The sequence below is a fragment of the Segatella copri genome, from assembly GCF_019249765.2.
In the GTDB taxonomy this organism is placed as follows: domain Bacteria; phylum Bacteroidota; class Bacteroidia; order Bacteroidales; family Bacteroidaceae; genus Prevotella; species Prevotella copri_K.
Genome location: NZ_CP152484.1, coordinates 288,358 through 403,700, shown reverse-complemented (window position 1 = coordinate 403,700; position 115,343 = coordinate 288,358). Strand labels below are relative to the sequence as shown.

Below are 115,343 nucleotides of genomic sequence, written 5' to 3'. Positions count from 1 at the left end.
TTCATGGTATGGCATCGTGGACTTGCAGTACCTCGTGCCCGCAACTTGAATGATCCACAGGTACAGCAGGGTAAAAAACTCTTCATGGAATGGGGCTGCGCCAACTGTCACAAGCCATCATGGAAGACCGGTGACGATAACTACGTAACATCCAAGTACATCGCCGACAAGAAGTTGCCTCGCTATCAGAATCAGACCATCTATCCATATTCAGATTTCGTTCAGCACAAGCTCTATATGATGAACGACATCCACGGATCATGGTGCCGCACCACTCCACTTTGGGGTCGTGGCTTGAGCTACGTGAATACTGGTGCTGAAGATCGCCTGCACGACTGCCGTGCCCGTAACGAGGTAGAGGCAATCATGTGGCACTGCTACAGCAAGAAGAGTCATGCCTATCATGCAGCCATGAACTTCTACAAAGCATCGAAGAGCGATCGTGATGCAGTGGTTAAGTTCCTGCGTTCTATCTAATCATAAGATATTACAAGAAGAAACAAAAATAAGAAAAGCTGCCAGGCTATCAAAAGCATTTGGCAGCTTTTTTTATCAGAACCTCTAAATATACGTATAAAATCTTGCTTTTCTCCGAATAATATCGTAATTTTGCAGCGGAAATTCTATCAAGATTCCAACTAAGTATGGTTAAAAAGATTATATTCATTCTTTACATCCTTGTGCTCGTATGCATGGCTGCCGCCACCATCGTGGAAAAAAGCCAGGGCACGGATTATGCCCATGCCCACTACTATGGAGCATGGTGGTTCATTCTAATCTGGGCAGTACTTGCTGCCCTCGGTGCGTTCTATATCATCAAAAGAAAAGTGAAGTGCGCTTCTACGCTGGCACTCCATCTCTCCTTCATCATCATCCTCTTGGGTGCCCTACTCACGCATGTATCAGCTAAAAGAGGCATGATTCATCTGCGCATCGGTCAGCCTACAGATACCTATATGGCTCAGGATGAAGAGCAGGGCATGAAGGAAGAGAAACTGCCTTTCTCGCTCTGCCTGAAGAAGTTTGAAGCGAAGATGCACGATGGTACCAACGCCGTGGCTGACTATTCTTCAAAATTCACCGTAATAGACGGAGATGATAAGAGCGAAGGCGAAGTTTCGATGAACAACATCTATTCCCACCGGTCTTACCGTCTTTATCAGTCATCTTATGATGAAGACGGCAAGGGAAGCGTGCTCGCTATCAATGCCGATCCATACGGCATACCAGTCACCTATACTGGCTATGCGCTGCTCTTCATCTCCCTCGTATGGATGCTCTTCGACCCTAAGGGCGGTTATCGCAAACTACTGAAGAGTCCTTTGCTCAAGAAGGGAGCCTTGATGACAGCACTCATCCTCAGCATGGGCAATATACAGACACTGCATGCAGAATCTGCAACAGGCAATCTCCAAAATGCTGTATTGCCAAAGGAAACTGCAGAGAAGTTTGGCGAGCTTCATATTCTCTACAACGACCGCATCTGTCCGGTACAGACCTTTGCCCTGGATTTCTGCAAAAAGATATATGGAGCCAGAAGCTATCAGGGTTTGACAGCAGAGCAGGTACTCTCTGGTTGGGTATTCTATGGAAATACTTGGGCAAACGAGCCTTTCATCAAGATCAAGAGCGGAGAAATGAAAACAGCGATGAATCTGCCTGACTATGCTTCGCTCAATACTTTCTTCAATCGTGAGATGGGTGGCTATACCATCGGACAGTATGTTCAGGAATACTACAATGGTCAGCAGGACAAGTTCCATCAGCAAGCCGCCGATATCGATGGCAAGATACAAATCATCATGGAGTTGCGAGAAGGTATCTCATTGAAAGTTCTTCCTTACACCTTCACCAAGAATGTGAAGGCTACCAAGGATCATCCTTTCATCAAGGCTGGCACTACCACGTGGTTTTCACCTGTAGATAAGTTGCCACAGGCCGTGGAGCACCAGCATGCACTCTATATTAGGAATGTATTCTCCCTGCTGAATGGCGATGTAAAGGCAGGCAATACGAGCCGTGTAAACGAGTTCTTCGTCAAGATGAAGAAATATCAGGAGGTTAGTAGCGGTAATTCGCTGCCAACAGCTACACAATATAAGGCTGAACGCATCAATAATGCCTTTCCTTTTGCAACCATTCTCTTCATGGCAAACCTCACACTGGGCTTCATTGCCCTCTTCTACACCATCTATCGCATGACGAAGAAGAAAGAAATCAAGGTATTGAACATCGCTTTGCCTATCCTGCTTGGCGTATCCTTCCTTGCCTTAACCTTCGGATTGGCATTGAGATGGATTATCAGCGGCAACATACCTATGTCTAACGGATATGAAAGTATGCTAACTGTAGCCTGGTTCGTGATGCTTATCAGTATTCTGATGCAGTTGCGCATCCGCATCGTGATGGTATTCGGCTTCCTGATTTCAGGATTCTTCCTTCTGGTAAGCCATATCAACCAGATGGATCCTGCTATCGGACAGATGATGCCGGTATTGAACAGTCCGTTACTCAGCATCCATGTCAGCATCATCATGATGAGCTATGCCCTATTGTCCTTGACTTTCATCTGCGGCATCATGGGCATCTGCATGCGCTCTCATGGCGACGAACTGCGGGATTTAAGCCGTCTCTTCCTCTACCCTGCCCTCACCACGATGGGGTTCGGCATCTTCATCGGAGCCATCTGGGCTAACGTGAGCTGGGGTAATTACTGGAGTTGGGACAGCAAGGAAACATGGGCGCTCATCACCTTTATGATTTATGCCGTAGTAGTGCATACGCAGAGTCTGCCGGTCTTCCGCAAGCCGCTGGTATATCACATTTACATCACCCTGGCATTCATGAGCATTGCCATGACCTACTTCGGTGTGAACTATTTCCTCACGGGCATGCACTCGTATGCATAACCCATCAGAAGACAGAATATATTTAGTCTTAAGGCAAAATTTATTTTCCCTTAAGGCTAATTTTATTTTCCCTTAAGGATAAATATATGATGGTGTTGACATCAATCTAATCAAGAAGTATTCCGGACGAACCCAGGAACAGATAGAAAAAATCCGTTCCCCCACACTCTTTTTATGTTTTTTTAATATCCTACGGTCACAATTGTTACCGTAGGATTATTTTTAAAGCCGTAATTTTGCAGCCGGAAACCAGGAATGGCAGATTGCCGCCTGGAAGAAAACATTAAAATAACTCTTTAATTTATAGCAATATGGCAGAAAACAAGATGTTCTGTTTCCAGTGTCAGGAAACAGCTAAGGGTACAGGCTGTACCATCAAGGGTGTTTGCGGTAAGGAGGCTACAACTTCCAAGTGGCAGGATCTGCTGCTCAGCGTGGTTCGTGGCATAGGAACCATACAGCATAGCATAGGCAAAGAGCCGACACCAGAGGTAACCCGTTTCCTCACGGATGCACTCTTCACCACCATTACCAACGCCAACTTCAACGACCAGGATATCCTGCAAAAGGTAGATAAGGGCATCGTACTGAAGAAACAGCTGCTGCAAAAGGCAGCAAGCATGAATATCCACCTCCCTGCCTATCAGGAGGTAACCTGGGGTGGCGAGAAGACAGACTATGAGGCAGAGGGCACCCGTGAATCCGTGCTCCGCCACGAGAATGCAGATATCCGCTCGCTCAAGGAACTCACCATGCTCGGTCTGAAGGGTATGGCAGCATACTACGAGCATGCAGCCCATCTGGGAGAAGAGAACAGCGAGATTATCAGCTTCATGTGCCGTGCACTCGCCACCATCAGTAACCCTGATGCTGATATGAACACGCTGCTGGGCGTAGTGCTCGAAACAGGAAAGTACGGCGTGGATGTGATGGCACTCCTCGACAAGGCCAACACCCAGGCATACGGTAATCCAGAACTCACCCGGGTGAACATCGGTACAGGCAACAATCCGGGCATCCTCATCTCAGGCCACGACCTGAAGGATATCGAAGATCTCCTCATCCAGACCGAAGGCACGGGCATCGATGTCTATACCCATGGCGAGATGCTTCCTGCCCACTACTATCCGCAGCTCAAGAAGTACAAGCATCTGGTGGGCAACTACGGCAATGCGTGGTGGAAACAGAAGGAGGAATTCGAGAGCTTCAACGGTCCTGTAGTCTTCACCACCAACTGCATCGTTCCGCCATCGCCATCGGCAGGCTACAGGAACCGCGTCTTCACCACCAACTCTACTGGTTTCCCTGGCTGGAAGCATATCCAGGCGGGTGCCGACGGCCACAAGGACTTCTCCGAGGTGATTGCGCTTGCCAAGACCTGCCAGCCACCTAGGGAGATAGAGACAGGCGAGATCATTGGCGGTTTTGCGCATGCCCAGGTCTTTGCCCTGGCAGACAAGATAGTAGAGGCTGTGAAGAGCGGAGCCATCCGCAAGTTTGTGGTGATGAGTGGCTGCGATGGCAGAATGAAGAGCCGCAACTACTACGAGGAGTTTGCCAAGGCGCTGCCTCAGGATGTAGTGATACTCACCAGCGGCTGTGCCAAGTTCAAGTACAACAAGCTCAATCTGGGCGACATCAACGGCATTCCTCGTGTGCTGGATGCCGGTCAGTGCAACGACTCCTATTCCTGGGCGGTTGTGGCATTGAAGCTGAAGGAGATCTTTGGAGCCAGCGACATCAACGAACTTCCTATCTTCTTCAATATTGCCTGGTACGAGCAGAAGGCTGTCATCGTACTTCTTGCCCTGCTGCATCTGGGCGTAAAGAACATCCATCTGGGTCCTACGCTCCCAGCCTTCTGTTCACCAGCCGTACTGAAGGTTCTGGTAGATACCTTTGGCATTGCCGGAAACGGAACGGTAGAAGAGGACATCAAAAAATATATAGGATAAGAACAGCAGCTACTGAGTTAAGGGAGAATCTGTAAAACTCGGGGAAAAAATCAAAAGATAAGTTTTCCTGTTTAAAAGGCACTTTGCAATAACACTCTCGATAGTGTTGCAAAGTGCCTTATTTTTTGAGCAAACAATAAATCGGAGGAAAATGCGTTATTGAATATAAAACTTAAATGTATGAAAGAATCAATATTCATTACCTTGCAGAAATGCACGGTATTTGAGGGATTTACTCCTGAGGAAATCAGAGAGGCGCTATCGATGGTAAGCTACCGGATGGTGGAGCTTGCTGCCAGGGAAACCTATGTGCTGGCAGGAATGCCCTGCAGATATGCCGACATCATCGTCGAGGGGGAGATGATAGCCCGCATGTCGGGATTGTCGGGCAAGCAGGCCCAAATAGAGCGGCTGGGAGAATCGATGCTGATAGCCCCTGCCTATATCTTCGCACATAATAACGAGATGCCCGTAAGCGTGGAGACAAGCAAGAAGACTACCCTCCTGCGCATGAGGCCTTCGGAACTGAAACTGCTGATAGATACCGACGAGCGCATACGCTGGAACTTCATCCAGCACCTGTCAAGGATAGATATCTTCCTTTCGCAGAAAATGCGCATGCTCTCCCTTTTCTCCGTCAAGGAGAAGGTGGCGCAATACCTCATCAAGATGGCTACCGAACAGCAGAACAGAACCATCCGACTGGATGTCAGCCGCCAGGAAATGGCGGATATCTTCGGTATCCAGAAGTTCTCGCTCCTCCGCTGCCTGTCCGAATTCGAGGAGAAGGGCGCCATCAGGATTGATGGCAAGACCATCACCATACTCAACTCGGATGACATGAAATAAGAAGTAAGAATGAGAAAGCCTTGGAAATTGCTAAGAACATGCTTGCCAATGGTGTTGACATGAATCTAATCAAGAAGTATTCCGGTCTAACCCAGGAACAAACACAATAGGCTTCGATGGCAAATGAAGCCTATTGCATTGTACAACGAAAGTAGTTGCATGTGCTCATGCAACTACTTTCGTTTTTTATTGCTTTTTCTACTATATTTTATTCCATAAAGACAGAGCGCCAAAGACTATAGCGGGCTTCAGGGTTCAGCTGCTCCAAATGAAGGAAGACGGCTTGCATATCCGAACGGCGGGTAGTCTCTTCGTAAGGACACAACGCCTTCTGCTTAGTGAAATGCAACTCTTCTGCTACCTGCCGGATATCCGCCTCATGTACGAGACAGAGCGGACGGATAATAGTAAGCGGATAATGTTTCAGAGGAAGACTGGGCTGCATGGTGGAATGCGAACCCTCGAAGGTGATGTTCATCAGCAGGGTAACGAGGATATCATCCATGTGATGTCCCAGAGCTATCTTATTGAACCCGTGGCTTACAGCAAACTCGAAGAGCGTCTTACGTCGGTTCCAGGCACAGAGGAAGCAACGGGTCTTTCGTGGATCAGTGGATTCATCGAACGAACTATGAAGGATATGGAGCTTGATGCCATTCTCTGCACAGAAATTCTGCAGATAAGAACGATCGGTCTCGTAAGGAATGTTATCCATGATGATATGAGCCGCCTCCACTTCGATATGAGGTTTATAGATACGGGCACGCTGAGCCAGCAAACGGACAAGTTCCAATGAATCCTTGCCTCCACTCAAGGCAATAAGAATACGGTCCCCATCCTCCAAAAGATGATAGTCAACACATCCTTTATTGAATCGCTTTAATACTTTCTGTTCTGCTTTCATCATATTCTGAAAAGGGAAAAGAAAAGCCGCACCCTTTTTCAGAGTACGGCTTTATCAAGATACATCTCTCTACTTTGCAGAAGAGAAACGACAATTTAAACTTCAAATATAATTCTATCTTACTTAGCGTAAGCTACACTACGAGTCTCACGAATCACAGTAATCTTAACCTGACCAGGATAAGTCATCTCATTCTGAATCTTGGTTGCAATTTCATCAGAAAGCTTGATGCTCTCTTCATCGTTCATCTTATCCGCACCCACGATGACACGGAGTTCACGACCTGCCTGGATAGCGTAAGTCTTGGTTACGCCAGGATAACTCATGGCGATAGCTTCAAGATCGTTCAAACGCTTGATATAAGCCTCTACAATCTCACGACGGGCACCAGGACGAGCACCAGAGATAGCATCACAAACCTGTACGATAGGAGCCAATAATGTATTCATCTCCATCTCATCATGGTGAGCACCGATGGCATTGCAGATATCAGGTTTTTCCTTATACTTCTCTGCAATCTTGGCACCATACAATGCGTGTGGCAATTCACTCTCCTCATCAGGCACCTTACCAATATCGTGCAAAAGACCGGCACGCTTAGCCTTCTTAGGATTCAATCCCAATTCAGAAGCCATAACCGCACAGAGGTTAGCGGTTTCACGGGCATGCTGCAAGAGGTTCTGACCATAAGAAGAACGGTACTTCATCTTACCGATGATACGAATCAACTCTGGGTGCAGACCATGAATACCGAGGTCGATAGCTGTACGCTTACCAGTCTCGATAATTTCATTATCCAACTGCTTCTTCACCTTGGCTACCACCTCCTCAATACGGGCTGGGTGGATACGGCCGTCAGCAACCAACTGATGGAGAGCCAGACGGCAAACCTCACGACGAACAGGGTCGAAGGCTGAGATAACGATTGCCTCAGGAGTATCATCCACAACGATTTCTACACCAGTTGCTGCTTCCAGAGCACGGATGTTGCGGCCTTCACGACCGATAATACGTCCCTTCACCTCATCATTATCAATATGGAAAACGCTAACAGAGTTCTCAATAGCTGTTTCAGTAGCAACACGCTGGATTGTCTGAATCACAATCTTCTTAGCCTGCTGGTTAGCATTGAGTTTGGCATCATCCATAATTTCGTTCACATAGCTTGCAGCATCGAGTTTAGCCTGATCTTTCAGACTCTCAATCAATCTCTGCTTAGCCTCTTCAGCACTCAGACCAGAAAGTTCTTCCAGTTTAGCCTGCTCCTGTTTCTGCATCTTATCAAGTTCCTGCTGCTTGACAGACAAGAGTTTCTTCTCGTTGTCAACACGCTGCTGATACTGATCAATCTCCATCTTGCGTCGACCGAGGTCTTCCTGACGCTGATTGAGAGAAATCTCGCGCTGTTTCAGCTTATTCTCATTCTGCTGGATGCGAGAATTACGCTGCTGCACTTCTTTTTCGAGTTCCGCCTTCTTGTTGAGGAATTTCTCCTTCACTTCCAAAAGCTTCTTCTCTTTTACTACTTCTGCCTCTTTGTTGGCAGCTTCTATCATTTCATTATATTTTCCCTTAATGACATAACGGAAAATGAAATACCCAGCAGCACCGCCGATAACAAGCGCCACCAAGGCTGCTATAATAGTTACTATCATTATATTATATATATGTTTATTAATATTCTTATTTCAAAGCGTCTTCAATCTCGGAGGTAAGCTTCTCAAGAATATCATCATAAGGTTTCGTATCATTCCGATCCGATTCCTTCTCATATCTCAATGCCACATCAATGAGCGCCATATACAGGATTTCCTTATCGCTCTTTCTGCCTTTGAAAATCTTGGTATATGAGTTTACAATATCATCTATCAGCTTAGCTGATTTACGATAATACTCCTCGTCTTCCCTAGGTATTCTTACAGAAAGATCTGTATCATAGACGTGTAATCGTATGAGTAATTTATCTTGTTCTTGTTCTGCCATCGTTCCGATTTTTACTTTTCACCCAATAGTGTGATACACTTATTGACATCTCTTATGAGCTTGGCGATGCGCTTCTGAGTAGCTTCCATATCATTGTCAGAAATCGTCATCATCTTCGCCATCTTCAAGCTGTCGTAATCACTCTGCGCTTGAGCCAACTTTTCCTCCAATGCCTTGATTTTGGCATCGCGCTCATCCACCATCGCATAGAGTTCAGCATTCTCCTGCTTGACCTCGTCAAACTTGAGAATCATCTGCCTTACTCTTGTGGCAAACGTATTAATTGTTTTCTCATTTGCACTCATGACTATTATTTTTGGCTACAAATTTAAGAGAATTATTTGAATAAAACAAATATTCTGCTATTTTTTTTCATTTTGGGCGCAACATTTGTTACTTTCCCATCTTCTGCTTTGCCTTTTCTACGTCTTCATCTGATGGACGTGGCTCTTTTTTGGCAAGCATCAATACCTGGAAGGTAAAGTCGGTTACCCATTGCTGGCTGAACGCCAAGCGCTTGTTGAACTGGCGCAACTGAAGCACGGTTTTCAGCACACTGGCATCAGAGAAATCATTCTTAGTGAAGATATCTTCTACAGTTTTAGCAGTCAGCTTGTAAAGTGAATTCTTCATGAAGCTAGGCAAACGGAGCTTAAACTTCATCAAGTTGCCCATCAGCATCATCAGATCCTGAGTGAAGTTCTGGAACTGGATGAGATATATGTTTACATCCTGCAGTTTGTGGCAGTTCTTACGGATACTGGAATCTATTTCCTTAAAGAAGGCATCATCCGTATCATAGATATTCTTCATCATTTTCTTCACCTGTGCCTTTTCGCCAATACCCAGACGGTTGTTGACCGTCGGAACATGCAGACTTGTCTTGAAGACACGCAAGTCTGGCAACATGGCCAAATTGGTGATACCTAACTGAGAAGCAAGTGCAGCCTGAAAGTATACACGGACCAAAGTCATGTAATCTTCCATTCCACCTACCTTTTTATCGTCGTCTTTACGACCGAATAGTTTAGCAAAAATTCCCATTCCTTTATTATTTTATTTTCTATATCTATTTAAATTGTTCTGCAAAAATACAATAAAATCAGTAAATACCCAAATCAAAGCGACGTTTTTTATATAAAAAGGTGCTTTTTTTATCAAAAAATGCATTTTTATGGCTTATGATTTCACTCATTCAACTTTTTTTAGTAACTTTGCCGCGTTTTAAGATAAGACTATTCAACTTTATTATATTAGAAATAGAGAAGATATGAAAGGAATCGTATTAGCGGGAGGTTCGGGTACAAGACTTTACCCTATTACCAAAGGTATCAGTAAGCAATTGATACCCATTTTTGATAAGCCAATGATATACTACCCTGTTTCCGTGCTAATGTTGGCAGGAATCAAGGAGATTTTGATTATATCTACCCCATTCGACTTGCCTGGTTTCAAACGTCTGTTAGGCGACGGCAGCGAATTGGGTGTACACTTCGAATATGCAGAACAGCCATCACCCGATGGTCTGGCTCAAGCCTTCATCATTGGCGAGAAGTTTATCGGTAATGATACAGTCTGTCTGGTTTTGGGTGACAACATTTTCTATGGAGCCGGTTTTACGGGTTTACTCAAGGAAAGCGTAAAAGCTGCAGAAGAAGGACTGGCAAGCGTATTTGGCTATTATGTCAACGATCCGGAAAGATATGGTGTAGCAGAGTTTGATGAAAACGGCAACTGCCTGAGCATAGAAGAAAAACCGGAAATGCCTAAGAGCAACTATGCGGTTGTAGGACTCTATTTCTACCCAAACAGCGTGGTGCAGGTGGCTAAGAACATCAAGCCTAGCGCAAGAGGTGAGTTGGAAATAACAACAGTAAACCAGCACTATCTGACAGAAAAGACTCTGAAGGTAAGAACCTTACAGCGCGGTTTCGCCTGGCTAGACACCGGTACCCACGATAGCCTTTCGGAAGCCAGTACCTTTATAGAAGTCATCGAAAAGAGACAGGGGCTGAAAGTGGCATGTCTGGAAGAAATCGCATTCAAACAAGGATGGATTGACAAAGAACAGTTGCTGAAACTTGCCCAACCGATGCTCAAAAACGGTTATGGACAGTATCTGAAAGAACTAGCGGCAAGCAGATAGCACAGATTCTATCATTTATCTTATACGAATATAAAAAGGTGTAAACACAATAGAATATAAAATAATGGAAGAAACAAAGAACTTTGATTTGGGACGTGATCAAGAGCAGGAAGAGAAGTCATCTATTGACTTCCAGCTGATTTATTCTACTCTTATCCTCAACTGGAAATGGTTCGTTCTATCACTCATTGTATGTTTGGGATTGGGATATCTCTACATACGCCATGCAAGACCGCAATACCAGGCAACCGCCAAGGTACTGATAAAGGATGACGACCAGAGAAAGAACAGAGGAATGGGTAACAGCATGATTCAGAATGCTGCAAACCTCGGTTTTATTTCAAACTCAAATGGTATAGACAATGAGATTGAAATTCTTTCGGCTCAAGACTTGGCTAACCAGGCTGTAGTAGACATGAAATGCTACGTGAACTATTACCATAAAGGAACCTTCAGGGATCAGTTAGTCTATAAAGAGCAGGAAGTCAGCGTTGACTTAGACCTGGCTCATCTCAAGAAACTGAATGCTCCTATCAAGCTTCTTATAGAGAAAACTGGCAGCCAGTATCAGGTAACAGGTTCATACTACATACCTGTAGATGCCTTTTCCTATCAGAAGGATCCTGTAAAGATTGAAAAGACTTTAGCTGGTCTGCCAGCAAGCATCAATACACGTGTAGGAACCCTCTACTTCACTCAGAACGGCAAATACGCATTAAAAGACGGTGAGAGCCTGAAGGCGATTATCGTGTCACCAGAAATGGCGGCTAAGGGCTATACAAAAGCACTGACTGTCAGCCAGACTTCAAAGACTACAACCATAGCCGAACTGGTAATGAAAGATGAAGATCCTCAGCGCAGCATCGACTATCTGAGAACTCTGGTAAATGTTTATAACCGCCAGGCCAACGAGGACAAGAATGAAATTTCTTTCCGCACAGAACAGTTCATCAACCAGCGTCTGGAGAAGATCAACAACGAACTGGGCAATACAGAAGGCCAGCTCGAAAGCTACAAGAAGCGTAACAATGTTGTAGAGATGAAGCTCAACGCAACAGCTGCCATCGCTAACTCAGACACATACGCCCAGAAACTCCAGGAGGCTAACACACAGGTTGAACTTCTGAATGAGCTTGGCAAATACATGAACGAACCTGGCAACAGATATCAGCCTATCCCATCAAACGTAGGTTTGACTGATGAAAGTTCAACAGAACTCATCAACCAGTACAACAAAATAGCCCTGGATCGCAACAACGCCTTGCATGCAGCCAGCGAGACTTCTCCTACAATAACTCCTCTGACCGCACAGTTGGATGCACTCACAACATCTATCAAACGTGCCATGAGACAAGCTAAGCTAGGTATGGAAATCCAGCGTAACAGCATAGCCAAACAAGCTGCCATGTATGCCAACCAAATAGGTAACTCGCCAGAGCAAGAGCGAGTTCTTACACAGATTGGTCGCCAGCAGGAAGTAAAATCTGGTCTTTACCTGATGCTTCTTCAGAAACGTGAGGAAAACTCCATTTCGCTAGCAGCAACGGCAGACAAGGGTAAGGTTATCGATGCTCCTTCATTGGAAGGAAAGGTTAGTCCTAAGAATCCTATCATTATGCTGATAGCACTGGTACTGGGTATCGCAATCCCTGCCGGCATCCTCTTCCTGAGAGAATTCTTCAAGTACAAGATTGAGGGACATGAAGACGTGATGAAACTCACTCAGATACCTGTCATTGCCGATATTCCTGTGGCAAGCGACGCTGCCAAGAAGGAAGGAAAGGCTGATATTGTGGTTCACCAGAATGAAAACTACCTGATGGAGGAGATTTTCCGTGGCTTGCGTACCAACATTCAGTTTATGCTGAAGGAAGGTGAAAAGGTCATGATGTTTACCTCTTCTACATCAGGTGAAGGTAAAACCTTCGTGGCTTCCAATATCGGTATCTCGCTTGCCTTACTGGGCAAGAAGGTTATCATGGTAGGTCTGGATATCCGCAAGCCTCGTCTGGCAGAGCTCTTCGAGATTGACAACCACCATAATGGTATCACCAATCTGATTATACACGACCATAACACATGGGATGACATTCAGAAACAGATTCTCTCTTCGGGCGTCAACAGTAAACTCGACCTCCTGATGGCTGGTCCTGTTCCTCCTAACCCAGGAGAGTTGGTAACCAGAGCAAGCCTTGACGACATTATCAGTCAGTTGAAGGAACATTACGACTATGTTATCCTCGATACGGCTCCTGTAGGTCTTGTAAACGACAGTTTGCAGCTTGGACGTCTGGCTAATCTCTGTGTATACGTCTGCCGCGCAGATTATACTCCAAAGGCTAGTTTCGGCATGATCAATGGTTTGAAAGCCGAGAATAAATTGCCTAACATGTGCTTAGTACTCAATGGCGTCGACCTCTCTAAGAAGAAGCACAGCTTCTATTATGGTGTTGGTAAGTACGGCAAATATGGTAAATATGGCAACTATGGTTCTTATGGATCATATGGCAAATATGGCAAATATGGAACTTACGGCCAGTATGGCAGCTATGGTAACTATAGCAACAGCCACTATGGCAATGCCAACGACAACAGTATCAAGAAGTAATCAAGAACATACATACAACAAAGAAAAGAGTCTTTCTATCCAGATAGGAAGACTCTTTTAGATTTTAAAAACATTAAGACTATATGGCAACAATTGCAGTAGATTTTGATGGTACAATCGTAACCCACGAGTACCCGAAGATTGGTACAGAGCTACCTTTCGCCACAGAAACATTAAAGATGTTGATTAGAGACCACCACAAGCTTATTCTATGGAGCGTACGCGAAGGAAAACTCCTGGACGAGGCAGTAGAATGGTGTAGAGAAAGAGGAGTTGAATTCTGGGCTGTAAACAAGGATTATCCTGAAGAGAGTCTGGAGAACAATAACCACTTCTCACGCAAGCTCAAAGCCGACTGGTTTATCGATGACCGAGGTATTGGCGGTTTGCCAGACTGGGGTGAGATTTATCAGATTATCACCAACCATACAAGCTATCGCAGAGTACTGAAGCAGAAGTTCGGCGAGCAGCAGGAAGCCCCTAAGAAGAAGCATTGGTGGAGCCGCGGATAAAGTATTTCTCCAAAAGGATATCCTAGTAAATACGATAAAAGATATCCTGATAGATACAATAAAAGATATCCCAATAAATAAGAAAGGTGTATTGCTCATTGGCAATACACCTTTTTTATTGGGATAAATCTAAGAGTCTGAATTAGAAGAACAAGTAGCGGTTATCAACTACATGAGCGTTCAGATAAAGCTCATTCATGAAGTTACCTGCATACTGCATAGCCTTCTGACGGCACTTCTGCTCGTATGTCTTGTCATCGAACTTAACAGGACGGTTAGTCTTGTTTACAACCTGGAAGAGATAAACACCAGCGTTACCCTTCACAGCATGAGCAGAGAAAGCACCCTTCTTAGTACCTGCAACAGCACCAGAGAGAGCTGGCTCGCTAGCGCCAGTAGCTGCGATGAATACAGGAGCAGCGAAAGTAATCTGGTTTACAGAAGAAACCTTACCACCCTTAGCCTTAGCAGCTGCGATGTTCTTAACACCGTTCAACTTAGCCTCTATCATCTCAGCCTTCTTATCCTTGAGCACCTCTGCCTTAACAGTCTCCTTGACAACTGCATCATTCAAATCACGATAACCGATATGATGAATCTTATCAAGAACCACAACCAACAGGTGGTTGTTGTCACCACACTCATAGAGAGGTGAAATCTCACCCTCCTTGCTATCGAAGATCCACTTCAAAGCCTCGCGTGTAGAATGGATGTTTGCTACATAGTGAACAGAAGTTGTAATATCCTTTAAGTCCTGAACCTTGTAACCTTCCTTAGCTGCATTCTTCAAGAGATCCTCTGACTTAGGATTAGCACTTACGAAACTAGAGAACTTGTTGTAAGCTGTACGGTAAGTACCCTGCGAGAAGTCGATAGGCTTCTTGATAACGGCAGCAGTATACTTGCTGACCATTGCCTTGCGGTCAAGAACCTGAAGAACTACATATCCCTGACCCAGCTGAAGCTGGTTCAAAGAATTGACAGCTGCAGTGTTCAAAGTATTGATGAATGTCTTGTTGTCCTTATCCATAGACTGGGCATACTCATACTGCTTGGTAGTCATCCAAGCCTTGTCACCAGTCTGGCCATACTTCTTAGCGATAGCCTCGAAATCAGCACCACCGGCAATAGCGCCCTGAATAGAATCTGCCTTAGTCTTAGCCTCAGCTACTGAGTTAGCAGCAACCTGGATAACACGATACTGTACTGAATCAGGCAATTCCTGCTTAGCTACCAACTTAACGATGTTCAATGTATTGTCACCGGCATTAGCCTTAACAGCAGAAGTAGAACCTACAGCCATAGAATCGAGCTGAGCAGCGATATCACGTGGGAAAGCATCCTTTGAAACAGGAATACCAAGGTAAGCTACTGTAGAAGCAGACTTACGTACAACCTCTGTAGGATCTGCAGCAGCAGCCAACTGTGAGTGATAACCTGCAAATTCCTTGTTAAGAGCAGCACGGTCTGCATTTGAAGCCTGAACCTCGATATCAACGAACTTGATGTCACGGCTCTCAACAGGCTGCTTGAAGCGTGCCTTGATTTCATCATACTTAGCCTTCAGATCGCTTTCAGAAATCTTTACCTTATCATCCTGAATATCAGAGTATGGGAAAGCAGCCAACTGAATCTGGCTCTCTTCATTCTCCTCCTTGAAAGCCATCTTAGCCTCTACAGGGTTTGACAGGAAGCAACCGGCGAGAAGAGCCTGATACTTCTGAGCCAAAGTCTGCTGGCGGAGAGTCTTCTCGATGAATGACCAGTAGTTGTAAATCTTGGTATACTGATCCATCATCTGTGCGTTAGCAGATGGGTTAGCCTTCTGTGCCTTGTAGTCTGCCAAGAACTTCTGGAGAGAAGATGCGTCGAAACGACCAGTCTGCTGATTAACGAAAGGAGTCTGCTGAAGCATAGGGTTAGTACCTGTCTTCAAGATGTCCTGAAGCTCTGCGTCGGTCACAGTGAGACCCAACTTGCTAGCTTCCTTAGCGATAATCTGGTTCTGGATGTAGGTATTCCATACCATATCCTTCACCTGATTCATCTGCTCTTCAGGAAGATTTTCCTGACCCTGTTGCATTTTAATAACTTCTGAATACTCATCAACGAGCTTCTGGAAATCCTGCACGCTGATTTTTTCGCCCAAAACCTCACCAATCTGCTGGCGCTCATTATTCTTTGCTGAATCGCAAGAGCGGAAAGCTTCCTCGGCAATAAAGGCGAAAAGGCCGAAACTGATGATACAAACCAGTATCACGCCTCTTTTTCTAATTGTTCCTAATGCTGCCATTACGTTTTAATTATTATTATTATTTTTATTTTTTCCTAAGTTTAGATTGAACCACTTTTGATGCTAGTAGCCAATTGTCTGCAAAAATACAAAAATAATACGAGAAAAGGGAATTTTTTGCTATCTTTTTTGACTATTACCTCAAAAAAAGCAAAAAATTCCCTTTTCCTGCTCAGCTATTTGATGATGTGGAGTTTAACAAGCTCTATTTTACGTGATGTTGACTTGATAATCTTGAACTCAAAGTTATCAAACTTAATCACCTCGTTGAGTTTAGGAAAACTCTGATATTCATGCAATATCAAACCGCCTACAGTCATATATTCATCACTTTCCGGCAGTTCAAGACCAAACATATCGTTCACCTTGTCAATCTCCAGTCGTGCAGAAAGGAGATAGTCACCATCATCGGTTTTCTTAGCTACATATTTGGCTGAATCGTGCTCATCTTCTATATCACCGAAGATTTCCTCAACGATATCTTCCAGACTCACCAAACCGCTGGTACCGCCAAACTCATCTACAACGATACCTAAAGACTTCTTCTGCTGCAAAAAAGTCTGCATCAGTTTCTGTGCCTGCATCGTTTCAGGCACAAAAGGAAGTGTACGGATATGATCCTGCCAACGTGAAGGATGGTGGAAGAGTTCGGAACTGTGAATATATCCCGCTATATGGTCTATATCCTCTTCATATACAATGATTTTCGAATTACCGCTCTCTATGAATTTCTGCTGCAGTTCTTCGAGAGAAGTATTCATTTCAACAGCCTGAATCTCAGTACGGGGCACCATACAGTCGCGTACTTTAGTATCGGAGAAATCAAGGGCATTCTGGAATATCTTCACCTCATCATTAATTTCATCTTCATTGGTAGCATTATCGATACTTGACTGCACAAGATAATCAAGATCTACCTTAGAAAAGCCTTCATCCGCCCCCTCAGTATCCATCTTCATACCTATCAGACGCAGCAGGCACTTACTCAAGAAAGTACTGAACTTACTGATAGGCCACAATACCACATAGCACAGATAAGCTACCGGACTGAAGATAGAAAGCAAGCGGTTCGGGTTAGACTTGAAAAGCGTCTTTGGCAGAAACTCACCTGTAAAGAGTACTATCAGCGTAGACAGAATGGTATCTGCAGGCACCGTAAAGGCTGCATCAAAACCTGCGAAAATCGTATTGTCGAAAAGACGGGCTATCAGGATACCATAAACTACAAGGGCTATATTGTTGCCCACGAGCATGGTACTGACAAAGCCATTCGGATGATTATAAAACAAAGATAACAGTCGTTGCGTAAGGCCGTTTTTCTCCTTATCCATCTCCGCCAACATACGGTTGGAAGAGACGAAGGCTATCTCCATTCCGCTGAAGAATGCTGAGAAGACCATCGTAATGAGAATGCCTACGACTAAACTCATATCCACCTGTTCATTCATTATATCTTTTTCTTTTTAATTAGTGCATGATAGGAATCGTAGTGGCTCTGACTGGTGTAGCCGGCTGACGGAAGTTATTCTTGACAGAATCAGGCTGGCTGCTCAAAGTATCGGCAGCACCACCACCTCCTGTCAGGTCTCCCTTTTCAAAGCTACCCTTCGAATTGCTCACATAATAGCGCGTCATCTTTTCATCACTCCAGAAATGAGAACCCTGTAGCGTTCTTTCAGGAGTAACAAGTTTACTGAATACGTTACTTGACAATTCGTGCTTGTTCTGGTCCCAGGTAAGTTGCTCACTATTGAAGCGCAAACCATCTTTGGTCAGGATGCTCACCCTACCATAAAGTTTCCATATCTTCTGCTGATCATAATAATAAGCTGTATCACACTGGATATAACTATTAATATGGAATTTCTCATCAAACTGCTCCAGCAAAAGTCCCTTATCAAAGATCCACAAAGATGGATTCTTGCTGGTATTCACCTCCCACCGTTCTGTTACGATGCGATATTTCATAACTCCCGAGTCGCTTACCAATGTATTTACACCATACGACGTCATCATCGCCACCGAGTCTTGCGGACGGATGGCGGGCGCAGTATGTTCTACCTGGTTCTGGCAACCAGCCAAAATCAGGAACATCAGGATACCGACAACATAAGAGCCTTTTATTCTATACATTATTATATATAGATCTATACATTATTATATATAAGCGGAAGATTAATCCATCTTCCACTTCTTAAACCAATCCTCGTTGAATGTGAATCCGATATTGATACGGAAAGAATTTTCCTTAATCAGATCCTTAGCCGAACTCTTCACCCACTGACCGCTGATATTCAGCATAGAGCGGTTGTTGTAAGAGTTCATGATAGGAATACCGAAACCGGCACTTACAGAGATTTCCTTCGGACCATCAACACCATTCATCTTATAATAAGGTGTGGCGTAGCTGGCACCTACACGATACTGAACACGCTTGAAGAAAGCACGGCTGCGCTCTCCATAGCAATACTGGGCACCAAGATTGAACTTGCTTCTATCCTTGTAGATACCATTTTTCAAGGCGTAGTTGGTTCCATCGAAACTAGGATACCCCAAGCTACCCCACTTCTGCAGACTGTAATCAAAGCCAACCTTCCACTGGTTGTTATGATTCCACATCACACCCGCACCAATCATGGTAGGCAACTTATAAGCCTTGTCAATAGAGTAAGCAGTGGTATCGGTAACACCATTCTGGGTATCATTAGAAATGATTTTCATATCAGCAGAAGCTCCCAGACCATGTCCTGGTGAGAAGGTGACACCTACGGTAGCCCAATCTTTCTTTGAGAACTGATGGGTATACTGTACACCGAAATCAACCTTATAGCTGTTCACCTGCATAGAATAGTAGCGGGTGAGGGTCTTGTAATAAGAATTGCTGTAGCTGTTTGCTACACTTCTGTCTATACTACCCCAGAGATATGAGAAGTTGGCACCTACAGCCAAGCCCTTGACCGGTTCCCAACCCGCACCGATGTATGCCTGATGCAAACCACCATCGCCGGAATAAGTATTAGTATAGTAAGCTTCCTTGTCAGCATTCACCCATTCTGATGCAGAATAATTATAGCCAACATTGGTAAAAGGAATGATACCGAAGCTCATACCTACATGTGGCAGCAAGCGGAAGCCTGCAACAACATACTCAAAATTTGAGTTGTTGGCATTCTTCTTCACACCATTCTCTTCAAAATTTGTCACCTGACCAGAGATGCCGGCATCAAGGATGAAAGTCATAGAATCAATCGAAGCATAAGATGCAGGGTTGAGATAGTTCACCTGATTATGCTCATGAAAGCCAAGACCGACTCCATTCATACCGCGATTAAAACCAGAAGTCTGGTCCGACAAGATGCCAAGACCATACTGGCTGTATGGCGAATTAGTACCACTTTGGGCATTAACCATAAGGGCTGAACCCAACAATAGGGTTGCTAAAAAAAGCTTTCTCATTCTTTAATAATCATTCAAAATTATATTCAGAGTGCAAAAGTATTAAAAAAAATCTAGAAAAAAGAAGGATAATTGAAAATAATAAGGTATTTTTGCATCGTGAAACGTTTTAAGCATATTTTTAGTGCCATTTTAGCAGTAATTTTAATCAATTTAACTACTGAAGTGGCTGCACAGGATTTTTCAAGAGACAAGGACTCTGATATTTCTGTGCAGAACAGTCGTGTCAATGAAGAAGCTACTGCGTGGCTCGATTCTGTTGACATTTCTCTCCTGACTTGCGGACCAGGTCAGGAGGTGTGGTCGTATTATGGACATACCGCTCTACGCATCCAGAACAAAGCTATGGGAACGGATGTTGCCGTCAACTGGGGTATGTTCAGTTTTAACCAAAGTTGCTTCGTACTCCGTTTTGTTTTCGGGCTCACCGATTATCAGATTGGCATCTACCCGATGAGCGACTTCATTGCCGAATATGCACATGAAGGCAGATGGGTAAGACAGCAACGTCTCCGCCTCTCCCGTACAGAGAAACTGGGAATTCTGAGAAGCATCGACAAGAATGCACAGCCGGAGAACCGCGTATACCGCTACAATTTCTTCTATGACAACTGTACGACCCGGGCACGCGAGATGATTCTCTCCAACATTGGAAACCAGAGTACCAACTTTAAAGATATCCCTACCCCTTCTACCTACAGGGAAGAGATTCACAAGCTCAACGGACAGCACCGCTGGGCAAAATTCGGCAATGACCTCCTTTTGGGTTGTCAGGCAGACCGCCCTATAACACAAAGAGAATGGGAATTCTTGCCAGACAATCTGAGCAAAGACTTTGCCACAGAAGGAAGAACCGACTTTATTGATGCATCTCAGACTGCAGACGGCAAGACCAATGCAACAAGTGCCAGCGGCTATATCACTCTGGTAGATGAAACATCCGATATTATCCCAGCCCAGGCACAAATAACAGACGATGCTCCTGTTACACCACAAATGATAGCCATAGCTCTGGCAATCATCATCATAGGAACAACGGTAAGAGAATGTGTAAAAAAGAAAAACTACTGGTGGTTTGATGCCATCCTGCTTGTTCTGACAGGATTACCGGGACTGATTCTCTTTACCATGATCTTCTCGCAGCATCCTACTGTACAGATAAATTTCCAGATTCTGATACTGAATCCGCTCAACCTCATCTTTGTCTGGAAGACTGTCAAGAGGATGAAAGCAGGTCGTCAGTATTGGTATTTCGAACTCCTGGGATGGCTTCTGCTCATTGCCCTGTTCATGCAGATATGGCAGAACTATGCTGAGGGTATGAGTATTTTGGCACTTTCTTTGCTAGCGAGATACTGCGTCAAGTCGACCATGATGGATTTAAGTCCAAACAATTATGGCTTGCAGAAGCATATCGTAAAGAAATTCAGAAAGAATAAATAGACATTAAAATATACGTAAGGAAACGATTGGCACAACATCGTTTCCGAGCAGAAGAAGATAAACAACAATGATGGTAAACAGATATATCACAGCCCTTTTGGTTGTCCTGGCGGCAACCGGCATGGAGGCGCAGACTTATCAGCAGGCGCTGAAGTTTGCGCTTACGGATATATCCTACGATGAATTCATCCAGCAACCGGAGGCGAAGGCATTGGAGGAGGACATTCTCTGCGTGCTCAAAGCCATCAAAGCGGCATCAGAAGATGAGAGCATCGCTACGCATCATCCTATTCTGTCGGCAACACTTGCCGCCAATTCTTCTGACATTCTGACAGACATTCATTCACATATTTATTATGATTCCCCTACGGAGCATAGATACAAAGTTCCGTATGGGAGTATTGTTATTCGAGGTCCAGACTGCTGATTTTATGCTTTCCGTAAGCAAAACTCAGAAGATTTGCCATAAAAACAGGTAATAATTGGCAATTCCTTGCAGATTTACAGATATTTTTAGTAAATTTGCAAGCTAGTAATAAACAACAGGAAAAAGCAGAAGAGGAAAAAAGGACTAACAGAGCAGCATTTGTCTTAACTCCTTAACTTCTTTAACTCCTATATTTCGAATAATAATAAAAAATAAATATACAATGAACTTTAACAAAATTCTCCAGTCATTGTTTGGCAACAAGTCAACTCGCGATATGAAGTTGATCCAGCCAATCGTAGAAAAGATCAAGGCAGAGTATCCTAAGATGCAGGCCTTAAGCAATGACGAACTTCGTGCAAAAACAAAAGAACTTCAGAAGTACGTACAGGAGTACGCCAAGGAAGAGAAGGCTAAGATTGCTGAACTCAAGGCTAAAATTGAAGACACTCCTATCGATGAGCGTGAAGGTATCTTCAACCAGATCGACAAGTTAGAGCAGGAAGCACTCGACAAGTATGAGGAAGCCCTCAACGAGGTTTTGCCTCAGGTTTTCGCTATCGTTAAGGATACTGCTCGCCGTTTCGCTGAGAACGAGGAAACAATAGTTACTGCTACCGACTTCGACCGCGAGCTAGCTTCTAATCCAGCTAACGACTTCGTTACCATCGATGGCGACAAGGCTATCTATCACAACCACTGGACAGCCGGCGGTAATGATATGAAGTGGGAAATGATTCACTACGATGTACAGCTCTTCGGTGGTGTTGTTCTCCATCAGGGTAAGATTGCCGAGATGGCTACCGGTGAGGGTAAGACCCTTGTAGGTACAACACCTATCTTTCTGAATGCCTTGACTGGCAATGGTGTTCACGTCGTTACCGTGAACGACTATCTGGCTAAGCGTGACTCTGAGTGGATGGGACCTCTCTATATGTTCCACGGTCTCTCTGTAGATTGTATCGACAAGCACCGTCCTAATTCCGACGAGCGCCGCAAGGCATACCTGGCAGATATCACCTTCGGTACCAACAACGAGTTCGGTTTCGATTATCTTCGTGATAACATGGCTACCAACCCAGCCGATCTGGTACAGCGCCAGCACAACTACGCCATCGTCGATGAGGTCGACTCAGTATTGATTGATGATGCCCGTACTCCATTGATTATCTCTGGTCCTATTCCAAAGGGCGACGACCAGATGTTTGAGCAGTATCAGCCATTGGTTGAGAAACTTTATGAGGTACAGCGCAAGCAGGCTACAGAATTGCTCGCCGAGGCTAAGCAGAAGATTAACGAAGGTACAAAAGCTAAGAATCAGGAACTCCTTGATGAAGGCTTCCTCGCACTCTTCCGTTCTTACAAGGCATTGCCTAAGAACAAGCCATTGATCAAGTATCTTTCTGAGGAAGGTATCAAGGCTGGTCTGCTGAAGACCGAGGAGTACTACATGGCAAACAACAACCGTGAGATGCCTAAGGCTACTGAGCCATTGTACTTCGTAGTAGACGAGAAAATGAATTCTGCCGACCTTACCGATAAGGGAACCGACTGGTTGGCTAAACAGGTAAACGACAAGGAGCTCTTCGTATTGCCTGATATCACAACAGAAATGAGTGAACTCGAGGCACGTACAGACCTTACCGACCAGGAGCGTCTTGACAAGAAAGACGAGATGCTGGCTCACTATGGTGTACAGAGCGAACGTGTTCACACCTTGCAGCAGCTCCTGAAGGGTTACACCATGTTCAATAAGGACGACGAATATGTTGTCATGGACGGACAGGTGAAGATTGTGGATGAGCAGACAGGACGTATCATGGAAGGTCGTCGCTGGAGCGATGGTTTGCACCAGGCTATTGAAGCTAAGGAGCACGTAAAGGTAGAGGCTGCTACACAGACCTTTGCTACCATCACACTTCAGAACTACTTCCGTATGTACCACAAACTCGCAGGTATGACCGGTACAGCAAGTACAGAGTCAGGTGAGTTCTGGGATATCTACAAACTCGATGTTGTTGAGATTCCAACCAACCGCCCTATCCAGCGTAAGGACTTGGATGACCGTGTATACAAGACTGCCCGCGAGAAATATCGTGCAGTTATCGACGAAATCGAGGAAACACGTAATGCTGGCCGCCCAGTCTTGGTAGGTACAACATCTGTCGAGATTTCTGAGTTGTTGAGCAAGATGTTGAAGATGCGCAACATTCCTCATAATGTATTGAACGCTAAGCTGCACCAGCAGGAGGCTCAGATTGTAGCCGAGGCAGGTCGCTCAGTAAACGGTAAGGGTGCCGTAACCATTGCTACCAACATGGCAGGTCGTGGTACCGATATCAAGCTGACTCCAGAGGTAAAGGCTGCAGGTGGTCTTGCCATCATCGGTACAGAACGTCATGAGAGCCGCCGTGTAGACCGTCAGCTCCGTGGTCGTGCCGGTCGTCAGGGTGACCCAGGTTCTTCTGTATTCTATGTATCATTGGAGGATAAGCTGATGCGTCTGTTCGCTTCAGAGCGTATCGCCAAGGTAATGGACCGTCTCGGTTTCGAGGATGGCGAGCGTATCGAGAGCCCAATGATCAGCAAGAGTATCGAGCGTGCTCAGCGCAAGGTTGAGGAAAACAACTTCGGTATCCGTAAACACCTCTTGGAGTATGATGACGTGATGAATCGTCAGCGTACCGTGATCTACGAGAAGCGTCGCCACGCCCTCATGGGTGAGCGTATCGGTATGGATATAGCCAACATCATCTGGGACCGCGTATTGAACATCGTCAACAACAACGACTTCTTCGGTGCCAAGGAAGAGTTTCTGAAAGTTCTCGCTATGGAGATTCCATTCAACGAGGATGAGTATGAGAACGGCAGACGTGAGGATTTGGCAGAGCGTGCTTTCCAGGAGGCTATGGCCACATTCAAGCGTAAGACAGACCGCATCCAGGCTACAGCTATGCCTATCATCAAGCAGGTATACGAAAACCAGGGTGCTATATACGAGCGCATCATGGTGCCTATCACAGACGGCAAGCGCATGTACAATATTCCTTGCAACCTCAAGGAGGCATACGAGAGCGAGGCTAAGAACGTAGTGAAGGAGTTTGAGAAGAGCGTTGTTCTCCAGATTATCGATGACGACTGGAAGGAGAACCTCCGCAAGCTCGACGAACTGAAGCACTCTGTACAGAATGCAAGCTACGAGCAGAAGGATCCTCTCCTCATCTTTAAGTTGGAGAGTGCCAAGGTTTGGGATGCCATGATCAATGACATGTACGACCGTATTGCAAGTATCCTGATGCGTGGCCAGATTCCAGTAATGGAGCAAGAGCAACCAGTTCAGGAGGCAGCTCCTGAGCAGCACACTCAGCAGAACTATGTAGAGAGCAAGGTAGATTTGGATGCAGAGCGTGAGGCACAGGAGGCAGCTGCTAACCAGGATACCCGAGAGGGCGCACAGGTAAACCGTACTCCTTACCGTGCAGAGCACATGCCACGTCCTAACGACCCATGTCCATGCGGAAGCGGCAAGAAGTTTAAGAACTGCCACGGCAGAAATCTGTAATATCTAATAGACATTGAGCGTATGCCCGCATACACTCAATGTCCTTTAATAATAAAAAAAATAATATACAATGAAAAAAAACATTTTTACATTAATTGGCACTATTGCAGTATTATTCACTGGCTGTGAAAATAACACTGCAGAAGACTTGATGTCGAACAGCACATCTAAATCTAATGACATAATTCAATTAGAAATCCAAAGTGCTAACGACTACAACATTTACAAAACATGGAATAATTCTAACTCAAAGCTTCCACAAACACGTGCATCCGTTACACCTTACACTCTAACAGGATACACTTCATATACGACTTCTAAAGCTAAAAAAGTTGCAATAACCAAAGAACTTGCTAAAAAATTGGGTATTTACCAACAGATTTATTTAATGGATTTCTATACAGTAAATTATAGCAAGACTATTGATGGTTTAGGAACCAAATTTTTCTTTTCACCAGCAGAATCCCCAAATTGTGGTCTCAACCCTACGAATTCATCTGAAAGAGGATACTCAAGCAATCAAAGTGGAAACACCATCACATTTGTTACAAAAATTTATCATATCATTTCAGACCTATCTGGCATAAAATATGACCTTTGGTATCCTTGTAAACCAGAAGAAGTTGTATGGTGCTATAATCTTATAAATTTATAGATATGAAAAGACAATTGATTCTCATAAGCGGATTATTTTTGTGCATAGCATGCTATGCACAAAAATTTCAATATGGAATAACTAGCCATATTGCTATAAATCAACCCCAAAAATACAGAACCCATATAGGATGGGCGATTGGTTTTATTGGAGAATATAATTTCAACCAAAATAGAATTGGAAACTTTTATTTTACTTCCAAGCTAAAAATATCAGAAAAAGGTTGGAAAGACGACATTTACGACATAGAAGAAGAAAAACATACAAGAACTACACATACCTATTACTTAGAAATTCCAATATCAATCGGATATAAATTAATAATAAATACAAAAAGTAATATATTTTTTGACTTTGGACCATACTTAGCTTATGGCTTATTTGGCAATTACAATATCGACTACGCTGAATTAGAAAACGACAAAAATGATTTATTTACTTGTGGAGCATACAAAAGATTTGATTTTGGATTTCAAGGAAACATAGGCATCAATATTACTAATTTTCAAATCGGAATAGGTGCAGTCCAAAGTATAATAAAGCCAACTAAAGATATATGGAATTTAGAAAACCCAAAGGAAAAGAGTTTTTTATTAAACATATCTTACTTTTTTAATCGCTAAACAAAAAGCCTTGGATTAAGACTACGCAATAGCTAATCATGTAGTTTCTGCATTTTATAGTATGAGACACCTTGAAAAGTGCCATCAAAACAGAGGGGCACCTCGAAATGCTTACAGTTTAAAACTTAAAAGCATAAGAAGAACTATTCTGTATGAACTTTATAGCACAAAAGAACCTATTTGGGGCTTTTTTTTGCTGTTTAACTTTTAGTTGATAGTGCTCTGACTTTTTCAAGTGGACTCATAATATTATTCTGGTAAAGAGTCACCTTTAAACATTCATCATCAGAAATAATGATAAGAATACGTAGATTTGATGATACTCTCATCATTTCTAGGTATTTTTGTTTTAAAACTACATTATTGCTACCAAGTTGCAAAAAATTATTAGTATTTTTGCAGTCGAAAAGAAAAAAAGAGCTGACCATGAGGTCATGCCCCAAAGAAAAGAACAAGATTAAAACAAGGAAAGATATATGAAATTATCAGAACTTAAAACAGGTGAAAGCGCCGTCATCGTCAAGGTTTCAGGACACGGTGGCTTCAGAAAGAGAGTCATCGAGATGGGATTCATCAAGGGCAAGAAGGTAGATGTACTCCTTAACGCCCCACTCCAGGACCCAGTGAAATACAAGATTATGGGTTACGAGGTGTCACTCCGCCACAGCGAAGCCGACCATATCGAGGTGGTTTCCATTGATGAAGCCAAGAACGATGCAAAGCTCAACAAGGCGGAAGAAGAAGACCGCCAACAGGTAATTGACTCAAAAGTAGTAGATTCCAACGATAGCGACGAGCAGGCGCTCGGCGACAAGATGCTCGTAGCTGAAAGAAAAGACAATGCCAGCAACGAAGCCCTGGCTGAACAGGAAGCTGAACGACTCCACCGCGTCATCAACGTGGCACTGGTGGGAAATCCAAACTGCGGTAAGACTTCCCTCTTCAACTTTGCTTCGGGTGCTCACGAACGCGTAGGCAACTATAGCGGTGTAACCGTGGATGCGAAAGTAGGTGAAGCCGATTTCAACGGCTACCACTTCAATCTGGTAGATTTGCCGGGCACCTATTCGCTTTCAGCCTATTCTCCAGAAGAACTCTATGTGCGCAAGCAGCTCATCGAGCATACGCCGGATATCGTCATCAACGTCATCGACACCAGCAACCTGGAGCGCAATCTCTATCTCACCACACAGTTGATAGATATGCACATCCGCATGGTCTGCGCCCTCAATATGTTTGATGAAACCGAGAAGCGTGGCGATAACATCGATTACGACAAACTGGGCGAACTCTTCGGTATCTCGATGATTCCTACCGTCTTCACCAATGGCCGAGGCGTGGACAAGCTCTTCGAAACCATCATCGAACTCTACGAAGGCAAGGAAGACTCCAGCGCTCACTATCGCCATATCCACATCAACCACGGACATGAGATAGAACATGGTATCGAGCATATCCAGAAATATCTGAAGGCAGATGATTCCATCCGCCAGCGCTACTCTACCCGATACCTCTCTATCAAGTTGTTGGAGAATGATAAGCACGCTGAGGAATACGTAAGCCATCTGAATTCAGCAAAGGAAATCTTCACAGCCCGTGATGAGGCAGCCAAGCGTGTGAAGGAAGAGACCCTGGAGGATAGCGAAACCGCCATCATGGATGCCAAATACGGTTTTATCCATGGCGCATTGCAGGAAGCAGGCTATGAACCGGGCAAGGCGAAGGATACCTATCAGGTAACCCACCTCATCGACAGCATCCTGACCAATAAATATGTAGGCTTCCCAATCTTCGTTCTCCTGCTGTTCATCATGTTCTCAGCCACCTTCGTACTGGGCGAGATTCCTAAGGGATGGATTGAGGACGGCGTGGTCTGGCTGGGCGATTTCATCAGCAATACGATGCCGGACGGACCTGTAAAGGATATGCTGGTAGATGGTGTGATTGGTGGTGTTGGTGCGGTCATCGTATTCCTGCCACAGATACTGATTCTGTATTTCTTCATCTCTTTTATGGAGGATTCGGGATATATGGCTCGTGCCGCCTTCATCATGGATAAGCTGATGCACAAGATGGGCCTGCATGGCAAATCATTCATTCCGCTGATTATGGGATTCGGCTGTAACGTACCTGCCGTGATGGCAACGAGAACCATCGAGAGTCACCGTTCGCGTCTGGTTACGATGCTGATTCTGCCATTGATGAGCTGTTCTGCTCGTCTGCCAATCTACATCATGGTCATCGGAACGTTCTTTGCCATCCAATACCGTTCACTCATCATGGTATCGCTCTATCTCATCGGCATCTTCCTAGCCGTGATATTGAGCCGCATCTTTGCCAGTTTCGTGGTGAAGGGCGAAGATACCCCGTTCGTAATGGAGTTGCCTCCTTACCGCTTCCCTACCTGGAAGGCGATAGGCCGCCATACCTGGGAAAAGGGCAAGCAGTACTTGAAGAAGATGGGTGGTATCATCCTTGTGGCAAGTATCATCGTATGGGCTTTGGGTTACTTTCCTCATAATGAAGAACTTGATAACCAGGCTCAGCAGGAACAGAGCTATATCGGCAGAATCGGTAAGACCATCGAGCCTATCTTCACCCCACAGGGTTTCGACTGGAAACTGGATGTGGGCTTGGTTTCCGGTGTAGGTGCCAAGGAGATTGTTGCCTCAACGATGGGCGTGCTCTACAGCAACAACGACAGTTTCTCTGATGATCAGGATTACAACGATGAAGACGGAAAATACGAAGTCTTGAAGAAGCAGATGACTTCCGACCTGAAGAAGACCTACGGTTACAGCGATGCCGAGGCAGCAGCGAAGGCAACGCTCACCGCCTACTGTTTCCTCCTCTTTGTATTGCTCTACTTCCCTTGCATCGCCACGATAGCAGCCATCAAGGGCGAGACGGGCAGTTGGAAATGGGCAGGATTCGCCGCCGGCTACACCACGCTATTGGCATGGGTAGTATCAGCCCTGGTCTTCCAGATAGGAAGTTTGTTTATCTAATCAAGGTGTCTGCTTTAAGAAAACAAACAAAGAGAGCGCACAACACCTGAACGACAGCCGCACAACAGCTGAACGACGCTCGCACAACACCTGTTGTGCAAGCGCACATCAGCTGTTGTGCGGCTTACTATATAATATATCCAGAAGACTTATTCTATATATCTGAAAAACTTCAAGTAACTGTTCGGAAGATTTTAGTCATATACTAGAACGTTATCAGTCATATACCTGAACGACATCAATCATATCATTAGAAGACATCAACCGTTTCCTTATTCAGGATAATCTCTTTCCTACCTTTGCGGCAACAAACGCTATCATCAGACCCAGGCAGGCGGCAATGCTGATGGCAATGCGGAGACCGGTAGCCTCAGCAAGCCATCCGATAACCGGAGGTCCTACCAGGAAACCGAAGAAACTGATGCTCGAAACGATGGTAATGGCGATACTCGCCTTGATGGTTCCCAATTTTCCGGCGATACTGTAACAGATAGGAACCGACGAAGAGATGCCGAAACCTACCAGCAGGAAACCCAAGGTGGCAGGAATGAGATAAGGCAAGGCAGCAGCCAGCCACAAACCGCCCAATATCAAACCACCACAAACCTTCAATACTCTGGCTGGGCCGTATTTCGTAACAAACCCATCAGCCATGAATCTACCCAACGTCATCGCACCCATACCAGCCACATAGCCCGCACGGATAAAAGCCTCATCGGGTTTTACTACTGATGAAAAATATACGCTACTCCAATCGTAAACGGTACCTTCACAGAACATGCCTGCAAATCCCATCAGTCCCAAAAGGAACAGAATCGGGTCGATGGTCTTGAAAGAGAACTTTGGAACATCCTCCTCTTCTGCTTTCGCCATGACATCATTAATCAGAAAGCGGAAACCGACAGCAATGATGAGAATACTCAGAGCCAGGATAGTTCCAAAGTGGACATCTATCGGGAGTAAAGTATTGGCAAAGATGGCACCGATGATACCACCGGAGAATCCGCCCAGACTCCACAGACCATGAAACGACGACATGATGTTGCGCCCATACATCTTCTCTACCAGACATGCCTGCGTATTAGTGGCAATGTTCATCAGATTCGCCATCATTCCGAAAGCAATAAGACTCAAAATCAGATGAAAAACCGTAGTACTGCTACCGATGCAGAAAAGAACCAGGGCATAGAGCACCTCAGAGAGAACCAGCATCTTCTTGCTGCCAAATCTACTCACCAGGATACCCGAGAAAGCCATCATCAGAAGTTGGCCGATAGGAATGGCGAAAAGCACCGTTCCCAACTGGCCGTTGCTCAGATGCAACATCTGTTTTACATCCGGAATACGGCTTGCCCAACTGGCAAACACTACTCCCGGCACAAAATAATAAGCCGCAACCGCCACTCGCTTGCGCGCCAAATCACTTAAATTACTCAAATTACTCAAACTGACTGTCATCCTTAATAATATACCTATTATAAATACTCATTTCTATTAGCGGCTGCAAAATTACAAAAAAAAACAGAAAAAGACTGATATTTGAACAATAAATGTTGCGCCGTTTGAGATTTTTGCCGTACCTTTGCACTCAGAAAAAAAATTAAAAACAAACTAGCAATGAAGAAACAAACAATGATTACCCTGGCACTCGCCCTCACTCTGGCGATGCCAACCCTACCCGCCTTCGCCCAGAAGGCGATGAGCAAGAAAGAAATTGCCGAAAAAGAAAAGGCATTCAAGAACCTTCAGCATCCCTGGAAGGGAAAGAAGGTGGCTTACTTCGGCGACTCCATCACCGACCCTAACATCAAGGCATCAAAAGTAAAATACTGGGGATTCCTGCAGGATTGGCTCGGCATCACCCCTTACGTTTATGGTGTGAGCGGCAGACAGTGGAACGATATTCCCCGTCAGGCAGACCAACTGCAGAAGGAACATGGTGATGATTTCGATGCCATCCTCATCTTTATGGGTACCAACGATTACAACAACGGTGTGCCTGTAGGCGAATGGTATACGGAGACTTTCGACAGCGTGAGAGTAGCCCGCCACAAGCCAAGCGAAATAGTACAGCGCCGCCACCGCCACTTCTGCATGGACAAGAATACATTGAAAGGCCGCATCAACATCGCCATGTCGAAGTTGAAGCAGATGTATCCTACCAAGCAAATCGTGGTGATGACTCCTGTGCATCGTGCTCTCTTTGCCAGTGGTGACAAGAACATCCAGCCAGATGAGATGTACGAGAATGCGCGTGGCATCTTCTTCGATGAATACGTGAAAGCTATCAAGGAAACAGGCAATGTCTGGGCAGTTCCGGTCATCGACCTCAACTCCCTTTCCGGTCTCTTCCCTCTTTACGATGCTGGTGCGCAGATGTTTAACAAACCGGATACCGACCGTCTTCATCCTAATGATGCCGGCCACTCCCGCATGGCTAAGACCATCATGCAGCAGCTCTCTGCATTGCCTTGCGTCTTCTAGAAATCCGTGGCAATAGGTGACAATAAGAATACGTCTTATTGTCACCCATTTCTTTCTGTGTATCAATCACTTACAATCTGCGTGGCAGATGTGACAATAAAATAGAAAAACTTTTTCTATATACGCGATGAAACATAACCATCAATATCGCTAAATGTCGTATCCAGAAACGTCAGGTCTTTCATTTGCAAGACATCAATCATGCGATATTCCTTATACAACTGGCGAGAAATACGAAGTTCAAAGGCCAAACGCAAATCATCTGTTGCATCAGCCCCTTCATCCTGCTTTGCCTCTTTACCCGTAATGGTTCTCATTCTTACAATCTCATACACATCACGAATCCCCTTACCCTTAATATATGGCACGAAATAATGAAGATCCTGCAATGCTATGGTTGACGGGAACTTGGCACCCGTATAATATAAGGTGGCAGATTGATTCAAAAAACTCTTTTCATACCCACGCCGATGACTCGGACGAACCACACCAACCAACACCCGATTATCCACTTCCATTACAGTTCCCTTCTGCGGAATCACATGTTGCACAGTATCCTTAGCCTTCGTTTCTATCAGTTCCCGGATAAAACCTTCAAGCAACTTTCTGTTTTCGCTATCGTTCGGCCGAAGCGGAAAAGCACCAATGTTCACCTCCTTAATAGTCTGATAGAACTTTGAAACCTCCACATCAGCCGGTTCACCATCACCAGGAAAAAGAATGTATCCGCCTATCACCTCCTTCTTTAACGGAGCCTCAACATAATCACGATAATAAATGGCATCACGATAACGATGCATCTGATTGATGGCATCATCCGGTGGCACATCTACTCCACTCGCATTCTTGCTGGCTATCCGATATTTCGCATCGAAGAGATAAGTCATCTTCATATCTTTCTGCAAATCATTCTTGGTAAGTTGCAACACTATATCTGGCTTCTGAGGAACCGTTGGCACTATCAGATTCTGCATTCCAATACAATCATTGGTCTGCTCCGTACTTTTCGGATTATATACCAATTCGGCAAGTTCTACCCCATCTTTTCTAAAGAGAATACGAGAATGCTCTCCCTTACCCAACTCCCAGGTAAACAGACCATTCAGTTCCATTCGGTTGCGATGTTCCACATCATCCATATCCAGATTCAACTCCTTCTTTACTATGTGGCTCACCTCTATGAAACACCATATTTCATAAAGCGTGGCGATGTCCTTGGATTGCAACCGATAGATGCCTTCATTTAGAGAGTAAGCCTTACGGAGCAAATTCCAAGTCCGATAAACCTGACTATATCCCGTAGCTTTCTGAAGAACCATACTTTCCTGATTCAACCCCTTGAAACGCCCAACAGTTCGGAAGAAAGGATTTTTCCTTAATCGATTCAGGGAAACATAAGTTGCCTGAAGTTCTTGCTTAGTAGCATCAGAAACCTCCTTAACCTGCTCTATACGAGTCTTTAAGAGTTCATACTTACTCGTAATCTGCGATAAAGCAAATTTCAGAAATCGATTTTCCTGGGTATCATTCGACTCTATTTTTTCGGTGATACGATAAAGATGAGCGGGTTCTTTGCGATGCTCAGCTATTTCATTTTCAAGAGACATAGGAACTCGGCGCACCTTATCTGCCCGCAGATAAGTTTCCCTGCCATGCAAGCGATGACGTGGTCGGTCGATAATGTGCCGACAAGCCTCCAAGAACTTCTTTTGTTCACCAGCAAAGATACTCCACCATATAATCTCTGGTGTTTCTCCCTGTTTATCAGGAGCAAAGCTATGATAGGTCCGTTTTAGAAAATCAAGCGAGAGCATCCGATACTCTTGCTCAATATCCTCTACAATTTTCTTCCAATGAGAATGATAATCCAGTTTGGTACTCAACACCTCGAAGGAGAATGAAAATTTTCTTTTGATGAGCTCAGAAGATACACCATCTGATTTCTTCCTCTTAACAATATAATCAAAACAGATTTCAGAACGTCCTATCTCATTGCCGAAATTCAGAAAGCCAGCCAACATACCATGACGGAAACTGAACCTGTCGTTATCATTCTGCAAGATGGAACCAAAATGTGCCTCTACAATCTTGGCATCATTCTTTTCCTCAAACTCCACCCATATCGGATAGTCTGCATTATCAAAGAATATGGCAGGAGCAGAAGAATCTTTTAATATCACCTTAGAAGTGGATTGGTCATTCAAATACCGCTCCACCAGTTCAACACCATCCGACCAGGAATATGTGGAGGAAAGTTTGTCTTCCCCCACATTCCTCTTCGCTTTATCCCAAATAGCATCAAACTTGGTGCATTCTATGGTCATCACAAAGTCGTGATGCTTGATTCTTAAAAGTTCCATTACCGTTAACTCCAAAAACTAGTGTAACCAGAACTAAGTTTCTTTTCCATTTCATCCAATTTAGCCAGAGAAACAGAACTATCTCTCATGTTTTCCGGCAACATCTTCGAAACAACTTCCTTTAAAGAAGCGAGCAACTCCGCCTTTACCTTCTCCTCATCCCCTTCTATTCTAGATAGGATTTTCATAGAAGTAATTTCATCCAAAGCACGAGCCACAACTTCATTTTGCGTCATTTCCAAACCTTGACTATTTTTACGATAAGGCAAATTATTGACCACATAGAGCAGGAACTCGTTACGGGTTCGATAAGCTATCTTAAAAGGTGTACCTTCCAATACTGCATTGATTTCCTGCAAATACAGTATCGCCTGGTTGCAAACCTCCTGATTTTCCTGGTACACGTCAACACCCTCCACCTTATCTCCTACCAAGTCTTCAAAGTTGAGTTTTCCTATCTGTTCGTGTCGGGAAGTTAATCCACCATATAAATCCACCTCATTCATTTCGATGGACATGGCTCTGTCGAGAACTTTTCGGGAGAAGGAAAAGGTTGTTTCGTCCATATTGACGGTTCCCACGATAATGAGGTTCTGGGGGATTGTAATACCTTCATCTATGAACTGCTGTTTTAAAACATCCTTTTGACTATCAGAACAATCTACCAAAAGTTCATCTATCAGTTTTTTATACCAAGCCTTAGGAACGAATTCAGCATGTTCACCACTCCCTTCTTTTTCAAATTCAGGCTTGAGAATTGGGTCTGTCACAACCTTACCTGTTTCATTGCACTTTCGAGATTCCACAACACTCAGATATTCTGCAAAATACTGTTCAACAGGAGCCAGGTTCATTTCATCTAAGCACAAGAAATATGGAGTACTTTCATTCTCCCATGCTCGCACTACAAACTTCAAAAAGTCACCAGCAATAAACGTTGGTTCATCTCCAAGTCTGCTTACATACCCAATAAGTTCAGAAGAGTCGTGCCAATTAGGCTTCACCTGTACCATTTCAAAGTTCTTCGGCTTATGATCCTTATATTCAGGAGAATCTACGCACCAACAAGCACGAGCCAATTCACGAACGATTCTACTTTTTCCAGTACCAGAAATACCTGCCAAAAGAAGGAAAGGCTTCGACTTAATGGCCGTGATATAAGGACGATAAGTTTGGTTGATTTCACTTTGAGTGACCGGTGGCTTTTGATTATTCTCCTGATTATCAACTTGTCCTGGCAATTTTCTTACTACCAAATCCAAAGATGTAGAAACCATAGGAGCCTTCCGTTTCAAGTTTTCCAAATTATCAACACAATAAACACCTTTACCTTTCACAATATCAGGCAACATATTCTCGCCAATATAAGAATTCAACACCCGCAAAGGTCCAACTATCTCAGCACTTTTAAACAATGCACTATCTCCTTTTTCTAAAACCTTGCAAATATTCTCCAGGTTAAAGACAACTTCTGAGCCATCAGTCTTCTTTATCTTATAGCAGCAATCTATAATAAACGTAGAAAGAATTGACTTCAATCCATCTTCGAACTTATCACCACATTCATCACCATTCAACCAATTATTCAGCAATAAGTCAGTATATTCAGCCTGCATTGACAAATAAGCATCAAGGACTAGCATTTTGTCAGAAAAAGCAAGCATCTTATTATAACGATTCTCACCTTTTCGCTTCTGTTTTCCATTTTCTACAAAATCTATCTTACCCAAATGCAAAAACAATTCCAATCCCACTTGTAATGACTCACACTGAGACTTAAATAATGGAGATTGATTTATTCTATCTTGCAAATTAGGCAATTGTGGAAACAGCTCATTAATGCGCACCAACAATTTCTTACTCAAACAAATTGCAATATTATCCCCAACATTCACTTCTTCAGAAAAAAGGACTTTAGAAGGATTTGCACATGACTTATAAATGATATACAAAGAAGCCAAAAGTTGCTTGAAAGAATTCAAGGAAGATTTGATTCCCAATCTGAGATTAGGATTTTCTCTATAAATCAATGATGAAGGAAAAACATCTGCCATAATTGTTCTATTTTTCGTTGTTTATAATAACTTCAGCTATAGCTTTTGCCAATAAAGGAGGCACAGCATTTCCTACTTGCTTCATTTGACAGGTTCTATTACCATAGAATCGGAAAGTATCAGGAAAAGATTGTATTCTCGCTGCTTCTCTAATAGTAAGACACCTATCTAATACAGGATGAGTAAACCTGCCAGAGGAAGGCGTATCAAACCTCGTGGTTATTGTTGGAGCAATCCCATCTTCCAATAATCTGCACCAAGTACCACTATAAATAGACTTAGTCAGCAATTCCTTTGGCAAAACTTCCTTTCCTTTTCCCTTAGGAATCATTTTCAATCTGTCTAAAGCAGACTTTGAATGCTTGGTTGCTATATGATTATAAAGGACTTGCGCACCCGCACGAAGTTTCTTTTGATAAGAAGATATTGCAGGTTTATCATAATCACGCTCATCAACACCTTCTCCCGATGCAATGAAAGGTAAATCGTAAATGGCATCCTTAACCGTAGTCTGAATATCAAGAGGTTCAGGTAATTTCACCTCTAGCTTATTCAACTCGCCCAAGAAGATTGCTCGCCTTCTATCTTGTGGAACCCCATAATCTTTTGCACACAGTACACCACAAGTTACAACATAACCAAGTTCCTCAAAAGACTTTATTATTTGGTCTTTAAAATACCCATTTGATGTCGTAATAATATTAGGCACATTCTCTAAAACAAAGTACTTCGGTTTGAACTCAGCCACAAATTTCACGAATTGTTTAAATAAGAAATTTCGTGGATCATCTAAACTTAACCGCTTACCCTTTTGAGAGAAGCCCTGACATGGTGGACCACCAATAATCACATCTATATGAGGATGCTTTTGATGTAACAGAACAACATCAACATTACATATATCATCTGCTATCACATCCGTATCGGTATTATTTTTCTTATAAGAAGCAGCTATATCTTTATCATACTCAATAGCAAAAGCAACATCAAACCCTGCCATTCTAAAACCTTCTGACATACCACCAACGCCAGCAAACAGATCACCTATTATCATAAGACTTCCTTTATTCGTTTTAAAGATAAATTAAAGTATTCTTCATTCAACTCTATTCCTATAAAATTCCTATTAAGTTTGGCAGACGCAACACCTGTTGTACCACTACCCATAAAAGGATCAAGAACAACGTCACCTCTATTAGAAAGTATATTCACGAAATGTTCTATTAACGCCAATGGTTTTTGAGTAGGATGCTTACCCATTTTTCTTTCTTTCGTACTTATCGTACTTGTTTCTACGAAATCATGAATAGCTTTACCTTCGTTATTAAATGTACCTGTTGTTGCATCATTGACCATATAAACCCAAGGTTCAGTTGAATTTATAAACTGCAAGTTCATATTTCTTGGCAAAGGATTCGTCTTATGCCAAACACCTACTGTTTTATAATAAAAGCCATGTTTCTGAGCTAAGTTTATGATAGTCTCGACTTTAATGATAGACATAAAAACAATCAACGAGCCACGCTTTTTCAAGACACGATTGCATTCATGAAAAAGCATGTCCATTTGCTGAGTCCATTCCACAAAGTCTAGGTCATCCCAACCTGATGCAGCAAAATGACCATCTCGAAGCTTATTCATATTTGTACCACGCTTTTTCATGAATAAGCCCAAATTATAGGGTGGATCCGTTATTATTAAATCCACAGAATCTGTTGGCAACTGACATAAACACTCGATAGCATCACCTTGCTTCAAAAGTATCTTTCCATCAATTCCCAAGAAACCTTTTATCTCTTGTAAATCTTCCATTCTGCACTGAATAAAAAATCCAATACTAGCCATACTTACAACATTCAGTTGCAAGTACACATATAGGAATAGTGACAGAGAATGGAAAAGTCAAACACAGACAATAGAACCATACGCTGCCGCTATAGAAAACTATGAGCGTTGAACTTTATTCTGGAAGTACGAGCCACAAGCAAAAAATACCTGAGAGCATGATACAAAAGAAGCGTGAGCTTCACTTATCATACTCTCAGGCATTTGGCGTGGCCCGTAAAACCGATAAGTTCCGCCCACGCTATAGCGCAGGCGTTCACTTAATCTCGGTTTTACATCTTTTAATCGCCAAATTTCGAGAGTATTCCGAATATCGTAAACGCTTTGTATATTAATATGTTATATGTCTATAAAATTGTTCTTTCTGTTTCTTATTTTATTATTTAATTGTTATACATTCAGTTTATCGGTCGGTATGGGCGCAAGGCTCATCGTCCCGATTTGGTTGCAAAGATACAAAGAATATTTGAAACTTGCAACTCAAAGGCGCAAAATATCCTTAACGGAGAAGATTTTGCTGATTGCATCAAAGGAGAAGTATTGATCATCCATTATCATATAATCCTCCCTCTGCTTTTTGCTCATATTCTTTATCTCGGGAAACATCTTTACAGGAACTATCACCTCTCGACCATCGGTCAAGAAAACTGCCATTGCTCCACGTTTCACATTGAAATCTAACTTTTTGATTCCTAAAGTTGTATCTTTATATTTGCACATAATAGACCTCCCTTTATTTTATTGTTTTTATTCTAATTTTCTTGCCAGCAAAGACATCGTCAATCATTCTATTGAATTCATCCCAATGTTTATCTATAGCTTCAATAATCACAGCTTCTTCTGATGCCGACAGTTCAGACCAAGCTATCTCTATTTTCTTTTGTCCATTCTCTTCTATCCATATCTTAGCTACAGTATGTCCTCGATGAGACTTCTTGCTTCCACGTTTTACCACATGGATATGCTTTCTGTTCTCATTTGCATCAGCAGGGAAAACAGAAAGAATGAAACACAATATCAATGCCAGTTTGCCCATCTTATATTTTTTATATTAAGCGATGGCAAAAATACAAAGAAATATCGAAATATACACATTTTTTTGGATAAATATTTGGTATATTGATAAAATAATCGTATTTTTGCCACAAAAGAAAGCAAAGATGCTGAAGGGTAGTAGATTCTATACCAAGGCTTTAGACGCTACAAGCATACCTACCATTGAGAGAGAAACAAAGATTATTGTGAAGAATGATGACAGCATACATTGCGGTCATCAATTGCAGCAAGAAGGATATAACCCTGTGGTGCTCAACCTTGCCAGCCGTCGCAACCCTGGCGGTGGTGTCCGTATATAGACAGAATTACAATCATCAAATAATCAATGAAATGAATGAAGCAGATTCTGAAAACTTGTCATTGATTACTGAATATAACAATAAGAAATAAGAAATAAAAATATGAAACTTAACAAAATCCATCATATAGCCGTGATTTGTTCCGATTATGAGAAATCCAAGCATTTTTATACAGATGTGCTCGGAATGAAGATCATGAGTGAAAACTACCGTAAGGAACGTGACTCCTGGAAAGCTGACTGCTGGCTTGATGACAACTATATCATCGAGTTATTCTCCTTCCCTAACCCACCAGCACGTCCTTTCTATCCGGAAGCAGCCGGTCTGCGCCATCTTGCTTTTGAGGTAGATGATCTTTCGGATGCAATTGATGAACTTGACAGTAAAGGCATCGCGCATGAGCCTATACGCACGGATGAATATACAGGCAAGCGATTTGTATTCTTCAGTGACCCAGATGGTTTGCCGATTGAATTGTATGAAAAATAAAAATTCAAGGGCAAACCATGCTAGGTATGTAGGCATCCGATATTTATATTAATCTCCTTTCTTACCAATTCAGTACCCAACTTGCATTGGAGTATTTTCCGATAGTCTCAGCATCCTTGAGAGCGTCAAGCTGACGGACATGCTTGTTTCTCTTGCTGATATCTATGGTTTTCCCATTCCTGTCATGGCTGTTGAATTCCAGGAGATTTACCGTAGATGCCGACTCATCTATGGGACCAAAGCCTTCCGAAGGCACACCATCAAGCGTACAGTTCAGCAGCACGCATTCCGCATCAGGATAATTTCTGCCCTTGTTGTCAGGAAGGCGGGCTATCACGGCATCCTTGCCCAATCCCTTGAAGGTACAGTCATTGAAGATGTTACCATGGTTCTCCCTGGTATTTCTAATCCACATGAAAGCACCATAGCTGGAAAGGGTACAGTGATTGAAATAGGATGGACCTCTACCCAGCACCGTGTCACCTCCTCCATCAATCACGCAGTTGAGCCAGTAGGCTGAACCATTCACCTGAAGAGCATCACCATCACCGATTACATGCACATTCTCAGCAAAGTTTCTTTCACCATTGAGCAGGAATCCCTCAGCCTGTCCCTTGCAATCCGTCTTGAAGGTGATATCCTTGAAAATCATGTCGGCACAGTTGTCTGCTGCCACTGCTGCACGGCGAGAAGGGAATGTTCCTTTCTGCTCATTGGTCTTGATATCAACCGGGTGAGGATTGAACACCTCGTTATTTGGGTAATGTACCACTACCCCATCCATGGATTCTCCCTGGATAGTTACAAATCGCTTATTGCGGAAATAAACCAACTCTTCATAATCTCCATTCTTCACGAAGACCTTTTTCCTGCTGGCTTCAGAGGGCAATGAGTCTGGTATCCAATCCATGGCACCTTGCAGAGTGGAGAAGTCTCCGCTACCATCAGCTGCCACAACGATATGGCTCAAATCTGCAGAAGGGGCGTTTTTCTTAGTCCTAAACGTCCATGACTTCTTGCCATTCCATCCCTCAATCGTACCCTTGCTAATCTTGATTTCATATTCATGTCCATATTCCAGCATATTGTTATGCAGATAAATGGTTGCTTTGTTCCCATGACAGATGACAGGATAGAAGTGGAAGGCATCAGAGAATCCACCAATGATGGTCTTCTGATACTTGCGCTTGTCTTCCTTGGCAGCACCTGATGGAGTTCCAGGACGGGTATTGCGATTGGTTACATTCTCCACCTTATATATATAGGGAACGGGAGTATAGACAGCATTTGGATTCTTGGGCTGTCCTTCGGTTGGTCCCGCCGGAATGCTCATGTCGATTCTATCAACCACCTTTCGAGTTGTCTTGTCCGTAACAGTGATTATGCCCTTGCTGCCAGTCTTTACAGTCTTGTCAAACACGATGACCAGATGTGTATCGATGTTGATGTCTTGGGCATTCTTCTGAGGATAAAAACTGACTGGAGTTTGTGCCATCAGGTTCATACAAGTGATGATACCTGTCATTGAAATAAAGATTCGTTTCATATCAATAGTCTTTAATGTTATTTTGGGTGCAATATTACGAAAAAATTTCGAAATAACGTATTTTTTTCGATGGAAAAATGATTTTTATTTTTGGCTGCGTAAAAAGACAGCATCCTTGTGGCTGGTTGGTGCAATGCATCAGAAAAGCATTCCCCTACTTCCAGAAGTAATCAATGCCTCGCTTCTCGCACTCTCCTCGCAAGGCGGCAAGGAAGTAACTGCGCTCGCTGCCCCAACCACGAACCTTGCGCTCATGATCTATGATCTGCTTAAAACGCTCATCGCTGTATGCAGCAAAGCGGGCTGCATACTCTGAAATTCTTGACTCGGCATAACCTGCATCAACAGTTGATGACTCGGCATTAACTGCCTTAATTGTTGAAGACTCGGCATTAACTGCCATTACATTCTCATTGTTCTTTAAATCTGAATTTGGATTCATAAAGATAATTATTTTAAGTTGTTAAACACTTACACATTCTTTTACCACCGTGGTTATCTCTATGCGAAACTCGGTTGGTGTGCCACAACTGGGCAACTCTTAATGCTTGATTTCGGGTACAAAAGTACATCATTATTCTGAAACCACCAAATTTTTTCGGGATTATTTTTCCTGTTTTTTTCCTTCTTCTAAAGAAGAAGATTTTTCGGGGTAGCAGATAGTAAGGAAGAGAAATCCTTTAATGGTTAAACTTTCCTATATTTGCATTATAATAGCATTATAATAATAAAATTATAATTACCTTTGTAAATTGACAATCAGAAAGATACAAACAATTGAAATAAAAAAACAAAGAATGATATGATACAACAAGTAGAATTTTCATTGCGTCCGCTTCCTCGCGGCTTTCACCTCGTAACCAACGAGGTGATGAGAAACCTGCCAGCGCTGCCTAAGACGGGGATTCTGAATCTCTTCGTAAGACATACCAGCTGCGGACTGTCGCTGAACGAGAACTTCGACCCGGATGTGAGACATGACTTGAAGGGTATCTTCGAAAGACTGGTTCCGGATGGCGACCCAAGATACCTGCACCAGGATGAAGGACCGACGGATATGTCGGCTCATGCCAAATCGAGCATGGTGGGTGTATCGCTCACCATTCCCATTACCAACGGCAGATTAAACCTCGGAACATGGCAGGGGATCTACCTCTGTGAATTCAGAGAGGGAGGCGGAAGCCGACACCTCATCGCAACGATTATCGGGGAATAAAGATAAAAACGAGGATGTTCGCACATCCTCGTTTTTACGTTAACATAATCATTTATTCTATCGCGTCCAATTCCGCTTCATCCTCTTCCTTCTCCTCTTTCTTTCCGAAGTTAGGATCTATCTTCAGGAAGGCGGTAACCAGGAAGGTGATGGCGCAACATGCCATCACGATGATGAAAAACATGCGGTAACCTACCATATCCTTCAGATATCCAGAAACCATGCCCGGCAGCATCAATCCGAGATAGGAGATGCCCGTACAGATGGAATAATGGGAGGTCTTGAACTTGCCCTGACTGTAGAACAGCATGTAGAGGGTAAGAACCGTGAAGCCCAGACCGTAACCCAACTGCTCGATGAAAAGACAGCTGGAAACCACAATGAGGTTGCTGTTGAGCGAGTAGCTCAGATAGATGTAAACCACATCGGGCAAGGTGATGGCGCAAACCAGAGGCCAGAGCCATTTCTTCATTCCGTCCCTGCTCACCAGAATACCACCAAGAATTCCACCCAGCAGCAAACCTATCAATCCCACCGTTCCGTTGGCAAAACCATATTCCTGAGGTGACAGTCCCAGTCCGCCCTGCGAATTAGGACGGAGGATGAAGGTCTTGGTCATGGTGTTCAGAAGCGCTTCAGGGAATCGGTAGAGCAAGAGAAAGAGCATCACGCAGACGGTTTCACCCAATCCGAACTTCACGAAGAAGGTGCGGAACATGTTCTTCAGTTCATGAGCCACTTCACCCACCGTTCTGTCGGTCTGCACATCCTCCTTCGGGCGAGGCATGAAGCGGCTGTGGTAGAGCCACAAACCGATGAAGATACCTGCCAGTCCGTAAAAGATAAGCGCCCATGAGAAGCGAATCTGGTTGCGGAAGAGAACCTGAAGCACACCTGCCAGCATCACCAGAAAACCATTCACAAAGATGATGGCGAGGCGGTAGAAGGTATTTCGCAAGCCTACAAACTTAGTCTGCGTATGTTCATCCAGCTCAATCATGTAGAAACCATCTGCCGAAATGTCGTGGGTAGCACTACAGAAGGCGATGAGGAAGAAGAAGCACATCGTTGCCTGAAACCAGAAGGCGGTAGGCAGCGAGAAGGCGATGCCGGCAAGGGCAGCTCCGATGAGAGCCTGCATGGTGAGCACCCACCAGCGCTTAGTCTTCAGCAAATCTATGAACGGACTCCACAAGGGCTTGATGACCCAGGGAAGGGCGAGCCATCCGGTATAGAGACCCACCTCAGCATCGGTCAGCCCCAACTGCATGTACATCACCACAGAGAGGGCGGTTACGATGACGTTGGGGAGTCCTTCGGCAAAATAGAGGGTCGGAATCCATGCCCATGGACTCCGACTGTTTTTCTTTGTTACCATTTTACATCACTATTTATAAAGTTTCTTGATTTCAGCACCCTGATAGTAGTGCAGCAGGATGGCATCATAATGATAACCCTGCTCTCCCATCACGGCAGCACCAATCTGGCAGAGGCCTACTCCATGCCCCCAACCGGCTCCGATGAGTTCGAAACGCTGAGGCACTCCCTGTTCATCCTTATCATACTTATCCACCACGAAGGCTGAACTCAGCAGATGACTGTCGCTCAGCGTACGGCGGATTTCGAGTTCCTTACCGATGGTAAAGGTCTTCTCTGTTCCGATGATCTGGAGTTTGCTGATTCTTCCACTCTTGCCGCGCTCCACGGCCTTCATGTCTAGGATGGCACCCAGGTCCATCTTCAGTTTGTCAGCGATGAGCTGCTGCAACTTCTCCTGACTGAGCGTTTCCTTCCAGCGGTAGAAATTGACGGTTTCCTGATCATAGTCGTTGAGCACTTCTGACAGGATTTTCTTGTCCTGCGTGTTGCAGAAAGCTGGCGGATTGAAGCGGATCCATTTCTCTGCCTCCTCCTCATTGGTCAGATTAGGCAGTGTATGTTCCACGCCCAGGGCGATGTCGCGAACCGCCGTGAGATAAGTCTTCGGCGTGTCCTCCCAGCAATACTGGAATTCCTCGGTTATTCCGCCGCAGCATTTCGAGAATCTTGCATCGCAGATTTCTTCGCCGTCCATCAGAATCTGTCCCTTAGTCTGGCGGATGGCTTCAGCTACATGGGGCGATGTTTCCTTGGTGATACCCTGGTAGCGCTGGCAGTGGTCGTCGGCACATACATCAAAGAGGGTGTGGTCTTCGCGGTCGTACCAGCGAATGAGCGTATCTTCCTTCTTGGTGAAGGAGAAGAAGTTGTTGCCGCTCTCAGCCACCTCTCGGCGCTTCTTCATCTGCGCCAGAAGCCATGAACGGGAGATGACGGCGTGCGCCTTCAGGAGTTCGAGACTCGAAGTGGCACTCATCTCACTGCTGATGACGCTCTCCAGATACTTCTCTACAGGCAACTCATTGATTGCCACAATCTTATCCGATTCTACCACAAAGCGGAGCGTGCCCAGGAAGGTTTGGTTTTCCTTGCGCTCCCAGTGGAAGTTGACACCGATGGTTACGTCGCTCAGCGAAAACGAGGCGTCGGCACTCTGCGGATGGAAGGTGAGCTGGCTGTACTGGTTGCCGTTCCAGAGCACACCGCCCTCTGAGAATTCTACCACCTGTTCGCCCAGCACCTTTTCGCCCTTGGCAAGATAAGGTTTGTTGAGCGAGAAATGAATCTTCTGCGCACTCACGATGCCCACCGTTACGTCGGGCTGCTTACCTTTATTATATAAGGTGGAAGAGGCTTCGGCTGCATCCTCGGCATCCTTAGATGCCTTCAGTTTGGCGATGATGGCGTTCATTTTTTCTTCCGAAACGCCACATTCCTGCAGCAGCGAGAGGGCTTTCTCCTCGGTCAGTTTTCGGAAATCTTCCTCACGAGGGGTGATGATGAGTCCGCTCATATCCAGTGCTCCCGGCGAAACCACAAACTGGGCGTCGCCTTCGGCAAAATAGGCTTCCGGACGGTGCTTTTCTCTCGGAATGACCACGCTGATGAATTCCTCGCCCTTGCGCCAGGAGATGATGTTCATCATCGGTTCGGTTTCGTCGCCACGCTGAGGCATTGCCTTGTAGAGACGGCGGAAGAGGGCCTCATCGCTCTCAGCACTCTTCGAGATGATGACGAAGGCGGGAACGATGAAGTCGCGAACCACAGAGATTTTCTCCTCATCATTGAGAGAGATGATGTCGGTCAGGTTGCGGGAAAGACGCTGCCAGTTGGTCTGAAGAGGAAGGATGCCGTTGGTTCCTGCCTGGAAATGAAGATGGTCTGGAGCCGATGCACCACACTTCGGACCGTTGTAGAACACCATCAGGTCGCTGTGCAGACTGATGAAGCGGTGCATCTCTCCGTAATTCTTGTAGATGAGCTGAGGCTGATGCTTGCGTGCCGGAATGGTGAAGTGGACTGGCAGAATCGGGAACGGATTCACCAGAAGATGGAATTTCTCGTCTATCTGCTTCGACATCTGTTCCTTAGGACGGTTCTTATCACAAAGGAAACAAGGGCGCTCGCCCAGGGTTTTCTTATCTATCTTGGCGCCCGTACTTACGATGCGGGCTGGGTTCCACTGCAGTTTCAGCTGGTCGGAGAACTGGCGGGTTTCTACATGCTTGAGGTCGCGGAAGCGATGGCGCGCATCGGTCCAAACCTCCAGCTGACGGTTGAAGAAACGCGAGATGCTACTGTCTTCCATAATGTCGGCCTTGCCCTGCAGCAGGTGCTGGCGTGCCTTCAGTTCCATGGTGCGCAGGCGGTCCTTATACAGGTTGTTGGCGTTCACCTTCTCTACGCTGAGGGCAGCATCGCTGTTACCTCCCCAGCGGCGGCAGAGGTAGAGTTCGTCGTAGATTCTGCCGATGCGGTAACGGCGCGAAAATGCCAAGCCGAGCGCATAATCCTCACCATACGAGGTGTTAGGAAACTGGATCTGTCTGACCAGCGGAGTGAAGAAGGCGCGCGGAGCACCCAATCCGTTGATACGCAGCGCATTGTTGCATCCGTTTTCATCGGTCCACTCCTTGTGGTCTATCAGTCCCGGTGGCAGGGTGTTGAGGCCGAAGTCGCACATGCGGTACGAGCCGATAATCATGGCTGCCTTCTGCTTGTAGAAGGCATCTACTATCTTCTGAAGTGTCTTTGGTGAAGAATAGAGGTCATCGCTGTCAAGCTGTACAGCAAATTTTCCGCAGAAACTGCTGTTGATGGCTTCGTTCCAGCATCCGCCTATTCCCAGGTCGGTTCTCTCCGGCACAATCTGTATCATGTTGTCGGCTTTAAGTTCATCCAGTATTTCGCCGGTGCGGTCGGTAGAATGGTTGTTCACCACGATGACGTTAAATTTGAAGTTGGCCTTCTGTCCCAGCGCACTCTTCACGGCATCAGCCACCGTCTTTTCGCGGTTGAAGACGGGGATGATGACAGATGCCTCGTATTCAAAATCCTGTTCACCGAAGTCGGGCTGGCGGTAGAAGGTGGTGTCTATCAGGGCGCCCACCTTGCCCAGATGCTGGGTGCATGCCTTTTCCATCTCAATCTGCACCTCGCGATTGCGCGGGTTTACATAGTCAAACTGCTTCTCGCCGCTCTTACGGGTGTCGAGTTCGGCTTCTGAATAGAGGAATTCGTTGAGATGGAAGATTTCGCCCACGCGGCTCAGATAGAGACGGAGGTCGTAGAGGGCGGCAAACTGATACTCTTCGCGGTCGGATTGAGCGATGTAGTCGGCCAGCGTCTGTGCCTTGATGCACCAGAGGCTTCCAAAGTCGAAGTCATCTCGCAAAGAACCTGACTGGTAGTCAATTACCGGATGTTTCTCCATTTTGCCTTCCACCATCTTGTAGTGGTCGGCGTAAACCATGACGGCATCCGTATCATCTGCCACTCTGAGGAATCGCTCCAGCGTGTTGTTTCCCCATCCTATGGTGGTGTGGCGGGTACAGATCATCACGTAGTCGGCATCTGTATTTTCAGCGATGCTGACAATGGTGTTACTGCTTTCCAGGCGGTCGGTGATGACAAACGTACATCCTTCGGGCACCTGATGATGAGCGGCAAAATCAGCACTCACCAGGAAGTGGATATGCTGTACAGTCTTGTACTCATGAAGCACCGACAAGGCATTCTGCGCATCGTCGATGTATTCGCAAGGCAAGAAAAGGTCTATTTTTTCTCTCATTTTCTTACGTTATTTTTGTTCACTTCAGCCCTTTTCGGGGGGCTAAATCTGTGTTTTTTATCTTTATTTTATCTTATTATATTAAAATATGTGGCAAAGATACTAATTTTTCGGCAAAAAACACTATCTTTGCAGTATGAATAATGAAAAAAAATATCTTTTGGGCCTTACACTTGCCGAATTGAAGCAGGTAGCAAAGGACTTAGGCATGCCCGCCTTCACCGGTGGGCAGATGGCGAAGTGGCTCTATGAGCAGCATGTGAAGAGCATTGATGAGATGACCAACATCTCGAAGGCGAACCGTGCCAAACTCGCTGCCGAATACGAAATAGGATGCTTCGGATATTCCGATGCGCAACATTCGGTGGATGGTACCATCAAGTACCTCTTCCCTACCCGAAGCGGCAAATTTGTCGAGACGGTTTACATCCCAGACAAAGACCGCGCCACGCTGTGCGTTTCTTCGCAGGTGGGATGCAAGATGAACTGCCTGTTCTGCCAGACCGGCAAGCAGGGGTTTGAGGGCAGCTTGCCTGCAGGCGACATTCTGAACCAGATTTACTCGCTGCCGAAGGTGGATAAGCTTACCAACATCGTGTTCATGGGTCAGGGCGAGCCGATGGATAATCTCGACAATGTGCTGCGCGCCACAGAGATTCTCACCGCCGACTACGGCTGGGCATGGAGCCCGAAGCGCATCACGGTAAGTTCGGTGGGCGTGAAGAACAAACTGAAGCGGTTCCTGGAAGAGAGCGACTGCCATGTGGCCATCAGCATGCACGACCCTATCCCTTCTGAGCGCGCTGAACTGATGCCTGCCGAAAGGGGCATGGGCATTGAGCAGGTAGTAGAACTGCTGAGGAACTATGATTTCTCTCATCAACGCCGCCTGAGTTTCGAATACATCGTCTTTAAGGGCGTTAACGACAGTATGCAGCATGCCAAGGCCATCATCAAGCTGGTGAAGGGACTTGACTGCCGTTTCAACCTGATTCGTTTCCATCAGATTCCAGACATTCCTCTGCAAGGTGTGGATGATGAGAAGATGGAGCAGTTCCGTGATTACCTCACCCAGCATGGTGTCTTCACCACCATCCGTGCCAGCCGCGGCCAGGACATCTACGCCGCCTGCGGTCTGCTCAGCACCTCGAAGAAAATCGGAGAAATCCGTGAGCACGAGGATGAAGAGAAGATGAATAAGTAAGGAAAGGTGGGGGAAAAATGGTTAGAGAATCTTTAAAGATCCTACTTGCCGGCTGTCTTTTGTTCCTTTTTCTGGCAGGTTGCAGCCTGGGAGGAGGAAGAAACAGAAAACAGCCCAAGAGCACAGGACAGCCTTACGAGGTGGTGCTCGAGGGAGATACCGACAGCATCGTTACGAAGATACTGACGGAAGAGGTGCCTGCCCTGCCCCAACCCGAACCGCTCTGCCGGCTCATCCAGGTCAAGAAGGGAAAGATCCACGGCAGCTACCTGCTCGTAAGAACTCGCATCGTAGTGAACATCCCGGCAGCGGAATTCTCAGTCAGGCTGAGCCGCAACGAGAATGCTTCACCGCAGACCGTCATCCGCCTCTCTGCCCGCTCGCTGCAGCAACTCAGAGAGAAACTCAACCCCGAGAAACTGCGCCAGCTCGTAGATGAGACTGAACTGGAGCACCTCGCCTCCATCATCTCCACCAACCCGAGCAGGCAGAACCGCGAGATGCAGCAGCTGATAAAAAAGAACTTCGGCATCAGCATGATCATCCCTGCCGAAATGCAGGCAAGCAAGAAGGCCGGGAACTTCATTTGGATTTCAAACAACGCCAGTTCGGGCATGAAGAACCTCATCCTCATGAAAGTGAAGAGGGAAGAACGAAGAGGGAAAGCCAATTCTGATGCTTTTCCTGCTCAAGAGAAGCAGCAGATTGACAGCATACTCCGCACAAACATGCCCGGCGAAACCGACAGCATGTACATGATAATCCCGGTCCTTTCAGAAAAAGGACTCTGGGAGATGAAGGGCGACGCCATGGGAGGCCCCTACGTGATGAGGCGCATCCGCCTGAGAAAAACGGGAGATGAAATCATCATCATCGGCTTCGTCTATGCGCCCGAAATGAAAAAGAAAATATTAATCAAGCAGCTAGAAGCTGCGATTTCTACTATAAAATAAAACGATAAATGGACAGCAAAAAGATTAGAGTGGCCATCACTCACGGAGATACCAACGGTATCGGATACGAACTCATTTTTAAGGCATTCAGTGAGCCAGAGATGTTGGAGTATTGTACCCCTATCATCTACGGTTCGCCTAAAGTGGCAGCTTATTACCGCAAGGCGATGAATCTGCCTGCCCAGTTCTCCATCATCCAGAAAGCAGAAGATGCTGAAGACGGAAGAATCAACCTCCTGCCAGCCGTAGACGAGGAGGTAAAGGTTGACATGGGCATGCCTACTCAGGAATCGGGTACGGCAGCCATCAAGGCACTTGACCGAGCCATGACCGACTACCGCGACGAGCTCTTCGACGTGCTCGTTACCGCACCGGTAAACAACCAGAACGCACAATTTGAGGGTTTCCAGTTCAAGGGCCACAAGGAATACATAGAAACTTGCCTGGGCGAAGGTGCCAAGGGCCTTTCCATCCTCTGCGGCGGCGACCTTCGCATCGCATCCGTAACCGGAAAAACTCCGCTCAAGGACGTGCCGGCAGCTATCACCCAGGAGCTCATCATCGAGAAGGTGAAGCAGATGCACACATCACTGAAGCGAGACTTCATGATTACCAACCCGCGCATCGCCGTGCTCGCCCTGAATCCTAGCAACAACGGTGAGGAGAGCTGCGGACCAGAGGAAGCCAGTATCATCATCCCAGCCATTGACCAGCTTGCCGAGCAGAAAATACAAGCTTTTGGTCCTTACCCTGCTGACGAGTTCTTCGGCAACGGCCATTTCGTAGAGTTCGACGGCATCATGGCCATGTATCATGATCAGGCTACTACCCCGTTCCATTCTCTCTACACCGAGGATGGCGTACTCTTTACTGCCGGTCTGCCACTCGTTCACACCGCCGCCAACACCACTCCTAGCTACAGCATCACGGGCTGCAACGAAGCCGATGCAACCTCCTTCCGCCACGCCATCTACTTGGCGCTGGATGCCTTCTGCAACCGCGAAGACTATGATGAGGCCTACGAGAATCCACTGCCTAAACTCTACCACGAGAAGCGTGACGAGAGCGAGAAGGTAAGATTCTCCATCCCTAAGAAAAAGGGATAAGAGAAAGATTCCCTATTCCCGAGAAAAAGCGGAATAAAGAAAGATTCGGGAGGGCAGATGACGCAAAAAAGGCAAATCTGCCCTGTAATCAGGCCTCCCGAACGTTAAAATTAAAAAAAAATGCTGATAATTCAGAAAAAATGAGTAATTTTGGCAGCTAAATGGATACTTCCGAACTACAAAAGATAAAACAACGCTACAATATCGTCGGTAACAGCGACGGATTGAACCATGCGCTCGACGTAGCCCTACAGGTAGCGCCGACCGATCTCTCCGTGCTCATCATCGGCGAGAGCGGTGTGGGTAAGGAAATCATTCCAAGGGTGATTCACGACAATTCGCCACGCCGCAGAGAGAAATATTTCGCCATCAACTGTGGAAGCATTCCGGAGGGAACCATTGACAGCGAACTCTTCGGACATGAGAAGGGTTCCTTCACTGGAGCCATAGGCGAAAGCGAAGGATACTTCGGTATTGCCAACAAGGGTACCATCTTCCTCGACGAGGTGGGCGAACTCCCGATACAGACGCAGGCAAGACTGCTGCGAGTGCTCGAAACGGGAGAATACATCCGCGTGGGTGGAACTGAGATAAGGAAAACGGATGTTCGCATCGTGGCAGCCACCAACGTAAACATGCGCAAGGCTGTGAGTGAAGGCCGCTTTCGCGAGGACCTCTACTACCGCCTCAACACCATCCCGATACAGATGCCTGCATTGAGAGAGCGTGGCGATGACATCCTCCTGCTCTTCCGCCTCTTCGCCATGCAGATGGCCGAAAAATACCGTCTGCCTAAGATTTCACTCTCAGATGAGGCCAAGCAGATCATGCTGAAATACAAGTGGCCGGGAAATGTGAGACAGCTCAAGAACATTACCGAACAGATGTCAGTGCTGAGCCGAGAAAGAGAAATCGATGCACAGACCCTCACCCAGTTTATTCCGAGAGATGAGGAGTCTACACAGCTCGCCACCATACAGAAGGATGGCAAGGACGACCATAGCTACGCCAGCGAGCGCGAACTGCTATACAAGATTCTCTACGAACTGAGGGGCAACGTGAGCGACCTGAGACGAGAGATGAACAGCCTGCGCAAGCAACTCGATGAGGCCCGCCAGTTGGGCGGTACAGGCGGATATGTTTCTCCGGTTCAGCCGAATACCCAGGTAGCTCCAGTATCATCCGTATCTCCGGTTTCATCGGTATCTCCGGTTCCGTCCGTATCATCCGTTCCATCGGTTTCTCCGGTTACTTCCGTACCTCCGATTACCGATCTCGACGAGCTACAACACATCCGTCAGGAAATAGCTACAGGAGGCATGAGGGGCACTTACAAACCCGAAGCCGAGGATGCTGAAATTGAGGAGATCAAGGAAGAAAACGAGAATCTGAACCTCAGCGACCTTAGCAAGCAGATGATAGAAAAGGCATTGGAGAGAAACAACGGAAACCGCAAGAAAGCGGCAGAAGAACTGGGAATCTCCGACAGAACTCTGTACAGAAAGATTAACAAATATAAGTTATGAAGCATATACGCGCGTACCTATATATAATAGGAGTCACACTGATGGTGGCGGTCATGGCAGCATGCTCCGTGAGCTACAAGTTCAACGGTGCCAGCATCGACTACACCAAAACCAAGACCATACAGATAGCCGACTTCCCTATCAGAAGTTCGTATGTGTGGGGTCCGATGGGTCCGATGTTCAACAACGAACTCAAGGATAAGTTTGCCAGCAACACCCAGCTCATACAGGTGTCACGCAACGGAGACCTGAAGATAGAGGGCGAAATCACCCAATATTCTCAGCGCAACAAGTCGGTTAGTTCTGAGGGATACTCAGCACAGACCGAGCTCAGTATCACCGTAAACGTACGTTTCACCAACACCAAGAACCATGCCGAGGACTTTGAAAAGCAGTTTACATCTGCCAAGACCTACGACACCACTCAGAGCCTTGCCTCGGTGCAGGAAGAACTGGTAACCCAGATTATCAAAGACCTGGTAGACCAGATATTCAACGCTACGGTAGCTAACTGGTAAAGTAAGTGAAGAACGAAAAGTGAAGAGTGAAGAATTCAACGGCTTTACTAATCATAAAGTTCAAAACTCAATGTTCAATGTTCAAAGTTCAAAGTAAAATAAAGTAAAGTAAAAATATCGTGGAATTAAGCAGATTGATACAACACCCAGAGGAAATGAACCGAGAGACGCTCTACGACTTGCGCGCCCTCTTGGCCTTATATCCGTATTATCAGACGGCACGCCTGCTGATGTTGAAGAATCTGTACCTGCTCCACGACCCGAGTTTCGACGAAGAACTGCGCCGTGCAGCCATCTACATCACCGACCGTAAGATTATCTTCGAGATGGTAGAGGCAGCCCACTATCAGATAAAAAACGCCCCTGAAGAGACTGAATCCGACAAGCAGCAAGGCGTAAGAGGAATAGGAGCAGAAAAACACGGAGACCGTACTAGCGACCTCATCGACCACTTCCTGGGATCCATTCCTATGGAAGAAGACGAAGAAGAGAAGAAGGAGAAACGTAAGCCTACACCTGCTGACGCGGCTGTAGACTATGTGGCTTATCTCATGGAGACCGAAGACCAGCAGGAGCCAGAAGATACTTCGCGCACCATGAGTCTCATCGACGACTTTATGGAGGATGGCGGTTTCAAACTGCCTAAAATCCAGCAGGACGAAGATTACAAACCAGAATTTACTCCCGAACTTCAGACCGATTCCGGCAAGGATGGCGAAGAGGAAAACAGCGGTGTATTCACCGAAACCCTCGCCCGCATCTACATCAAGCAGGGCAAGTATCAGAGGGCTTACGAAATCATCAGCCGCCTGCATCAGCAGCATCCTGACAAGAACGGATATTATGTTGACCAGCTCAGATTCCTTGAGAAACTGATGCTGAACAGCAAGAAGAAATAAAGAAGAATAATAAATAAATAAAACTAGTTTTAAAAAATGGCTTACACATTATTAGTAGTATTAATCGTCCTGGTAGCTATCCTGATGATTTTCATCGTGCTCATCCAGGAATCAAAGGGAGGTGGACTTGCAAGTAACTTCTCTTCAACCAACTCAATCATGGGTGTTCGCAAGACCACTGACATTGTTGAGAAATTAACATGGGGCCTCGCTGCAGCCTTGGTTGTCATCAGCGTGGCATGTGCTTATGTAGCCCCTCAGGCAGCTGGCGAAAGCAGTGTTTTGGAGGGAGCCACTCAGGAGCAGACCGCTCTTCCTGCTATGCCAGGTGCTAGCAAGGATGCAGCAGCAGGTGCTCAGAAGGCTGTTCCTGCAGCTGGTGCAGATGCCCAGAAGGCAGCTCCAGTTGTTCCAACAAGCCCTGCAAAATAAAAAATAAGAAAAAAGGTACGAAAAAATTTGGTAGAACCATTTTTTTTTCGTACCTTTGCACCCGCTTAACAAGAATATGGTGGACGTAGTTCAGTTGGTTAGAGCGTCAGATTGTGGTTCTGAATGTCGTGGGTTCGAGTCCCACCTTCCACCCTACTATTTTTGAAAAAGCAAAACATAACCAATATGGTGGACGTAGTTCAGTTGGTTAGAGCGTCAGATTGTGGTTCTGAATGTCGTGGGTTCGAGTCCCACCTTCCACCCAAGATAAACCCTGCAAGATTCATTTCTTGCAGGGTTTCTTGTTATATATCCGTATTGAGCGGAAATTCTTTTTTGTCATATAAACGAATTGCAATAATACTTCTTTAAGTATATTATAGACTGAAAACATACAAAAAAGCCTGCTAAGGGAAGAAAATATCCCTCTAGCAGGCATTTCATATAGGATGAATTGAAAACTTATCTGATTACTTTCACTTCACCATCCTTAGCAATCTTAACGATGCTGGAAGGCTGATGAGGTTTATGCTCCTGACGGCGGCTCCAGCAAACATAATCTACAGCATTGAGGATTTCCTCGGAGATGTCGCGATAATTCTGTGCAGCAGGCTCACCACTCACATTAGCACTTGTACTTACAATAGGCTTCTGAAAACGGTAACAGAGTTGTTTGGAGAAAGGCTCATAGGTTATACGCATCGCCAGACTTCCATCCTCTGCTACCAGATTATTAGCCACTCCACTGGCATCATCAAGAATAACCGTAGTAGGCTTTACAGGCATGGCAGCATCGATGAAATCCCATGCCACCTGTGGCACATTGCGGAAATAACGCGCCATGCGGTCAGCAGAATCTATCAGGCAGATAAGCGCCTTAGAATCGTCACGTTTCTTTATTTCATAAACTTTCTTTACCGCTTCAGGGTTGGTGGCGTCGCATCCTATGCCCCATACGGTATCTGTAGGATAGAGTATCACTCCACCCTTTCGCATGCACTCTATAGCACGCTTGATGTCTTCTTCTACAGTCATAATACTATAAAACTAAAAATCAAAAATCTTTTGAATCTTAAAAATCGTCACTAACATCTTTCTTCAAACACTCATAATAAGCTATGTCCTTCATACCATTGAGAAAAGCAGAAGCATCCATACGTTTCTTGCCACTGAGCTGCAACTCCTGAATAATGAGCCATTCGTCAAGGCAGGCTACTTGTAACGACTTCCCCTCAACGCGGAGCGATCCCACAGGCGCATCACCACGCTTCATACATGAAAGACGGGTAGAAAATATCTTAAGTACCTGAATTTTCTGTGTACTCTGCTTATGGGATGGATGAGCAGTAGGCTCAGGGAACCTCACATGATCATCATCTCCCTTAGGATCGTCAAAGAATACTACTGTCTCCTTCTTCTTAATTTCAGTCCATGCACCAGGGTATGGAGAAAGACCGCGGATGAAATCATACACCTGTTTGGCAGGCTTGTGGAAGTCGATGCGACAGGTATCCTTGAAGATTTTCGGAGCCGGCTTGAGTTCGGCACCCTGTCCTATCATTTCGCTCTGAGGAATGGAACCGATATTACCATCGGCAGCGATGAGCGCATCAATGGTTTCCAGCGCCAATTCAGCACCAAGATGCATCAACCCATCGTAAACATACTCCACATTTGCCGTCTCAGGAATAGGAAAACGTTTCTGCAGGATGATGCGACCGGTATCAATATCGTGGTCGAGGAAGAAGGTGGTAACACCCGTCTCCTTCTCGCCATTAATCACTGCCCAGTTGATAGGCGCCGCACCGCGATACTGCGGAAGGAGGGCTGCATGTACATTAAAAGTACCATATTTCGGCATCGCCCAAACCACCTCTGGCAGCATGCGGAAAGCAACTACCACCTGCAAGTCAGCCTGATAAGAACGCAACTGCTCCACAAACTCAGGGTCCTTCATCTTTACAGGCTGCAGCACCGGTAAACCATGCTCTACGGCATACTGCTTAACCTGCGAAGGTTGCAGCGTATCCTGATGTCTGCCCACCGGTTTATCAGGCTGCGTAACCACAGCCACCACGTTGTAACCGCCCTCTACCAGGCACTTGAGGGATTCTACCGCAAACTCCGGTGTTCCCATGAAAACAATTCTCAAATCCTTCTTCTCCATAAAACACTAATATTTTAAAATAAAACCAGCAAAGCCGTTGAATTCTTCACTCTTCGTTCTTCACTCTTCACTTAAAACTCCTACTCTGCCGACATATCCGCTACAATCTGCCTGTACATGGAATAGATTCTAGTACGGCTGATGTAACCCTTCAGTACGCCTGCCACATCAATCACTGGCAGCTGGGCGGCATCGGTTTTATCAAATTTCTGCATCACCTCGTCCATACTGTCATGTTCGGTAAGAACGGCAGAAGGCTGCATCATCAGCTGACGCACGGTGAAATGCTGATACAGTTCGGTGCGGAAGATGATGTGGCGAATCTTCGTAATATCTATTACTCCCAACAGCACACCCGCCTGATCCAAAACAGGCAGAAAGTTGTTGTTACTGCGACTTATCTCACTCACCAGCTTGCTCATCGGCAGATCCGGACCTACCGGATGATAATCTTTCTCAATGACATCCTGCATGCCCAGCAGGGTGAGCGCAGCCTTGTCAATATGGTGGGTGAGCAGCTTGCCCTCTCTAGCCAGACGCAGGGCGTAGATGCTGTGACTCTCAAAGATGCTGATGGTGAGCAGCGAAGAGATGCACACTATCATCAGCGGCATGAAGAGCTGGTAGCCGCCCGTGAGTTCGGCGATGAGGAAGATGCCCGTAAGCGGTGCATGCATCACGCCCGTAATGAGGCCCGCCATACCCATCAGTGTAAAGTTCTGCTCAGGAACATAGACACCTACCTGATTCACATTCCAAAGGCGCGCAAAGAGGAAACCGGCAAAACCTCCGATAATGAGCGAAGGAGCAAAGGTACCACCGCATCCGCCACTACCATTGGTGGCCGAGGTGGCAAAAACCTTGGTAAAGGTTACCAAGGCGATGTAGAGGATGAGCAGCTGGTTGTGCCCGTAGAAGAGCGAACGGCTCATCACCTGCCCCCAGTCTTCCACATTCTGTCCCTTCAGCAGCACGTTGACAGCCGAATATCCCTCGCCATAGAGCGAAGGGAAGAGGAAGATGAGCGAACTCAGAATCAGTCCACCAAAGAGCAGCTTTACGTATGGATAAGGCGAAAGCTTGGCAAAGAAGCCCTCGCATGCCGACATGGTGCGCATGAAATAAAGGCTCACCAAGCCGCAGAAAATGCCCAGCAAAAGGCAGGCAGGCACGCGGTCGAGCGCCCACGGATTGGTAAGCGTAAAATCGAAAAGGCTCTTGGAGCCCATCAGAATGTAGGTAAAGCAAGTAGCTGTTACACAACTGATAAGGATAGGCAGCAAGGAAGCCATGCTCAAGTCTACCATCAGCACCTCAAGCGTAAACACGAGTCCGGCAATAGGCGCCTTAAAGATTCCAGCAATGGCTGCAGAAGCGCCACAACCCACCAGCAGAATCATGGTTTTCTTGTCCATGCGGAAGATTTGTCCCAGGTTTGAGCCGATGGCCGAACCCGTGAGCACAATAGGAGCCTCGGCTCCCACGGAACCACCGAAACCGATGGTGATACCTGATGCCACCACCGATGACCAGCAGTTGTGGGCCTTGAGCTTGGAATTTTTGGTAGAGATGGCGTAAAGCACACGGGTGATACCGTGGGAAATATTATCTCTGACCACATATTTAATAAAGAGCATGGTGAGGTAAATGCCCACAATCGGGAAGAGCAGGAAGAGCAGGTTGTAGGTGCTCTGGTTGAATCCCGAAGTGAGCAGCAGCTGTATTTCGTGCACGATGCCGTGCAGGAAATATCCTGCCACCGACGCCAGAAGGCCGATGATAAAAGCCAGGATAAGGGTCATCTGGCGGTCAGAAATATGTTTTTTCTGCCAATCCACCATCTTACTGACCCATCCCTCTTTCTGCTCGTTGTAATCTAGAATTTCTTCATCCATCTTTTTTACATTGATTTAGAATTCCGATGTGAAATGGAACTTGATGTGTTCAAAATCCTGCTGCGCCATGCTCAACACGTAGCCCGAATCGGCAAGAAAGACATCGCGCCCCTCAATATCCTTGGCCATGTACTGGTACTTGCGCTTCTTGAAGCTCTCGAGTTCCTTCTCGTCATCTGCCTCTATCCAGCAAGCCTTGTGAAGATGCACGGGCTCCCAGCGGCACTTGGCGTTGTACTCGTTCTCCAGGCGGTACTGGATAACCTCGAACTGCAGCTGACCAACCGTGCCCACGATGCGGCGGCCGTTGAACTGGTTGACGAAGAGCTGCGCCACACCCTCGTTCATGAGCTGCTCCAATCCCTTCTGGAACTGCTTGCTCTTCATCGGGTCATCATTCTCGATGTACTTGAAAAGGAGTGGAGAGAAGCTTGGCAAACCGCGAAAATGCATCTTCTCTCCCTCCGTCAACGTATCTCCTATCTTGAAAATACCGTTGTCTGGCAAACCTACAATGTCACCCGGATAAGCCTCGTCAATGGTACTCTTGCGCTGTGCCATGAACTGGGTAGGCGAAGAGAAACGCACGTTTTTATCCAAGCGCACGTGGTAATATGGCTGATTTCTCACAAACTTACCCGAGCATATCTTACAGAAAGCGATGCAGGAGCGGTGGTTTGGATCAATATTGGCTGTAATCTTGAAGATGAAACCACTGAACTTAGGTTCTTCAGGCTTCACCAGTCGCTCCTCTGCCTGGGTGGGTCTAGGAGATGGAGCAATATGAACAAAACAGTCGAGGAGTTCCTGAACACCAAAATTGTTCAGTGCCGAACCGAAGAACACAGGTGCTACCTCGGCCGAACGGTAGGTTTCTTCCTCAAACTTAGGGTAAACACCATCTACCAGTTCCAGTTCCTCACGCAGCTGTGCAGCCTCACGTTCACCAACCCGCTCGTCGAGTTCTGAACTTTGGATATCTACCTCTACCTTCTCGGTAACTCGCTGTTTGTTAGGGGTAAAGAGGTTCAGCTGATGCTCGTAGATATTGTAAACGCCCTTGAAACGGGCGCCCTGACCGATAGGCCAGCTCAGCGGGCGAACCTTGATTTTGAGCTCTTCTTCCAACTCGTCGAGCACATCAAATGGGTCGCGTCCCTCACGGTCCATCTTGTTGATGAAGATGATTACCGGGGTATTTCTCATGCGGCACACCTCCATGAGTTTGCGGGTCTGTGCCTCCACACCCTTGGCAGAGTCAACCACGATAATGGCTGAATCTACGGCTGTAAGTGTGCGGTAGGTATCCTCGCAGAAGTCCTGGTGACCTGGAGTATCCAGGATATTCACCTTATAAGGTTCTCCCTCCTGTCCGGCAGGGAGATAATCAAATTCCATTACAGATGTAGATACCGAGATACCACGCTGTTTCTCAATATCCATCCAGTCAGAAGTCGCAGTTTTGCGAATCTTGTTATTTTTTACGGCACCTGCCACCTGAATCTGTCCACCGAAAAGCAGAAACTTCTCGGTCAATGTTGTCTTACCAGCATCCGGGTGAGAGATAATGGCAAATGTTCTTCTTCTTTCTATTTCGTTCATCCTGTTGTAAATATATAATAATGTATATTCTTAAAAAGAAATCACTAATAACTAATCCCTACATGTCGTCATCATCAAACTTGAGTCCCTCGGTTCGGTCTTTGATGTAATAATCGCTGAGCAGACCTATGAAGACGGTAATCTCCTTGATGGCCCTTTCGGTTTCGGGCGTAATTTCCTTCTTCTGCAGGCGCAGCATCATCACACCATAGAGGGCATCGAGGCAGGTTTCAATCTCGTTGAGATCCTTGTCGCCCCGCTGGCGAAGCTCTACGATGAAAGGCAGCACCTTGTAATATTCGGCATTGTAGATAGGAAACTTGGTGCTCTGCAGCAGCATGCCGTGCAGATCAATGACGTCCTTTAGTATCACCTTATTAATATTAAGGTGTCCTCCCTCGCGCTTTCCCTCCTCGTTCATCATGCGAATCAGGTTGCCAAACCAGTCGAGTTCTTCCTCGCGCTGCTCGGGTGTAAAGTCGAACCGGTCTACATAATTTTTCTTGATGACAGGCAGCGAGCATCCGTAAGCTCGGATGATGTCCTCAATCTGCCACATATATAATAAGTATTCTGCGATACTTTTCTTTCTTAATTCTTGTGCTACAAACATAAACTTTGAACTGTTAACTTTTGAACTTTATGCTTTGCCTTCTTCTGATTGAAGGGATGTTTAAAGACCTGTTTAAGGACTTTTAAAATTCCGGCAGATGATACAGATTGAAAATCGTGCCGAAGAGAGCGATGATGGAGAAGATGATGACCACGCTGCCTATTACCTTATTGATAATGACGATGCCGTTGGTATCAAACTTGTTCCTAATCTTGTCGACGAGCCAGGTGAGTCCGAACCACCACAGCAGGGCTCCGAAGACGATGCTGAGATACCCTACTCCCATTTCTACCGGCATATCTGGTACGACGAAAGCAAACTGCGCGAAGGTGGCCATGAAGAGGAACACGATGAGCGGATTGGAGAGTGTTACGAGGAACGCCGTGATGCCATTATGCATCAGGGTACCCTGCTTGTTGCTCGACTTGTGCATGTTCTTCATCGGGTCACTCTTGAAGCAGTAGATTCCGAACACGAGGAGCATCAGACTGCCGAAAATCTGAAGATAGAACTTGTTCTCGGAGTTGCTCACAAAATCCATCACAAAACTCATGCCCAAGCCTGTAAACAGAGCATATACAATGTCGCTGCATGCGGCACCCACACCTGTTACAAACCCATACCAGCGACCTTTGTTGAGTGTACGCTGGATGCAAAGGATGCCTACCGGCCCCATAGGGGCTGAGGCAAGAACACCGATGACAATTCCTTTGAATATGAAGTCAAGGATGTTTATCTCTATTGGAAATGCTAAATTCATCTTAGTATCGTTACAATTTCTAACAGTCGGCAAAGTTACAAAATTTTGGGCACAAAGCACAATTTTTTCGCCTAAAAGTTCATTTTATATCCGTTTTTTATATTTTCGGGCACGGATTACACGGATTACGCGGATGTTCTGCATGAATATAAATAGGATTTAGGGCAACAGAGAAATTTCGGACAGCAAATCATCTGGCAGAAAAAAAAGAAAATTAAAATTTTTTATATTTAAAAATAAACGAGATTCAAAAGTTTTCAGTATCTTTGCCGAGAAATAAAATAATTCTAACTAATTTTAAATAATTAACATGACAGATAATACACTTAAACCGTACGTAATAGGCCTTGACCTCGGCGGTACAAATTCAGTTTTCGGCATCGTAGATGCTCGCGGAGAGATCAAAGCAACAACTGCCATCAAGACAGGCGGTTACGAAAAGGTTGAAGACTATGTGAAGGCAGCCGTAGAAGCTCTCCAGCCTATCATTGATACGGTAGGCGGCATTGACAAGATTAAGGCAATGGGTATCGGTGCGCCAAACGCAAACTATTATAATGGAACCATTGAATTCGCTCCAAATCTTCCTTGGGCACACGACGGAGTGGTACCATTGGCCGACTTGTTCAGCAAAGCCCTCGGCGGCTTGCCTGTAGGTATGACCAATGATGCCAACGCCGCAGCGCTCGGTGAGATGACTTACGGTGTGGCAAGAGGTATGAAAAACTTCATCGACATTACACTCGGTACAGGCGTAGGTTCTGGTATCGTTATCAACGGACAGATGGTTTACGGCTGCGACGGATTCGCAGGCGAATTGGGTCACGTTACCATGGTACGTGGCAAAGAGGGCCGTACATGCGGATGCGGCCGTACAGGATGTCTCGAAGCTTACTGCTCTGCCACAGGTGTGGCTCGCACAGCTCGCGAGTTTCTTGAGAAGAGCGATGAGCCTTCATTGCTCCGCGAGATGAACCCTGAGGATATTACATCTTATGATGTGAGCGTTGCTGCAGGCAAGGGCGATAAGCTGGCTCAGCGCGTATACGAGTTTACCGGCAAGATGCTCGGTGAGGCTTGCGCTGATTTCGCAGTCTTCTCTTCACCAGAGGCTTTCGTCTTCTTCGGTGGTCTGACCAAGGCTGGCGACCTCATCATGAAGCCTATTCAGAAGGCTTATGATGAGCACGTGTTCCGCATCTTCAAGGGCAAGGCTAAGTTCCTTGTTTCTACCCTTGATGGCAGTTCTGCTGCCGTACTCGGTGCGAGTGCTGTGGCTTGGGATATGTAAAATTTTTAAAAGATTAAGAAGGTTATTAGTAGACCTTTCCTTCATTGGGAAGGTGTGATTTAAGTTAATACAAACTCGCGAAACTCGTGAGAGGATTGTAGCGAGGGTTAGATGTTAGTAAAAAGCCTGGCACTCGAGAGAGCGTCAGGCTTTGCTTTTTCTTATCATAAACAAAAACCTCAACAACCACCACGCGGTCATGGTGGTCATTAAGGTCATTAAGCTTTTTCCAACCAGTTTCTCACCATCTTCTTGCCGTCTGGCGTCAGCACGCTTTCTGGATGAAACTGGATACCATGAATATCATAGTTCTTATGCTTCAGACCCATGATGCAACCATCATCGCTTACTGCCGTAACATCCAGGCAGTCGGGGAATCCCGAGCGGTCTACCACCCAAGAGTGGTATCTGCCAATCTCTATGCGCTTGTCCAACCCGTCGAAAATAACATCGTTGCCAAACTGGGTGCAAGGGGTTGCCACTCCATGATACACCTCAGAAAGATTGGTAAGCTTGGCTCCAAACGCCTCGCCTATGGCCTGATGACCCAGACATACGCCCAGCATCGGCTTGCGGCCTGCATACTTGCGGATAACATCCATCAGCAGTCCCGCCTCCGACGGAATGCCCGGACCCGGACTCAAAATGATCTTGTCGAAGCGTTCCAGCTCCGGCAACTGGAACTGGTCGTTGCGGAACACCGTAACGTCAGCTCCCAACTCCTTTACCAGATGGGCCAGATTATAGGTAAAGGAATCGTAATTATCTATGATTACTACTTTCATCTTTTGTCAATGTTAAATGTTAAATTAGAGCTTCTCTGCAATGTGAATCGCCTTGGTCAGCGCACCGAGCTTGTTGTTACACTCTTCTAGCTCATACTCATCATTGCTCTTTGCCACTACTCCACTACCCGCCTGGAACCAGAGTTCGCCGTTTCGGCTAATGAAGGTACGTATCACGATGGCCTGATTCAGGTCGCCGTTCAGACCGATAAAACCGATACAGCCTCCGTAGGCACCGCGGTTGTGAGGCTCCAGCTCTGATATAATCTGCATCGCTCTCACCTTAGGCGCACCGCTCAGCGTGCCGGCAGGGAAGGTATCAATAAACTCCTTGATGTGGTCGGCATGCTCATCCAGCTCTCCGCTCACACGGCTCACGAGATGGATAACATGACTGTAGAACTGCATGTCCTTGTAGAAATCTACTTTCACCCCATGACAGTTGCGGCTCAGATCATTGCGCGCCAGGTCTACCAGCATCACGTGCTCGGCATTCTCCTTCGGGTCGTTGCGCAAGAATTCGGCAGCCTTGCGGTCCTGCTCCATATCTCCTGTGCGTCGGGTGGTTCCGGCAATCGGGTCGATGAACGCCTTGTTGCCCACGATGCGGTTATGGGTTTCAGGCGAAGAACCGAAGATGCGGAAACCGCCGAAGTCGAAATAGAAGAGGTAAGGCGAAGGGTTGATGCTGCGCAGCGCACGGTAGAGTTTGAAATCATCGCCCTCATATTTCTGTACGAAGCGGCGACTCACCACAATCTGGAATACATCTCCGCGCAGGCAGTGCTGTATGCATCGGCGTATGTTTGCCTTGTGCTCCTCATCGGTGAGAGTAGAAAAGGTTTCGCCCACAGGGTGGAAATCATAAGGCTTCACATTTGCCTTGTTCACCGCCTTAAGCAGTTCGTCGAGCTCGGTAAGTGAAGCATCTCTTCCCTCCTCTGAGCCGAAGTCCTCGCTCAGCGCAATGAGTTCCATGGTGTTATTGAAATGGTCGAAGACGATGATGTCCTTATACATGATGTAATAGATGTCGGGCGCATCATTCTTCTCCATGGTGGTATCCTTAACAGGGATGTTCTCAAAATATCTCACCGCATTGAAGGTGGTGAATCCATAGAGTCCGCAGAACTCCTTGCTCTCGCCCTCTACATGGAAGGAAGAGATGAAGTCGTTGATACTCTTTGAGATGGCGAGTTTGCACTCCTCACCCTGACCGGCACCGAAGGCCGGAAGCTGCTCTTTCTCTACTCTTCCGTCGGGATAGGTCTTGATGACCTCACCATGACTCACGGCGATGCTTGCCAGCGGATGCACACCGATGAAGGAGCGCGAATTCTCGGAGCCATGATAGTCGGAACTCTCCATCAGAGCCGACTGCGGATAAATATCTCTCAGTCGCATGTAGACTCCCACCGGCGTATAGAGGTCGGCGAGAATCTTGCGGGTAACTGTCTTGTAACTAAACTTTGCCATTTTAAAAATTAAATCTTTGCTATTAGAAGTTTCCGTACTCTCCTGCCATTTCCTTATGGCTCAAATACGTTTCTACATCCTTGTCGCCACGGCCTGACACGGTGAGCACCACCACATCATCCTTCTTGAACTTCATCTTCTTCAGGGCTGCCACGGCGTGTGCACTCTCAATAGCCGGAATGATGCCCTCCATGCGGGTGAGCTCGTAACCGGCGTAGATGGCCTCATCATCCTTAATGGCGAGCACATGGCTCCTGCCCGATGTGGCAAGGTCGGCGTGCATAGGGCCGATGCCCGGATAGTCGAGACCGGCACTGATGGTGAAGGCTTCCTCAATCTGTCCGTCCTCGGTCTGCATCACGAGGGTGCGTGCTCCGTGGATGATGCCTTCTGTGCCGCAGTGCATGGTGGCAGCGGTATAATCGGTATCTATTCCGTGTCCGGCAGCCTCAGCCAGATATATCTTCACGCGGTCATCATCAATGTAGTGGTAGATGGTTCCGGCAGCATTGCTTCCGCCACCCACACAGGCGATGAGGTAATCAGGATAGTCGCGGCCTATCTTCTCCTCCAACTGCCATTTCAGTTCTTCAGAGATTACGCTCTGCATCTTGGCAACAATGTCTGGATAAGGGTGCGGACCCATGGTAGAACCTACGATATAGAAGGTATCCTGTGGGTGGCAGCACCAGTCGCGTATGGCCTCAGAGCAGGCATCGCTCAAGGTCATATTGCCGGTGCGCACAGGGTTCACCTTGGCTCCCAGCATCTTCATACGCTCTACGTTGGTATGCTGGCGTTCCACATCGGTGGCACCCATGAAAATTTCGCACTTCATGTTCATCAGGGCGCATACCGTAGCTGTAGCCACACCGTGCTGTCCGGCTCCGGTTTCGGCAATGATGCGGGTCTTGCCCATCTTTTTGGCCATGAGAATCTGACCGATGGTGTTGTTAATTTTGTGTGCACCGGTATGGTTCAGATCCTCGCGCTTCAAATAGAGCTGGCATCCGTACTTCTCGCTCATGCGCTTGGCATAATAAAGAGGTGAAGGACGGCCCACATAATCTTTCAGCAGCGCACGGTATTCCTTCTTGAACTCCTCGCTCTCAATGATTGGCTTGTAAGCCTGCTGCAACTCGGTTACACATTTATATAATATCTCAGGAACATAAGCTCCTCCGAATTTTCCAAAAAATCCTTTTTCGTCAACTTGATACATAATACTTAGTTTATAATTTATTATTTATAGTTTATAGAGCAAGCCTGCTATACGACGAAGCCGCTGTTAAGTATCAACTACTTTTCGAGGCACTCAAAAAGCCCATCTAAAGCCTTATCCGGATCACCGGTTTCATTGAGCAGGGTTACAAACTTGCTGCCGATGATGGCTCCCGCCGCATTATCCTGCGCACTGGTAAGCGTCTGCTTGTTGCTGATGCCGAAACCTATCATGCGTGGGTTGCGCAGATTCATGCTGTTGATGTGGTTGAAATAAGCCAACTTGGCATCGCCGAAACTGCTCTGGGCGCCCGTGATACTTGCCGAACTGACCATGTAGATGAATCCATCGGTATGCTCATCGATGAAACGGATGCGCTCCTCGCTGGTTTCTGGCGTAATCATCATGATGACACGGATGTCATACTTGTCGGCAATGGGTTTCACCACCTTCAGATAATCATCAAAAGGAAGGTCTGGGATGATGGTGCCGCTCACTCCACTCTCTACGCAGCTCTTGAAGAAAGCCTCAATGCCGTAGTGCATGATTGGGTTCAGATAACCCATCAGCACGAGTGGAAGCTGCACTTCATCCTTGATTTCCTTCAGCTGGGCGAAGAGTTTCTTCACCGTCATTCCGTTCTTCAGAGCCATGGTTCCGGCACTCTGGATAACAGGACCATCAGCCAACGGATCACTGAAAGGGATTCCTACCTCAATCATATCTATCCCCTTGCGCTCCATCGCCTTAATTACATCAACGGTACCTTCTAAAGTTGGGCATCCGGCGCAGAAATACAAGCTCAAAAGCTTGCGGTCTTTATTGTTTGCAAATAATGCATTTATCTTATTCATGTTTTTACTTTTTTATTTTTTTACCTTTTTACTTTTTTACCTTTAAAAGGAATTCCTTGAGTTTCTCTACATCCTTCAGTCCCGGTTCTATCTCAAACCTGGAGTTGAGGTCGATTCCTACGCATCGGGGATGGTGGAAAGACAGGATGCGGGAAGCATCTTCCGGACCGATGCCGCCACTCAACAGGAATGGAACATCGCCATCATATTCATTCAGAACCTGCCAGTCAAACTGCTGACCACTTCCGCCCACCGTCTTACATTTGGTGTCGAAAAGGAAGTAGTCAACAGCGCCTACATACTCCTTATATTTCTGAATGTCCCCGGCATTGGAAACACTAATGGCTTTGATTATCTTCATTTTCCCCTTTGCTGCACGCAACTGCTCACACAGTTCCCTGCTCTCGCTTCCATGCATCTGCACCGCATTCAGAGAGAATGAATGAATCTTATCCAACATATTGGAAATGGAATCATTCACGAAGACTCCCACTCGGCACACATTGCGGTCAGCATCAGAGCGAGCCAGCACATGACTGGCATACCGTGGAGACTTAGGATAGAAGATAAATCCCATCATATCAACGCCGAGTTGCGCAACCTGCTTTACATTATCAGGTTCACACATTCCACAAACCTTTACTAACATTTTCTTTATTGTTTCAACTGCTTAATAAACTCTTGAAGCGCCACGCCCGGGTCTGCCTGTTTCATGAACTGTTCGCCCATCAGGAAACCTTTGAAGCCGCCTTCTTCTCTCAACCGGAGAACCGTCTGCGGGTTGGAGATACCACTCTCGCTCACCCTGCACACATCCTTCGGAAGTTTCTCTGCCAATCTGAAGCTGTTCTCCACATCCGTAAAGAAGGTTCCGAGATTTCGGTTGTTGATGCCGTACATATCCGGTTCCAGTTCAGCATACTCGAAGTCGCGCTCATTATGCATCTCGAGCAGTACCTCCATGCCCAGCTGGTGTGCCATGTTCATGAGTTGCTTACACTCCTCCTTGGTCAGGCAGGCCGCAATGAGCAGCACGGCAGAAGCTCCGCAGTATCTCGCCTGCAGCAGCTGGTATACCTCTACCACGAAGTTCTTATATAAGATAGGTAGGGTAACGCCCACATGGCGCGCCTCCTGAATATACTCATCATATCCTCCGAAGTAATCAATGTCGGTGAGGATGCTGAGCGCCGAGGCTCCGTTCTGCTGGTAGGCGAGCGGGATGATGCTCGGCTTACCTTCCTGTTTGATCCAGCCCTTGGAAGGCGATTTGCGCTTGAATTCAGCGATGATTCCCGTCTCCGAGTTCATCAGCGACTCCTTCATGCTTCCGCCCGGCACCTTTCCCCCATCTTCCTGCATTTTCTGCTCGGTGAGGGTTATCATCTGCCGTGGCTGGATAAAGCGCTTGCGCTGCTCAATCTCGATTCTTTTATGAGCCACAATTTCCTCTAAAATATCAGCCATTTTTTTCGTTTTTTTATTTAAGATAAAGACTTGGGAGACCAGCGATGGAATCGCTGGGAACGGGGGTACAAAGGGGGACAAAGGGGTTAAGGCTCTTTTTACTTTTTTACCCTTTTACCTTTTATTAATCTCTACGAATTTCTTAAAGGTAGCGAGTGCCTTACCCGAGTCAATGCTCTCTCTTGCTATCTCCACACATTCCTCTATGCTCTTCTGTCCTTTCTCCATTACCTGGATGCCGAAGGCTGCATTGGCGAGAACGATGTTCTTCTGGGCTGGGAGGGCACGGTTTTCAAGCACTGCATCAAAGATGTCCTTGGCCTCTTCCTCGGTTGCTCCGCCTCGCACCTCTTCCGGTTTGGCTATCTCGAAACCGAGATCCTGAGGTTTGAAGATCTTCTCATAGTTGTTGGTGGTTACCTTGAAGTCGCCGGTGAGTGAAATTTCATCATATCCGTCGATGCTGTTAACAATGCTGAAATCAATGCCTAGTTTCTGGTAAACCTGATTGTAAAGGCGCATCTGGTCGAGATTGGCTACACCCAGCAACTGGCACTTAGGCTGACTAGGATTAACAAGAGGACCTAACAGGTTGAACACGGTAGGAAACTGCAAAGCCTTGCGGATAGGACCCACAAACTTCATGGCCTTGGCGAAGAGCTGAGCATGAAGATAAACGATACCTGCCTCGTTGATGCTGCGGTTCAGCTTGTCTATATCATCGGTAAACTGAACACCGTGGTTCTTGATGACGTTGCTGGCACCGCTCACCGAAGTAGCCGCATAGTTGCCGTGCTTTGCCACCTTGTAACCCGCACCCGCAATGACGAAGCAGGAAGTAGTAGAAATGTTAAAGGTGTTCTTGCGGTCGCCACCGGTTCCCACCACGTCAATGTAGCGGTCGCAATCCAGGATGGCTGGCACGCCTGTGGCAAGAATTCCGTCACGGAAACCGAGCAGTTCATCTACCGTTACGCCTCTCATCTGCAAACCAGTGAGCAGGGCTGTAATCTGTTCCTCAGGAAATTCACTCTTGGTGATTCCTACAATGATGTCTCGGGTTTCCTCACGAGAAAGTTCCTCGTGGTTCAACATTCTGTTCAAAATGTCCTTCATTTCCATAGTTAATATCTCCTATATTTTTTGTTTTTATTTTTCGTTGTAAAAGAAAAGGGGCCTGTCGTAAGTTACGGCAGGCCCCTAGTATATTATGTTGTTCACATCCACATACGGCGTCTCGACTCACGACTTCTGGAATCTTGAGTTACGCCACCACCATGATGTAGATACGAATGTATTCATATTGCTTTTTCTTTTAATTGTTTGTTACTACCAAAAACGAGGCGTTTCTTTCTTTTTAACGAAAAGATTCTCCTTCATTCTTCATTTCTACTGCAAAAGTACAGTTTTTCTTTTAAACTACAAACTTTTTGTCGAGAAATTTTAAGATTTAACACTATTTTATCGTCTGACGCCCATTTTCCTCCACTATCGTCTCACGTTTTCTCCACTATACCTTATTATATATAGGGAGAAAGAAAAAGAAAAAATATTTCGCCGGAATGTAATAAATTTCCCAATACGTCGTTATTTATTTAGAGAACAGGTTACGGAAAGAGGAAAACTCATCCTCAAGACATGCCCGTTCTAAAAACAAATAACAAGAAGTATTATTCAAATAAAAAGATTCACGCCTATGAAGCAAGTATTTACACCAAAGAAAATGAGACCTTCGGCTCAGACCATCTACTTCATCAAGCAGATAGCCTACTCCTATCATACCATGGTGCAAAATGGGAAGCTAAAGGTGTGCTATCCTAACTAAAAGAAGAAGAAAGATGAAAACAATGGTATCCCCTTCATTGCTCTCAGCCAACTTCATTGACCTGAAGAGTGATATAGAGATGATTAACAAGAGTGAGGCCGACTGGCTCCACCTCGATGTGATGGATGGTGTCTTCGTGCCCAACATCTCGTTCGGCTTCCCTGTGATAGAAGCCGTGAGCAAGGTGTGCACCAAGCCCCTCGATGTTCACTTCATGATTCAGCACCCGGAAAATTACATTGAGCAGACTGCCAAGCTCGGTGCCATGATGATGAGCGTGCACTACGAGGCCTGCACCCATCTGCACCGCACCATCCAGCAGATTCATGCAGCAGGCATGAAGGCAGGAGTTACCCTCAACCCTTCTACCCCGGTATGTGTGCTGGAAGACATCATCTGCGATGTAGACATGGTACTTTTGATGAGCGTTAACCCAGGCTTCGGCGGACAGAAATTCATCGAGAACACCATCAAGAAGATAGGCCGTCTGCGCCAGCTCATCAAAGAGAGCGGAAGCCAGGCACTCATCGAGGTAGATGGTGGCGTACAGGCAGAAACTGCTCCAAGACTGGTGAAAGCCGGAGTAGACGTGCTGGTAAGCGGAAGTTATGTATTCAAGAGCACAGACCCTTATGCTACCATCCATGCTCTGAAAGAACTCCACTAATCAAGATTCAGATAGATATTGTGCTCCTTAGCCATCTTGCGGAGGTTAAGGAGCGCATAACGCATTCTTCCCAGACTCGTATTGATACTCACATTGGTACACTCGGCTATATCCTTGAAAGACATCTGCTGATAAAAACGCATATAAACCACTTCGCGTTGTGGAGCCGGCAGAAAGTCTACCAGTTTCTTCACATCACGGAGCACCTGTTTGCGTACCATCTCCTGCTCAGCACAGTCTGCCTGAAAATCTTCGCCTCGCAGACAGGAAAGATCATTACCGTTCCCCTGTTCTACCATGCGGAACACACACTGACTGCGATAACCATCGATGATGACATTATGCGCTATGCGCATTAACCACGAAATAAATTTGCCCGAACTGGAATACTGGCCAGCATGTAAACGACTGATTGCCTTCACGAATGTCTCCTGGAAGATATCATTCGCCAGATCCTCATCGTGAACCACGAAAAGGATATAAGAGAAAAGTTTCACCTCGTTGCGGGAAAGCAACAGGTCAAAGGCTCTGTTGTCACCCCCGACATAAGCCAGGGCCAACTCTTCGTCTGTCATTTCATTGAGTTTACTCATTTTCTTAATCTTATTTTATTCATTAAGTAAATGTCTATCCAATAGGCTACCCAGTATTTATTGCGTTAATAATGTTAATTATCGTTGCAAAGGTAACATTTTATTTTCAAAACACCAAACTTTTTTCCAAAAACATTTAATTTTAACATTACCAGCACCTGTTTTACAAATAAAATTCGTATCTTTGCAGCGATGTGTTAAACGTCAGACCCGACTAACGAATAAACAGATCAATACAAACGAATTCATAAATACAAATAATCATAAAACTAGAACAAAGACAATGAAGAAATTCTTTAAGACCTTACTCGTTGCTCTGCTCCTCATCCCAGCTTGCGCTTGGGCCAACGGATGGAACGATGCTGGATATCAGCGCATTGAACAGAGCATACAGTTGCCAGGCATCAAGCAGGCAGCTAAGAAGTATGCTATTTCTGCCTATGGAGCCAAGCAGAACGCTTCGGCTGCACAGAACCAGAAAGCTATCAACAAACTCATCGCCCTCGTTTCTAAGAAAGGTGGCGGTACTGTAGTCATCCCGAAGGGTACCTGGCGCACAGGAGCCATTGAGATGAAGAGCTTCGTAGAACTGAATCTCGAAGAGGGTGCCGTACTGCAGTTTGCCTTCGAGCCGAAACTCTATCCGCTGGTACGCACCTCATGGGAGGGCATCGCATGCTGGAACTATTCTCCATGCATCTATGCCTACAAGGTTACAGACATCGCCATCACTGGTAAAGGTACCATCGATGGAGGTGGTAACAACGATACATGGTGGCCAATGAACGGTAATGCCAGATTCGGATATAAGGAGGGCGTAACCAAGGAACACCAGAAGATGGGATCACGTGCCAGACTGCTGAAGATGGCTGAAGACGGTGTGCCTTTTGACGAACGCAAGTTCGGCATGGGACAGGGTCTCCGCCCTCAGCTCGTCAACTTCGTACGCTCTGAGCGCATCCTCATCAAGGATGTCAAGATGATCAATTCACCTTTCTGGGTGATGCACCCTCTGCTCTGCAAGAACATCACAGTAGACGGCGTAACCGTATGGAACGAAGGACCTAACGGAGACGGATGCGACCCTGAAGCATGCGAGAATGTACTCATCCAGAACTGTATCTTCCATACCGGCGACGACTGCATCGCCATCAAGAGCGGAAGAAACAATGACGGTCGTCTCTGGAACCAACCATCCAGAAACATCATCATCCGCAACTGCCGGATGGAAGACGGACATGGTGGCGTAGTCATCGGTTCCGAGATTTCAGGCGGATGCGAGAATGTATACGCCGAAAACTGCGAGATGGACTCTCCTCATCTGGAGCGCATCCTCCGCATCAAGACCAACAACTGCCGCGGCGGACTCATCCAGAACATCCACATGCGTAAGGTTACCGTAGGCCAGTGCAAGGAAGCCGTGCTCAAGATCAACCTCGACTATGAGCCAAAAGAGGCTTGCTACCGCGGATTTGAACCTACTGTGCGCAACGTGAGCATGGAAGATGTTACCTGCCAGAAGAGCAACTACGGTGTGCTCATCATCGGTGGAAACAAAATAGAAAACGTATACGATATCCATGTAAAGAACTGTAAGTTCGATGGTGTCATCAAGCAGCCTGTCAAGATGACCGGCAAGACCCGCGATGTGAAGTTCGACAACCTCACCATTAACGGTTCCCTGGTTCTCAACAAGGAAGACCGTCCTTACCAGACCTATTCAGAGTGGCTCACCCACAGCGAGATGCAGCGCACTCCCCACCCATACAACCTCGACTTCAGCCCGAAGAAACCTCGCTGGAGCTACGTGATGGGCATTGAGATGGAAGGCATGCTCGACACCTACCTCCACTACAAAGACGGGAAGAGCACCTTCAAGGGAGCTGATGCCGAAGCCAACAACGAGGCTATCATCAACTACCTGAAAGAATATCCAGCCAAGATGATTGACGAAAAAGGAAACATCACAGGCTACCAATATGAGGATTTCAACCTCGACAATGTGCGCACAGCGAAGTTCATCCTCCGCATGCACAACCTCTTCCCTAGCAAGAGCAGCGAACTGGCGCTGAAGACGCTCTTCAAACAGCTTCAGAACCAGCCTCGTACCAAGGAAGGCGTTTACTGGCACAAGGCAATCTACGCCAACCAGGTATGGCTCGACGGCATCTTCATGGGTCTGCCTTTCTACTGCAACTACGCCGTACAGAACCTCAAGCCTAAGAAGGCGAAGAAGATTCTCGACGATGCGGTAGACCAGATTGTGAAGACCGACCTTCGTACCTACGATGAGAAGACCCAGCTCTGGAAGCATGCATGGGACGAGACCCACAGCCAGTTCTGGGCAAACAAGGAAGACGGAAAGAGCCAGCATACCTGGGCAAGAGCCCTCGGATGGTACGTCATGGCGATGACCGAATGCCTTGATGCCATGCCTGAAGATTATGCTCGCCGCGGCGAAATCATCACCTTATTAAATAAGGCAATGAAGAGCGTGGTGAAATATCAGGATAAGAAGACGGGTGTATGGTACGATGTGATGGACGTAAAGGATCCTCGCAACTACCTCGAGAGCACCGCTTCAAGCATGTTTGCCTATGTTCTCCTCAAGGGTTACCGCAAGGGATACCTCGGCAAGGAATATCAGGAAGCAGGTATCAAGGCTTATGAGGGAATCCTGAACAACTTCATCCAGGTAAATCCTGATAAGACCATCAGCCTTACACGCTGCTGTGCTGTCAGCGGACTCGGTCCTGGCCCTGGTCCATACGTCAAGAAGCCAAACTTCAAGCGCGACGGCAGCTTCGACTATTACATGAGCGAACCTATCCGCGACAATGATGCCAAGGGCGTAGGTCCTTTCATCTGGGCTAGTCTGGAAATGGAAATGCAGGGACTGAATAAGTAAAACTTTGTTTATAGTTTACAGTTAATAGTTTACAGCGGCTTCGCCGTATAGCAAGATTGCCCTATAAACTATTAACTCTAAACTGTAAACTGAATTCAAAACTATTAATTGAATTTTCACCGATGAAAAAGAAAATATTCACGACAAAGGAGGGTGTGTCATAAGTCCATGACACACCCTCCTTTTGTTTTATATGTATATATAATCTGTTACTTTACATACTTCTTACCGTTCTTGATAATCAAGCCCTTGACAGAAGAAGAAACCTCCTGACCAGCCATATTATAGGTTTTACCATTCTTCTTGGCTGCAGCAGCATTTACTGAAGAAATGCCGGTAGATGTACCAGGAACAAACTTAACACCATGCAAAGCAATATCTGCACCAGATTCTTTATCACCCGCTTTAACACCAGTGAATACTACTGTATATTTCTTAGCAGCATCCAATTCAAGAGATGCAACTGCAGTAACATTAGGCTCAGAAGAAGCACTAATCTCAACAGCAGCGCTACCATCATTTGGAGTAGCAACAACATATAAATCGCGAGTGTCAGATGAACTTGTCGTTGCACCATAAGCAGTAAGACTTGTCAAACCAGTTACATAAATACTGAAAGCCTTAGCATCGTTGTTCTTCTTTAGATCAAGACCAGGCTGCTTATATATCTCTTCTTCACCAGTCTCCGGATTAATACTACCAGTCTTAGTTGTTGCGGTCTTTCCACTACCTTCAGCAATCCAGCCCTCAGCAATACCAGCAGTAACATTCTCCTGATTTGTAATAAACACGGTAGTCTTTTCAAAAGACTTAAAAGTCTGAGCATTAACACTAGCAGCCAAAGCTACGGCTGCGATAAGAGTAAAGAATTTCTTCATAATCGTTTTATTTTAAGTTTATATATTATAGTTGTTGAATAACTTTATTTTAGTTTGATTCATTTGCTAGTTTATTTCGGTGGCAAAAATAATAAATCATTTTGAGAATCTCAGAAAAATACGAACCAAAATGAGCTAAAACTACGAAAACGATTGCGTAGCTTTTACAACAAAATTGAAACAAAAAGCTCTTAAAATAGAAATAATAAGTGTAATTTTGCACCAACAAACTTAAAATATAAACTGAAAATAAAAATTATAATAAGTATAACAACCTAAAAGGCAAACAAATGAAAAGAAATCTACTAAGATTTGGGCTCTCACTCATAGCCCTGTTTGTTATGGTAGTAGCAAATGCGCAAACCTACCAGAACGAAGAAGCTAGTGTTTCATGGCCGTTTAATGACGCCAACTACGCTACGCAGTACACAAAATCACCAGAAAAAGGTTTTAGTCTGGTTTCCGTAAACACCGGTGACTTGAAGTATGTTGCCAAGACATCAACGAAAACACTGGATAAAAACGGCAGCCCGATGGTCATGGCTGGTTTCGGTCCTGTTGGCACAACAAAAGCCGTAGAATGGACCATTAAACCTAGCAAGGGGCTAACATTCACCCCAACCTCTATCAGTACCTACGTAAACCGATTCGGTACAGATGCAGAAAATGGAGTAACCGTAACCGCCAAACTCAGCGACGGAACTTCGGTAGATTTGGGCAATTTCACTGCATTAAGAGAGAACAAGACAACAGAGACTGACAAGTTTTCGAAAAATGAAAACCTGACCAACCACATCGTCATCCAGCTCACTGCCGAGCAGCAAGCCCAACTGACATCAGCTGAAGGCTTCACGCTAAGTTGCACTGTCGGCGTTGGCTCTACTAAGCAGCAAGGCTTTGCCGATGTACACATCAATGGTCTCTTGAACGGAACCGTTCAGCAGGTTGAACAGTACACCCTGTCGGCTGCCGTTTCAACCGTAGGAGCAGGAACAGTCAAAGTATCTCCTGCAGGAACCGTATTTGATGCAGAGACATCAATCACCGTAACAGCAACAAAGAATTTCGGCTACAAGTTTGTCAACTGGACAGATGCCAACAACCAGGTAGTATCTACAGATGAAGCATACACCTTCTCTATCTCAACCAACACAGCATTGAAGGCAAACTTTGAGAAGATAAACACCTACGCTTTGAATTACAAGGTTGAAGGTGGAGCAAAAGACTATATGATAAGTGCCTCTCCTGTCCCAACCGTTGTTGAAGGAAAGAACATGTATGAAGAGGGAACAGAGGTAACTCTCACAGCCAGCAGCAACGACATCCTCACCTTCACCAACTGGAATGATGGTGAAACAGGAGCAGAACGCAAAATAAACATGAACGCCGACCAGTCATTCACAGCAGCATATTCTGCAAAAGACTTCATCGCAGGCTGGGACTTCTATAAGGAAGCCAAATCAGGTCGAGCAGCAGACTTCGCTGCAGAAGACAACGATGCAGACCAGCTCATCTTGCGTGATGCTGACGGAAACGCATACAGTTGGCTCGACAAGAGCAACAGCGCAGGCGGCTACGAAGGAAAGAATGCTGCAGTAAACTGGACCACAGTCAGCACCAAGCCACTGGGTGAGACCTACTGGCAGACCAAGGTCAACGCAACAGCCTTTACCGACATCAAGGTAAAGAGCAGCATGCTCTACAATTATAACGCATACGAAACATATAATGTAGAATACTCACTCAACGGAACCGACTGGACCAAAGTAGGTGCCATCAATATGCCAGGAGCCAAAGCCTGGACAGACGGAGAGTTCACTCTCCCATCCGATGCCAACAACAAGGCAGAAGTATACATCCGCTGGATTGCCGACAAGACTTCTTCTATCAAGGGAGCAACAGGCACCAACGACGGAATTGCAATAGCAGGTATCTACATTACAGGTACTGCCCAGCTCGTAAACGACGGCAAGGCACCTGTACTCGTAAACACCGTACCAGCAGAAGGCGCAACCAACGCATCTGCCAACGGCAAGATTGTACTGACTTTTGATGAGAAGGTAAAACTCACCGGCAACGCAGCCGCTACACTCGGCACACAAAAGATTGAAGGAGCCGTATCCGGCAAGACCATCACCTTTGCATACAAAGGTTTGAACTACGCTACGGCTTATACCTTCAAACTCGCTGCAGGCTCGGTAGCCGACCTGACAGACAATGCTACAGACCAGGCAATTGTTCTGAACTTCACTACCAAGACCAAGCCAGCTGTAACCAAGGCACTCTACGACTTCATCGTCCCAACCGACGGCGACTTCAAGGCAGCACTTGCAGCAGCAGCCAAGCGCACAGATACCAGCAAGCGATTCCGCATCTTCATCAAGCAGGGCGACTACAAGATTCCTGCTGACGAAAACAGCAAGGTAACTGGCGGTGACGGTAAGAGTTATGCCAACCCAACCACCTATATGAATACGCCAAACGTATCTATTATCGGTGAGGGCATGGACAACACCTCTCTGACCAACACCATTCCTGATGCAGAATATAAGAACGCGAATCAGAAAAACCCAGCCAACGTATTGGAAGGTATCGGCAAGGGCGACGTACTCTGCCTGCAGAAGGAAGCTACGGGTACCTACTTCCAGGATCTGAAGATGTACAGCAGTATGGGGGATGCCAAGGGTCGCGACATCGTGCTCAACGACCAAAGCAACAAGACCATCTGCAAGAACGTAAACCTCTGGGCTTACCAGGACACCTACGTATCAAACAACCAGAATGGTAAATTCTACTTCGAAGACGGAATCCTTCGTGGTCGTACCGACTACCTTTGCGGTAAGGGTGACGTATATTATAATAATGTAGAACTCTGGATTTGCGAAAAGGGAGGATACCTCGCCGTTCCTTCTCAACCAAAGAAGTATGGCTACATCTTCAAAGACTGTACCATCAAGGATGCTACTGAGGCAAAAGACCTGAATGGTAACTACACCTTAGGTCGTCCATGGGGCAAGGGAACACCTATCGCGCTCTACATTAACACCAAGATGGAAGCCATCCCTTCAGCAGCAGGATGGGACGAGATGAGTGGCGGTTATCCTAAACGTTTCGCTGAGTACAACTCTACCACATCAACAGGTAGTACAGTTGACCTCAAGGACAGAAAGAAAGTTTACGATGCCTATGATTCAAAGGATGGCGACAATTATGTAAACCGTCGTAATGAAACAGCAGAAAGTCCTATCCTCGCAGCAGAGGAAGCTGCGATCTACACTGTTGAAAACATAATGGGTCAGGATGATGACTGGGATCCTACAGCAGCCACCGAGCAGGCTTCAGCACCTAGCAACGTTAAGCTGAATAGTACAACCCTCGCTTGGGACAACAACGACTACGCTCTTCTCTGGGCAGTATGCAAGAACGGCAAGGTAGTAGACTTCACCATCACTCCTAGCTATATCGTTGATGACGCCTCTGCAACATGGAGCGTACGTGCAGCCAACGAGATGGGCGGTTTGAGCGAAGCTACAGTTGTTGGTCAGGGCACCGGCATCCGCAACATCACCTCAGCTACAGCAGCAGTCATCAAGACCGCCATCTATGCAGCCGACGGCACCCAGCTCTCAAATCTTCAGAAAGGTATCAACATCATTGTGAAGACTCTGGCAGATGGCAGCAAGAAGACAAGCAAGGTCATCGTAAAGTAAAGAAACAGAGACATTAAGTAAATTGATTGACAGATAACATTCGGAGTGCAATATCCCCATCCTCATTCAGAAGGGTGCCGGATATTGCACTTTTTTTGTTCCCTCAACTTCTGAAACAGCAGAAACGGGAACTGAGAAAACAGACCGTCGAAATGTAAAAAACAGAGTATTTACGCAAAAACCTGTAAACGTTTACGTAATTTTTTACCCCCAATATACCTATATTCTCATATTTTTTATATACTTTTGCAACAAGAAAACCAAGACTTAGCTATTGCTACTCATCCAGGTTGCCCCATCGGAGCCTTCGGGTTCCAAGAGGAACATCCCTTCAGCAAGCATCTGCTCAGAATTGGAATTCTACTTAAAAACATTAAATAAAAACATTAGAATATTAGTAATTTAGAATAAGTTTTATCTAAACCTAAAGTGTATGTCTGGTAATTTTAGAAAAAAGAAAATTGCTTTGGCAGGCGCACTGATGTTCGTAGTAACAAGTGTATCTGCACAAACAGTAAAAGGCGTTGTTACTGACAATACGGGCGAGCCAATCATCGGCGCATCTGTCATGGAGGTAGGTGTAGCTGGCAATGGTGGCGTGACCGACATTGACGGTAACTTCACAGTAAACTTAAAAGGCAAAAGCAAGAAACTGAAGATTTCATACATTGGTATGAAAGCTAAGGAAGTAAGCGTTGCAGGTAAAGAAACGATTGATGTAAAGCTTGAGGATGACAACACCACCCTCAACGATGTCGTAGTAATCGGTTACGGTACTGTTAGAAAGAAAGACCTCACAGGTTCTGTATCTTCTATCAGCGACAAGCAGATTGCCAACATTCCAGTTTCTAACGTAAGCGAGGCGATGACCGGTAAGATGGCAGGTGTGAACATCACCACCACCGAAGGTTCACCTGATGCTGACGTGAAGATTCGTGTGCGTGGTGGTGGTTCTCTTTCACAGGACAACTCCCCTCTCTACATCGTAGATGGTTTCCCAGTAAGCTCTATCAGCGACATCGCTCCTAGCGAAATTCAGAGCATCGACGTATTGAAGGATGCTTCTTCTACAGCCATCTATGGTGCCCGTGGTGCTAACGGTGTTATCATCGTAACAACCAAGAGCGGAACAGAGGGTAAGACTCAGGTAAACTTTAATGCTTCTCTCGGCTACAAGAAGGTTACAAAGTTGATCAAGACTCTTGATCCTTATAACTTTGCATACTCTCTTTATGAAGTTGGTGCAACAAACTATGGTAACTACAGCGACCTCGATATCTGGAAGTCTGTAGAAGGTACAGACTATCAGGACGAAGTATTCGGTCGTACAGGTAACCAAAAGCAGTATAATGTAAGCGTTAGCGGTGGTACTAAGGATATCAAGTATAACATTGGCTTCTCTCATAACGACGAGAAGAGTATCATGCTTGGTTCTGGTTATGCAAAGAACAACGTTAACGCAAAACTCAACGCTAACTTAAACAAGTGGTTGTCACTCGACTTCAATGCTCGTATGGCATTCACCAAACTTGATGGTCTGAATGGTGGTGCTGACACAAATGAAAGCAACGCAGCCAACTCTATCGTTGCCAATACCGTAAAGTTCTGGCCAGTATATCCTCTTACAGATAGCGATGAGGACGAGGAGAACTCAACATCAGTAGAACGCAATCCTATCGAGCGTATTTATGATTCTTATAAGTATCAGGAGCGTTTCCAGCAGAACTACAACGTAGGTTTGAACTGGAAGCCTTTCAAGAATATCACCTTACGCTCAGAATTTGGTTATCGCTGGGATTACAACAATACCGATCAGGTTTGGGGTTCTAATGCCACAACCAATTCAAAGTACGGCTACAATGGTCAGCCACAAGCTGTGTTTACGAAGGTAAGCAAGAAGAACTGGCGCAATGCCAACACTATCACTTACGATAACAGCAAGCTTTTCGGAGGCCGTGACCATATTAACGTATTGTTGGGTCAGGAATGGAGCAGCAGCGAGCAGACTACAAGAAATGCCATATCTGTTGCTTACCCAGCATCTTTTGGTATTGATGACGTTTTGTCAAATACTGGTGCAGGTACTGCCCTTCCAAACGAAGGAACTATCGCTGCCGATGAGAACATCCTCTCATACTTCGGTCGTATCAATTATACATTGAATGATAAGTATCTGGCAACATTCACTATGCGTGCTGATGGCTCTAGTAAGTTTGGCAGCGGCAACCAGTGGGGCGTATTCCCATCTTTAGCTTTGGCATGGCGTATGTCTGACGAATCATTCCTGAAAGGTGCTTCTAAGTGGCTCTCTAACTTGAAGGCTCGCTTGAGTTTCGGTACTGCCGGTAACAACCGTATCAATTCCGGTTTGATTTCTACCGTATACTCTATGGCTAGCAACACATCAAAGGCTCCATTCTTTGATGAGAATCGTGGTTCAATGTTGGAGCATGGAACTTATCTCTATAACCCTAACCTGAAGTGGGAAACAACTGTTACCCGTAACTTCGGTATCGACTATGGTTTCTTTAACGGACGTATCAGCGGTACTTTGGATTTCTATTGGAATACCACTAAGGACCTCTTGATGCAGACTCTGATTCCATCAAACACTGGTTATAGCTACCAGTTCCAGAACTTTGGTAAAACTTCTAATAAAGGTGTCGAGTTAGCACTCAATGCTGTCATCGTAGACAAGAAGAAGTTTGGTTTGAACTTCAACTTCAATGTTTCTTACAACAAGAACAAGATTGACGAGTTGAATCTTGAGAATCCATGGCAGAGCAGTAACTGGAGTGGTTCAACCATCTCTAAGTATGAAGACTTCCGTGTAGAACAGGGCGGCCGACTTGGTGAGCTCTGGGGTTACAAGATGAATGGTTACTATACAGTATACGACCCAGCTACAGGCACCGGCGACTTGGTTCTCAATGCCAAGGGTAAGTGGGAATTGGCTGATGGCGTAAAAGACAAGAGCAAGGACATCTTCGGTGGAACCTACTACCCTGGTGGTCCTAAGGTACAGTGCGACGAAAATGGTAATCCTATCAAGCAGCGTCTTGGAAATACCGTTCCTACAACAACTGGTGGTTTCGGTTTCGACGGTCACGTTGGCAACTTCGACTTCAATGTGTTCTTCAACTACTCTCTTGGCAACAAGATTGTAAACGGAACCAAGCTGGCTAACGCCTTCTATTCAGGTTCTAACAAGAAGTACAACCTTGTAGATGACTTTACCCTCGACAAACGTTACACATGGATTGACCCTAACAATGGTTTGAACCTTGGTAAGATTTCTACATCAACCATCACAACATATGGTGGCACAGAAGAAGTTATGGCTCGCTTGAACGAGTTGAACCAAGGCAAGAGCATCTACAATCCAGCTGCCGTTACAGCCATGCAGTTGACTGATTATGCTGTAGAAGACGCTTCATTCCTGCGTTTGCAGAACGTAACTATTGGCTACACATTGCCAAAGACCTGGTTGAAGAACATCTTCATCAGCAACGTACGTATCTACTTCACCGGCTACAACTTGCTTTGCATGACAAGCTATAAGGGTTACGACCCTGAAGTTGACACAAGCAGCAAAAAGAATCCTATGACTCCAGGTATCGACTACGCAGCATACCCTAAGAGCCGTACATTTGTAGGTGGTATTAATGTAACATTCTAAAAAAGTAACAAAGAACATGAACAAGATATTTTCAAAAGTCTTGGTAGCTTTGGGAGCTGCAACATTAGTTTCTTGCTCAGACTTCCTTGATCAGAAGTCACCTTCTGAGTTGGAGAACTCTAATGTATATGGTTCTACCTACTACACAGGCTTACGAGTAAACAAGATATATGGCGGTTTGACTCAAGACCGTACATACTCTCAGGACCTCGCCATCGTATGGAACCTGAACAGCGACATCGAATTGGTGGATGGTCTTGGAAGTGACGCTACTAACGCTACAAGTGAGCGTGGTAACATGAACTACAATGCCGATCCAGGATGGTCTAAGATTTCTGGCGTGTGGGATGCACTCTATGGTGTTATTGAAGACGCAAACGACGTTGTTGATGGCGTAAATAACAGCGACCTGTACCAGAATGGTAGCAAGTCAGACAAAGCAACAATGGGACGCTATCTCGGTGAGGCTTTAACACTCCGTGCACAGTGCTATCTCGACCTGGTACGTTTCTTCGGTGACGTACCTTTCAAGGCAGAGTCATCAAAATCAGACCTTTCCAATGCATACCTTTATAAAATGGATCGCGACAGCATCCTTGACAGCTTAATGGTAAATCTTGATGAAGCCATCGAACTTCTTCCTTGGGCAGGTCAAGAAGGATACACTACAGAGCATGCAACCAAGGGTTATGCACATGGTCTCTTGGCACAGATTGCCTTGACACGTGCAGGATATGCTATCCGCGAAAAAGCGAAGGAAGGCTACGAGACTGCAACTTACACAGACGCAACCTACCCTACACAGCGTCCAGGTGCCGCTAAGTGTAAGGAACTGTATGAGATTGCACTCAAGCATCTCAGTGCTATCATCAAGAGTGGTTCACACAAATTGAATCCATCATTCGAAAATGAATGGTATCTCTTGAACCAGCTGACTCTTGACAAGACCTATCAGGAAAATCTCTTCGAGATACCTATGGGTAGCAATGTTACTGGTGAGTTGGGTTATACAGTTGGTGTACGCTTGAATGGCGTTACTACAGAATATGGATATGGTAACTCTACTGGTAAATTGAAGTTGACAGCACCTCTCCTCTACTCTTACGACAAGGCAGACCAGCGTCGTGACGTTACAGTAGCAGCATTCGAGATTAAGCAGGATGGTAAGAAGACAGTAGAGAGCATGCTTGGCAACGCTCCATTTGGTCTTTACTGCGGTAAGTGGGATGCTCGCAAGATGAACGACAAGTGGTTGTCAGACAACTTGAAGGCAACAGCTAAGCACACAACGGGTATTAACCCTGTCGTGATGCGCTACTCTCAGATTCTGCTTTGGTACGCTGAGGTTATGAACGAATTGGCTGGTCCTACAGGTCATTATGATGGTGACGCAGGTATGACTGCACTTCAGGCTCTCGCAGAAGTACACGACCGTGCTTTCAGCGACAAGGCTTTGGCAAACCACTACATCAACAACATTCCTAAAACCAAGGAAGGTCTGTTCGAAGCAATCGTACAGGAGAACGCTTGGGAGTTTGCTGGAGAAGGTTACCGCAAATGGGATTTGATCCGTTGGAATCTCTTGGCTCAGAAGATTCAGGAGTTCAAGGATACTTATATCCAGGACTTGACTGACAAGAAATATCAGGAGAAGATTTACTTCAACTATACTGATGACACAAAGACCAAGATTGACATGAGCAGTGTAACTTGGTATGGTCTCGCTGCAGACCAGTCTGAATCAGACTTCACTGGTAGTACAGATAGCTTTGGCAAGTCTAGCTTGACAAGCGGCAAGGATACTCAGGTAAACACTAACCTGCCTTCTATCAGCAGTGGTCTTGTAGGTGACAATGTACCTGTTAAGAATAGATACCTCATGCCTATTGCATCTACCACAATCTCTGCATCAAATGGTCATTTGTACAATTCTTATGGCTATAACGATTAGTACGAACTGTTAATAATAGAAACAAGATGAAAATAAAGAATATATTTGGAATGTCATTGGCCTTCTTGGCCATGACTCCAATGGTTTCTTGTACAGATAAGAACGACTGGGATGTTGACAGTGCTCACGACCGCTTGTTTGGTGTCAAGAGTTCTGCTTTGTCTGTTGACACAGATGACGACCAACCAACCAAGATTGCAGTCAACTTCTCTGCTTATGACAAGAACACAGAATACTACATCGTAGAGTTGAGCACAGACTCTCTTTATGATGACGTACCTATGGGAGGTGAGAACGCAAGAATCTTCGGTGAAGACAAAAGCATCACATCTGCTCCTGTTGACATCAACAACTTGGAAGAATACACCAAGTACTACATGCGTGTAAAAGCTATGTCATCAACCAAGGCTGAATCAAAATGGGTTTATTATAAGGATGGCGACTCTTTCCGTACTCCAGGTATCCTTCACGATGTTTTGGAGAAAGACCGCTTGGACGATAACATCCGCTTGACATGGATTCCAGGTTCTAACGTAACCACTCTTCGCTATACTTATAAGGATAGCGAGGGAGAAATCCAGACTGAGGACATCGCTCTGACAGATGCTGACCGCGAAGCTGGTGAGTATAAGATTACAGGTTTGAACTCAAATCGTTCATATACATTTAGCTTACTCAATGGTGAGAAAGTTCGTGGTTCCAAGACTGTGAAGACAGCCAAGGGATTACCTTCTGCAGATTACACTGTAAGATTGAACGAAGACCGTACAGTCATCACAAATGAAGACATCGAAGAGTGGGCTAATAAGGCATTCGAGAAGATGGAAGGTGCTTCTAATGTATCTATCACATTAGGTATCCCTGCTGGTAAGACCATCGACTTGGGTACAGAAGAAAAAGCAATAAGCATCCCAGAGGGTGTTTCTATTTCATTCTTCGGTAGAGCTGGTGAAAAGGCAACACTGAATGTAAAGAAGGCTGTATCTGTAGCAGGAAATCATGGTTACATCAGCTTTGAACACGTAAATATTGATGGACTTCAGAACACAGATGAAGGCATTTCAGGCTGCCAATATTTCATCAATGAAGATAAAGCTTGCGATATCGATTCTTTGGGATTCACAGAATGCAACATCAGCAACATGGAAAGAGCACTTGTTAACTTCAAGGCTTCTTCTGGTCAATCAGTAAACCTGCTTATCATTGACAATTGTATTTCAAATAATCATGGTACAGGTGGTTATGCATTCATTTGCATGAACAAGGGTATGGACAAGATTAACAACATCAAGTTTGTTAACTCTACATTCTCAAACATCAGTCTTGGAAAGAGTAGTGTCTTCGATTTATCAAAGGCGAAATCTTCTACAACCATAGACATAAATGCATGTACTTTCTACAATGTAGTTGGCGCAGATGGCTATTTCATCAATGCAAAAGATGCAAAACAAGGAATTAAAATTAAGATGAATAAGACAATCCTTGCAAAGACAGCCAATCCAAATGCTAGAGGTATCCAAGCTTGGGATTTGGACGCTAACAAGAATGGTGTAGTAAAACCTGATGCAACAGCTACATACCAGACCACAGACTTCAGTTTCTACAAAAATTCTTTTGAAGTTAACAAACTTGAAGTAGCATCTGGCTCAGCGTTCAAAAATGCAACCAATGGCGAATTCTATCTCAAAAACTCAATCTTGGAGAAGGAAAAGGTAGGTGACCCACGTTGGATTAGATAAATTCAATCAAACTATATTTAAATAAAGTGCAATGCCCACACCGGGTGTTGCACTTTTTTGTTTCTCTCTCCTTCTCCCCTACCACCCACAAAAACTTTTTTTGTTAATTTCTTGGAAGTTACGAATAAAAAGCGTATCTTTGCAGCGTGAACACAAAATCGCAAAGATATGGCAAGATACATCAACCCATTCTCTGACTGGTCGTTCAAAAGAATCTTCGGCCAGGAATACAGCAAAGACTTGCTGATTGAGTTTTTGAACCAGCTGCTCCTGGGAGAGCAGCATATCACTGATGTGAAGTTTAAGGACAAGGAGATGTTGCCAGAAACAAAAGACCAACGAGGTATCATCTACGACGTCTTTTGCGAAACTGACACAGGTGAGCACATTATCGTTGAAATGCAAAACAGGAGCCAGTCCTATTTCATCGACCGATCTCTCTACTATGCATCGAAAACGATAGTAGACCAAGGCGTAAAAGGACAATGGGATTATCATCTCACACCTGTTTATGTTATCTGTTTCATGAACTTTGATGTAGATGAAAATACACCTAAGAAGTTCAGAACAGACGTTGTGCTGGCAGACAAGGATAGCGGAGAGGTTTATTCTAACAAAATCCGCTTCATCTATTTGGTAATGCCTCTTTTCAAGAAGAAAGAGGAAGAGTGTACTACGTTTTTAGATTGTTGGATTTATAATTTGAAGCATATGGAGACTTTGGAAAAAATGCCTTTCGAGGCTCAGCATAAGATATTCAAGAGGCTGGCAGAAATCGCCGACTCCAAGAGCCTGACCAAAGAGGAACAGGAGAAATACGACAACAGCATGATGGTCATGTGGGACAATTATGCGGTATATAAGCATGCTGAAGAGAAAGGAATAGAAAAAGGAATAGAAAAAGGTAGAAAAGAAGGCAAAGAAGAGGGCAAAGAAGAAGGTAGAAAAGAGTTTGCTTTGAAGTTGTTGGCGCACAACTTTCCATTAGACGAAATTGCCAATCTCACCGACTTATCTATCGAAGAGATTAAGAAATTGGAACAATAATACTATGCGGGGTACAATGCTCAACACAGAGCATTGTACCTTCTGAGGTCTTCTTTCTTACCAACAAATAATCTATAACTTTGCAAATGGACAAATCATACTTATATTCCAAGATTCGGTTGAACGAAGGAGCATACTTCTTCAAGCAGGGTACAACCAAAATCAAAAGAAATACTATCTGCGAACTCTTTGCGAATGTCTCTGATGAGTGCAAGACCTTAGCTAAAGTAATACGAAAGAAAGAAAATACAAATATGCCTCATTACAAAGAAGCACTCTGCTCTTTGCTAATAGTAAAATCAACCTCTCTCCCATCATTCCTCGGCACAGAAAACGAATCAGAAAATATAAAGAGGCAGCTAACAGAAACTAAACTCGGCTATCTGTTAATAGTAGAAATTGATAAGTATGTTGTCATCATCAAGAAGAACGTAGTCCATGTCAGTTCCTTTATTAACAAGTTAGAAACTATAGATGCCAAAGCTCTCGCAGGATCGTTAGTGACAGACTCTACTGTTTTTCAGCAAATAAAGATGACAAATATGAGTGTTAATGAAAATGGTATGAGAAACAAATCCTATGAAGCAAACAATCTAAAGAATGCCATGCCGACATTTGCCTCCAACCACAACATCGTCACAACCACAAGATTCTCTACCGATAATGATATATGCACCTTAAATATCAGCACTTCAAGGATGGCTAAGTTTGGCAAGGACAAAAAAAATATTGGTGAGTTATTGGAGTGGATTGATGAAATAACTTATTCCATTGACACATATCAGGAGCACACCACATTTTTATCTAAATTCGCTAAGCCTATCTCATGGAAACTACAAGGAGAAAAGCTGACACCGAATTCTTTACTCATAGATGTCTTCTCATTGCAGAATTATATTAATACACTTGATGAGAATAGTATCTATAAAAAGGATAGCAGCAAAAATCCAGAATATGAAGTACTCCCGGAGGACACCATAAAAGAGTGGTTTGAAAAGGTACGTACCTTACCGCTAAATTATGTTGAAGAAGGGGGCAATAAACGTTGGATGCATCAAATAGGTATTGGTCTATCCAAGACACGCACCAGGCTGTCCATCGTTGGTGATGACTATTGGAATAATCTTTATGTAAAAAACAAAGACAAGAAAGGCTATAGCCAACTTTTAAAAATTTTAAACGCCAAAGCTTTCTTCACGGTTAGTTTCGATAGTTGTGAGTACATTTATACAGGAGGTAGACTCTATATGAACGCAAATATCAAAGAAGACTTCGATGCTATTTTGTCAATCATGTCACCAATAAAAGGAATTGACTCTGTAAGCAGCGAAAAAGGAACATATGATAAAAAAGAACCTATAACTATAACGAATTTCAGTCAAAACTGTATGTTTCATGTTGTAGAAAATGAAATTTACCAAGATGCTGATTATCTTGTTTGCGATGACTTGGGAAATGAATGGGCAGACCACATAGCAATTAAAGATGATACCATTTCATTCATACATTCCAAATGCAAAGATAAAGCAGGACTTTCAGCATCAGCCTTTCAAGAGATAGTAGGACAAGCAACTAAGAATATCGGAAATCTAGACCCAAGCGACAAAGAGCTAGATAACAAGAAAAAATCTTGGGATGGTAAATCATGGGGGAAGACAAGTATTCCGATCATGCGAAAAGGAACGGCAGAAGCATTTGTCAATGCTTTCAAAGAATTGCGAGTGAAACCAAACCGAGTGAAAGAAATATGTTTAGCTGTTAACTTTATCTCCCAATCTGAACTAAAAGAAGCTTTTAAGAAGATGAAAGAAGGTCAACCATTCAGGCAAAAGAATACTATCATTCAAATGGTCTGGTTACTAAATGCTTTCATAAGCAGTTGCAAGGAAGCAGACTTGCATTGCAAGATTTATTGCAAAGACTAATCAATCAAATGCTAGAAGTATCCAAGCTTGGGATTTGGACGCTAACAAGAATGGTGTAGTAAAACCTGATGCAACAGCTACATACCAGACCACAGACTTCAGTTTCTACAAAAACTCTTTTGAAGTTAACAAACTTGAAGTAGCATCTGGCTCAGCGTTCAAAAATGCAGCCAATGGCGAATTCTATCTTAAGAACTCTATCTTGGAGAAGGAAAAGGTAGGTGACCCACGTTGGATTAGATAAATTCAATCAAACTATCATATTAAAGTGCAATGCCCCTATCGGGCGTTGCACTTTTTTATTTATCTCCTTCTCCCCTATCACCCACAAAAACTTTTTTAGTTAATTTCTTGGAAGTTACGAAAGAAAAGCGTATCTTTGCAGCGTAAGTACATAAGGAAGAGTGTACTACGTTTTTAGATTGTTGGATTTATAATTTGAAGCATATGGAGACTTTAGAAAAAATGCCTTTCGAGGCTCAGCATAAGATATTCAAGAGGCTGGCAGAAATCGCCGACTCCAAGAGCCTGCCAAAGAGGAACAGGAGAAATATGACAACAGCATGATGGTCATGTGGGACAATTATGCGGTATATAAGCATGCTATGGAGAAAGAAGCCAAAAAGGTAAGCAAAGAGATTGCTTTGAACCTATTAACCTACAATACTCCAATAGACGTCATCGCAAAATCCACAGGCTTATCTATCGAAGAAATCAAGAAATTGGAACAATAATACTATACGAATAATTGAGAGGGTGTGTCATAAGTGGGATGACATGCCCTCTTTTTTTTCGCTATTTCAGCCACTTCTGTCAGCTAACTCAGCCACTTCATTCAGCTAACAAATCCGTCTCATTCTGCTTACGAATTCGAATCTTCGAGCCAACGAAGTCATATCTTCAAGCCAACGCAGTCGAATCTACAAGCCAGCGCAGCCATATTTGGGTGCCAGCACAGCGGTATGTAGCGACACTAGTGTCCCGTTAAAACGAGACGATTATTAAATAAGTTATTAATACTCAAAAGTTTACGGACTTTTTATAGTGTATTCGATTTGATTTTGTATCTTTGCACGCATATTTAAAATACGTGTGCGATGAACAAAGGCAAAACTATATTCTCTCAGATTATGTCACTTATACCAGAACGTGATTTCAAAACTTGTGTAGACCGTTATAAGGGAAACTACAGAGCAAGAAACTTCTCTTGCAAAGACCAATTCCTAGTAATGAGCTATGCTCAATTAACAGGTCGTGATAGTCTTCGAGATATAGAAAACTGCCTTACGGCACTCTCCAGCAAACTTTACCATTGTGGTATTAGTTATGCTGTACCACGTAATACTCTAGCAAAAGCTAACGAGAAGCGAGATTGGCATATCTATAAAGATTTTGCAGACGTTCTTTTGAAAAAAGTACGTCCTCTTTATGTCAAAGACAAGTTCAGATTAGACCTAGACAACATGGTATATGCTTTTGATAGCAGTACTATAAGTCTGTGTCTCAAATTATGTCCTTGGGCAAAGTATCGCAAAAACAAAGGTGGCATCAAAATGCACACATTAGTCGATTTGCGAGGAAATCTTCCAGTCTCAGTTTATTTGACTTCTGCATCGGTTAATGATGTAAAAGCTCTTGATGATCTCTACATAGAACCTTCTGCTATCTATTTGATGGACAGAGGATATGTAGATTTCAACAGACTCTTCAAGTTGATAACTAAGAAGAATGCATTCTTTGTTACTAGGGCAAAAGATAACATGCTTTTTGAAGTTGTATCAGAAGCCGAAGTTGACAAGAGTACTGGTATCATTTCTGATGAACGTATCAAATTAACAGGACTACATACTGCCAAATGGTATCCTGAAGAACTTAGAATGGTAACCTATGAGGACTATGCAACAAGTAAGGTGTATAGGTTTCTCACAAACAACATGGAATATGAAGCGCTTACCATATCTGAATTATATAGGGAAAGATGGAACGTGGAACTTTACTTTAAATGGATTAAGCAACACCTTCACATCAAATCCTTTTATGGAACTTCCGAGAATGCCATATATCTGCAAATCTGGATTGCCATATGCACATACTTGCTTTTAGCTTATGCAAAGAAAGTGATGCACATAGATCAATCGCTACACACTATTTCAAAGAACGTGGGTCTATTCCTTACGGACAAGACTCCTTTAAATGAATTGTTTAACAAAGCTGTTCCAACAGAAGAGACGGAGGATTGGCTATATCCTAGCCTTTTCAGGCCCGATGATTTCTAAACGGGACAGCAGTGATGTAGCGACTCTATGAAACGTAAGAACTCATGCTATGAAGTGCATGGTTTCATCAGCTTACTTCAAAGCCCGAATTTATTGAACCGTTTTTTCTTCGATTCTGTTGTCACATCTGCCACTCGTACTATAACACTCTGATTATAAATGAATAACGGGTGGAAATAAGCGGTATTTTTATTATCACCTATTGTCACCTATTGCCACGCCCCATGGTAAGCGGCTCCGCTTACCATGGGCTGCTGAAATTACGTCACGACGTGTCTGTTGCTGCGTCCCGACGTAATAACCAGTGCGTCGCGACGCAGCAACAGACACGTCGTGACGTAATTCCGGCTACCTCCTGCCCCATCAAATAAGCCTCACTTGCAAGCCAGAATCAACACCATTAAAGGCTATATTGTAAAACCGACACTTCCGAAAACGTTTACGTTAGATTTTTCGTTTATTTTATTCAACATTTAAAAATTTTAATTACCTTTGTAGCAGAAATCTAAGATTATAACCAAAAATCGAAGATTCCTTATGATCTATTGAGAATCAAACACGACAACAACTAATCGCTAGTAAGTTCAATTAGACCAGAGAAACTTAACAAGATTAATAATAACCTACAAAACAAACATCGTTATGTATCAACAACTGAAACGTGCCAGCATGGCACTGACCTTGAGTTCGGTTTGTTTCCTCGCTTTTGCGCAGAAAACAATCCAAGGTACCGTTAAGGATGCTAATGGCGACCCAATGATTGGTGTAACCATTACTGACCAGAATGGTAAAGCAGGTGGCATCACCGACCTTGACGGTAAGTTTACCATTCAGAACGCAGACCCTAATACGGTCTTGACTTTCAGCTACATCGGCTGCAAGCCTAAGAAAGTAAAAGTAGGAAGTCAGAAAACATGGAACATCGTACTTGAAGATGACAATGCAGCCCTTGACGAAGTCGTTGTCGTTGGTTATGGTACTATGCGTAAACGCGACGTAACTGGTTCTATCGCATCTATCAACTCAGAAAAGATAGCCGCTCGTGGTACTACCAATCTTGCAGAGTCTCTGCAGGGTTCTGTTCCTGGTGTCAACATCACCCAGTCTGGTAGCCGCGCAGGTGCAGGCTTCAACATTCAGGTTCGTGGACAGGCTTCTATCAACAAGCAGGCACAGCCATTGTATGTTATTGATGGTGTAGTTTGCGACAACATGGACTTCCTGAATCCTGATGATATCGACCGCATCGACGTATTGAAAGATGCATCTTCTACCGCCATCTATGGTTCCCGTGCCTCTGCCGGTGTCATCATGATTACCACCAAGGGCAGTAAGGGTGCAGACAAAGCACAGAAGGCTACCATCTCTTATGATGGATATTATGGCATCAAAAAGGTAGCGCGCATGCCAGAATTTATGGATGCCAACGAATTCATGGATTATCGTTTCCAGAGATATACCTTGCTCGATGGAAAGAGCTACGATGGTTCTAGCCGCAAGGGTGTTGATGCAGAAGGACATCCACATTACATCATCAAGAATACCGACTTGAATTCAGCCTTCCTTGCCCGCAAGGGAGCAACCAGCTATAAAGATTCCAAGCTTTATGAGCTGATGATGGATCCAAGCTTCGACAGTTACGACTGGAAGAAGCTGGTGACCCGCACTGCTGCCCAGCAGAACCACTTTATCAGTGCTGCCGGTGCAACAGACAAGGTAAACTACCGTGTAGGTATGGGTTATCAGGGAGAAGAGAACGTATTCAAGGGCAACGACTATGAGCGTTTCAACTTCAAGGGATCCATGGATGCCAAGCTCTCCAAGATTTTCGAGGCTGGTTTCTCTGCCAACATGTCAATGAGTCGCACCGAAGATGTATGTACTGATGGTACTTTTTCTCCATACGTGAATGCATTCTATTTCAACCCATTCGTATCTCCTACAGATGCAGATGGCAACCTGATTCCTAACCCGGGAGCAAAGGCTGCCTTTGAATCTGACGCACAGTTTACATCTACATACAACCCGCTCATCGATTTGAATGACGGAAACTATACCAATGAGACCAAGAAGTACCGACTGATGGGTAACTTCTATCTGCGTGCCAACATCATCAAGGGATTGAAGTTTACAACAACCTTCTCTCCTAACTACTCTCACAAGCGCCAGGGCATCTTCTATGCAACAGGTCTGAACGAGGGTAATGATGTAGGTTCTACTTACTACCAGAAGAACAAGACCAACTTCGGATCCGTTGCCAATACAACCCGTGTAGACTGGACTTGGGACAACCAGTTTGACTACAACCGCACATTTGGCGACCATACCGTGGGTGCCATGGCACTGTTCTCACTCTACAAGAGCAATACAGAATACCAGTATGAAGAAGGTAAGGGTATCGCCAGCGACCTTACTACATTCCACAACCTGGGAACAGCCAGCGGCGACAAGGTACTCTCAAGCGACTATACAGAGTCATCACTGGAGTCATTCGCTTTCCGTGCCAACTATTCTTACAAGGGCCGTTACATGGCTACAGCTACACTCCGTACCGATGGTAGTTCCCGTTTCGCAGACGGCAACCGTTGGGGCTGGTTCCCTTCTGTAGCTGCTGCATGGCGTATCTCTGATGAAGCATGGATGAAGCAGTTCAACAACTGGCTTGATAATGCTAAGCTCCGTCTTTCATATGGTGTTACCGGTAACAACAATGTGGGTGACTATGTAACCATCGCTTCTGCTACAGGTCCAACATATGTAACTATTGACGGCAAAGAGGTACAGGGTTATCATCCTAACGGATTGATAAATACAGAACTCATCTGGGAGAAAGTAAAGGAGTTTGACCTCGGTCTCGACTTGAGTTTCCTGAAGAACCGCATCAATGTAACAGCCGACTTCTACAACCGTCTTTCTGATGGTCAGATTATGTCTCGTTCAGTGCCTATCGAAACCGGTGAGAAAACTTCAACCTTCAATGTTGGTTCTGTCCAGAACAGAGGTATTGAACTCGGTTTGAACTTTAACATCATCAACAAGAAAGACTTCTCTTGGAGTGCGAACGTAAACTTCGCTCGCAACTGGAACAAAATTAAGGAGTTGAGTAATGGTAAGGTTGATGAGGTTGCCAACAACTGGTTTATCGGCGAGCCACTGAACGTACTCCGTGACTATACCCATACCGATGTCATCACCGACAAGGGTGTAACCATGCACACCATGAATGGTGACAAGCACTATACCCTGAAGGAATTCTACGAGAAGTATGGCACTAAGTATAAGTGGTATGAAGGTCAGGTAGCCGTTAACGACTGGAACGATGACGGTAAGATTGACGACAACGATAAGCAGATTTATGGTTGCACCGATCCACGCTGGACTGGTAGTTTCTCTACCAATGTTTACTTCAAGGGCTTCGACTTCTCTATCATGTTCTATACCAAGAGCGGATTCTGGTCACGCAGCTACTTCCACGAGAAGTACATGAAGTATAGCGACCGTGGTAATGCCCACATGAAGTTAGATTACTACATACCAAAGGGAGCACCAATCATCGACCATGCAACAGGTGACATTACAACCGCCACAGAGACCCACTACGGAAAGTATCCTTATCCAAACAACAGCGATACTTCGATGGGTGGTTACTTCGGTGACAAGGGTTCAGCCAAGGGAGAAGGTTTCCAGTATCAGAAGACCTCTTTCACCAAGGTTAAGAACATTACCCTGGGTTACACATTGCCTAAGAGCGTAGTAAACAAGGCAGGTATCAGAAACCTCCGTGTTTATGTAAACATTCTGAACCCATTCTGTTTCACCAACTATAAGGGCTTCGACCCTGAGTGGGCATCAGAGAATCTGCAGAATGGCGGTCCATCATCTGTAACCTATCAGTTTGGTGTAAATCTTAAGTTCTAATCTCATTAAATGAAGTAAACAATTATGAAAAAGATATTATATAGCGTAGCATTGGCGGCCTGCTGCATGGGAACCATGACAAGTTGCAGCGACTTCCTGGATGCGAGCAACAAGTCGAATGTAACTGATAAACAGACATTTGCAACAAAAGAGGGCTTCAATAGCCTCGTCAATGATGCCTATCAGCATCTGCAAAACGTTTATGCAGCACCTCTGTTCACAAGCTGTTTTTCAGCAGGTACAGATATGTATGCCGATGCCCGTAACAAGATGAACGAGCCTCTGAACACATATGAGACTCTGACTCCAGAAAATACGGACATCAAGAATCTCTATACTTACCTCTATGCAGGTATCCGTGCAGCCAACTCTGTATCATATTATGCACAGACAGCACAAGTTGATGACAAGACGAAGAGTCAGCTTGTAGGCGAAGCCCGTGTATTGGCAGCCTACGAGTATTATCTCCTGGTAAACAACTTCGGTGGTGTGCCTATCATGAAGGACTTCCTTACCACAGCAGGCACAGGATATCCGAAGTCTTCTGCTGAAGATGTATACGCCTATATCATCAGCGAGCTTGAAGATGTTATCGGCAAGAATGTGCTCCAGGCTTCTACAGCTACCAAGGGTGGCGGCAGAATCAGCCAGGAAACAGCCAAGGCTATCCTTGCCAAGACCTACCTTTCTGCTGCATGGGACCTCAACAAGCAGGAATACTTCTCTAAGGCTGCAACTCTTGCCGATGAGGTGATTGCGGGCAGAAAGTTGACTACCCCATATGCCAAACTCTGGAAGGCAGACGGATCGGGCGATGACAACGAAGAGTTCCTTTGGGATGTGGAGTATGATCTGGCTACAGCCAATAATACCACATCAGGCGGTACAGAATGGAGCGGTTACTACTGCAACTATCTGGGTGGAAACGAGGATAACATCAAGGCAACAACCTCCAGCTATGTACCAACCCTCTATGCCTTGCATTGCTTTAAGAAGGGCGACCAGCGTTACGACGCTACCTTCATGAAGGAATTGCCAGATGTTAACAAGGGCAATGCTGCCGGCACAGGCTACTGGACCTGGTATAAGAATGGTGAGAGTCTGGTAGGTAAGCCAGTAACCCGCTACTATTCTGCATGGTATGAAACAGATGCCGACTTTGAAGCATGGAAGGCAATAGATCCTGCTAACAGAGCAAACACCTATCGCATTCCTATGGATTCACAGAGCAAGGAAGCACAGAATATGGACGGCAGAGATATGGAATATTACGACAACCAGCAGCTGGTATATGGTTCTAACCCTTGCAAGAAGTTTGACGACAGTAAAACAGCTTCTACAGAGAAGAACACCTGCTATCGCGACATCCATATCATCACTTTGCCAGAGATGTATCTCGTAGCAGCCGAGGCTTATCTGAAGGCTGGTGATAATCCTAAGGCATTGGCACGACTCAATGAGGTTCACCAGCGCGCTGGTCTTTCTGCACTTACAGGAACTATCACTATCGATGACATCCTTGATGAGAATGCCTGCGAGAACTTCGGTAATGAGGCACGCTGGATGGATCTTCGCAGAACCCAGACTCTGGTAGAGCGTTGCACCAAGTATAACCACGAGATGGGAGACAAGGCTGCCCAGTATATCGGCAAGAAGCTTCTTCGCCCTATCCCACAGGCTGCAATTGATGCCAATGACCAACTGACATTAGCCGACCAGAATCCTGGTTACTAATCAAAGTCATTATGTTGATAAGAAAACCTATCAAGACATACGTTAATCATTAGGTTTAAGACCGTATTCTAGGGAGATAATTCCTGATGGATACGGTCTTTCTTTTGGTTCTATCGGCAAGGTATACGTAATCGTTTTCGTAGTTTTTCGCCCACTATCTGCATGCGATAAGCAAAAATGTCGTAACTTTGCAGAAAATCTTATAGAAAAGAAAATAATAAAATAAATAAACCTAAGAAGAAATGAAGAAATCAATCATTAAGACAGTCGTGCTGACTGCGCTTATGGCTCTGCCAATGTTCGCTAAAGCACAAACTTTCGCTGGTATCACAGCCGAGCAGAACGCACAGAACACTCCTGAAGGATGGACTGCCGTAGAACTGCCACAGTTGCCAGCCATCACTTCGGCAAACACATTTAATATCAAGGATTATGGTGCTTCTACTACGGCAGAAGACAACACCAAGGCTATCCAGAGAGCTCTTGATGCTGTGCCTTCTACCGGTGGTATGGTCGTGATCCCTGCCGGTACATGGATGTTTGGTAGTACAGACCAGATGACAAGCAAGACCGAGGTACTCAGCATCAAGTCTAAGACTGTTCTCCACCTTTGCAAAGGTGCTACATTGAAACTCGTGGAATATGGTAAGGCACCTAACAACAAAACGCTCTTTATCGGTTGCAAGAACAAGAACCAGAGCGACATTGTTATAGAGGGCGAAGGTGAAACTTCTATTATCGATGGTCAGGGAACCCGCTGGTGGAAGGCTCGCGACAACAAGGAGACTTTCAATCCAGGAGCCATGATCCGCTTCGAGAAAGGCAGCCGATTCCTGATTCGCAATCTCAAGGTTCAGAATACTCCGGGTGTCAACATCACCTTGAGTAACAGCAATGGTGCCAGCAATGGTACAGTTCATGATGTAACCATCTATAACCCTTCTTCAGAAACCAAGACAGAGCAACCTTCTCATAACACAGACGGTATCTCGATCTGGGGACACCACATGAACATCTATAACTGCAACATCAGTACAGGTGATGATAACGTAGTTTGCGATGACAATGCACAGTATATCCATGTCTGGAACTGCGACTTCGGTACAGGACATGGTGCTTCTATCGGTAGTTTCACCAAGAACATCAAGCATATATGGTTCGACAACATCAACATGAATGGCACAACTGCCGGTATCCGCATGAAGACGGGTATCAACAGTAACGGTACGCTGCGTGGCGGTGGCGAGGAGGACTGGAAGTTCACCAACTTCACCATGACCAAGGTGAAGAACCCATTCTCTATCGACTGCTTCTACGATAAGAACTACAACAGCGATCCTGCCGTAGATAAGGCAAATGCAAGAGCCTTGGATAGCACTACCCCAACCTACACCGACATTCTGCTTCAGAACGTGAAGACAACAGATGTATGCGAAGGTAACGCTATCTTCCTGATTGGCCGCCCTGAGAGCCACATCAAGAACGTGACTCTCGACAACGTACAGATTTCAGCCAAGAAGGGTATCGATATCCGCTTCGTAGATAATCTCGTATTCAAGAACAACTCTAAGATTACCGTAAGCAGCGGTTCTATCTGGCTCAAGAAGTTTGATTCTACTTGGACAGACGAGTGTGATGCTACATCTACCGGTTCAGGAGTAATAGATACAAAGGGTCCTTTCACATTAAACTCAAAAACTTTGACGGATAAGACAGCCGGTTCTTTCAGCAACGGCTTCGCTATCAGCAATGAGAAGGGAAAGACATACGATGCTGGTTCTGGTACCAACTATATCAAGTATAGCGCAAATCAATACACCATCATCATTCCTGACGGCATAAAGATTGTCAAAATGGATATCGAGGGAAAAGACAATTACACAGATGCAGATGCCTATCTCGGCGAGATAAACGGCACAAGCTATGATGCTTCTACCTATGTTTTTCCAAAAGACAAAAGTCTGAAAAAATATACAGTGGAGTTTGATTCACCTGTAGAGCACACGCTTACTTTCACTCCAAAGGTAAAGCAGTGCATCTTGCAGTTCACTCTCTATACAGAGACTTCTACAGGCATTCAGCCAATTGCTGGCATCGCCAAGGTAGACAATAACAACATTTACGACCTCAGCGGTCGCATGGTAAAGCTCAATGCCAAGGCAGAAGACCTGCAAGGTCTCAAAAAAGGTATCTATATCTACAACAACAAGAAATACGTAGCTAAATAATTCATTTAAACTTCGGTAACAATGAAAATAAAATCGCATTCACTCCTGTGCATTCTCGCCACCATCGCATTGAGTTCTCCGCTCTCTGCACTGAGCGTGAATGCCCAGAAGGCGGTATCCAAGACATGGAATCCGAACCTGAAGAACGGAATGTACCGCAACCCGGTTATTGACGCCGACTACTCAGACCCAGACGTATGCCGTGTGGGCAATGACTACTATATGACCTCCTCTTCCTTCCAGTGTTTCCCAGGCTTGCAGATTCTGCACAGCACCGACCTGGTAAACTGGGAGATTATAGGTGCTGCCCTACTCGATGACTATCCTGTTTTGCCTGAATACCAGGGCACCGAACTGGATTGGCGCAAGAAGGTTCAGCATGGTAACTACGTGTGGGCACCCTCTATCCGCTATCATGACGGATGGTTCTATATCTACTGTGGCGATCCTGACCAGGGTCTCTTCATGACCAAGACACAAGATCCACGCGGCCCTTGGGAACCTATCACCTGGGTGATGAAGGGAAAAGGTCTTATCGACTGCTGCCCTCTCTGGGATGAAGACGGCAAGGCTTATCTTTCGCATGGATGCGCCGGTTCAAGAGCCGGTATCAAGTCAGTGCTCTTCGTAGCTCCGTTGTCACCTGACGGCACCAAGGTTATCGGTCCTTCACGCATCGTATATGACGGTCATGAAGACCAGCCAACCATCGAGGGAACCAAATTCTACAAGCGCAACGGATATTATTATATCATGAGTCCTGCGGGCGGAGTAAAGTATGGCTGGCAGGTAGAACTGCGTTCTAAGAATCCATACGGTCCTTACGAGGAGTATGTGGGTATGGCACAGGGAAAGAACAAGAAGGTAAACGGCCCTCACCAGGGTGCATGGGTAGATACCCAGAACGGTGAAGACTGGTTCCTCCACTTCCAGGATAAGCACGCCTATGGTCGTGTGGTTCATCTGCAACCAGCCAAATGGGTAAACGACTGGCTCGTCATCGGTGACGACAAGGATGGCGATGGCTGCGGTGACCCTGTTCAGCAATGGAAGAAGCCAAACCTGCCATCAAGCGGTAACTTCCAGCCTAAGGAATCGGATGATTTCAACAGCGTAGATTTAGGTCTGCAATGGCAGTGGAACGGTCCTTACAGTCAGTACTGGTACTTCTGTGATGCCAAGAACTCCAAGTTGCGTCTCTATGGTGTGCAGCAGGCTGAAGATGTAAAGAACCTGTATGATTTGCCAAACCTCCTGCTCCAGAAACTCCCTACCGAGAACTTTACTGCTACTGCCAAGGTGAAGTTCATACCTAACCGCACCGAGGCTTACAAGGAGAAAGATAAGGTATTGGGCGAAAGCGCCGGCATGATTATGCAAGGCATGGACTATGCGGCACTCAAGTTTGTTGATACCAAGGAAGAGGGTGTTGTATTGCAATATGTAACCTGCGAGAAGACTGAGAAGGGAAAGGCTGAGAAGGTGGTAAAGCAAGTGGCCATCAAGACCAGCAAGCAGCCTCAACCTTACACCGTGAAGTATGCCGTAGATGATATTCCTTCTTCCCGCATCGCTACCCAGGATGTATGGCTCCGCGTGAAGGTTCATAGCGAAGGCATCGCCAACCAGATACAGGCTATCGCTGAATGGAGCTACAGTCTGGATGGTAAGAACTTCACCAAGATAGGCAATCCTTTCACTGTGCGTGAAGGCAAGTGGATTGGTGCCAAGCTCGGTTTCTTCAACACCCGTACAGCCAAGAAGAACGATGCTGCCTTCTTCGACGTAGACTGGATTCATTTCGAAAAATAACGCTTTCCAGCTAACGCGTTATTTCAGAGAATATTTTGGGAAACAAAAAAATCCCCCTCATTGCAAATCAATGCAGCGAGGGGGATTAATCATTATGAGTAATCTAAAAATTCTAATCTTTCTTTTCTTCTGTAGGCTCTGCCTTTGTTGTTTTCTTGGCAGGAGCTTTCTTGGCAGGAGCCTTCTTGGCTGCAGGCTTAGCTGCGGTCTTCTTGGCAGGAGCAGCCTTAGCAGGCTTCTCGCCATGTTGCTTCTCTGCCTCCTTCTCTATCTTTTCAATCTTAGCCTGAAGACGGACAATCTCCTTGTCCTTCATCTCAATCTCTTCATCCTGATTCTTGATGGTAGTAAGCAGGCTCTCAAGCTGATCGTTATCAACATCAGTAGGATAGAGGTCGTTTACTCGGGTGATGAAGTCGCCAAGAATGTTCATATAGTTAGTGAAAGCATCGAAAGGACTTGAATAGATACCTCTGTCAAGACCCACATTGCTTGGCTTGGTAGTCATGAAACGGAAGTTGTTACTTGCCTGCAGGTAATCCCAGTCCTGATTGATACGTGGATCGTTGGCGATACGTACACGGTCTGCCACACTGTAAAGCTTGTTGAAAGCCTCACGCTGCATCGGGTTACCCAACCATGAACTTACATCACGCTCCTCATCTACCCAACTCAAGGTATCAGGCACATTCACCTCGCCTACCGACTTGATCTTCTTGCAGATTTCTGAAGGTGTTGAGAAGGTGATGCCACGGTCCTTGGCACACTGAGGCAAAGCCTTCATAAACTCGAGGATGTTGCTTGACAGAGGCTGGGCAATACCAAGAGCAGAAAGCTCCATGAAGATATTGATAACCTGCTCCTCCTCTGGGAAGGCAGCAATCTGGTTCATATAGTTGTCGGCAAAGAGTGGATAACCGTCCCAATCGCTGTTGCTGAAGCGCAGAGAGATATCATCGCTCAGGTTCACATCGCGCAACAGGAGCTTCAACTTAGGGTTCAGGGCGCAATGGTAAACATAGTGAGGAGACTTCCAGCCGAGCACGTGCTTGGCACCCTCGGTGAGCATACCAATGAATCCCATGTTGGCAACATCGTTACCGATATCATCGCTGTAGATGAGCGAAGAGTTGCGCAATACGGTAGGTTTCTTTCCGAAATATTCCTCAATCTTAGTACACTGGCGCATCACCTCATCCTTGAAACTTGCCTCATTAACCAGAGAAGCAAGTCCGTGAGAGTAAGGCTCAGCCAGGAACTCTACACAACCCGTATTGTTGAGCTGCTGAAGCTTCTCCAGTACCTGAGGAGCATGAAGTTCCAACTGCTCCATACCCACACCCGAAAGCGAGAAAGCTACCTTGAAATACTTGCCGTTCTTTTCAATCATCTCCTGAAGGGCATTCAAGGCAGGCATATAAGAGCGCTCAGCAATCTCGTTGATGCTACGGTCGTTCTCGTAGTCATCATAATAGTAATGGTCGGTACCGATATCAAAGAAGCGGTAGCGTTTCAGATGGGTAATCTGATGTATCTCGAAATATAAACAAATTGTTTTCATACTTTGAACTTTAATTTTTGAACTTTGAACTTTATGATTAGCCCTTTAACATTTAACATTAAACATTTAACATTAAACATTACTTCCACCCTAAGGTCTTGAGGTACAGGTCTTTGATGCGGGCTCCCACTTTCTCCCAGGTAATCTGGTCAACCTCTTTCTTGCCTTCCTCTGAGAGATAATCGAAGAGACTCTCGTTGTGACAGATGCTGTAGATTGCATCGGCAAGGGCATGGATATCCCAGTAGTCTACCTTGATACAGTTGGACAGGATTTCTCCACATCCACTCTGCTTGGAGATAATGGTTGGTGTGCCGCACTGCATAGCTTCCAAAGGTGAGATACCGAACGGCTCGCTCACAGATGGCATCACGTAGACATCACTGTCTTTCAGACATTCATAAACCTGTTTGCCGCGCATAAAGCCAGGGAAGTGGAACCGGTCGGCAATGCCTCTTTCGGCAGCGAGATAAATCATCTGATCCATCATATCGCCCGAACCTGCCATACAGAAACGCACATTGCGGGTACGGTGCAATACCATGTTGGCAGCCTCAACGAAATATTCAGGTCCCTTCTGCATGGTAAGACGTCCCAGGAAGGTTACTACCTTCTCCTTGCCCTTATGATTTGGGCGTGGAATATCCTGCCACTCCTGCTTCAATGGGTATACGGCATTGTGCATGGCGAAACACTTGCGTGGATCCTGGTGATACTGGTGAATCACCGTCTGACGGGTCAGCTCGGATACACACATGATGCAGTCGGCATTATCCATACCGTCTTTCTCAATAGCGTAAACGGTAGGGTTCACCTTTCCACGGCTACGGTCGAAATCAGTAGCATGAACGTGGATGCACAATGGTTTGCCACTCACGCGCTTGGCATGAATTCCGGCAGGGAATGTAAGCCAGTCGTGAGCATGGATAATATCAAATTCTTCTGAACGGGCTACAACTCCGGCAATGATGCTGTAGTTGTTGATCTCGTCATGAAGATTTGACGGATAACCACCGGCAAAGTCCATACAGCCGAGGTCATTTACATGCATATAGTTAAAATCGGCATAGATGTGGTCACGGTAGCGGAAATAATCGTCCGGATTCATGATATTGCCTACGCGCTGCTGCACATAGTCGTGATTTACATCTCGCCAGGCGATAGGCACACTGTTCATTGCCACAATCTTGCAGGCACTGCGGTCCTCATCACCGAAAGGATGAGGCAGACACAATGTGATATCAACATCGCCCTGGGCATGAAGTCCCTGGGAGATACCAAAGTTGGCAGTTGCCAAACCACCAAATACGTGAGGAGGATACTCCCATCCAAACATTAAAACTTTCATATAGCAGTCCTCCTATTATTAATATTGATATTTTTCAAGTAACTCGAGCGCACGCAGAATCTCAGCCACATTCATGGCGAAAGAGATGGCACCACGACCTGCGAATGGAGGGTTTCCATCGAAGAGTTCGCTGATGGTACCGAGACAGTGGGAAGACATTTCGTCCTCATAACCTACCATCTGGCGTTCGATAAAGCTCAAACGGGTACGCTTATAGAGTTTCAGACTTGCCTCCATATAGAAGCCACCGAGCCATGGCCATGCCGTACCCTGATGGTAAGCATAGTCGCGCTGGGTCTGCGGACCTACATAAACAGGATTATATCCACCGCTCTTTGGCGAGAGTGAACGCAATCCCTTAGGAGTAAGGAGTTCGCGTGTACAGATATCAAGAACCTGCTTCTTCTGGTCTTGCGACAATGGAGAATAGTCGAAAGCCACTGCAAATATCATGTTCGGGCGAACGCTCCAGTCCATCATATTTCCATCAACATAATCGTAGAGATAGCCATATTCATTGAGGAAGGTATCGAGGAACGCCTGCTTGGTCTGCTCAGCCTGAGCCAGGAGTTTCTGCTGGCTGTCTTCTTCACCTACTGTTGCAGCGAGAGAAGCACAGAAGCACAAAGCGTTATACCACAAAGCATTAAACTCTACGATATATCCGGTACGTGGAACCACTGGTCTGCCGTTGGCAGTAGAGTTCATCCAGGTAACAGCCTTGTCCTTACCATCGGTATAGAGTAATCCGTTCTCTTCGAGCTTCAGGTTCGGATGCTTGTTATCCTGGATAAAGCTGATAACATCCTTGATAAACTGTCCATACTTCTTGAAGCATTCTTCCTTGCTGGTTTCCTTGGCATACTGCTGCAAAGCCCAGATAGCCCACAATGGTACGTCAGGCTGCTCTATCTCAGCAATATGAACGCTGACCGGCTTGCCTTCCATAAACTCGTAGTATCCCTTCATGGCAGTCTTCATCACCAGTTCGAAGTAGTCATCTTCCTCGATAGAGAGGGTGAGACCCGGAAGAGCGATGAATGTATCGCGGGCTCTGCACTTGAACCAAGGGTAACCTGCCAGGATATAACGGTCATCGTTCTTTTCACGACGATGGAACTGATGAGCCGCATTGACCAGACAGTGGAAGAAATTGTCACGAGGCGAACGCTCATCCACTTCCTTGTCGAAGAGCTTCTTCAGGCTAACCGCCTTGATTTCTGATGTAGAAGCAGCAAAGACGATGGTTTCGCCTTTCTTGATATCCATTTCAAAATAGCCAGGAACATAGAGGTCTTCGTTAGAAGCATAACCTCTCTCCTGCTCCTTTGGATATTCCACGCCACGATACCAATCTGGACAGAATTTAAACTCGTTCTTCTTGGAGAACTGCATATAGAGATCAGGATAACCTGCATACATACAGGTCTTGATGCCATGATCTACCTCAGCATAATCACGAGATGCGGTAGCATTCTCATGAGTAAACTGACGGACACTGCGGAAAGCCAGAAAAGGACGGAAACGAAGGGTTGTAGCCGAATGGCCGTCTACCAGGGTATAGCGAATCAGAATGCGATTCTCATAATGCTGGAATACAACTTCCTTTTTCAGGATAACACCACCTACGCGATAAAGGGTAGTTGGCACTTTATCACAATCAAACTCACGAATGTACTTGTGGCCCATCGGACTGTAGTTGTTGCCCTGGTACTTGTGCAAGCCGAGGTTAAACTCAGCTCCATGCTGAATCACCGTAACATCCAGCGAACTCAAGAGCACGTGATTGTCATCGTCCAGTTCTGGAACCGGCACGACAAGTAATCCGTGATACTTGCGGGTATTACAGTCTACAATCGTTGAGCACGAATATGCACCCGAGCGATTAGTCCTCAACAACTCCTTAGGCAACGATTCTTGAAGATTCGTCATAAGGGCCTTTTCGAATTTTAGATAACTCATAGATCTATATTAAGGTTCTATATTTTTGTTGACTAAATTAATTGCTTTCAAAGGTAACACTTTTTTGTGGTATAACAAAGCTTTTTGTATGCCATTTTTAGAAAAAATTGCCTTTTTATGTTCTAAAACATATTTTTAGACAAAAATGCTTGATTATTTCGAGAAAAAGCATTACTTTTGCACTCAGTTTTCAGTTTAAAAGATTTGTACACATGGCAGCTAGAGGAAAATACGATAAAGAAAATATAGCAATGCTGATTGCTAAGCTATGGGGAGGCATCACTGATGACCAGTTCGATTTACTGAAAGAACATCTGGAAATCAAGAAGTATAAGAAGAACGAAATCATCTACAAGAACGAGGGTACTCCCGAATATGCACTATGTCTCATAGCGGGAAAAGTGAAGATATACAAAGAAGGTATCGGTGGCAAGAGCCAGATTATCCGTGTTATCAAACCGATTGAATTTTTTGGTTTCAGAGCCTATTTTGCGGATGAGATATACAAGACGGCAGCCATGTCGCTGGAAAACTGCGTCGTTGCCCAGTTCCCGCTGGCAGTTCTCATGAAACTGATCTCCAAGAGTTTCAACATCGGCTTCTTCTTTATCAAATATCTCAGTGTGGAAATAGGTAAATCGGACGACCGTACCGTGAACCTCACCCAGAAACATATCCGTGCCCGACTTGCCGAGGGACTGATATTTCTGAAAGACTCTTATGGGTTAGATAAAGATGGTAAAACTCTTGACATCCGATTGAGTCGTGAAGATCTGGCAAATCTCTGTAATATGACAACGAGCAATGCCATCCGTACGCTCTCAGCCTTTACGGCAGAAGGACTCATCAATACTGAAGGAAGGAAAATCAAAATCTTACAGGAAGAAGAAATCATAAAAATAGCAGAACTCGGATAAAGTTCTGCTATTTTTTATTTATATGTTTTACATTATACGTTTTTCTTGATACATTTCCCTTATTACGGGCATACTGGTTATACGGGTATCAGGAAGTTGATAACCTCCTGAATAACAGTAATCTGGAATGGGCCTACCGGTGTATTCATCAATCTGCCATCAATACCTATCAGGGCATGCTGGGCATCGAGCACCTCTACCTCTCGGGTACGGTAAGGATGCACACTCTTATGGTTGAGGAACTTACCTTTCACAAAAAGATAGATTCCCTCGAAGAGCTGGGTTGTCTTAGGATGAGATACCACCGACACATCGAGCAGTCCGTTATATGGCACAGCATTCGGAGTCTGTCCATATCCTGTTCCATTGCCTATACACATCGTCATCACTCTACGCTTGATAACATCCGAATTGATTTTCACATGCATCTTATAGTCCAGACGCTGGAATATCATCAGGATGAAGGAACAGAGAAACGACAGGGTACGTGAACCGAAGATATGATGGGTTTTTCGTCTCAGGTTCATGATGGCGGCGATGAGTCCGATATTGATACAGTTGAGGAAATAGCGACGGCATTTCTCCCCCTTCTTGTTCACATAGCGGATACAACCGAGGTCAATCTTTCTGATACGACGTTTTTTCAGCGACGCCACCGTCTTCTCAATATCGCTGTCGCTGAATCCCCAGAAGTGGGCAAAGTCGTTCATCAGTCCGTTAGGAATAACACCCAGTGCCACCTCTTCTCTTTCTTTCGGATCTATCTGCATCAGACAGTTTACGGCATCATTGAGCGCAGAATCTCCACCAACGATGACAATGGTCTTATAACCATTGTTGATAAACATTCTGATGAGCCGTTCTACGCTCTTCTGATTCTCGCTCTGCACAAAGTCGTAATCCACGCCCTGCTGCTTGAGCACCTTCTCTATTTTTTCCCAGCGCTTGTTACTTCGCCAGCCTCCTCTAGGGCAATAAAGCAGCCCCCATTTATTCTCGTTTACCATTGTCTCTTCTTTGTAATTTGAAAGTTGTAGAAATATTACTTCCGCCTAGCCACCGTTGCATCCGATTCCATCGGATGCCAGCCCTAGCCAGATTCCAGGCCGCAGCCTAGCTCCTCATCAGCTCCAAAACCGTCTCCACCTTTTTCTCCATTGGCTGCAATGCATCTACCCAATGGATAGTAAAGCCTCTGCGCTCCATACCTCTGAACCACGTCATCTGCCTTTTGGCAAACTGATGGATTGCTATTTCCAGACCGCGATACATCTCATCGTATGAAGTCTTACCAATCACATATTCTGTAATAAACTTATATTCCAAACCATAATAGATGAGATTTTCGGCAGGAATACCACGATCTAGCAGTCCCTTGATTTCATCTACCATTCCCTCATCCAATCGCTGTTTCAGTCTCTTTGAAATTTTCTCCCTTCTTGCGTCCCGGTCTATGCTGACACCGATAATCAGCGAATCAACCGCAGGGAGTTCACGTTCGGGCATCGGATGCTCCAGATTATAGCTTTCAATCTCTATCGCCCGGATAGCTCGCTGTGCTGTATCCACGTCTGTGCGATTGTGCATATTAGAACCCGTTTTCGTCTTCAGCTCTTTCAGTATCAGCGTAAGTTCCTCTAAACTCTTATGAGCCAATGACTCACGGAGTTCCGGGTTCTGCGGAACAGGTGAGAGATGATAACCTTTCAGCACCGACTCAATATAGAGTCCTGTACCTCCACATAATATCGGAAATGCCCCTCTCTTCTGAATATCCTGATAGGCATCATAAAAATCCTGCTGATATTCAAAGAGATTATATTTCGTACCAGGCTCACAGATGTCAATGAGGTGATAAGGTATCTGCTTGCCATGAATAGTATAGTCAGCCAGATCCTTACCCGTACCTATATCCATGCCGCGATACACCTGCCGACTGTCAGCACTAATGATTTCAGCGCCCTTGGCAGGGGTACCCGACAAATGGGCACCCAGGCTATTGATCCTGGCTGCAAGAGCGGCAGCAAGACTCGTCTTACCACTCGCCGTAGGTCCCAATATGGTTATCATCGAATATTTCATGCCGCAAAGTTAAATGAAATTATTGAGAAAACAAAATAAAATGAAAAGAAATTCTCACTTATAAAAACAAAAAGCCGTCCAGCATTGAAAAAATGCTGAACGGCCATATACTTAATCGTTAAGAGACAACGAATTAACCGTTGTGCTTCTTCATGATCTTGATCAACTCAACAACCTTGTGTGAGTAACCAATCTCGTTGTCATACCAAGAAACAACCTTAACGAAGTTGTCTGTCAAATAAACACCTGCGTTAGCGTCGAAGATAGATGTCAAAGCGCAACCCAAGAAGTCAGAAGAAACAACAGCATCCTCTGTGTAACCGAGTACACCCTTCAACTCACCCTCAGAAGCAGCCTTCATAGCAGCGCAGATAGCCTCCTTAGAAGCAGCCTTCTTCAAGTTAACTGTCAAGTCAACAACAGATACGTCCAAAGTAGGAACACGCATAGAGATACCTGTCAACTTACCGTTCAACTCAGGGATAACCTTACCTACAGCCTTAGCAGCACCTGTAGAAGAAGGGATGATGTTGCCAGCAGCTGCACGGCCACCACGCCAGTCCTTCATAGATGGACCATCAACAGTCTTCTGTGTAGCAGTTGTAGAGTGAACAGTTGTCATCAAACCTGTCTCGATACCGAAGTTATCGTTCAATACCTTAGCGATAGGAGCCAAGCAGTTTGTTGTACAAGAAGCGTTAGAAACGATCTTCTGACCATTGTACTTGTCAGTGTTAACACCGCAAACGAACATATCAGCCTGGTTACCGTTAGCGTCAGCCTTAGAAGGAGCAGAAAGTACTACGTACTTAGCACCAGCCTTCAAGTGCTTCTCAGCCTTGTCATAAGCGAGGAAGAGACCTGTAGACTCAACTACGTACTCAGCACCAACCTCATCCCACTTCAAGTTCTCAGGATCACGCTCAGCAGTAACACGGATGTGGTTACCGTTAACGATCAACTCGCTCTTCTCAACGTCAGCCTCGATAGTACCGTCGAAATGACCGTGCATTGTATCATACTTCAACATGTAAGCCATGTAATCAACTGGGCACAAGTCATTGATAGCTACTACCTGTACTTCCTTTGCGTTCTCAGCCTCAACTGTAGAACGGAATACGAAACGACCGATACGGCCAAATCCGTTAATACCAATCTTAATCATTGTTCTTAATATTTAAATTAAAAGTTTAATAAAAATTACTTTTTTAACTGCTTTCGAGCGTTCATCCGATGCTGAAACATTCAAAATTTTACGCCTTAGAGCATTTTTTCTTCTTTTCGAGCGCAAAGTTACTAATTTTTTTCTAACTTTGCAACCAGAATGTGTATTAAATAAGTTAAAAAAGAATAGTAGAGCTTTAATATTGGCATTATTTTCACTCATTACATGCCATACTGACAACTCCATATTGCAAAAAGCAAAGGAAAAACTCAGCATTCTATACCTTATTATATATATAAGAAAAGAGAAAAAGAAAAACAATCAAACTATAGTTATAATTAAAAAGATAAAAGTATGAGTAAATTTTTGAATGAATTCAAGGAATTCGCCATGCGTGGCAATGTGCTCGACATGGCTGTCGGTGTTATCATCGGTGGTGCCTTTGGCAAAATCGTGAGCTCCGTTGTAGATGATGTCATCATGCCTCCTATAGGATGGCTGATTGGCGGCGTGAATTTCGCCGACCTCAAATTCACCCTACCTACCGTCAATGTAGCGGGTGAGGAACTGAAGGCGGCTACCATCAACTATGGTAACTTCCTCCAGACCTGTTTCGACTTCCTCATCGTTGCCTTCTGTATCTTCATGCTCATCAAGGTGGTGAACAAGATTTCCAAGAAGAAGGAAGAGGAAAAACCGGCAGAAGCTCCTAAGGCTCCGGAGCCAAGCAATGAAGAAAAACTCCTCATGGAAATACGTGATCTCCTGAAGAACCAGAAATAAGAATAAAAAAAGTCGCCCTCTTTGAAGGCGACTTTTTTATTCTGTTTATTCCCACTCAATTGTCGAAGGTGGTTTTGAAGAGATGTCATAACATACACGGTTTACACCCTTCACCTTATTAATAATCTCATTACTTACCTTAGCCATGAAATCATAAGGAAGATGTGCCCAGTCAGCAGTCATCGCATCAGTACTGGTTACAGCACGCAAGGCAACCGGGTGCTCGTATGTACGCTCATCACCCATCACACCTACTGAACGGACAGTAGAAAGCAATACGGTACCAGCCTGCCAGATCTGATCGTAGAGAGAAACCTCGATCTCGCCATTCTGCATGTCAGCAGGAACACCGGCAGCCAGAACGCGACGAGCTTCCTCACCACTCAACTTCACCTTATATTCACGCAAGCCACGGATATAGATATCGTCAGCATCCTGAAGGATACGTACCTTCTCAGGAGTGATATCGCCCAAGATACGGACAGCCAAACCAGGACCTGGGAATGGGTGACGAGTAATCAGGTGCTCTGGCATACCCATAGAGCGACCTACACGGCGAACCTCATCCTTGAACAGCCACTTCAAAGGCTCACACAACTGAAGGTTCATTTCCTTAGGAAGACCACCTACGTTGTGATGACTCTTGATTACCTTACCGGTGATATTCAAGCTCTCGATACGGTCAGGATAGATGGTACCCTGAGCCAACCACTTGGCACCAGTCTGCTTTTTAGCCTCAGCATTGAAAACCTCCACGAAGTCGCGGCCGATAATCTTACGCTTCTTCTCAGGGTCAGTAACACCAGCCAGGTCAGCAAAGAACTTCTCTGATGCATCCACGCCGATTACATTCAAGCCCAAACACTTGTAGTCTTCCATCACGTCACGGAACTCATTCTTGCGCAACATACCATGATCTACGAAGATACAGGTAAGGTTCTTACCGATAGCCTTGTTCAGGAGAACGGCAGCCACACTGGAGTCAACACCGCCAGAAAGACCGAGGATAACCTTATCGTCGCCCAACTGTTCCTTCAACTCAGCAACTGTTGTCTCAACGAAAGAGTCAGCACTCCAGTCCTGCTTACTTCCGCAGATATCAACCACGAAGTTTTTCAAGAGCTGTGTACCCTGCAAAGAGTGGAACACCTCCGGGTGGAACTGTACTGCCCATACAGGCTGTTTGGTAGAAGCATAAGCAGCATACTTCACATTAGCAGTAGAAGCGATGCACTTGTAATCATCAGGGATAGCAGTGATGGTATCACCATGGCTCATCCAAACCTGAGAATTCTCGATGAATCCCTTGAACAAAGGATTCTCCTTATCGAAATGCTCCAAGTTGGCACGACCATACTCACGGCTGTCAGCAGCCTCCACCTTACCGCCCTGGGCGTAAGAGAGGAACTGAGCACCATAGCAGATGCCGAGTACCGGAATGCGGCCGATAAACTGGCTCAGATCAACCTTGAAAGCTTCCGGATCATGAACGGAATAAGGGCTACCGCTCAAGATGACACCAATGACAGATGGGTCATCCTTTGGAAACTTGTTGTAAGGCATGATCTCGCAGAAGGTATCGAGTTCACGGACACGACGGCCGATGAGCTGTGTGGTCTGTGAACCGAAATCCAAAATAATAATCTTCTGTTGCATAATATCTAATTTTAATTTACAGTTTACAATTTATAGTTTACAGTAATCTTGCTATACGGCATAGCCGCTATTAACTATAAACTATTAACTAACGATTTCAGGAATGCTTCCGCCTCTTTCAGCGTCTCCTGCTTTCCCACATCCATCAGCTTGAGGTCGTTCTTTACATATCCCTCTATGCGCACCTTGTCGCAATGCTTCAGATAGAAGTCCATGATAGGGAACTTGTCCGGTTCCTCCTCCATCAACGGAAAGAGCGATGGAGCAACCATGTGGATGCCCGAGAAAGCATACATCTTATAATCTTTGGGATTGAGATCAGGATAAGGACTCTTCACCTCGCCCGTTTCTATATTCGTCCATCCCACCAGTCGCATGCTGTCATCCAAGAGCAGATAGCGCTTGGTCTTGCGTTCGCTCACCATCAGGCGGGCAGCAATCATATCCCTGCTCTCCATCTGGTAGAATTTCTTCAGATCTACATTACTCAGAATATCCACGTTGTGGATAAGAATAGGCTCTGACTGGTTGAAGAGCGGCCATGCCTTCCGGATACCTCCACCCGTTTCGAGCAGCTTTTCACTCTCATCACTGATACGGATGTCCATACCGAAGTTGTCATGTGCTCTGAGATAATCGATAATTTGTTGGGAGAAATGATGCACGTTCACTACAATGCGAGTGAAACCGGCATCCTTCAACTGAAAGATGACACGTTTGAGCAAAGGTTCTCCCCCGACACTTACCAGAGCCTTCGGAATGCGGTCGGTAAGTGGCTTAAGGCGAGTGCCCAAACCTGCTGCGAATATCATTGCTTGCATCATTGCTAAATAGCTATTTTTAAATGTGCGTGCAAATTTACTAACTTTTTGCGAGATAGCCAAATTTGCACGCTATTTTCTATTGTTTTGCCGGCAAAACCTGTTCAATATGCTGTTCACGATGACAAATCTGCACTTCTACACCAAACTTCCGGTGAATATGTTCGGCAAGATGCTGCGCAGAATATACACTGCGATGCTGACCGCCTGTACATCCGAAACAGAACATCAGAGAGGTGAAACCACGCTGAATGTAGCGGTTTACATGATGGTCGGCAAGTGCATAGACATGATCCAGGAACTTCAATATCTCACCATCATCCTCCAGGAATCGGATAACAGGCTCATCCAGACCCGTCAACTTCTTATAAGGCTCGTATCTGCCAGGGTTATGGGTACTTCTGCAGTCGAAGACATAACCTCCACCATTGCCCGACGGATCCTCTGGAATGCCCTTACGGAAAGAAAAACTATACACTCTTACCACCAGCGGTCCCTTACCATCATATTTAGAATATGTGGCAGGTCCGTCCTGCGGATGCGCACGATAGATATTGTTGTCGGTAGTCTTATAGCCGTCTGCACGACTCAGCGCCACACTCTCTATCACCTTGAACTGTGGCAATTCGGTCAGTCTTCTCAACATATCCATCATATAAGGATAAGGGAATACCTTGTCACCCATCTTCAGAAGATCTCGCAGATTCTGGATAGCTGGCGGAATACTGTCGATGAAATGCTTCTTGCGTTCGAAATAGCCGCGGAATCCGTAGGCGCCCAAAACCTGCAAGGTACGGAAGAGCACAAAAAGACTCAACCGGTTTACAAAATGGCGCACCGATGGTACCTCGGTATAATGCTTCAATGACTGGTAGTATTCCCAAACCAGTTCTCTGCGCAGTTTGAACGGATACTTAGCAGATGCCTGCCAGAGGAATGAGGCGAGATCATAATAGAACGGTCCTTTTCTACCACCCTGAAAATCAATAAAGTATGGATTTCCCTTATCATCCAGCATGATGTTGCGTGCCTGAAAATCGCGATAAAGGAAACAATCCATCGGTTCTGATGTCAGATCCTTGGCAAAAAGCCGGAAGTTGGCTTCGAGCTTCAGTTCGTGAAAATCCAAATCGGTAGGCTTCAGGAAACAATACTTGAAGTAGTTGAGGTCGAAGAGTACACTGTCTACATCGAATTCTGGCTGCGGATAGCAGTTCTGCCAATCCAATCCTCTTGCACCGCGAATCTGGATATTCGGAAGTTCACGAATGGTTTTCTTAAGGAGTTCCTTCTCTTTCTGATTGTAACGTCCGCCCGCATCTCGTCCGCCCTTGATGGCATCGAAAAGCGAAGTACCACCAAGGTCTGTCTGAAGATAGCAGAGTTCATCATCGCTCACCGCCAGAATCTGGGGAACAGGCAACTGTCTGAGCTGGAAATGCTGAGCCAGATATACAAAGGCATGATCCTCATCACGACTGGTTCCTATCACACCAATTACCGTATCACCATCATGCCCAATGATACGGAAATACT

At 45.4% G+C, this 115,343-nt stretch carries 88 protein-coding genes, 2 tRNA genes and 1 riboswitch (2 of these 91 only partly in view); of the genes, 45 read left to right on the top strand and 45 right to left on the bottom strand.

Annotated elements, in window-relative coordinates:
• From KUA46_RS01665 to KUA46_RS01650, 4 genes are all read left to right on the top strand, one after another.
• Window positions 1-477 carry the 3' end of a di-heme oxidoredictase family protein gene (locus KUA46_RS01665; RefSeq protein WP_218486786.1) on the top strand. The gene continues 1,365 nt to the left of window position 1, outside the view, so 477 of the gene's 1,842 nt are visible here — the last part of the coding sequence; its start codon lies off the left edge, out of view; its stop codon occupies window positions 475-477.
• Between the two features lie 167 nt (window positions 478-644).
• On the top strand, window positions 645-2,909 hold the full coding sequence (gene ccsA, locus KUA46_RS01660) for a cytochrome c biogenesis protein CcsA (protein ID WP_218486787.1): 2,265 nt from the start codon (window positions 645-647) through the stop codon (window positions 2,907-2,909).
• Window positions 2,910-3,220: 311 nt separating this feature from the next.
• Complete coding sequence (gene hcp / locus KUA46_RS01655) at window positions 3,221-4,864, top strand: hydroxylamine reductase (RefSeq protein WP_218486788.1); 1,644 nt, start codon at window positions 3,221-3,223, stop codon at window positions 4,862-4,864.
• Between the two features lie 180 nt (window positions 4,865-5,044).
• Complete coding sequence (locus KUA46_RS01650) at window positions 5,045-5,713, top strand: Crp/Fnr family transcriptional regulator (protein WP_218486789.1); 669 nt, start codon at window positions 5,045-5,047, stop codon at window positions 5,711-5,713.
• 208 nt (window positions 5,714-5,921) lie between these two features.
• Here the strand turns inward: KUA46_RS01650 and KUA46_RS01645 are convergent, their stop codons facing one another.
• The 5 genes from KUA46_RS01645 to KUA46_RS01625 form a co-directional block, all read right to left on the bottom strand.
• Window positions 5,922-6,620 carry a tRNA 2-thiocytidine biosynthesis TtcA family protein gene (locus KUA46_RS01645; protein ID WP_218486790.1) on the bottom strand — a complete coding sequence of 233 codons (699 nt, stop codon included), beginning with the start codon at window positions 6,618-6,620 and terminating at the stop codon, window positions 5,922-5,924.
• 116 nt (window positions 6,621-6,736) lie between these two features.
• Window positions 6,737-8,272: a ribonuclease Y gene (gene rny / locus KUA46_RS01640; RefSeq protein ID WP_117586134.1), complete on the bottom strand. Its 1,536-nt coding sequence runs from the start codon at window positions 8,270-8,272 to the stop codon at window positions 6,737-6,739.
• Between the two features lie 28 nt (window positions 8,273-8,300).
• The gene (locus KUA46_RS01635) at window positions 8,301-8,600 is read right to left on the bottom strand and encodes a cell division protein ZapA (protein ID WP_022120985.1); all 300 of its coding nucleotides are present in this window, start codon (window positions 8,598-8,600) and stop codon (window positions 8,301-8,303) included.
• Window positions 8,601-8,611: 11 nt separating this feature from the next.
• Window positions 8,612-8,905: a hypothetical protein gene (locus KUA46_RS01630; RefSeq protein ID WP_022120986.1), complete on the bottom strand. Its 294-nt coding sequence runs from the start codon at window positions 8,903-8,905 to the stop codon at window positions 8,612-8,614.
• An 88-nt stretch (window positions 8,906-8,993) separates the two neighbouring features.
• Window positions 8,994-9,644 carry a hypothetical protein gene (locus KUA46_RS01625; RefSeq protein WP_022120987.1) on the bottom strand — a complete coding sequence of 217 codons (651 nt, stop codon included), beginning with the start codon at window positions 9,642-9,644 and terminating at the stop codon, window positions 8,994-8,996.
• Between the two features lie 226 nt (window positions 9,645-9,870).
• Between KUA46_RS01625 and rfbA the strand changes: the two genes are divergently transcribed.
• The 3 genes from rfbA to KUA46_RS01610 all read left to right on the top strand — a co-directional run bounded on the left by rfbA (window position 9,871) and on the right by KUA46_RS01610 (window position 13,866).
• Window positions 9,871-10,746: a glucose-1-phosphate thymidylyltransferase RfbA gene (gene rfbA, locus KUA46_RS01620; RefSeq protein ID WP_022120989.1), complete on the top strand. Its 876-nt coding sequence runs from the start codon at window positions 9,871-9,873 to the stop codon at window positions 10,744-10,746.
• Between the two features lie 64 nt (window positions 10,747-10,810).
• The gene (locus KUA46_RS01615) at window positions 10,811-13,354 is read left to right on the top strand and encodes a GumC family protein (protein WP_218486791.1); all 2,544 of its coding nucleotides are present in this window, start codon (window positions 10,811-10,813) and stop codon (window positions 13,352-13,354) included.
• An 83-nt stretch (window positions 13,355-13,437) separates the two neighbouring features.
• The gene (locus KUA46_RS01610) at window positions 13,438-13,866 is read left to right on the top strand and encodes a BT0820 family HAD-type phosphatase (protein ID WP_006846429.1); all 429 of its coding nucleotides are present in this window, start codon (window positions 13,438-13,440) and stop codon (window positions 13,864-13,866) included.
• 142 nt (window positions 13,867-14,008) lie between these two features.
• Here KUA46_RS01610 and KUA46_RS01605 read toward each other — a convergent pair whose 3' ends face one another.
• The 4 genes from KUA46_RS01605 to KUA46_RS01590 form a co-directional block, all read right to left on the bottom strand.
• Window positions 14,009-16,159, bottom strand: coding sequence for a peptidylprolyl isomerase (locus tag KUA46_RS01605; RefSeq protein WP_218486792.1), 2,151 nt, complete (start codon window positions 16,157-16,159; stop codon window positions 14,009-14,011).
• Between the two features lie 176 nt (window positions 16,160-16,335).
• The gene (locus KUA46_RS01600; RefSeq protein ID WP_022120993.1) at window positions 16,336-17,607 is read right to left on the bottom strand and encodes a hemolysin family protein; all 1,272 of its coding nucleotides are present in this window, start codon (window positions 17,605-17,607) and stop codon (window positions 16,336-16,338) included.
• A 19-nt stretch (window positions 17,608-17,626) separates the two neighbouring features.
• Window positions 17,627-18,292, bottom strand: coding sequence for an LPS export ABC transporter periplasmic protein LptC (gene lptC / locus KUA46_RS01595; RefSeq protein ID WP_022120994.1), 666 nt, complete (start codon window positions 18,290-18,292; stop codon window positions 17,627-17,629).
• A 42-nt stretch (window positions 18,293-18,334) separates the two neighbouring features.
• The gene (locus KUA46_RS01590) at window positions 18,335-19,615 is read right to left on the bottom strand and encodes an outer membrane protein (protein WP_022120995.1); all 1,281 of its coding nucleotides are present in this window, start codon (window positions 19,613-19,615) and stop codon (window positions 18,335-18,337) included.
• Window positions 19,616-19,714: 99 nt separating this feature from the next.
• Between KUA46_RS01590 and KUA46_RS01585 the strand changes: the two genes are divergently transcribed.
• The 6 genes from KUA46_RS01585 (at window position 19,715) to feoB (ending at window position 29,333) form a co-directional block, all read left to right on the top strand.
• Window positions 19,715-21,058 (top strand): Lnb N-terminal periplasmic domain-containing protein, encoded by a 1,344-nt coding sequence (locus KUA46_RS01585; protein WP_218486793.1) that lies wholly within the window; start codon window positions 19,715-19,717, stop codon window positions 21,056-21,058.
• 67 nt (window positions 21,059-21,125) lie between these two features.
• Window positions 21,126-21,485, top strand: coding sequence for a hypothetical protein (locus KUA46_RS01580; RefSeq protein WP_228112481.1), 360 nt, complete (start codon window positions 21,126-21,128; stop codon window positions 21,483-21,485).
• Window positions 21,486-21,708: 223 nt separating this feature from the next.
• Window positions 21,709-25,047 (top strand): preprotein translocase subunit SecA, encoded by a 3,339-nt coding sequence (secA, locus tag KUA46_RS01575; RefSeq protein WP_022120998.1) that lies wholly within the window; start codon window positions 21,709-21,711, stop codon window positions 25,045-25,047.
• Window positions 25,048-25,117: 70 nt separating this feature from the next.
• Window positions 25,118-25,702 carry a hypothetical protein gene (locus KUA46_RS01570; protein ID WP_217746044.1) on the top strand — a complete coding sequence of 195 codons (585 nt, stop codon included), beginning with the start codon at window positions 25,118-25,120 and terminating at the stop codon, window positions 25,700-25,702.
• A 2-nt stretch (window positions 25,703-25,704) separates the two neighbouring features.
• Window positions 25,705-26,325, top strand: coding sequence for an outer membrane beta-barrel protein (locus tag KUA46_RS01565; RefSeq protein WP_118139201.1), 621 nt, complete (start codon window positions 25,705-25,707; stop codon window positions 26,323-26,325).
• A 476-nt stretch (window positions 26,326-26,801) separates the two neighbouring features.
• The gene (gene feoB / locus KUA46_RS01560; RefSeq protein ID WP_218486794.1) at window positions 26,802-29,333 is read left to right on the top strand and encodes a ferrous iron transport protein B; all 2,532 of its coding nucleotides are present in this window, start codon (window positions 26,802-26,804) and stop codon (window positions 29,331-29,333) included.
• A 276-nt stretch (window positions 29,334-29,609) separates the two neighbouring features.
• On the opposite strand, the gene KUA46_RS01555 is transcribed toward feoB, so the two are convergent.
• Entirely contained in the window at window positions 29,610-30,770 is a 1,161-nt protein-coding gene (locus tag KUA46_RS01555) for an MFS transporter (RefSeq protein WP_218486795.1), read from the bottom strand.
• A gap of 180 nt (window positions 30,771-30,950) precedes the next feature.
• Here KUA46_RS01555 and KUA46_RS01550 point away from each other — a divergent pair, with 180 nt between their 5' ends.
• Window positions 30,951-31,817, top strand: coding sequence for an SGNH/GDSL hydrolase family protein (locus KUA46_RS01550; RefSeq protein ID WP_254881214.1), 867 nt, complete (start codon window positions 30,951-30,953; stop codon window positions 31,815-31,817).
• A 116-nt stretch (window positions 31,818-31,933) separates the two neighbouring features.
• On the opposite strand, the gene KUA46_RS01545 is transcribed toward KUA46_RS01550, so the two are convergent.
• From KUA46_RS01545 to KUA46_RS01520, 6 genes are all read right to left on the bottom strand, one after another.
• Entirely contained in the window at window positions 31,934-34,177 is a 2,244-nt protein-coding gene (locus KUA46_RS01545; protein ID WP_218486796.1) for a DUF2357 domain-containing protein, read from the bottom strand.
• A gap of 5 nt (window positions 34,178-34,182) precedes the next feature.
• Entirely contained in the window at window positions 34,183-36,231 is a 2,049-nt protein-coding gene (locus KUA46_RS01540) for an McrB family protein (RefSeq protein WP_218486797.1), read from the bottom strand.
• Between the two features lie 7 nt (window positions 36,232-36,238).
• The gene (locus KUA46_RS01535) at window positions 36,239-37,285 is read right to left on the bottom strand and encodes a DNA cytosine methyltransferase (protein WP_217746049.1); all 1,047 of its coding nucleotides are present in this window, start codon (window positions 37,283-37,285) and stop codon (window positions 36,239-36,241) included.
• A complete protein-coding gene (locus tag KUA46_RS01530) occupies window positions 37,282-38,043 on the bottom strand; it encodes a DNA-methyltransferase (protein ID WP_217746050.1) in 762 nt (253 codons plus the stop codon). The genes KUA46_RS01535 and KUA46_RS01530 overlap by 4 nt, the downstream gene beginning before the upstream one ends.
• A gap of 513 nt (window positions 38,044-38,556) precedes the next feature.
• On the bottom strand, window positions 38,557-38,796 hold the full coding sequence (locus KUA46_RS01525; RefSeq protein WP_119228735.1) for a hypothetical protein: 240 nt from the start codon (window positions 38,794-38,796) through the stop codon (window positions 38,557-38,559).
• Between the two features lie 13 nt (window positions 38,797-38,809).
• Window positions 38,810-39,112 (bottom strand): hypothetical protein, encoded by a 303-nt coding sequence (locus KUA46_RS01520; RefSeq protein WP_119228736.1) that lies wholly within the window; start codon window positions 39,110-39,112, stop codon window positions 38,810-38,812.
• A 103-nt stretch (window positions 39,113-39,215) separates the two neighbouring features.
• Between KUA46_RS01520 and KUA46_RS01515 the strand changes: the two genes are divergently transcribed.
• Complete coding sequence (locus tag KUA46_RS01515) at window positions 39,216-39,431, top strand: poly(ADP-ribose) glycohydrolase domain-containing protein (protein ID WP_194252571.1); 216 nt, start codon at window positions 39,216-39,218, stop codon at window positions 39,429-39,431.
• Window positions 39,432-39,533: 102 nt separating this feature from the next.
• The gene (gene gloA2 / locus KUA46_RS01510) at window positions 39,534-39,920 is read left to right on the top strand and encodes an SMU1112c/YaeR family gloxylase I-like metalloprotein (protein WP_217746052.1); all 387 of its coding nucleotides are present in this window, start codon (window positions 39,534-39,536) and stop codon (window positions 39,918-39,920) included.
• Between the two features lie 61 nt (window positions 39,921-39,981).
• On the opposite strand, the gene KUA46_RS01505 is transcribed toward gloA2, so the two are convergent.
• Complete coding sequence (locus tag KUA46_RS01505) at window positions 39,982-41,466, bottom strand: pectinesterase family protein (RefSeq protein ID WP_217325905.1); 1,485 nt, start codon at window positions 41,464-41,466, stop codon at window positions 39,982-39,984.
• Window positions 41,467-41,620: 154 nt separating this feature from the next.
• On the bottom strand, window positions 41,621-41,908 hold the full coding sequence (locus KUA46_RS01500) for a hypothetical protein (protein ID WP_217325904.1): 288 nt from the start codon (window positions 41,906-41,908) through the stop codon (window positions 41,621-41,623).
• Window positions 41,908-42,019: riboswitch (SAM-I-IV-variant riboswitch) on the bottom strand. (Overlaps the previous gene by 1 nt.)
• A gap of 249 nt (window positions 42,020-42,268) precedes the next feature.
• On the opposite strand from KUA46_RS01500, the gene KUA46_RS01495 reads away from it, so the two are divergent.
• Window positions 42,269-42,682, top strand: a complete 414-nt coding sequence (locus tag KUA46_RS01495; protein WP_006846346.1) for a secondary thiamine-phosphate synthase enzyme YjbQ — start codon at window positions 42,269-42,271, stop codon at window positions 42,680-42,682.
• Window positions 42,683-42,734: 52 nt separating this feature from the next.
• Here the strand turns inward: KUA46_RS01495 and KUA46_RS01490 are convergent, their stop codons facing one another.
• Both KUA46_RS01490 and KUA46_RS01485 read right to left on the bottom strand, forming a co-directional pair.
• Window positions 42,735-44,060, bottom strand: a complete 1,326-nt coding sequence (locus tag KUA46_RS01490) for an MFS transporter (RefSeq protein ID WP_153093827.1) — start codon at window positions 44,058-44,060, stop codon at window positions 42,735-42,737.
• Window positions 44,061-44,069: 9 nt separating this feature from the next.
• Complete coding sequence (locus KUA46_RS01485) at window positions 44,070-47,852, bottom strand: DUF4922 domain-containing protein (RefSeq protein ID WP_218486799.1); 3,783 nt, start codon at window positions 47,850-47,852, stop codon at window positions 44,070-44,072.
• Window positions 47,853-47,988: 136 nt separating this feature from the next.
• Here KUA46_RS01485 and rlmN point away from each other — a divergent pair, with 136 nt between their 5' ends.
• The 9 genes from rlmN (at window position 47,989) to KUA46_RS01440 (ending at window position 54,754) form a co-directional block, all read left to right on the top strand.
• Window positions 47,989-49,056 carry a 23S rRNA (adenine(2503)-C(2))-methyltransferase RlmN gene (rlmN, locus tag KUA46_RS01480; RefSeq protein WP_218486800.1) on the top strand — a complete coding sequence of 356 codons (1,068 nt, stop codon included), beginning with the start codon at window positions 47,989-47,991 and terminating at the stop codon, window positions 49,054-49,056.
• A 17-nt stretch (window positions 49,057-49,073) separates the two neighbouring features.
• Window positions 49,074-50,009, top strand: a complete 936-nt coding sequence (locus tag KUA46_RS01475; RefSeq protein WP_022121006.1) for a DUF4837 family protein — start codon at window positions 49,074-49,076, stop codon at window positions 50,007-50,009.
• A gap of 8 nt (window positions 50,010-50,017) precedes the next feature.
• The gene (locus tag KUA46_RS01470; RefSeq protein WP_218486801.1) at window positions 50,018-51,115 is read left to right on the top strand and encodes a PdxA family dehydrogenase; all 1,098 of its coding nucleotides are present in this window, start codon (window positions 50,018-50,020) and stop codon (window positions 51,113-51,115) included.
• A gap of 161 nt (window positions 51,116-51,276) precedes the next feature.
• Window positions 51,277-52,641, top strand: coding sequence for a sigma-54 interaction domain-containing protein (locus KUA46_RS01465; RefSeq protein ID WP_117727129.1), 1,365 nt, complete (start codon window positions 51,277-51,279; stop codon window positions 52,639-52,641).
• Window positions 52,638-53,159: an LptE family protein gene (locus tag KUA46_RS01460; protein ID WP_006846339.1), complete on the top strand. Its 522-nt coding sequence runs from the start codon at window positions 52,638-52,640 to the stop codon at window positions 53,157-53,159. Before KUA46_RS01465 ends, KUA46_RS01460 begins: the two co-directional genes overlap by 4 nt.
• A 119-nt stretch (window positions 53,160-53,278) precedes the next feature.
• Window positions 53,279-54,058, top strand: a complete 780-nt coding sequence (locus KUA46_RS01455; RefSeq protein WP_117727130.1) for a tetratricopeptide repeat protein — start codon at window positions 53,279-53,281, stop codon at window positions 54,056-54,058.
• Between the two features lie 36 nt (window positions 54,059-54,094).
• Window positions 54,095-54,490 (top strand): preprotein translocase subunit SecG, encoded by a 396-nt coding sequence (secG, locus tag KUA46_RS01450; RefSeq protein ID WP_006846337.1) that lies wholly within the window; start codon window positions 54,095-54,097, stop codon window positions 54,488-54,490.
• Between the two features lie 78 nt (window positions 54,491-54,568).
• A tRNA-His gene (locus KUA46_RS01445) sits at window positions 54,569-54,644 on the top strand.
• A gap of 34 nt (window positions 54,645-54,678) precedes the next feature.
• Window positions 54,679-54,754: transfer RNA gene (locus tag KUA46_RS01440), tRNA-His, on the top strand.
• A gap of 198 nt (window positions 54,755-54,952) precedes the next feature.
• Here KUA46_RS01440 and KUA46_RS01435 read toward each other — a convergent pair.
• The 6 genes from KUA46_RS01435 to KUA46_RS01410 all read right to left on the bottom strand — a co-directional run bounded on the left by KUA46_RS01435 (window position 54,953) and on the right by KUA46_RS01410 (window position 61,527).
• Window positions 54,953-55,525, bottom strand: coding sequence for an L-threonylcarbamoyladenylate synthase (locus KUA46_RS01435; protein WP_118079018.1), 573 nt, complete (start codon window positions 55,523-55,525; stop codon window positions 54,953-54,955).
• Between the two features lie 37 nt (window positions 55,526-55,562).
• Window positions 55,563-56,657 (bottom strand): methionyl-tRNA formyltransferase, encoded by a 1,095-nt coding sequence (gene fmt / locus KUA46_RS01430; RefSeq protein WP_218486802.1) that lies wholly within the window; start codon window positions 56,655-56,657, stop codon window positions 55,563-55,565.
• Window positions 56,658-56,737: 80 nt separating this feature from the next.
• Window positions 56,738-58,552, bottom strand: a complete 1,815-nt coding sequence (locus KUA46_RS01425) for a chloride channel protein (protein WP_420377337.1) — start codon at window positions 58,550-58,552, stop codon at window positions 56,738-56,740.
• Window positions 58,553-58,567: 15 nt separating this feature from the next.
• A complete protein-coding gene (locus KUA46_RS01420; protein ID WP_153083400.1) occupies window positions 58,568-60,154 on the bottom strand; it encodes a peptide chain release factor 3 in 1,587 nt (528 codons plus the stop codon).
• Window positions 60,155-60,212: 58 nt separating this feature from the next.
• Window positions 60,213-60,767, bottom strand: a complete 555-nt coding sequence (locus KUA46_RS01415) for a DUF4924 family protein (RefSeq protein WP_006846332.1) — start codon at window positions 60,765-60,767, stop codon at window positions 60,213-60,215.
• A gap of 82 nt (window positions 60,768-60,849) precedes the next feature.
• Entirely contained in the window at window positions 60,850-61,527 is a 678-nt protein-coding gene (locus tag KUA46_RS01410) for a LysE family translocator (RefSeq protein WP_118253816.1), read from the bottom strand.
• A gap of 310 nt (window positions 61,528-61,837) precedes the next feature.
• Here KUA46_RS01410 and KUA46_RS01405 point away from each other — a divergent pair, with 310 nt between their 5' ends.
• On the top strand, window positions 61,838-62,818 hold the full coding sequence (locus KUA46_RS01405; RefSeq protein ID WP_217325901.1) for an ROK family protein: 981 nt from the start codon (window positions 61,838-61,840) through the stop codon (window positions 62,816-62,818).
• A gap of 218 nt (window positions 62,819-63,036) precedes the next feature.
• Here KUA46_RS01405 and KUA46_RS01400 read toward each other — a convergent pair whose 3' ends face one another.
• From KUA46_RS01400 to trpD, 7 genes are all read right to left on the bottom strand, one after another.
• The gene (locus KUA46_RS01400; protein WP_118079021.1) at window positions 63,037-63,603 is read right to left on the bottom strand and encodes an anthranilate synthase component II; all 567 of its coding nucleotides are present in this window, start codon (window positions 63,601-63,603) and stop codon (window positions 63,037-63,039) included.
• A 24-nt stretch (window positions 63,604-63,627) separates the two neighbouring features.
• Entirely contained in the window at window positions 63,628-65,079 is a 1,452-nt protein-coding gene (locus tag KUA46_RS01395; RefSeq protein ID WP_022121017.1) for an anthranilate synthase component I family protein, read from the bottom strand.
• 22 nt (window positions 65,080-65,101) lie between these two features.
• Window positions 65,102-66,301: a tryptophan synthase subunit beta gene (gene trpB / locus KUA46_RS01390; RefSeq protein WP_022121018.1), complete on the bottom strand. Its 1,200-nt coding sequence runs from the start codon at window positions 66,299-66,301 to the stop codon at window positions 65,102-65,104.
• Window positions 66,302-66,378: 77 nt separating this feature from the next.
• Entirely contained in the window at window positions 66,379-67,155 is a 777-nt protein-coding gene (gene trpA / locus KUA46_RS01385; protein WP_218486803.1) for a tryptophan synthase subunit alpha, read from the bottom strand.
• Between the two features lie 28 nt (window positions 67,156-67,183).
• The gene (locus tag KUA46_RS01380; RefSeq protein ID WP_218486804.1) at window positions 67,184-67,804 is read right to left on the bottom strand and encodes a phosphoribosylanthranilate isomerase; all 621 of its coding nucleotides are present in this window, start codon (window positions 67,802-67,804) and stop codon (window positions 67,184-67,186) included.
• A gap of 5 nt (window positions 67,805-67,809) precedes the next feature.
• Window positions 67,810-68,622, bottom strand: coding sequence for an indole-3-glycerol phosphate synthase TrpC (trpC, locus tag KUA46_RS01375; protein WP_218486805.1), 813 nt, complete (start codon window positions 68,620-68,622; stop codon window positions 67,810-67,812).
• Window positions 68,623-68,736: 114 nt separating this feature from the next.
• Window positions 68,737-69,744, bottom strand: a complete 1,008-nt coding sequence (trpD, locus tag KUA46_RS01370; RefSeq protein WP_218486806.1) for an anthranilate phosphoribosyltransferase — start codon at window positions 69,742-69,744, stop codon at window positions 68,737-68,739.
• 574 nt (window positions 69,745-70,318) lie between these two features.
• Between trpD and KUA46_RS01365 the strand changes: the two genes are divergently transcribed.
• Together KUA46_RS01365 and rpe are read left to right on the top strand one after the other, a co-directional pair.
• On the top strand, window positions 70,319-70,447 hold the full coding sequence (locus KUA46_RS01365; RefSeq protein ID WP_022120798.1) for a hypothetical protein: 129 nt from the start codon (window positions 70,319-70,321) through the stop codon (window positions 70,445-70,447).
• A 13-nt stretch (window positions 70,448-70,460) separates the two neighbouring features.
• Window positions 70,461-71,114, top strand: a complete 654-nt coding sequence (rpe, locus tag KUA46_RS01360) for a ribulose-phosphate 3-epimerase (RefSeq protein WP_218486807.1) — start codon at window positions 70,461-70,463, stop codon at window positions 71,112-71,114.
• Here the strand turns inward: rpe and KUA46_RS01355 are convergent.
• Window positions 71,111-71,707, bottom strand: coding sequence for a sigma-70 family RNA polymerase sigma factor (locus KUA46_RS01355; RefSeq protein WP_118201429.1), 597 nt, complete (start codon window positions 71,705-71,707; stop codon window positions 71,111-71,113). The two genes, rpe and KUA46_RS01355, sit on opposite strands and share 4 nt — an antisense overlap.
• Window positions 71,708-71,990: 283 nt before the next feature.
• On the opposite strand from KUA46_RS01355, the gene KUA46_RS01350 reads away from it, so the two are divergent.
• Window positions 71,991-74,615: a glycoside hydrolase family 88 protein gene (locus tag KUA46_RS01350; RefSeq protein WP_218486808.1), complete on the top strand. Its 2,625-nt coding sequence runs from the start codon at window positions 71,991-71,993 to the stop codon at window positions 74,613-74,615.
• A 209-nt stretch (window positions 74,616-74,824) separates the two neighbouring features.
• On the opposite strand, the gene KUA46_RS01345 is transcribed toward KUA46_RS01350, so the two are convergent.
• Window positions 74,825-75,493, bottom strand: a complete 669-nt coding sequence (locus tag KUA46_RS01345; protein ID WP_218486809.1) for a hypothetical protein — start codon at window positions 75,491-75,493, stop codon at window positions 74,825-74,827.
• A 290-nt stretch (window positions 75,494-75,783) separates the two neighbouring features.
• On the opposite strand from KUA46_RS01345, the gene KUA46_RS01340 reads away from it, so the two are divergent.
• From KUA46_RS01340 to KUA46_RS01280, 13 genes are all read left to right on the top strand, one after another.
• Window positions 75,784-79,203, top strand: coding sequence for an InlB B-repeat-containing protein (locus tag KUA46_RS01340; protein WP_218486810.1), 3,420 nt, complete (start codon window positions 75,784-75,786; stop codon window positions 79,201-79,203).
• A gap of 433 nt (window positions 79,204-79,636) precedes the next feature.
• Window positions 79,637-82,882, top strand: a complete 3,246-nt coding sequence (locus KUA46_RS01335) for a SusC/RagA family TonB-linked outer membrane protein (RefSeq protein WP_218486811.1) — start codon at window positions 79,637-79,639, stop codon at window positions 82,880-82,882.
• Window positions 82,883-82,898: 16 nt separating this feature from the next.
• A complete protein-coding gene (locus KUA46_RS01330; RefSeq protein ID WP_218486812.1) occupies window positions 82,899-84,833 on the top strand; it encodes a RagB/SusD family nutrient uptake outer membrane protein in 1,935 nt (644 codons plus the stop codon).
• Between the two features lie 26 nt (window positions 84,834-84,859).
• Window positions 84,860-86,572, top strand: a complete 1,713-nt coding sequence (locus KUA46_RS01325; protein ID WP_218486813.1) for a DUF5123 domain-containing protein — start codon at window positions 84,860-84,862, stop codon at window positions 86,570-86,572.
• Between the two features lie 168 nt (window positions 86,573-86,740).
• Window positions 86,741-87,619: an Rpn family recombination-promoting nuclease/putative transposase gene (locus KUA46_RS01320; protein ID WP_218486814.1), complete on the top strand. Its 879-nt coding sequence runs from the start codon at window positions 86,741-86,743 to the stop codon at window positions 87,617-87,619.
• Between the two features lie 86 nt (window positions 87,620-87,705).
• Complete coding sequence (locus KUA46_RS01315) at window positions 87,706-89,544, top strand: hypothetical protein (protein WP_218486815.1); 1,839 nt, start codon at window positions 87,706-87,708, stop codon at window positions 89,542-89,544.
• On the top strand, window positions 89,519-89,788 hold the full coding sequence (locus KUA46_RS01310) for a DUF5123 domain-containing protein (RefSeq protein ID WP_434725817.1): 270 nt from the start codon (window positions 89,519-89,521) through the stop codon (window positions 89,786-89,788). The genes KUA46_RS01315 and KUA46_RS01310 overlap by 26 nt, the downstream gene beginning before the upstream one ends.
• A 319-nt stretch (window positions 89,789-90,107) precedes the next feature.
• On the top strand, window positions 90,108-90,278 hold the full coding sequence (locus KUA46_RS01305; protein WP_218486817.1) for a hypothetical protein: 171 nt from the start codon (window positions 90,108-90,110) through the stop codon (window positions 90,276-90,278).
• A 363-nt stretch (window positions 90,279-90,641) separates the two neighbouring features.
• Entirely contained in the window at window positions 90,642-91,820 is a 1,179-nt protein-coding gene (locus KUA46_RS01300) for an IS4 family transposase (RefSeq protein ID WP_118064592.1), read from the top strand.
• Window positions 91,821-92,462: 642 nt separating this feature from the next.
• On the top strand, window positions 92,463-95,738 hold the full coding sequence (locus tag KUA46_RS01295; protein ID WP_218487449.1) for a SusC/RagA family TonB-linked outer membrane protein: 3,276 nt from the start codon (window positions 92,463-92,465) through the stop codon (window positions 95,736-95,738).
• Window positions 95,739-95,762: 24 nt separating this feature from the next.
• The gene (locus KUA46_RS01290; RefSeq protein WP_218487448.1) at window positions 95,763-97,472 is read left to right on the top strand and encodes a RagB/SusD family nutrient uptake outer membrane protein; all 1,710 of its coding nucleotides are present in this window, start codon (window positions 95,763-95,765) and stop codon (window positions 97,470-97,472) included.
• A gap of 242 nt (window positions 97,473-97,714) precedes the next feature.
• Window positions 97,715-99,700, top strand: coding sequence for a glycoside hydrolase family 28 protein (locus KUA46_RS01285; protein ID WP_022121651.1), 1,986 nt, complete (start codon window positions 97,715-97,717; stop codon window positions 99,698-99,700).
• Window positions 99,701-99,721: 21 nt separating this feature from the next.
• A complete protein-coding gene (locus KUA46_RS01280; protein WP_218487447.1) occupies window positions 99,722-101,512 on the top strand; it encodes a glycoside hydrolase family 43 protein in 1,791 nt (596 codons plus the stop codon).
• 112 nt (window positions 101,513-101,624) lie between these two features.
• Here KUA46_RS01280 and KUA46_RS01275 read toward each other — a convergent pair whose 3' ends face one another.
• The 3 genes from KUA46_RS01275 to KUA46_RS01265 all read right to left on the bottom strand — a co-directional run bounded on the left by KUA46_RS01275 (window position 101,625) and on the right by KUA46_RS01265 (window position 106,383).
• On the bottom strand, window positions 101,625-103,073 hold the full coding sequence (locus KUA46_RS01275) for a glycoside hydrolase family 57 protein (RefSeq protein ID WP_218487446.1): 1,449 nt from the start codon (window positions 103,071-103,073) through the stop codon (window positions 101,625-101,627).
• A gap of 79 nt (window positions 103,074-103,152) precedes the next feature.
• The gene (locus KUA46_RS01270; RefSeq protein ID WP_022121648.1) at window positions 103,153-104,421 is read right to left on the bottom strand and encodes a glycosyltransferase family 4 protein; all 1,269 of its coding nucleotides are present in this window, start codon (window positions 104,419-104,421) and stop codon (window positions 103,153-103,155) included.
• Between the two features lie 18 nt (window positions 104,422-104,439).
• On the bottom strand, window positions 104,440-106,383 hold the full coding sequence (locus KUA46_RS01265) for a glycogen debranching enzyme N-terminal domain-containing protein (RefSeq protein WP_218487445.1): 1,944 nt from the start codon (window positions 106,381-106,383) through the stop codon (window positions 104,440-104,442).
• Between the two features lie 212 nt (window positions 106,384-106,595).
• Between KUA46_RS01265 and KUA46_RS01260 the strand changes: the two genes are divergently transcribed.
• Entirely contained in the window at window positions 106,596-107,300 is a 705-nt protein-coding gene (locus KUA46_RS01260; RefSeq protein WP_218487444.1) for a Crp/Fnr family transcriptional regulator, read from the top strand.
• A 77-nt stretch (window positions 107,301-107,377) separates the two neighbouring features.
• On the opposite strand, the gene KUA46_RS01255 is transcribed toward KUA46_RS01260, so the two are convergent.
• From KUA46_RS01255 to KUA46_RS01240, 4 genes are all read right to left on the bottom strand, one after another.
• Window positions 107,378-108,307, bottom strand: a complete 930-nt coding sequence (locus tag KUA46_RS01255; protein ID WP_022121645.1) for a diacylglycerol/lipid kinase family protein — start codon at window positions 108,305-108,307, stop codon at window positions 107,378-107,380.
• Window positions 108,308-108,413: 106 nt separating this feature from the next.
• Entirely contained in the window at window positions 108,414-109,382 is a 969-nt protein-coding gene (miaA, locus tag KUA46_RS01250) for a tRNA (adenosine(37)-N6)-dimethylallyltransferase MiaA (protein ID WP_218487443.1), read from the bottom strand.
• Window positions 109,383-109,515: 133 nt separating this feature from the next.
• Window positions 109,516-110,547, bottom strand: coding sequence for a type I glyceraldehyde-3-phosphate dehydrogenase (gap, locus tag KUA46_RS01245; protein WP_006846296.1), 1,032 nt, complete (start codon window positions 110,545-110,547; stop codon window positions 109,516-109,518).
• Window positions 110,548-110,559: 12 nt separating this feature from the next.
• Entirely contained in the window at window positions 110,560-110,793 is a 234-nt protein-coding gene (locus KUA46_RS01240; protein WP_119229233.1) for a hypothetical protein, read from the bottom strand.
• Between the two features lie 108 nt (window positions 110,794-110,901).
• On the opposite strand from KUA46_RS01240, the gene mscL reads away from it, so the two are divergent.
• Window positions 110,902-111,330, top strand: coding sequence for a large-conductance mechanosensitive channel protein MscL (gene mscL, locus KUA46_RS01235; protein ID WP_117588102.1), 429 nt, complete (start codon window positions 110,902-110,904; stop codon window positions 111,328-111,330).
• 45 nt (window positions 111,331-111,375) lie between these two features.
• Here mscL and guaA read toward each other — a convergent pair whose 3' ends face one another.
• The 3 genes from guaA to KUA46_RS01220 all read right to left on the bottom strand — a co-directional run.
• Window positions 111,376-112,986, bottom strand: coding sequence for a glutamine-hydrolyzing GMP synthase (gene guaA / locus KUA46_RS01230; protein WP_022121641.1), 1,611 nt, complete (start codon window positions 112,984-112,986; stop codon window positions 111,376-111,378).
• A 74-nt stretch (window positions 112,987-113,060) separates the two neighbouring features.
• Window positions 113,061-113,810 (bottom strand): nucleotidyltransferase family protein, encoded by a 750-nt coding sequence (locus tag KUA46_RS01225; RefSeq protein WP_218487442.1) that lies wholly within the window; start codon window positions 113,808-113,810, stop codon window positions 113,061-113,063.
• Between the two features lie 76 nt (window positions 113,811-113,886).
• Window positions 113,887-115,343, bottom strand: the 3' portion of a protein-coding gene (locus tag KUA46_RS01220) for a RapZ C-terminal domain-containing protein (protein WP_217326156.1). 88 nt of this gene lie beyond the right edge of the window; 1,457 of the gene's 1,545 nt are visible here — the last part of the coding sequence; its start codon lies beyond the right edge, outside the window; it ends in the stop codon at window positions 113,887-113,889.

What these genes read in the sequence shown, in the direction of transcription:
- KUA46_RS01335 (WP_218486811.1), top strand. Translation starts at nt 79,637, where the DNA reads ATGTCTGGTAATTTTAGAAAAAAGAAAATTGCTTTGGCAGGCGCACTG.
- KUA46_RS01550 (WP_254881214.1), top strand. Translation starts at nt 30,951, where the DNA reads ATGAAGAAACAAACAATGATTACCCTGGCACTCGCCCTCACTCTGGCG.
- KUA46_RS01535 (WP_217746049.1), bottom strand. Translation starts at nt 37,285, where the DNA reads ATGATAATAGGTGATCTGTTTGCTGGCGTTGGTGGTATGTCAGAAGGT.
- miaA (WP_218487443.1), bottom strand. Translation starts at nt 109,382, where the DNA reads ATGAAATATTCGATGATAACCATATTGGGACCTACGGCGAGTGGTAAG.
- fmt (WP_218486802.1), bottom strand. Translation starts at nt 56,657, where the DNA reads ATGGAGAAGAAGGATTTGAGAATTGTTTTCATGGGAACACCGGAGTTT.
- trpB (WP_022121018.1), bottom strand. Translation starts at nt 66,301, where the DNA reads ATGTATCAAGTTGACGAAAAAGGATTTTTTGGAAAATTCGGAGGAGCT.
- secG (WP_006846337.1), top strand. Translation starts at nt 54,095, where the DNA reads ATGGCTTACACATTATTAGTAGTATTAATCGTCCTGGTAGCTATCCTG.
- trpC (WP_218486805.1), bottom strand. Translation starts at nt 68,622, where the DNA reads ATGGCTGATATTTTAGAGGAAATTGTGGCTCATAAAAGAATCGAGATT.
- KUA46_RS01465 (WP_117727129.1), top strand. Translation starts at nt 51,277, where the DNA reads ATGGATACTTCCGAACTACAAAAGATAAAACAACGCTACAATATCGTC.
- KUA46_RS01330 (WP_218486812.1), top strand. Translation starts at nt 82,899, where the DNA reads ATGAACAAGATATTTTCAAAAGTCTTGGTAGCTTTGGGAGCTGCAACA.
- ccsA (WP_218486787.1), top strand. Translation starts at nt 645, where the DNA reads ATGGTTAAAAAGATTATATTCATTCTTTACATCCTTGTGCTCGTATGC.
- KUA46_RS01495 (WP_006846346.1), top strand. Translation starts at nt 42,269, where the DNA reads ATGATACAACAAGTAGAATTTTCATTGCGTCCGCTTCCTCGCGGCTTT.
- KUA46_RS01315 (WP_218486815.1), top strand. Translation starts at nt 87,706, where the DNA reads ATGGACAAATCATACTTATATTCCAAGATTCGGTTGAACGAAGGAGCA.
- KUA46_RS01625 (WP_022120987.1), bottom strand. Translation starts at nt 9,644, where the DNA reads ATGGGAATTTTTGCTAAACTATTCGGTCGTAAAGACGACGATAAAAAG.
- KUA46_RS01290 (WP_218487448.1), top strand. Translation starts at nt 95,763, where the DNA reads ATGAAAAAGATATTATATAGCGTAGCATTGGCGGCCTGCTGCATGGGA.
- KUA46_RS01400 (WP_118079021.1), bottom strand. Translation starts at nt 63,603, where the DNA reads ATGAAAGTAGTAATCATAGATAATTACGATTCCTTTACCTATAATCTG.
- KUA46_RS01485 (WP_218486799.1), bottom strand. Translation starts at nt 47,852, where the DNA reads ATGAGAGAAAAAATAGACCTTTTCTTGCCTTGCGAATACATCGACGAT.
- KUA46_RS01650 (WP_218486789.1), top strand. Translation starts at nt 5,045, where the DNA reads ATGAAAGAATCAATATTCATTACCTTGCAGAAATGCACGGTATTTGAG.
- KUA46_RS01300 (WP_118064592.1), top strand. Translation starts at nt 90,642, where the DNA reads ATGAACAAAGGCAAAACTATATTCTCTCAGATTATGTCACTTATACCA.
- rfbA (WP_022120989.1), top strand. Translation starts at nt 9,871, where the DNA reads ATGAAAGGAATCGTATTAGCGGGAGGTTCGGGTACAAGACTTTACCCT.
- KUA46_RS01525 (WP_119228735.1), bottom strand. Translation starts at nt 38,796, where the DNA reads ATGTGCAAATATAAAGATACAACTTTAGGAATCAAAAAGTTAGATTTC.
- KUA46_RS01635 (WP_022120985.1), bottom strand. Translation starts at nt 8,600, where the DNA reads ATGGCAGAACAAGAACAAGATAAATTACTCATACGATTACACGTCTAT.
- KUA46_RS01305 (WP_218486817.1), top strand. Translation starts at nt 90,108, where the DNA reads ATGATGGTCATGTGGGACAATTATGCGGTATATAAGCATGCTATGGAG.
- mscL (WP_117588102.1), top strand. Translation starts at nt 110,902, where the DNA reads ATGAGTAAATTTTTGAATGAATTCAAGGAATTCGCCATGCGTGGCAAT.
- KUA46_RS01545 (WP_218486796.1), bottom strand. Translation starts at nt 34,177, where the DNA reads ATGGAACTTTTAAGAATCAAGCATCACGACTTTGTGATGACCATAGAA.
- KUA46_RS01615 (WP_218486791.1), top strand. Translation starts at nt 10,811, where the DNA reads ATGGAAGAAACAAAGAACTTTGATTTGGGACGTGATCAAGAGCAGGAA.
- feoB (WP_218486794.1), top strand. Translation starts at nt 26,802, where the DNA reads ATGAAATTATCAGAACTTAAAACAGGTGAAAGCGCCGTCATCGTCAAG.
- KUA46_RS01240 (WP_119229233.1), bottom strand. Translation starts at nt 110,793, where the DNA reads ATGGAGTTGTCAGTATGGCATGTAATGAGTGAAAATAATGCCAATATT.
- KUA46_RS01475 (WP_022121006.1), top strand. Translation starts at nt 49,074, where the DNA reads ATGGTTAGAGAATCTTTAAAGATCCTACTTGCCGGCTGTCTTTTGTTC.
- KUA46_RS01255 (WP_022121645.1), bottom strand. Translation starts at nt 108,307, where the DNA reads ATGGTAAACGAGAATAAATGGGGGCTGCTTTATTGCCCTAGAGGAGGC.
- KUA46_RS01435 (WP_118079018.1), bottom strand. Translation starts at nt 55,525, where the DNA reads ATGACTGTAGAAGAAGACATCAAGCGTGCTATAGAGTGCATGCGAAAG.
- KUA46_RS01565 (WP_118139201.1), top strand. Translation starts at nt 25,705, where the DNA reads ATGAAAAGACAATTGATTCTCATAAGCGGATTATTTTTGTGCATAGCA.
- rpe (WP_218486807.1), top strand. Translation starts at nt 70,461, where the DNA reads ATGAAAACAATGGTATCCCCTTCATTGCTCTCAGCCAACTTCATTGAC.
- KUA46_RS01470 (WP_218486801.1), top strand. Translation starts at nt 50,018, where the DNA reads ATGGACAGCAAAAAGATTAGAGTGGCCATCACTCACGGAGATACCAAC.
- KUA46_RS01500 (WP_217325904.1), bottom strand. Translation starts at nt 41,908, where the DNA reads ATGAATCCAAATTCAGATTTAAAGAACAATGAGAATGTAATGGCAGTT.
- KUA46_RS01540 (WP_218486797.1), bottom strand. Translation starts at nt 36,231, where the DNA reads ATGGCAGATGTTTTTCCTTCATCATTGATTTATAGAGAAAATCCTAAT.
- trpD (WP_218486806.1), bottom strand. Translation starts at nt 69,744, where the DNA reads ATGGAAATGAAGGACATTTTGAACAGAATGTTGAACCACGAGGAACTT.
- KUA46_RS01325 (WP_218486813.1), top strand. Translation starts at nt 84,860, where the DNA reads ATGAAAATAAAGAATATATTTGGAATGTCATTGGCCTTCTTGGCCATG.
- KUA46_RS01395 (WP_022121017.1), bottom strand. Translation starts at nt 65,079, where the DNA reads ATGGCAAAGTTTAGTTACAAGACAGTTACCCGCAAGATTCTCGCCGAC.
- KUA46_RS01275 (WP_218487446.1), bottom strand. Translation starts at nt 103,073, where the DNA reads ATGAAAACAATTTGTTTATATTTCGAGATACATCAGATTACCCATCTG.
- KUA46_RS01285 (WP_022121651.1), top strand. Translation starts at nt 97,715, where the DNA reads ATGAAGAAATCAATCATTAAGACAGTCGTGCTGACTGCGCTTATGGCT.
- KUA46_RS01520 (WP_119228736.1), bottom strand. Translation starts at nt 39,112, where the DNA reads ATGGGCAAACTGGCATTGATATTGTGTTTCATTCTTTCTGTTTTCCCT.
- KUA46_RS01380 (WP_218486804.1), bottom strand. Translation starts at nt 67,804, where the DNA reads ATGTTAGTAAAGGTTTGTGGAATGTGTGAACCTGATAATGTAAAGCAG.
- KUA46_RS01590 (WP_022120995.1), bottom strand. Translation starts at nt 19,615, where the DNA reads ATGAGAAAGCTTTTTTTAGCAACCCTATTGTTGGGTTCAGCCCTTATG.
- KUA46_RS01630 (WP_022120986.1), bottom strand. Translation starts at nt 8,905, where the DNA reads ATGAGTGCAAATGAGAAAACAATTAATACGTTTGCCACAAGAGTAAGG.
- KUA46_RS01505 (WP_217325905.1), bottom strand. Translation starts at nt 41,466, where the DNA reads ATGAAACGAATCTTTATTTCAATGACAGGTATCATCACTTGTATGAAC.
- trpA (WP_218486803.1), bottom strand. Translation starts at nt 67,155, where the DNA reads ATGAATAAGATAAATGCATTATTTGCAAACAATAAAGACCGCAAGCTT.
- guaA (WP_022121641.1), bottom strand. Translation starts at nt 112,986, where the DNA reads ATGCAACAGAAGATTATTATTTTGGATTTCGGTTCACAGACCACACAG.
- KUA46_RS01645 (WP_218486790.1), bottom strand. Translation starts at nt 6,620, where the DNA reads ATGATGAAAGCAGAACAGAAAGTATTAAAGCGATTCAATAAAGGATGT.
- KUA46_RS01295 (WP_218487449.1), top strand. Translation starts at nt 92,463, where the DNA reads ATGTATCAACAACTGAAACGTGCCAGCATGGCACTGACCTTGAGTTCG.
- KUA46_RS01600 (WP_022120993.1), bottom strand. Translation starts at nt 17,607, where the DNA reads ATGAATGAACAGGTGGATATGAGTTTAGTCGTAGGCATTCTCATTACG.
- gloA2 (WP_217746052.1), top strand. Translation starts at nt 39,534, where the DNA reads ATGAAACTTAACAAAATCCATCATATAGCCGTGATTTGTTCCGATTAT.
- hcp (WP_218486788.1), top strand. Translation starts at nt 3,221, where the DNA reads ATGGCAGAAAACAAGATGTTCTGTTTCCAGTGTCAGGAAACAGCTAAG.
- KUA46_RS01610 (WP_006846429.1), top strand. Translation starts at nt 13,438, where the DNA reads ATGGCAACAATTGCAGTAGATTTTGATGGTACAATCGTAACCCACGAG.
- KUA46_RS01320 (WP_218486814.1), top strand. Translation starts at nt 86,741, where the DNA reads ATGGCAAGATACATCAACCCATTCTCTGACTGGTCGTTCAAAAGAATC.
- rlmN (WP_218486800.1), top strand. Translation starts at nt 47,989, where the DNA reads ATGAATAATGAAAAAAAATATCTTTTGGGCCTTACACTTGCCGAATTG.
- KUA46_RS01415 (WP_006846332.1), bottom strand. Translation starts at nt 60,767, where the DNA reads ATGTTTGTAGCACAAGAATTAAGAAAGAAAAGTATCGCAGAATACTTA.
- KUA46_RS01425 (WP_420377337.1), bottom strand. Translation starts at nt 58,552, where the DNA reads ATGGATGAAGAAATTCTAGATTACAACGAGCAGAAAGAGGGATGGGTC.
- rny (WP_117586134.1), bottom strand. Translation starts at nt 8,272, where the DNA reads ATGATAGTAACTATTATAGCAGCCTTGGTGGCGCTTGTTATCGGCGGT.
- KUA46_RS01420 (WP_153083400.1), bottom strand. Translation starts at nt 60,154, where the DNA reads ATGAACGAAATAGAAAGAAGAAGAACATTTGCCATTATCTCTCACCCG.
- KUA46_RS01265 (WP_218487445.1), bottom strand. Translation starts at nt 106,383, where the DNA reads ATGAGTTATCTAAAATTCGAAAAGGCCCTTATGACGAATCTTCAAGAA.
- lptC (WP_022120994.1), bottom strand. Translation starts at nt 18,292, where the DNA reads ATGTATAGAATAAAAGGCTCTTATGTTGTCGGTATCCTGATGTTCCTG.
- KUA46_RS01355 (WP_118201429.1), bottom strand. Translation starts at nt 71,707, where the DNA reads ATGAGTAAACTCAATGAAATGACAGACGAAGAGTTGGCCCTGGCTTAT.
- KUA46_RS01570 (WP_217746044.1), top strand. Translation starts at nt 25,118, where the DNA reads ATGAAAAAAAACATTTTTACATTAATTGGCACTATTGCAGTATTATTC.
- KUA46_RS01280 (WP_218487447.1), top strand. Translation starts at nt 99,722, where the DNA reads ATGAAAATAAAATCGCATTCACTCCTGTGCATTCTCGCCACCATCGCA.
- KUA46_RS01410 (WP_118253816.1), bottom strand. Translation starts at nt 61,527, where the DNA reads ATGAATTTAGCATTTCCAATAGAGATAAACATCCTTGACTTCATATTC.
- KUA46_RS01350 (WP_218486808.1), top strand. Translation starts at nt 71,991, where the DNA reads ATGAAGAAATTCTTTAAGACCTTACTCGTTGCTCTGCTCCTCATCCCA.
- gap (WP_006846296.1), bottom strand. Translation starts at nt 110,547, where the DNA reads ATGATTAAGATTGGTATTAACGGATTTGGCCGTATCGGTCGTTTCGTA.
- KUA46_RS01530 (WP_217746050.1), bottom strand. Translation starts at nt 38,043, where the DNA reads ATGGAAGATTTACAAGAGATAAAAGGTTTCTTGGGAATTGATGGAAAG.
- KUA46_RS01340 (WP_218486810.1), top strand. Translation starts at nt 75,784, where the DNA reads ATGAAAAGAAATCTACTAAGATTTGGGCTCTCACTCATAGCCCTGTTT.
- KUA46_RS01490 (WP_153093827.1), bottom strand. Translation starts at nt 44,060, where the DNA reads ATGGTAACAAAGAAAAACAGTCGGAGTCCATGGGCATGGATTCCGACC.
- KUA46_RS01270 (WP_022121648.1), bottom strand. Translation starts at nt 104,421, where the DNA reads ATGAAAGTTTTAATGTTTGGATGGGAGTATCCTCCTCACGTATTTGGT.
- secA (WP_022120998.1), top strand. Translation starts at nt 21,709, where the DNA reads ATGAACTTTAACAAAATTCTCCAGTCATTGTTTGGCAACAAGTCAACT.
- KUA46_RS01365 (WP_022120798.1), top strand. Translation starts at nt 70,319, where the DNA reads ATGAAGCAAGTATTTACACCAAAGAAAATGAGACCTTCGGCTCAGACC.
- KUA46_RS01460 (WP_006846339.1), top strand. Translation starts at nt 52,638, where the DNA reads ATGAAGCATATACGCGCGTACCTATATATAATAGGAGTCACACTGATG.
- KUA46_RS01345 (WP_218486809.1), bottom strand. Translation starts at nt 75,493, where the DNA reads ATGAAGAAATTCTTTACTCTTATCGCAGCCGTAGCTTTGGCTGCTAGT.
- KUA46_RS01260 (WP_218487444.1), top strand. Translation starts at nt 106,596, where the DNA reads ATGGCAGCTAGAGGAAAATACGATAAAGAAAATATAGCAATGCTGATT.
- KUA46_RS01225 (WP_218487442.1), bottom strand. Translation starts at nt 113,810, where the DNA reads ATGATGCAAGCAATGATATTCGCAGCAGGTTTGGGCACTCGCCTTAAG.
- KUA46_RS01605 (WP_218486792.1), bottom strand. Translation starts at nt 16,159, where the DNA reads ATGGCAGCATTAGGAACAATTAGAAAAAGAGGCGTGATACTGGTTTGT.
- KUA46_RS01405 (WP_217325901.1), top strand. Translation starts at nt 61,838, where the DNA reads ATGACAGATAATACACTTAAACCGTACGTAATAGGCCTTGACCTCGGC.
- KUA46_RS01580 (WP_228112481.1), top strand. Translation starts at nt 21,126, where the DNA reads ATGATGGTAAACAGATATATCACAGCCCTTTTGGTTGTCCTGGCGGCA.